This is a genomic window from Sulfitobacter sp. 1A12056 (assembly GCF_043558125.1).
Lineage (GTDB): Bacteria > Pseudomonadota > Alphaproteobacteria > Rhodobacterales > Rhodobacteraceae > Sulfitobacter > Sulfitobacter faviae.
On record NZ_JBIFFY010000005.1, the window covers coordinates 1 to 109176 of the forward strand.

Below are 109176 nucleotides of genomic sequence, written 5' to 3' on the forward strand. Positions count from 1 at the left end.
CTTCATCGGAATCTCCTCGTTCATCCTGCCGAGAAAATTCTACTTCCGCATCCCCTTAACATCGGGGGGGATTACCGTCCGGGTTAAACCTTGGTGTTATGAGAATGCCATAATCGCTGTTATTTTCGCCAATCCAAATCTCCGAGTCCGCTGCGGAGGGTCGAGTTCGGACTAACTCGTCATAGTGCCGTAGGTAAGCCCTTTGGAGAAAGAGAAGAAAATAACTCTTTGTGGCCTTAGTTTTGGTCAGAACATCAAAATTTTCTTGCAAGGTAGCCGCGCTGAAAGATGCCCCTCCAGCGGTCCATCCTTCGTTTTCTCGAGCTCGCTTAAACCCGCGCAGGTATTCAGAAATGTATTCATCCGCTGATTTTATTACCTTCTCCTTCAAGTCTATGAACGTAGCGACCTTGCCTCCAATCAGAGCGTTAAATGACAACTGATTGCCGTATCCGCTGTCCGCTGAAACTTGGGGCCACAGCCTCCCTAATTCAGAGGAAATTTCCTTGCACCGTCTATTCCGAGCGGTTTTGTTCGGATCTCTCTTAGCCAACCTACGAAGCTCCCTACTATTGATCTGGGCAACTTGGCGGTTATCCCTCTATGGCACAAGTAGGCTTCGCCTCCAGGACTTAGCTGTGGACGAAGTGCCTGGGGGGGGATCGATCTGCTTAACTATAGTGCGGGTTTTGGCGAGCCTATGAGTCGGATCGCAGTGCCTGTGTGGACGACGCCATTTAACCTACGGAGTAATTCGGCGCATGCAGAGTAGCTGGTCCCCCAGCTTACGAAGATGCCTCTGCTTCGAAGGCTGCCTTTCGGAAGCAGAGGCTGGTGTTGATAGTTTACCGGAGGTGCCGTTTCTCGAGACGCTCGGCGTTGGCTTGATCGATGAACCGCTGCCTTACCTCGATAAACCGCTTTATCTGAACTTGGATTTCCCGGAGCGTTTGCCCCCGGTGCGTGTAGATGGGCACGTTCACTGCACTCCAAAATTCTTCCTCGTTCTCACGCCCTTCCAGACGCCATTCGACCTTCACGTCGACCACTTCGTTCGCAAGAACCAGAGTGATATTTTCAGAGATGACCTCTACAACCGTTAGGTCGCGTCCATCGGTCACTTCGCCGCTCTGGAGCCGTCGGAGACAGCTGCTGAGCGCAGCACCCCGTAGTTCTCCTAATGGCAGGCTATATGTCCTCGACATGAGCTCCGCGAGCTCACGACCGTGGCGGACAGCGAGGATCGCCTTTGCCCTTAGATGGAAGTCGGTCCCGTTTGAACTGATCGGCATTTGCATTCCTCTTTTTCGGGTTGCAGTGCGCCGTATTGGCGCGTCAAGAGAGCTCCGCGACCCGGAACTCTTGATGCGGCTCAAGCCGCAGCTGTCAGGTCATTCCAAAGGGGGTCTTGGGCCTCGGTATCTGCCAAGGCGATCAAGTGCCCGCGGAGGCCATCCGATAGTTCGCAAATTTCCTCCACGATGGGCGAAGCAGGATCGATCTCTCCAAAACACGCAGCCTCGAGGCTGGCGCAATCATCGACACAATCCAGCGACAGAAGGCGGTGCAGCCCGATGAGATCTTGCCGCATCCGCCGTGTAAGATGTGGTGCAGTAAGTATTGCCTCGATCAGGCGAGCGGTGCGCCGGACCGCGGGCCGGCTACCGAGGAGGCCGGCCGCACAAACCAACGCTTTAACATGGCTTTCGAGAAAGCCTTTCAGCGCGGCTTCCGCTCGGAGCGCAGGACAGGTTGTTTGAGTGATGTGAAGGTTCATTTTGGGCATTCCATTTCTCGAGCGACAGCGTTCGGTGCTTGTCAAGAAGACCCCATTGGTTCGGGTCCAGTTATGTCGCTTCTCTCTCAATCTGCTCGGTTGAGCTTGCCCGGCGGCGCGGTCTCGTCTCAGGACCGACCGCCGGCAAGCCAAACAGAGCGCCGCATAAACAGGTTTAGAGCATCGAAATTTCGGAATGATTCGACCTATGGCCTTCGATATCGCGCTCTTCCGACGCGAAAGGTCGATCACATTACCCCTCTATTGTTTCAGTTTGTAATATGGCTTGATCCGCGCCCTGGTTCGTATCGAGGCCTGTTCAGCTACTGGAGACCTGGGTTTTTTTCGTGGGTGCGACAGACGCGCAGGGAACAGGCCCATCCTCCATCAGCCAGGTTTTTTCTCCCCCTCCCCCGCGCCAAACGCGGCGCGCGAGAGCTCCGGCGTGCGGTCGAACACAATGCGGCCCAGCGGATGGACAAGCACGCTCTGTGACTAAGCCCGCTCGCGATGCGGGTGCGTCCGCTCACTGCTCGACTACTTGCCAATCGCTCCCAAATTTCGGCCACCTCGATCTCGAAATTCCCCGTCAACTGGCAGTGCATGTGTCTCGGGTTCGGGCCGCTCTTTGCCGACCCGGGCACGAAGCATAAGCGGAAGACAACATCCCGCGGCAGTTTGGCGGAAAAAACGAAAACTTCCCCGCCAGAGCATCTGGAATTTTCCGACGCCTTTTGGTTGCACGCCATTCAGCTTCCCCCATCGAACCGCAGGGAAACCATTTCGCCGAACCGCACAGGCTCACCCCTATCCGGACGAAAATCCCACCCGTGCGCAAGAAGTCGTTGGCCGAGATCCGCCGGCGCGACTTTTCTGTATCGGTTGGCCGTATCCGCGCGGTTCCACCCCCCCCGGTCGAGGAGTGCCGCCCAATCCGTCGTTTGCGCATAGAACCATGTCGCCCAAGAATGCCGACACGTATAGGGAACGACATCAGGTCCGAGCCCCGCAGCGGCCCGGATTTTCCCGAACGCCGCCGCCATTTGTCCGCCCCGATTTTTCCGGAAGACGTAGGGTTGACCGTTCGGCGTCGGAAAGGCCGGTCCCTCATCGGGAACAGGCCCGATAAGCTCCACCGTGCGGGATGGCAAACGCACGAAGCGGGCTCGGTAGACTGTCTTGGTCCCGGGCAGCCACCACTCCATTGTAGCGGGATTCCAGTGCTTTCCGTCGAGGCCCATGGTCTCGCCGGGGCCCGCGCCAGTGCCCAACATGAAGGCGATCTTGCGCAATGTCTGGCAGTGCGGGTCGCGGAGGCCAGCAACCTTCGGATTTGCCGCGGCCACCAGCAGCCGTTCTGCTTCCTCCGGTGTCAGCCACCGCGTCCGGCGCGTGTCGGGAAGCTTCTGACGCCGGTTACCGGCCGCGAAGTTCAAGACGGCCTTGATTGGCACGCGAAGCTGCCGCCTGACGGTCTCCGGTTTTGCCAGGGGATAGAGCGCACGCGCCGCGCGAGCGATCGCGATTTCGTTTATCTCATCACACTGGGTGTTCTTGCCGAAGTGAGCGACGATCCTCGGAAGAAACCGAGCCTCGCCCCCAGCCTCGATATAGAGGTTTGAAGCTTCCCTGAAGGTCGGAATTTTCTGTTTCGTTGCAGCCTGGGCTGAGCTTCGCCAAGCCTCCGCATAGATTTCTTTTGCGCGCTTCTCGGCGACAGGCTCGAGTTCCTTGTCATGGATTGGCAGGCGCCGTCTGATACGCTTTCCGTCGACCCAAAAGTCGATAATCCAAGTATTTGTTTTTTCCGACCACGTCGGTTTCCAAGGATGTTTTTTCCCCAAGTCTGGCCTCCGTTCGCCTGTTGTGCAAACAAGCTTGGCCGGTGCTCGGGGAGACGAAGCGAATTCCCGATGTTTTTTTTCGCGTTGGTCTACCGGAAGGAAAAATCGCTTCGGATTACCGTCAGTTTTTTCCGCCCCCGGATATATAATTCTCTGACGGAATTTTTACCGAGCGCGGAAAGAACGAACTGGAACCACTTGCTTCTTTGTCGCGATCTCCGCGCCTCAAGATGCGCGTTGTTTTTTCCACGCGCCGCGAGAATGGACCTTCCGCTCCAAATCGGAAATTTCCGACCGATCGCCTGGAGCCTTCAATACACCTCCAGAAGCGGAATGGAATTTTCGGGCTTGAACGGCGGACAGCGCAGCGTCAACCTTCTTTAGGTCAGTTAAATCAGGTCGTTGGCGCATTCGTCGACGTCGCCTCCGGGCGGCGGTCAGGAGAAGTTTGCGCGGAAAGGGGCCAAGTGAACAACGGAAACTATGGGATCAAAAGCATAGCGAGAAGCAACCAGGAAGCGCTGCTTTTTGAGTTCAATGCAGATTGCGAGGTGAAATGAGCAAGAAGGATATTGAGGCGTTGAGCTTCGAGGTTCCTCTCGATTGTGCTCAAGCATCCCGCGCACTTGGCGTTTGCGTGCGCACTCTATTCGATATCCTTAAGAAATACAGAACCAAAATAGAAGTCTGCGAAATGCGCGGGCGGAAGCCGGTCTTCTACGAGAAACACATCAACAATATAAGAGAGGTAATGAAATGCGAAAACAAGATGAAGGACAGCCGTGCTGGTATCCATTCTGGAAGGACGGGTCGTGGCGCTACGATTTCCGTGTCGAGGGAGACCGATATCGCCGGTCAACGGGCGTCCGCGATCAGGAAGCGTCTGAAGTAGCCGTTGGAATCGCGAAGGGTGTGCATGACGCGGCGTGGGAACGCGCCTTGGCGGCCTTTCCATCGTTCGAAGAGGCCGCCGAGCTGTATCTTGCCGAGTTCGGCAAGAACCGAAGCTTCGTGCGACGCTTGATCGCCTATTTTGGTCCGCTGACCCGGGTCAACGAGATCGATGCCTTCACGATAAAGCAGTGCAAGGTAGAACTTAGGAAGCCGGGCTGGTCGGACGCGACCACGCGACGACAGGTCACCGTCCCGCTCAAGGCTGTAATTCACAATGCTTGCGGCCTGAGGCCGGAACGGGTGACCGACAATAAGCGCACCCGCATCGTGACCCCGGAGGAGTTCGAGTGTCTGATCGCTGTAGCGCAAGATCCTCCCGAGAACGTGCGCGATCCTGAACGGCGATTGCTGAAGATGCTCGCCTTCCTGATCGGCAGTGGCGCGACGCCGGGGGAAATGTTCTGCGTGCGGGCCGAGGATATCCACCGGACTTCCCGCGAAATCTGGATACGCGGTGAGGAGCCTGGAGGCGGAAAGACTCCATACCGCGCACGATTGGTGCAACTACCCGTTAGGGCATGGGAGCTTATTGGGGAGTTGCCGCAGGAAGGTCGTGTCTTCCTGTCGACGACTGGCAGAGAAATTGTGCCGGATGGGGTGCGTGGCACCACGGTGATCCGGCAATTCCACAAGCTGACCGAGGCCGCAGGACTATCGCAGCCGGACAAAGCTGAGACGCTGGTCTTCTACAGTCTTCGTCACACTTGGGCCACCTGGTTCAGTGCCTTGGTCGGCGACCACGACTTGCTGATCGACAGGGGCGGCTGGGCCGGCGCGGCCATGGCGCGTCGCTACCGCAAGCGCCCGCCCATGGATCTTGGCGAGCGGGTGCTCAAACACGGATGGGACTTTCGGCCATGATGGGAAAGATTTGGGAATCCCAAAAAGGGGAAGTAAAAAAGCCGCTGAATTTCAGCGGCTTACCCGGAGTGTCTGCGGCCTTAGCAGGGGAGCGCCTTCGACCACTCGGCCACGTCTCCGTCGACCCGTTTAGAGAGGTCGCGCCCGAGTGACAAGGCGAAATTCGTGGGAATTTCCGCATTTCTCATAGTTGGTTTCTTTTTAGTTGGTGCGCCCGCCATCATGGGGGGCGGCGGTACGCTTCTGGCAGCGCTGCATCGCAGAAAATGGGATCGCAAGGGTCCCTCATCGCGTCATTTTTCAGCTATTCAACGCGGCTGTAGCAACTTACACAGGAGCGTGAATGACTTGTGAAACAATGCGAGTCACGGCGCAACCCATTGATACTGCTAAACACTTATCCCGTCACGCTTCCCCGACGGCGCACAATCACCCCAGATCGCAGACAATATAGCAACCGCAGCGAAACTTAAACGACCGATGGCCCGTTACTTCACCACAAACGATGACATCGCAATGACGCGATTTAATAAAACCTGAAGGAACACGCTATGAAACTCATCATGACCACCGCCGCCGCCGCTTTGATCTCCACCGCTGCCGTTGCCGACAACTCCACCCGTCACAACGACATTTTCCTCGACACTTCGGTGAACTCCGACGCGAGCGACGTCTATGGCAACAGCGACCGTATGCGGAACCCGCATGCCTCGACCAAGGCGAACGACATCATGCTGAACACCGCCGACACCGACAAGAACCGTGACACCGTGATGAGCACGCGCAACGCCCTGCGCAGCCCCGGCGAAGGCTATGTCTACGGTGGCTTTGGCCCGGGCAACGACAGCAAGTAAGCTGTTGCCCTAACAAACAAAAAGCCCGGCAGCGCGCGCTGCCGGGCTTTTTACGTGGGCGGAGGCCTTGCCCCCTGCCCCGCTGATCAGGTGTTGAACAGAAAGTGCAGCACGTCGCCGTCTTTGACGATATACCCCTTGCCTTCAGCCCGCATCTTGCCCGCTTCTTTTGCAGGGCCCTCACCGCCGAGGCTTACGAAATCATCATAGGCGATGGTCTCGGCACGGATGAAACCCTTTTCGAAATCACCGTGGATGACCCCCGCCGCCTTGGGCGCGGAGGTGCCGGACTTGATGGTCCAAGCGCGCGCCTCCTTGGGGCCGACGGTGAAATAGGTCTCTAGGTGCAAAAGCTCATAGCCTGCGCGGATCAGCCGGTCGAGCCCGGCTTCCTTCAGCCCCATTTCTTCAAGGAACATCTCGGCCTCTTCGGCTTCGAGCTGGCTGATCTCTTCCTCGATCTGGGCTGAGATCACCACATGGGAATTGCCCTGTGCGGCGGCCATCTCGGCGACTTTGGCGGAATGTTCGTTGCCTTCGGCGGCCTCGGATTCGCCCACGTTGCAGACATAGAGCACCGGTTTGGTGGTCAGCAGTTGCAGCATGCGCCAAGCCTTGGCGTCATCTTCATCAACCTCGACCACGCGGGCGGGCTTGCCGTCTTCCAGCGCTTCCAGCGCCATGCGCATCAGACGCTCTTGCTGGACCGCTTCCTTGTCACCGCCGCGCACTTTTCGGACGATGTTTTGAAGGCGTTTTTCGATGCTCTCGATATCAGCGAGCATCAGCTCGGTGTCGATGGTCTCGGCATCGGCCACGGGGTCAACGCGGCCTTCGACATGGGTCACGTCGCCATCTTCAAAACAGCGCAGCACATGGGCGATGGCGTCGACTTCGCGGATGTTGGCGAGGAACTGGTTGCCCAGACCTTCGCCTTTCGACGCGCCTTTCACCAGACCGGCGATGTCGACGAAGGTCATGCGCGTAGGGATGATGCTTTTCGAACTCGCGATCTCGGCCAGCTTGTCGAGCCGCGCGTCGGGCACTGCCACCTCGCCGACATTGGGCTCAATGGTGCAGAACGGAAAATTCGCCGCCTGCGCCGCAGCGGTGCGGGTCAGCGCGTTGAAAAGGGTCGATTTGCCGACGTTCGGCAGTCCGACGATGCCCATTTTGAAACCCATGACGATACCCCTATAAAAGCTGCGCGTGTGTTAGGGGTAAGGGCCGCAAAGCGCAAGGCTCAGCGCGCGCGTCGGTCCTGATGCGCCTGATAGATCAGGATCCAAGCCAGCAGGATGAACATCGGATGCGTCAACCCGCCCGAGAAGATGATCGCGGGCAGCCAGATCAGGAAGACCACGATGGACAGGATGGGCCGTCCGATCAGCAGGATCGACAGCGGCGGCAGGAAAAGGGCGAGTACATAATTCATGGCCCATGAGATAGGAGGCTTTACGCAAAATGGAAGGGCGCGGCGTGCCATAGGCGCCCACGGGAGGCGAATTTTGCCGCCCCCTGCCCCGCGGTGGATTGATTTTCACCGCGACATTCGGCATTGGCGAGGAAAGCACCAAATGAGGCAAGCCACATGACCCGTATCGACGCCAAATTCGAAGACCTCCGCGCCCGCGGCAAAAAGGCGTTTGTCTCTTATGTGATGGCGGGCGACCCGGATTTCGACCGTTCACTGGAAATCGTGCGCGGCCTGCCCGCTGCCGGGGTCGACATCATTGAGCTTGGCCTGCCCTTTACCGATCCGATGGCCGATGGCCCAACGATCCAGCTTGCCGGTCAACGCGCCCTCGAAGGGGGCATGACGCTGAACCGCACGCTGGAAATGGTCCGCGCCTTCCGCGAAAATGACGACACGACCCCGATCGTGCTGATGGGCTATTACAACCCGATCTATTCCATGGGCGTCGAGACTTTCCTGAAAGAGGCCAAAGACGCCGGGATCGACGGGTTGATCGTGGTCGACTTGCCGCCCGAAGAAGACATCGAACTTTGCCTGCCCGCGCAGAACGCCGGGTTGAACTTCATCCGCCTTGCCACCCCCACGACAGACGACAAGCGCCTGCCGCGCGTGGTGCAGAACACCTCCGGCTTCGTCTATTATGTCTCGATCACCGGCATCACCGGCTCGGCCGAGGCGAATGCCGCGGATGTCTCGCCCGAGGTGGCGCGCATCCAAAAGGCCAGCGGCCTGCCCGTCATCGTGGGCTTTGGCGTGAACACGCCCGAGAAAGCCCGCGCCATCGCCGAAGTGGCCGACGGTGTGGTAATCGGCTCGGCCATCGTCAGCCGGATCGCCAATGGTGACAGTGCAGAGGATGTGCTGGGCTTTGTGAAATCACTGGCCGACGGGGCGCATTCAGCGTAACCCCCCTCTCCCTGGGAAACGACCCCAAGCCCGCGCTGCCCCACTGGCCGCGCGGGCTTTTTCGTTGCCGCAGCCTTCCCAATTGCCAAGCCCCCCACCAGTTGCTACCAAAAGTTAACCCATTCAGCACAGGTGGCCCATGCCCGTCATCACCAGCATCGACGATCTCAAACGTATCTACAAACGGCGCGTCCCGCAGATGTTCTACGACTACGCGGAATCGGGCAGCTGGAGCGAGCAGACTTTCCGTGAGAATTGCAGCGACTTTGACCAAATCCGCCTGCGCCAGAGGGTTGCCGTGGATATGTCGGGGCGCAGCACCGCGACGCAGATGATCGGCGAGGACGTGGCCATGCCGGTGGCCCTCGCCCCCGTGGGCCTGACGGGAATGCAATGTGCCGACGGGGAAATCAAAGCCGCGCGCGCAGCCGAAGCCTTTGGCGTGCCCTTTACCCTCTCGACCATGTCGATCAATTCCATCGAAGACGTGGCAGAGGCGACGACGAAACCCTTTTGGTTTCAACTCTATACCATGCGCGATCAGGAATATGTCAGCCGCCTGATCCAGCGCGCGAAGGACGCGAACTGCTCGGCCCTCGTCATCACGCTTGATCTGCAAATCCTCGGACAGCGCCACAAAGACCTGAAGAACGGCCTTTCCGCCCCGCCCAAGCTGACAGTCAAAACACTCGCCAACCTTGCTACCAAATGGGGCTGGGGGCGCGAGATGCTGGGCGCGAAGCGGCGGCATTTCGGCAATATCGTAGGCCATGTGCATGGGGTCACCGACAACGCCGATCTTGGCGCTTGGACGGCGGAACAGTTCGACCCCTCGCTCGATTGGGACAAGATCGCCAAGATCAAAGAACAATGGGGCGGCAAGGTCATCCTAAAGGGCATTCTGGATGCCGAGGATGCGCGCATGGCGCTGAAAGTCGGGGCCGATGCGATCATCGTCAGCAACCACGGCGGGCGGCAGCTCGATGGGGCGCTAAGCTCGATCCGTATGCTGCCAGAGATCCTCGACGCGCTGGGCGACCAGATCGAAGTGCATCTGGATGGCGGCATCCGCTCGGGTCAGGACGTGCTCAAAGCCATGGCGATGGGCGCTAAAGGCACCTACATCGGGCGCGCGTTCATCTATGGGCTGGGCGCGATGGGGCAACAGGGCGTGACCCGCGCGCTGGAGGTAATCCACCGCGAGCTGGACCTGACCATGGCGCTCTGCGGAGAGACGCAAATCGCGAACCTCGGGCGGCACAACCTGCTGATCCCGCGCAACTTCGGCGGTGACTGGCAGGAACGGCCGCGCGATCCGGGCACATGCTGATCTTTCTCAGCCGCAACCTTACCTTTCTCGCCACGCCAAAAACCGGGACCACCGCAGTCGAAATGGCGCTGAAACTCGACGCCGAGATCATCTTTTCGCGGGGGCGCAAACATGTGACTGCCCTGCGTTATCGGCGGCGCGTTCTGCCCTTTTTGCAGGAAACCTTCTCGGCCTCCCCCGAGGCTTTGGCGGTGATGCGCAACCCTGTCGAGCAAATCCGAAGCTGGTATCGCTACCGCAGCCAGCCCCGGCTGGATGGCAAACCGCTCAGCACCAAGGGGCTAAGTTTCGAGGACTTCGCGCTTGAAGTCATTTCAGACACGCCCCCGCCCCGCGCGCAGATCGGCAGCCAGTTTTCCTTTCTGACCTCTGACCATGGCGACCTGCTGGTCGAGCACCTCTTCGCCTATGAACGCCAACCGGCCTTTCGCGATTTTCTGGCCGAAAGACTAGGGCGGGAGGTCAAGCTCAAGCCCAAGAACGTCTCACCCGATCTGCCCGCGCCCCTGTCGCAGGAGGTCGAATCCCGCCTGCGCGCCGCACGCGCCAAGGAGTTCGCCCTCTATGACCGGCTCATGGCGGCGGACGGCTATCTGCGCACGCCGCAGGAATAGCGCCGCCCCCGCCCTTTTGCCCTTTCCAGCCGGGCAAAACCGGTCTATACGCGCGGCTTCACGCGGGAATACAGCCTTGGAGGATTCCCGCCCTAACAAATTTGGAGACTAAAATGGCCGGAGAGATTCCTGATCTTGAAGCCCAGGTACGCGCGGGGACAGGCAAGGGCGCCGCTCGCCAAGCACGTCGTGACGGCATGGTTCCTGGTATCGTATTTGGTGGTGACAAAGAGCCGCTGCCGATCAACATCCCTTTCAACAAGCTGCTGACCAAGCTGCGTGCAGGCCGCTTCAAAGCGACCCTGTTCAACCTCAAGGTTGAAGGCCACGACGACGTTCGTGTGATCTGCCGCGACGTTCAGCGCCACGTCGTCAAAGATCTGCCCACGCACATCGACCTGATGCGCCTCAAGCGGACCACCAAGATCAACCTGTTCATCAACGTCGACGTCAAAGGCGAAGAAGAATGCCCCGGCCTGAAAAAGGGTGGCGTACTCACTCTGGTCCGTCCGGAAGTTGAACTGGTCGTCACCGCCGCGGACATCCCCGAGCATGTGACCGTCGACATCACCGGCCTCGAAATCGGCGACAGCGCGACCATCAGCCGCGTCGACCTGCCCGAAGGTGTGAAACCCACGATCGACCGCGACTTCGTCGTTGCCACGATCTCTGCACCTGCTGGTCTGGCCGCGTCGGATGACGACGATGACGACACGGCAGCGGACGAAGTGCCGACAACCGAAATGGGCCCGCCCGACGGTGAATGATAGCGCGCCGCAAGGCTGTGCTGAAACGGGGTCGCATCACGCGGCCCCGTTTTGCGTTTGGGGCCCGATTTCTTTCAAAGAAATCGCCCCGGAATTTACAAAAATTCCGGCGACCTTGGGGACATTCTCCCGCCCCGCTTGTTAAGATAGGCGAAACCAAAGGAGACCTCGCCCATGAAACTGATCGTCGGCCTCGGCAATCCGGGCGCGAAATATGCCCGCAACCGTCACAACATCGGCTTCATGGCGCTGGACCGCATTGCCGAAGATCACGGGTTTTCCGCGTGGAAGGGCAAGTTTCAGGGCAGCGTCAGCGAGGGGCGTTTCGGCTCTGACCGGGCGGTACTGCTCAAGCCCGAAACCTTTATGAACAACTCCGGCCAATCGGTTCAGGCGGCGATGAAGTTCTACAAGATCGACCCCGCTGATGTGATTGTTTTTCATGACGAATTGGACCTCGCCCCCGGCAAGGTCAAATGCAAGACCGGCGGCGGCCATGCAGGCCACAACGGGCTGCGTTCGATCCACGCGCATATCGGGGCGGACTATGACCGCGTGCGCATGGGCATCGGCCATCCCGGCCATAAGGACGCGGTGGCGGGCTATGTGCTGCGCGACTTCCCGAAAGCCGACGAAGGCTGGCTGGACGATGTGCTGCGCGGCGTCTCAGACGGGGCAGCAGATCTGGCGCGGGGCGATACCGGACGGTTCATGAATGCCGTGGCGCTGCGCGTGGCCCCGCCCCGCTCGGGCACCGGCAGCAAGGGGCCAAAGAAACCGAGCGCGCCCAAGCCCGCCGCCCCCAAGCCCGAACACGAGGCCGAGCCACAATCGCCGCTGCAAAAGCTGATGGACCGCTTTCGCTGAGCGCTTTAGCCTGACGCAATGTCGGGCTGGCCCCCGCCCCCGCGCCGTGGTTCACTGCGTGCCAACAGGGGGGATATCATGCGTACATTCGGAAAATGGCTGGGCCGGGTCTTGCTGGCGCTTTTGCTGGCGGCCATCGTCATCGGTCTTTGGAAGCGGGAAGAGATCGAACGGCTCTTGGCGGTGAACTCTCTCTTCTCCGAAGAGAAGATCGTGCACAACTTCAGCCATATGGACGGCGCTTTCCTCTCCGCCCCCGTTTCGCGCGGAGACGGGCTGACGACCGAGCTTCCCTATGGCCCCGAAACCGAACTGCCCAAGGCGGTGGACGACTGGATCGCGGCCCGTGACGTGACCGCGCTGGTGGTGCTGAAAGACGGTGCCATCGTCTATGAGAACTACTTCAAAGGCACCGGCCCCGAGGACCGCCGCATCAGCTGGTCGGTGGCGAAAAGCTATCTTTCGGCGCTGGTGGGCATCCTTCTGGCGGAGGGCCAGATCGCATCCCTCGACGATCCGGTGACTAAATATGCCCCCAGCCTGAAGGGCAGCGCCTATGACGGGGCCAGTCTGCGCAACGTGCTGCATATGGCCAGCGGCGTCACCTTTGACGAAGATTATCTGGACTACGATTCAGACATCAACCGCATGGGCCGGGTGGTGGCGCTTGGCGGCAGGCTCGACAATTTTACCGCCGAATTGTCCGAGACCTTCACCGCGCCGGGCAGCCAGTGGCAATATGTATCGATCGACACCCATGTGATCGGCATGGTGGTGCGCGGTGCAACCGGGCGCAGCGTGCCAGAAGTGCTGAGCAAAAAGGTCATCGCGCCCCTGGGGCTGGAACATGCGCCCTATTACATCGTCGATGGTTCCGGCACCGCCTTCGTGCTCGGCGGGCTGAACATGACCACGCGCGACTATGCCCGTTTCGGCCAGATGTTCGCCCAAGGTGGGGAATGGAACGGCCAGCAAATCGTGCCCGAAGACTGGGTGACAGAATCAACCAGCCCCACCGCCCCCACCGCCGAGGGGCGCATCGGCTATGGCTACCAATGGTGGATCCCGCAGGGCGCGCCCGAGGGGGAGTATATGGCGCGCGGCATCTATGGGCAGTACATCTATGTCGACAGCGCCCGCGATGTGGTCATTGCCACCAACGCCGCAGACCGCAAATTCCGTGAGGCCGGGGTCGCCGCGAAGAATGTAGAGATTTTCCGCGAGATCGCAGCCTCCGTCTCGGGCGGGACCTGAAGCAGAAAGGGAAGATATGACACCCGACGAGAGCACCAACGTCCTGAACCAACCGCTGGTGATCTGCGGGACGGACCCGGTGACAGGGTTCTTCCGCGACGGCCATTGCAACACCTGCGCACAGGATCAGGGCAGCCATACGGTCTGCGCGGTGATGACGGCGGAGTTTCTGGCCTATTCGAAATATGTCGGCAATGACCTCAGCACCCCGCGCCCCGAGTTTGGCTTTGCCGGGCTGAAGCCGGGCAACGCATGGTGCCTCTGTGCCGCGCGGTTCCTGCAAGCCGCGGATGAGGGCTGCGCCCCGCGGGTGCATCTGGCGGCTACGCATCTACGCGCGCTCGATATCGTGCCGCTGGAGGTGCTGCGCGACCATGCCATCGACCCCAGTGAGGATTAACCATGCGCCTGCGCCTCTTGCCCCTCCTGCTGCTTCTGCCCGTCACCGCTTGGGCGGAAACCACCCTGCGCCCCGTCGATAGCGCCCGGTTGGAGACCTTCGACGCCGCCTTTGGCGTTGCCATGATGCAAGCGCTGAACGGGGGCGACGCGGGGGATGTGGCGATCTTGACCCGCGCCCTCTCCGGGCAGCCTCAGGTCGCATTCTCCGCCGATTTGCAGGGCGATTGGTCTTGCCGCACGATCAAGCTGGGCGGGATCAGCCCGCTTGTGGCCTATAGCCCGTTCAAATGCCGCTTTACCGCCAGCAATCGCGGCTTCACCTTTGAAAAACTCACCGGATCACAGCTTACCAAGGGCGAGATCACCCTGCGCGAAGGCCGCGCGATCTATGCCGGGGTGGGCTATGTCCGGGGCGAAACACCGCCCGATTATGCCGATCTGCCCGAAGATTTCACCTCAGGCGGCAAGGTACAAAGCGACGTGGCCGTGTTCCAGCGGGTCAGCCCCACCCGCGCGCGGCTGTTGTTCCCGTCACCGGCAGTGGAAAGCGATTTCGATATTCTGGAACTGACGCGCTGAGGCGCCACGCCGCCCTTAGGCCGCGTGGCAGAGATGCAGTTTCGACTTGGGACGCGGCATCAGGGAATCGTCCATCAAATCTTCGATAAAGGTGCTGAGAAGCTGGGTCCGCCCGGTCACGCCCGCCTTGCGGTAAATCGCATTGGTCTGCGCCTTCACGGTGCCTTCGGAAGTGCCGCGCATCTCGGCAATATCGCGTGTATTCAAACCCTTAGTCAGGAAAATCGCCACGTCCCGCTCTGCCGGGGTGAGGTGCCATTCGCGAAAGTGTTCTTCGAGCACATCGGCGAATTCCACCGTACAATGACGCAGCGCCGTCTCTGCCCGCTCAGCGCGCTGGATGCTCATCCGCAGTGCCATCCAGCCCAGAACGACCCCGAGAATCAAACCCAAAACCTGAATGCCCTTGTTCGGCCCAATGTCAGCCAGCGGGGTGCCGAAAAGCGTCACGCCGCGCCCCTCCAGTGCAAAAACGAGCACGAAATAGACAGTGGCGTTGAACTGTAGAGCGGCGATAACCCACAGTGCGATCTTTTTCTTATTCTTCATGGTGAAGCCTTGCCTTGGTGTTCGCCGTATTTAACCGCGGCGCACCGAAGTGCAAGGGATGGCGGACATGCGCCTTGATCAACCCTTAGTGATTTGGCACCCGCCCCGGGGGGCGAGTGCGTTTTCTTGAGGCCAGTTTCAGGGTTGCTTGGCTGGCCGGAAGACTGTTTTACCGCAATGCCTTAGCAGGCATCAGGCCGATATCAGCGCGGGAAACGGTTCACTTTCTCGGCGTCTTGCGCGGCGGGGAAGACGGTGACGGTCACGTCGGATGTGTCTTCTGCGCGGAAGGTGCCGTTGTTGAAGATGTCCAGTTTCACATTGTCGACAGCGTCGTTGCGGCTGGAGTAGGAAACGCCTGCATCAGCTTTGTCGTTATAGCCGATTTGCTGGCCTTCCATGCCCTGTGCGAAAGCGGCGGAGCCTGCGGTGGCAAGGATCAGGGCGGTGGTTGCGAGTGTCTTTTTCATGTCGTGTCCTTTCGGGGGAAAGTTAGGGTCGCGCAGGGATCAGCGCGGGAAACGGTTGACCGAAGCGTCGCTCTGCGCGGTCGGGAAGACGGTGATGGTCACGTCGGACAGGTCTTCGGCGCGCAGGATGCCTTCTTTGAAGACTTCCAGCTTGGTCTCGTCCACGGCTTCGCTGCGGCTGGAGTAGGAAACGCCATTGTCGGTCTTGTCGTTATAGCCGATGCGCTGGCCTTCCATGCCTTGAGCGAAAGCAGCGGTGCTTGCGGTGGCGAGGATCAGTGCGGTTGTTGCGAGTGTCTTTTTCATCGTTTTAGCCTTTCGGGGGAGAAAGTTAGGGGGAGGAGCCGTGGCCCGCGTTTAGCGGACGAAACGGCCATCTTCTTGTGCGTCTTGCGTGGTGACGAAGACGGTCGCCGTTGCCTCGGCAGGTGTCTCGGCGCGCAGATCGTCGAAGCTCAGAGCGTCGGAAGTGATGTTGCGTGTCGAATAGGCGGCATCTGCGTTATCTGCGGTATAGCCGACCTGCTGGCCTTCCATGCCCTGTGCGAAAGCGGCGGTGCCTGCTGTGGCAAGGATCAGTGTGGCGGTTGCGAATGCGTTTTTCATGTCGTGTTCCTTTCAGTCCCGGGTTGGGTTGCGAGCCGCTCATCGGTGACGCGGCGTCGTTGGGATGACAGGGAAAAGGGCATTCGAGGGGGGATTGGCTATCTGCCGCGGGTTTAAATCGCCCGATCTAAACCCCTGTAAGAGCCTCATAAACTTTGGTTTACGAAGCAAATCGGGCGCGGAATACGGGGGTAGATTGCCTTAGCGTCAAGCCTGCAAGGGCGAAACGGGGTTTCGCGGGCAGGCGCGCGGGCTGCAAAGAAAGGCTAGCCGGTCTTTTCGCGATGTGAAAGTTTTTTCGCGCTTTTTCGGCAAAGAACTTCGCCCCCTGCCCAAAGTTTATGCGTAAATCACGCGCAGCGGGGCGCCGCATAAAAAACGGGCCCGCGTTTTCACGCGGACCCGTCAAACTCGGCTCGGATTCGGATGGGAATTTAGGCGAATTCACCCATGTCGAAGTCCAATGCGCGGGCAACGGTGAAGATGTCTTTGTCGCCCCGGCCACACATGTTCATCACCAGCAGGTGATCCTTCGGCAGCTCGGGCGCGATCTTCAGCACGTGGGCCAGCGCGTGGCTCGGCTCCAGCGCCGGAATGATCCCTTCAAGCGCGCAGCACAGCTGGAACGCCTCCAGCGCCTCACGGTCGGTGATCGAGACGTATTTCGCGCGACCGATGTCATGCAGCCAGGAATGCTCTGGCCCGATGCCCGGATAGTCGAGCCCGGCAGAGATCGAGAAACCTTCGAGGATTTGCCCGTCATCGTCCTGCAGCAAATAGGTGCGGTTGCCATGCAGCACGCCGGGGCGGCCTCCGGTCAGCGAGGCGCAATGCTCCATCTTCTCGTCCACGCCCTTGCCGCCGGCCTCAACACCGATGATGTTCACCGATTTGTCGTCGAGGAAGGGGTAGAACAGCCCCATCGCGTTGGAGCCCCCGCCGATGGCGGCGATCACCGTGTCGGGCAGACGGCCCTCGGCCTCTTCCATCTGGGTGCGGACTTCCTTGCCGATGATCGACTGGAAGTCGCGAACCATCGCCGGATAGGGGTGCGGCCCGGCCACGGTGCCGATGCAATAGAAGGTGTCGCGCACGTTGGTCACCCAGTCACGCAGCGCGTCGTTCATCGCGTCTTTCAGCGTGCCGCGGCCAGAGGTCACCGGCACCACCTCCGCGCCCAAAAGGCGCATGCGAAAGACGTTGGGGGCCTGACGCTCAACGTCATGGGCGCCCATGTAGACCACGCATTTCAGGCCGAACTTGGCGCAGACCGTCGCCGTGGCCACACCGTGCTGGCCCGCCCCGGTCTCGGCGATGATGCGTTTCTTGCCCATGCGGCGGGCGAGGATGATCTGCCCCAGCACGTTGTTGATCTTATGCGCGCCGGTGTGGTTCAACTCGTCGCGCTTCATATAGACCTTGGCACCGCCCAGATGCTCGGTCAGCCGCTCGGCGTGGTAGAGCGGGCTGGGGCGGCCAACGTAATGGGTCCAGAGGTCGTGCATCTCGGCCCAGAAACTGTCGTCGGTCTTCGCCTTCTCATATTGTTCTTCCAGCTCAAGAATGAGCGGCATCAGCGTTTCCGAGACAAAGCGCCCGCCGAAATCGCCGAAACGGCCCTGTTCGTCGGGGCCGGTCATGAAGCTGTTGAAAAGATCGTTGGCCATTGCGCCTCTCCTAGAATGTCGCGTCAGCCTTACCGCAGCCCGCCCGCCTACGCCACCATGAGTTTCGCCAAGTGGCGGCGGGCGGCAGCGGGGGGCGGCTAGTCGAACAGTTTGAACAACTCGCGTCTGACCGCATTCTCCAACTCATCCTTCACGATATCCTCGGTCGAGCGGTTGTCGTCGGGTGCGATGTTCAATTCTTCCTGTATTTTCTGGCGCACCACATCCTCGGCCCGCTGCTTTTCCTCGGCAAAGTTCAGGTCGATCGCGGCGCGCAGATCGGCCTTGATCTCAGGGTCCGCCCAAGGCCCCCTGATCCGCACCGGCACCGCCAGCCCGCCGCGCGACGCATTGACGCGCAGCGCCTTGGGCGTGACCGTATAGTCCAGCCTCTGCGCCCCCAGATCGACCTGCCCTGCCCCCGTCGCGTTGAAGTTCGGCAGCAGCATCAGCAGATCGTCGTTGCGCAAGACGCCCTTGGCGATCTCGAACGTCGCCTCCACGGAATCGAACACCGTGCTGCCGCCTTCGGCATCGACGGAGCCGAGCAGCGCGTCCAAGTCGATCCCCGCAATCGTGCCGCGCCCCATGGTCAGCGCGCCGGAGCCGCTGAGCGAGCGCATGATCGCGTCAATAGACTGCCCCACCCCGAGGAACGACAGGTCGGCATCGCCCGCCCCGGTAAAGCGCGTCACCCCGGCGGCATCCTCCAGCAGGTCGCGCATCTGCACGTTCTGCGCTTGCAGCCTGCCGCCCACGGACAGGCCATCGCGGTTGTTCATCACAAACTCCCCCGCGACCTTGCCGCCATAGGCGTTCATATCCTGCAGATCAAAGACCATTCGCGCGCGCTCATTGCGCAGCACGGCACGGGTGGGGCCAAGGTCGAGCTGCTCCAGATCGATGCTTTCCGCGCTCAGGGCGATGTTCCCGTCAAAGGCGGCGAGCCAGTCGGCGTTGATCTCTTGCTGGGACCAGCCCTCTGCATCCGCCGTGGTGGTGCTGTCGGCGCCTTTCGTCTCACCGGTTTCCTCGGACAGGGCCGAGAGGTCCAGCGCCCCGGTCCGCAGGTTTGCGGTGATCCGCGGCGTGCCGTTCAGGGCCAGATCGGCCTGCCCGGTCAGGCTGTTGCCGCCCAAATCCACCGCGAGATTGCGCAGCGACAGACGCCGATCCGCCGTCAGGGTCAGCCCGCTTCGCAGATCAACCGACTGCCCCAAGCCGCGCGGCAGATTGATACCGCCCGCGCCAAAGGACGCCAGAAACCTTGCCGTGTCGGCGCTATCAACCCGCAGATCACCGGCGAGCGCACCGTCGAGCGATCCACGCCCATCAAACGAGGCGTCGCCCCCGCCCGCCGTGACCTCCGCGCGCAGCGGTTGCACGCCTCCGTCCAGAAAATCCGCAAAGCCTTCGATCCGCGCGGCAAGCTGCACCGCCTGCCCTGTGGGCGCCATGCTAGCGGTGATATCCGCCGCCCCGCCCCGCTCGGGCCAATCGAGCGCCAGATCGACACCGTCGTAGCGCAGCACATCCGCCCCTTCCGCGTCATAGATCAGCGTGGCATCGGTTACCGTGAGTTTCTGAATGCTTAGTGGCCGCCGGTTAGCGTTCGGCGCGCTCTCGGTTTCCAACCGCGCGCCGCTGGCGCTGTCGGTGAACTGCCAACTCGCCCGCCCATCAAGGCGTTGCTCCAACCGGATCACCGGACTTTGCGCCGCGATATTGGTGATCCGTATCTCACCGCGCAAAAGCGCGCCCGCATCCACCCCAATCGCCGCATTGGCCGCCGTCAGCAGCGCGCCCTTATCGGTCCAATCGGCATTGCCGACCTCAAGCCCGCCCGCCGTCACCCCCAGCACCGGCCAGAGCGTCACGCCCACATCGCCGGTGATCGACACCTCCCGCCCGGTCATCCGGCTGAGTTGGTCACTGGCGATCCGCGCGATCCGCTCACCGGGCAGCAGGAACAGCGCCCCCAGCATGATCACGACGATCAGCAACAGCGCGCCGATGACCCGTATAATCCATCTCATGGCTCTCTCCTCCTGCCCGGCGGCTCTTTCCCCGCTCATCCGCTTGCCTTATAGCGCAAGCCATGAGCACAAACCCACCCAATCTGCGCCCCGACCTCGCCCCGCAGGCGAAGATCAGCGATCCCGCCCGCCCTGGCCAGCCGACCATCGGCATGGTCAGCCTCGGCTGTCCCAAGGCATTGGTCGATTCCGAACGCATCCTGACCCGGCTCCGCGCCGAAGGCTATGGCGTTTCGCCCGATTACGCGGGCGCCGATGCGGTGATCGTAAACACCTGCGGCTTTCTCGACAGCGCCAAGGCCGAAAGCCTCGATGCCATTGGCGAGGCGCTGACGGAAAATGGCAAGGTGATCGTCACCGGCTGTCTGGGGGCCGAGCCCGATTACATCCGCGAACATCACCCCCGCATCCTCGCCGTCACGGGCCCGCATCAATACGAACAGGTGCTCGACGCGGTGCATGGCGCAGTGCCGCCCGCGCCTGATCCTTTCATCGACCTTCTGCCCGCGCAGCAGGTCTCGCTCACCCCACGGCACTACAGCTACCTCAAGATTTCCGAAGGCTGTAACCACAAGTGCAAGTTCTGCATCATCCCCGACATGCGCGGCCGGTTGCAAAGCCGCCCGGCCCATGCCGTGATGCGCGAGGCCGAGCGGCTCGTCGACAATGGCGTGAAGGAACTCTTGGTCATCAGCCAAGACACCTCCGCCTACGGGGTCGACATCAAACATGCCGAAGACCGTGGCCACCGCGCCCATATCACCGATCTGGCGCGGGATCTCGGCTCCCTCGGCGCATGGGTGCGGCTACACTACGTCTACCCCTACCCGCATGTGCGCAAGTTGATCCCGCTGATGGCCGAGGGGCTGGTGCTGCCCTACCTCGACATTCCATTCCAGCACGCGCATCCGGACGTGCTGAAACGCATGGCCCGCCCCGCCGCTGCGTCGAAAACCCTCGACGAGATCGCCGCATGGCGCGACACCTGCCCCGACATCACCCTGCGCTCGACCTTCATCGTCGGCTATCCGGGTGAGACGGAAGCGGAGTTCCAGACCCTGCTCGATTGGCTGGACGAAGCGCAGCTCGACCGGGTCGGCTGCTTCCAATACGAAAACGTCGAAGGCGCGCGGTCGAACGCGCTGCCGGATCATGTGGCGCCCCAGATTAAACAAGACCGTTGGGAGCGCTTCATGGAAAAGGCACAAGCCATTTCAGAGGCCAAGCTCGCCGCCAAGGTCGGCAAACGCCTTGACGTGATCGTGGATGAGATCGACGAAGACGCCGCCACCTGCCGCACCAAATCCGACGCGCCCGAGATCGACGGCAATCTCTTCATCGACGAGGATTTCCAGAACCTCAAAGTCGGCGACATCGTCACCGTCGAAGTCGAAGAGGCGGGCGAATACGATCTTTGGGGACGTCAGACTACCTGACGCCCCCGCGGGTTTCTCTCAGGCGTAAGCGCCCGCCGAATAGGTCAGCTCATAGCTGTGGCTGTAAAGCTCGAAGACGATGCCGAAGGGGTCTTCGACATAGACCATGCGGTAGGGTTTCTCGCCCGGGAAATACTCCCGCACCGGCATCCGCTGCTTGCCCCCCGCCGCGATGATCCGCTCCAGCAGACCTTCGACATCGGGGTCTTGGATCGCGAAGTGGAAGGTGCCGTGGCGCTTATGCTCCAGCTTTTCTTCGGGGGCGTAGTTGCCGGGGAACTCGAAGATTTCGATCCCGATGCCATCCGCTGTCGCCAAATGGGCGATGCGCAGCGATCCCCAACCGGGGCCGAAGACATCGGTGCACATGACGCCGATGGCGGTGTCTTCTTCCACCGCTTCGGTGGGCTGCATCACGACATAGAACCCAAGAACTTCGGAATAGAATTTCACGGCGGCGTCGAGGTCCGGCACGGATAGGCCGATGTGGGAAAAGGTACGGGGGGTGGTCATATGCGGTCTCCTGTTTGCGTTGAGGTTGAGATAGACAGGCGCATCTCACATGTGAAATTATCAAATCTCATCGAAATCATAACGAACTGTTTACCATGCTGAACGCCACCTGGCTTGAGACCTTCACCACTCTTTGCGAGACCGGCCATTTCACCCGCACGGCGCAGCGGCTCAACATGACCCAGCCGGGCGTGTCGCAGCATCTGCGCAAGCTGGAAGACCAGTTGGGACAGCCGCTGATCGCGCGCGATGGCAAAAGTTTCACCCTGACCCCGGCGGGCGAAGCGCTGTTTGAAACCGGCCTTGCCCGCCGCCGCGAAGAGCAGCGCCTGCGCGAACGCATCGCGACCGACCTGCCCGACCGGGGCGTGGTGCATATCGCCTGCTCCGGCAGTTTCGCCATGCTGCTCCAGCCGCTGCTGCTGGCGTGGATGGCCCAAGCGCCCGACCTCTCCCTCCATCTCGAAGCCGCGCCCCAAGCCACAATCCGCGCCGGGCTGCTCGATGGGCGCTTCGATCTGGGCGTGCTGGCCGATGATCCTGCCCACGCAAGGTTAGAGGCCCGGCATCTGGGGCGCGAGGAACTTTGCCTCGTGCTGCCGGTTAATGCATTGGAACGGATAGAAAGTTTTGCCGATCTCGAAAGCCGGGGCTTCATCGCCCACCCCGATGGCTTCGCCTATGCCGACGATCTGCTCCAGCTAAATTTCCCGGACAGCTATCCGGGGGCCGACCGGATGCGCCTGCGTGGCTATGTGAACCAGATCGGCCAGATCCCGGCGGCGGTGGCGCGGGGCGTGGGCTATACGCTTTTGCCCCGCAGCGGGGTCGAAACCTTTGCCGCCAAGGACCGGCTCAGGCTGCTGCCTCTGCCCAAGCGGCGCTGGCATGACCTTTGGCTCGCCTCACGGCGTGGGCGGCCCCTGCCCGCGCGGATGGTGAAGACGGCGGAACTGATCGCAGAGGCGGCAGAACAGCTACGATAGCGGACGCATCACAGATATTGTGGAACAAAACACCCACGATACTAGATATACTATCATGGAAGGGCGAGATTACGGAGAGACTTGAGTATGTTCCCTTTCTGTTCTATATGTAGAACGCAGTAGCAGAGGAATGACCACATGTCTTTTCAACCTCAGTTCCCCGGCATCTTCGACCTTGAGCAGCAAGGTCGCCCGCCCCGTGGCAGCGATAGCGCGCAGCCCAAACAGGCCGACCGCCGCATGCCCGCGACCGAAAAACAGATGCAATACGCCCAGTCCCTCGCCAAGCGAACGGGCGAAGAGCTTCCCAAAGGCATCGAAGCGGATCGCGCGGCGGTGTCGGAATGGATCGACGCCCATAAACCGCAGGCGCTGGAGGGGCCTTTTGCCGCCTACCCTTCCGCCAAACAGGTCGCCTTTGCCGAACGCATCGCGCGGTTGAAACGCCGCGATGTCCCGCAGGAGTGTTTTCGCGACAAGACCCTGATGTCGCGCTGGATCGACGGCAACAAACCGCGCTGATCCACCGGGCTCTGCGCTTTACCTTTCGTCACCCATGGCAGAGGGCGGTTTCGCTGCTACCTTTCTGTCATGGGCTATCCGACCTCCATCGCTGAGACTTTGGCCGACGGCACCGTGCATGTGCTGAGCCTTGGCTTCGCCATTCCCGCCAGCATCCTTTTGATGATCCATGCCGCCGGGCAAGAGGGGCAATTGACCGCAACGGCGATCTACGCAGGCTGCATCCTTGCCTCTTTCACTGCATCTGCCATCTATCACCTTTTGCCCTTCGACCGCAGCCGCGCCTTTCTGGGCCGGGTCGATCATGCGGCGATCTATTTCAAGATCGCGGGCACCTATACGCCGCTGGTGATGGTGATCGGCTCTGGCTTTGCCTATGGCATCCTCGGCGTGGTCTGGGCGCTGGCGGTGATCGGCGCGGTAGCAAAGCTCTGGTTCTGGCGCACCGATGCGCGCGGATCACTCGCGCTCTACCTCGGCATGGGCTGGCTCTCGGTGCTGCTGATCTACCCGATGTGGCACAATCTGCCGGGGGCGGCACTGGCGCTGGTGGCCGCGGGCGGGCTGACCTATTCGGCGGGCACTTTGGTCTATGCCCATCCCGGCATGCGCTATCAAAACGCGATCTGGCATGTCTTCGTGCTGGTCGCCACGGCCTGTTTCTTTGCCGCCATCGCGCTCAGCCTTTAGCCTGCGGGCGCATCCAGATAGGCCCGCACGCAGGTCTGCACATGGCGAAACCGGTCGCCGCCCAGATGTTTGCCGCCGTACCAGCGGGTGACGACGATCAGATGATCGGTCAGCCCTTCCCGCTCCAACATTCGCAGGATCACCATGCCCGCCCCGGACTCGCCATCGTCGCCTTTAAGCGGGCCGCCATCTGACAGCAGCACCGCCCAAGTGTTATGCGTGGCCTTGGCGTAGGATTTCTCGCGTTTGAGGTCTTTCAACGCGGCATCGACCTCGGCCCGGTTGCGCGCAGGGCAGCCCGACACCGCATATTTCGACCCGCGGTCGTTCAGCACCTGCCCCAGTTTGCGCAAACCGTTACAGCCCCGCCATGGTGCGCCGCACGATATCGATCCGGGCGTTATTGGGCGGATGGGTGCCAAGGAAACGGTCACCGGGATCGGGAATGCGGGTAAAAAATTCAGCCCCGCGCAACGGGTTATAGCCCGCCCGCGCGGTGATGATCGTGCCAAGGGCGTCGGCCTCAAGCTCGAAATCCTTGGAATAACGCCGCGCGCCGACCTCTGCGCCCAATTCCTGCGCCGTGCGCACGGCATTGGCATCGCCGCCGCTCAGCGTGGCGAGACCGGCAAAGATCACCGCCCCCGCCATGGCGTTTTGCTGCTGGCGTTCAATATGGCCCGCGATGTGATGCGCGGCCTCATGGCCCAGCACGAAGGCAAGCTCGTCTTCGTTGCGGGCATCGGCGATCAGCGCCAATGTGAACGCCACGATGGGGCGGCCATTTTTATCAAGCGTTTGGAATGCATTGGCCGGTTGGCCGGGGCGGTCGTCGACCACGATATTGAAATCACAGTTCATCCCCGTCGTCCGATTGCGACACTCCCGTTCGGCCACGGGTTCGAGCGTGCGGACCACCTGAACAAAGCTCCGCGCCGCCGCGCTCGCGCTCAGCCGCGGGCTTGTTTGCCCCGTGGTCTGCGGCCTGTCGGCCGGGATTGGGCCTGTTTGGATCGGTGCCACCTCACAGGCAGAAAGCAGGACGATGACGGCAAATGCGCCAAGGGCATTTAACAATTTCACGGCTGATCCTCGCTCGGGGGTCCTTGAGCCACCTGTCTATCATGACGCCCTGCCACCGCCACCCCCGTTCACGGCGATTTGACGCTCATACGGCGGCCTTGCGCTCGCGAGCACAAAGCCTAATGTGCCCTCATGTTTACCATCGAGCATGAATTCGACGCCACCGTCATCACCCTGATCGACGAATCCGACGCGCCCCTGCGCGAGGACGTCACCGTCTCTGCCTTCGCGGGACAAATCACGATCGAGCAGTGGGACGCCCGGACCGACCGTGTGGCCAAGATCACTCTGTCCCCCGCGCAGCTGAGCGATCTGACGGCGGCACTGAACCTGCCCGAGGGCATCTACCGAAGCAATTCCTGAGGATCGTCACATGGCCACCGGCACAGACATCAAGACCTATTTCAACGGCACATGGCATGACGGCGATCTGCCCACCATCAAGGCCGCCGATCACGGCGCATGGCTCGGCACCACCGTTTTCGACGGGGCGCGGCTGTTCGACGGGCTGGCCCCGGACCTCGAGGCGCATTGCGCGCGGATCAACCGCTCGGCCCGCGCGCTGATGATCACCCCCACGGTTGAGACCGAGGATATGATCGAGATGTGCCGCGAAGGGCTGAAAAGCTATTCACGCGATCAGGCCGTCTACATCCGCCCGATGTACTGGGCGCTGGCGGGCGACGAGTTGGGCATCGTGCCGCGCGAAGGTGCCACCGGCTTTGCCATCAGCCTTGAGGCCATTCCCATGGCCCCGCCCGAGGCCGCGACCACCCTCACCCGCACCCGCTTCCGCCGCCCGGTGCTGGAGGATAACGTCGTTAACGCCAAAGCAGGCTGCCTTTACCCCAACAACGCCCGCATGATGGTCGAGGCGCGCGCCAAAGGGTTTGGCAACGCGCTGGTGGCCGATGCCATGGGCAATGTCGCCGAAAGCGCTAGCGCCAATGTCTTCATGGTCAAGGATGGTGAGGTTTTCACCCCCATCCCCAACGGCACCTTCCTTGCCGGGATCACCCGCGCGCGGCATATGTCGAACATGCGCGAGGCCGGGATGAAGGTGCATGAGACCGTCCTCAGCTTTGTCGATTTCCACGCCGCCGATGAGGTCTTTCTGTCGGGCAATATGATGAAGGTCACGCCTGTCAGCGCCTTTGACGAGACGCAATATGGCACCGGGGACAACCAGAACCCGGTCACGCGCCGGGTGCGTGAAATGTATTGGGATTGGGCCGCAAGTCAGCGCGGCTGAAGGCCCGGACGGCAGCGGCGCGCGAAAGCAATTGCCAGCGCCGCCCGCCCGCGCCATGATCGCACCGCACCGGGAGGAGGTGCGGAGAGAGGGTTTGATGCGGAAATTCCTAGTGGTGCTGGACGATAGCACCGAATGTTTGAATGCCATGCGTTTCGCCGCCCTGCGCGCGGCGCGCACCGGCGGCGGCGTGGCGGTCCTGTCGGTGATCCCACCCGAAGAGTTCAACCATTGGATCGGCGTTGGCGACCTGATGCGCGAAGAGGCCCGCGAACGGATCGAGGTGCATTTCGAGGTTTTCGCCAAATGGATGCGCGACAAACAGGGCGTCGATCCTGAGCTGATCATCCGCGAGGGCGAACCCACGGATGAGATCATCCAGCAGCTGTCCGACGACCCCGACATCGGCGTTCTGGTTCTCGGCGCCAGCGGTGACCGCAAGAAAGGCCCCGGCCCGCTGGTCACGCAATTGTCGCGCTCTGCCGGTGCCCTGCCCGTGCCGATCACCATCGTGCCCGGCGATCTGAGCAAGGAACGGCTCGAAGCGATCACCTAAGCGCTCTGCCGCCCGCCCAATGCCCGGCGCCGCAATTTAGAACGGTTCTAAACCTTGACTTGCCGCCCGCGCAGGCGCATATCAGGAGCCACGCCGAAAGCGAGGTACACCCATGTTCATCCAGACCGAATCCACTCCGAACCCCGCAACGCTCAAGTTCCTGCCGGGTCAGACCGTGCTGGAGATGGGCACCGCTGATTTCCCCTCCCCCGAAGCCGGGGCAACCTCCCCGCTGGCCCAACGGCTCTTTGCGGTCGAGGGCGTGACCGGCGTGTTCTTCGGCACCGATTTCGTCACCGTGACCAAGCAAGACGCGGTGGAATGGGACCATGTGAAACCCGCCCTGCTCGGCGCCATCATGGAGCATTTCCAGTCCGGTGAGCCGGTCATGGCCTCTGACCACCAGCCCACATCCGGCCACGCCGCGCATGAGGGCGAAGACGGCGAAATCGTCGGCCAGATCAAAGAGTTGCTCGACAGCCGCGTGCGCCCCGCCGTGGCCCAAGACGGCGGCGATATCACCTTCCACGGCTTTGAGCGTGGCGTCGTCTATCTGCACATGCAGGGTGCCTGCGCCGGTTGCCCCTCTTCGACCCTGACGTTGAAAATGGGCATCGAGAACCTGCTGCGCCACTACATCCCCGAGGTCACAGAGGTGCGCCCGGTTGCCTGAGCATGGCGCGAGCGGGCCGCTGATTCTGGCCTTTGACACATCGGCCGCGCATTGCGCGGCCGCTTTGCTGTCGGGCGACCGGATCTTGGCCTCCCGCACCGAGCCGATGACTAAGGGTCAGGCCGAGCGGATCATGGTCCTTTGCGCTAAATTGCTGAGCGAGGCCGGGCTGGCCTATGCCGACCTCACCGCGCTTGGCGTCGGCATCGGACCGGGCAATTTCACCGGTATCCGCATCGCCGTCTCCGCCGCGCGCGGGCTGGCGCTTGGCCTTGGCATTCCAGCGGTCGGGGTCGATGCCTTTGACGCGCTGCGCGAAGGCCATGATGGCCCCTGCGCCTGTGCGGTGGATGCCCGCCGTGATCAGGTTTTCTTGCAAGGCTTTGACAACCCCGGCATCTCCGAGCCGGCACTACAGGACGCCGCCGCCCTCCCGGCCTTCACCGGCCCGCTGATCGGCGCGGGCGGAGAGCCGCCAGCGATGCCGGTGGCCGAAGCCATCGCCCGCATCGCTGCGCGCCGCTTTGCCAGCAATCCGCCGCGCCCTGCGCCGCTTTACCTGCGCCCCGCCGATGCCGCCCCCGCCCGCGACGCGGCACCGGTGCTGCTGCCGTGACACCGGCGGCCCTCGCCGCGCTCCATGCTGCGGCCTTCACCCAAGACAGGCCGTGGCAAGAGGCGGAGTTCGCAAGCCTGCTCGACAGCCCCTTCGTGCAGCTTTTCCCCCGCCCCGGCGGCTTTGCCCTGACCCGCACCATCGCGGGCGAATCCGAATTGCTGACGCTAGCCGTGGACCCCGCGCAGCAACGTCGGGGGCTGGGCCGGGCCCTGCTGCGCGACTGGCTGGCGGCCCTGCCCGCCGACTGCGAAAGTGCCTTTCTCGAAGTCGCTGCCGATAATCTGCCTGCCCGCGCGCTCTATGATGATCAAGGCTTTGCCCAAATCGCCACCCGCCGTGCCTATTACGCGCGCAGCGGCGTCCCACCTGTGGATGCCTGCATCCTGCAACGCGTCTTGACCCATGGTCACGCTGGCGATCCGGGCGGCTTGCCCTCAAAAAGCGGTTGACCCTACCCCCCGCCTGCGCCCTAGATTATACCTGATCACACGATCCACAAACGCCGTGGCGGCAGCATCTGATTGACCGCCCGACACCACAAACCGGGAGACACCAAATGACCCTCATGACGAAATTCCTCGGCGCTGCTGCGGGCCTCGCGCTCACCGCGGGCGCGGCAGCCGCTGAACCGGCGCTGATCTTCGACCTCGGCGGTAAGTTCGACAAAAGCTTCAACGAAGCGGCCTTCAACGGTGCCTCCCGCTGGGCCGAAGAAACCGGCGGCAAATTCGCCGAGATCGAAATGCAGTCCGAAGCGCAGCGCGAGCAGGCCCTGCGCCGCTTTGCCGAATCCGGTGCCAACCCGATCATCACCATGGGTTTCGCCATGGCCGATCCGCTGGCGACCGTGGCGCCCGACTATCCCGACACGAAATTCGCAGTGATCGACGTCAACTGGCTCGACCTGCCCAACGTGCGCCAGGTCAGCTTTGCCGAGCATGAAGGCTCCTACCTCGTCGGCGTCATGGCCGCGATGGCATCCGAGACCGGCACCGTCGGTTTCGTCGGTGGCATGGACGTGCCGCTGATCCGTCACTTCGGCTGCGGCTATGCGCAGGGCGTCAAGGCGACCAATCCCGACGCCAAGGTCATCGCCAACATGACCGGCACGACACCCGCTGCCTGGAACGACCCGGTGAAAGGCTCCGAGATCACCAAGGCGCAGATCAACCAAGGCGCTGACGTGGTTTATGCCGCGGCCGGTGGCACCGGTGTGGGCGTGCTGCAGACCGCCGCTGACGAGGGCATCCTGTCGATCGGCGTGGACAGCAACCAGAACCACCTGCACCCGGGCAAGGTGCTGACTTCCATGCTGAAACGCGTCGATGTCGCCGTCTATGACGCGATGATGGCGGGCGAAGACCTTGAAGTCGGCGAAGTCGTGACCCTTGGCCTTGCCGAAGAAGGTGTTGGCGTTGCCATCGACGAACATAACCAAGATCTCGTGACCGAAGAGATGAAGGCCGCTGTCGACGAAGCGCGCCAGAAGATCATCGACGGCGAGATCAAAGTGGTCTCCTACTACGAGAACGACAGCTGCCCGGCACTGGACTTCTGAGCCCGATTTATCCACAATCGACCCCCGGGGCCGCGCCGATCATCGGCGCGGCCCCTTTTAAAACCCCACAGCGTGACCGGGGCAGCGATGGACCAACGCCAGATCAAGGGCTGCAACGCCCGCAGGACCTTTTGACATGACCGATACCGCCCCCGCGATCGAACTCAAGGGCATCTCCAAGGCCTTCGGCCCGGTACAGGCCAACAAAGATATCTCGATCCGCGTCATGCCGGGCACGATCCACGGCATCATCGGCGAGAACGGCGCCGGCAAATCGACGCTGATGTCGATCCTCTACGGCTTTTACAAGGCCGATGCGGGCGAGATCTTCATCGGTGGCCGCAAGACCGAGATCCCCGACAGTCAAGCCGCCATCGCCGCAGGCATCGGAATGGTGTTCCAGCACTTCAAGCTGGTCGAGAACTTCACCGTTCTGGAAAACATCATTCTCGGTGCTGAGGATGGCCGCCTCTTGAAGCCCTCGCTGTCGAAGGCGCGCAAGACGCTGATCGAACTGTCGAAGGACTACGGCCTGAACGTCGACCCCGACGCACAGATCCAAGACATCGGCGTGGGCATGCAGCAGCGTGTGGAGATCCTGAAAGCGCTCTACCGGCAGGCCGATATCCTCATCCTCGACGAGCCCACCGGCGTGCTGACCCCCGCCGAGGCCGACCAGCTCTTCCGCATTCTCGGGCGTCTGCGCTCCGAGGGCAAAACCATCATCCTGATCACCCACAAGCTGCGCGAGATCATGGAGATCACCGACACCGTGTCGGTCATGCGCCGCGGCCAGATGACCGCCACCGTGAAAACCGCCGAGACCTCGCCGCAGGAACTGGCCGAGCTGATGGTCGGGCGCAAGGTGCTCTTGCGCGTCAACAAAGAGCCCGCCACCCCGGGCGAGGTGATCCTCGACATCAAGGGGCTGCGCGTCGTCGACGACAAAGGTGTCGAGCGGCTGCGCGGGATCGACCTTCAGATTCGCGCGGGCGAAGTGCTGGGCCTCGCGGGCGTTGCGGGCAACGGCCAGTCGGAACTCTTGGAAGTGCTGGGCGGCTATGCCGACGGCACCGGCAACGTTACGCTCAACGGCACCCCGCTGGACCTCTCGGGCAAGAAAAGCGACGGCCAGTCGCGCCGCGCGCGCGGCGTGGCCCATGTGCCCGAAGACCGCCAGCGCGAAGGTCTGATCATGGATTTCCAGGCGTGGGAGAACAACGTCTTCGGCTACCACCACGACGACCGCTTCAACAGCGGCATGCTGATGGATCACGCCGCGATCCGCGCCGATGCCGAAGACAAAATGGCGCGTTTCGACGTGCGCCCGCCAGACCCGACGCTGGCGGCCAAGAACTTCTCGGGCGGCAACCAGCAGAAAATCGTTCTGGCGCGCGAGATCGAGCGCAACCCAGACCTGCTGCTGATCGGCCAGCCCACGCGCGGCGTCGACATCGGCGCGATCGAATTCATCCACGAGCAGATCATTGCTCTGCGCGATCAGGGCAAGGCGATCCTGCTGGTCTCGGTGGAACTGGAAGAAATCCTCGCCCTGTCGGACCGCATCGCGGTGATGTTCGACGGGCAAATCATGGGCGAACGCGCCGCCGATCAGACCGACGAAAAGGAGCTTGGGCTGCTCATGGCAGGCATCACCGACACCGAGAACGAACATAGCGTGGCCGAAGTCGAGGCCAATCTCGCCCGCGCCGGCGGCGACGCGCGCAAGGAGGTCTGAGATGGACGTGATGCCAAAATGGGCCGAGGTGATCCTCGTGCCGCTGATCTCGTTGCTGCTGGCCGCCGTCCTCTCGGCGCTGGTGATCCTGTCGATCGGCGAGGACCCGATTGCGGCCGTTAACCTCATGGTCAAGGGTGCGCTCGGCTCGACCTATGGCTGGGGCTACACGCTTTACTACGCCACCAACTTCATCTTCACCGGCCTTGCCGTCGCCGTGGCCTTTCACGCGCGGCTGTTCAACATCGGTGGCGAGGGTCAGGCGATGCTGGGCGGCCTTGGCGTGGCGCTGGCCGCGCTCTACATCCCGTGGCCGCATTGGACGCTGGCACTGATCGGCTGTGGCGTCATGGCCGGTCTTCTGGGCGCGGTCTGGGCCGCGATCCCCGGCTGGCTGCAGGCCAAGCGCGGCTCCCACGTCGTGATCACCACGATCATGTTCAACTTCATCGCCGCGGCGCTGCTGAACTACGTGCTGGTCAACGTCATGCGCCCGCCGGGCAGCATGGACCCGGCCAGCGCCCGCTTCCCGGAGGCCGTGCATCTGCCGACCCTGCACGAGTTGCTTGCCCCCCTTGGCATCGCCTTCTCCAAATCCGCCCCCGCCAACGTCTCGCTGCTGGTGGCCGTCGGCGCCTGCGTGGCGATCTGGTTGCTGATCTGGCGCACCCGTCTGGGCTATGAAATCCGCGCCTACGGCCATTCGCAGCCGGCGGCGAAATATGCCGGCATCTCGCCCGTGCGCATCACCATGATCACCATGATCATCTCGGGCGCGCTGGCAGGGCTGATGGCGATCAACAACGTCATGGGCGAAAGCGAACGTCTGGTGCTGAACGCGACCGAGGGCGCGGGCTTCATCGGCATCGCCGTGGCGCTGATGGGCCGCTCGCACCCGGTGGGCGTCTTCTTTGCCGCGCTCCTGTTCGGCTTCCTCTACCAAGGCGGCGCGGAACTGGCGCTCTGGACCTCGATCCCGCGCGAGTTGATCGTCGTGATCCAAGCGCTCGTGATCCTCTTCACCGGGGCGCTCGACAATATGGTGCGGATGCCGCTGGAGCGTCTCTTCCTGATGTTCCGCCGCCCCGGCCCGCCCAAACCCGGCCCCCGAAGCGCCCAGTCGGAGAGCGCGGAATGAGCCCCTATACCCCCCTGAGAAAGCGGGTCTGACCTATGGACTACATCACGCTCATCCAATTGCTCGACAGCACCGTGCGGCTGGCCACGCCGCTGCTTCTGGCCTGTCTTGCCGGTCTCTTCTCCGAACGCGCGGGCGTCTTCGACATCGGGCTCGAGGGCAAGATGCTGGCCGCGGCCTTCTTCTCGGCGGCGCTTGCGTCGATCACCGGCTCGGTTTGGATCGGTCTGGCGGCGGGCATCGCCTCCTCGCTGGCGCTCAGCGCCGTGCATGGCCTTGCCTCGATCACCTTCCGCGGCAACCAGCTCATTTCCGGCGTGGCGATCAACTTCCTCGCCGCCGGCATGACCGTGCTGATCGCGCAGGACTGGTTCGCCCAAGGCGGCCGCACCCCCTCGCTCTTCGGCGGCGCGCGGTTCGAGCCGATCACCCTGCCCTTCGCTGAGTCGATGGAGAGCGTGCCGGTCATCGGCCCGCTTTACGAAGAGCTGATCTCTGGCCATTCGATCCTCGTCTATGCCGCCTTCCTCGCCGTGCCGCTGACTTGGTGGATCCTGTTCCGCACCCGCTTCGGCCTGCGCCTGCGCGCGGTGGGCGAGAACCCCGCTGCCGTCGACACCGCAGGTGTCTCGGTCGTGGGTCTGCGCTATGCAGCTGTCGGCATCGCCGGGCTGCTCTGCGGCGTGGCGGGCGCCTACCTCAGCACCGCGCTGCAGGCGGGTTTCGTCAAGGACATGTCGGCGGGCCGCGGCTTCATCGCGCTGGCCGCGCTGATCTTCGCCAAGTGGCGTCCGTGGTACGCCCTTTGGGCCACCCTGCTCTTCGGCCTCTTCGGCGCGCTGGAGACCCGACCGGACGTGATCCAGTCGGTCATCGGCATCAAGGTGCAGGGCCAGCTTCTGGGCGCCCTGCCCTACCTGATGACCGTGGTGATCCTCGCCGGTTTTGTCGGAAAAGCGATCCCGCCGCGCGCGGGTGGCGAGCCCTATGTGAAAGAACGCTGACACTTCCTTCCGGCCCTTGCACCCGAGGGCCGGATCGGCGCAACCTGTCAAAGTAGTCGCCTCACCGCGACAAGCTATGTTGAACTGCGCGGCCGTTCGGGGCTAGGAAACGTCATGCAAATCTACCTGCCCATCGCCGAAGTATCGGTCAACGCCTTCCTCCTTTTGGGGTTGGGCGGCATCGTGGGCATCTTGTCGGGCATGTTCGGCGTCGGCGGCGGGTTTCTGATCACGCCGCTGCTGTTCTTTGTCGGCATCCCACCCGCCGTGGCGGTGGCGACCTCGACCAATCAAATCGTGGCCTCTTCCTTCTCGGCGCTTCTGGCGCATCTCAAGCGAAAGACGGTCGATTTCCGAATGGGCTGGGTGCTGCTGGCCGGGGGCCTCATCGGCTCCGGCATCGGCATGTTCATTTTCAACTACCTGAAATCGCTCGGCCAAGTCGATCTGCTGGTGACGCTTTGCTATGTCGTCTTCCTTGGCATTATCGGCGGGCTGATGTTCGTGGAATCGCTCCGCGCCATCCGCCGCACCCGCAAGGGGGGCCGGGTCAAACGCAAGAAGCACTATTGGGTGCATGGGCTGCCGTTCAAAATTCGCTTTCGGGTTTCGGGCCTCTATATCTCGGTGATCCCGCCGGTGCTGGTCGGCGCGGCGGTCGGGATGCTTTCGGCGATCATGGGCGTGGGCGGCGGTTTCATCATGGTGCCTGCGATGATCTACCTGCTCGGCATGCCGACCAAAGTGGTGATCGGCACCTCGCTGTTGCAGATCATCTTCGTCACCGGCTTCACCACCATGCTGCATGCCACCACCAACCAGACGGTCGACATCGTGCTGGCGGTGCTCTTGCTCGTCGGCGGTGTGCTGGGCGCGCAGGTGGGCACGCGCATCGGCGTGCGGATGCAGGCCGAGCAGTTGCGTATCTTGCTGGCGGTGCTGGTCTTGGCGGTCTGCGGCAAGCTTGCGCTCGACCTTCTGCTGGAACCGGCGGAACTCTATTCTCTCAGCCCGGTGGCGGCGGAATGATGCGTGCGGTGATCGCCTTCCTTGGCCTGTGTTTCACGGCCCTGACCGCCACGGCGGAAGAGGAAATCGTGCTTGGCCTCAGCCAGGCCGAAGTCTCCATCACCACCAATTTCGACGGGTCCGAGATCCTCGTCTACGGGGCCGTCAAACGCGAAACCCCGATCCCCGATGGCGCGCCGCTCGAAGTCGTCATTACCGTCTCCGGCCCCTCGGCCCCGGTGATGGTGCGCCGCAAAGAGCGGCGCTTTGGCATCTGGGTGAACACCGCCGCGGTTGAGGTCGACCGCGCGCCGAGCTTCTACGCCGTGGTCACCTCCGGCCCGCTGGCCGAGGTGCTAAAACGCATCGAAGACCTGCGTCACCGCATCTCCATCCCCCGCGCCATCCGGTCGGTCGGCGCCCCGATGGAGATCGCGGACCCCACCCAATTCACCGACGCGCTGATCCGCGTGCGTAAGGATGCGAACCTTTACCAAGTCATCGAAGACGGGGTGAAGGTGGATGAACAGACCCTCTTCCGCGCCGCCGTCGCTCTGCCCGCCTCGCTCACCGAAGGGGCCTATGACACGCGGATTTTCCTCACGCGCGGCGGCGATGTGGTAGCGCAATATGAGACGATCATCGATGTCCGCAAAGTCGGGATGGAGCGTTGGCTGTTCAACCTCGCCCATCAACAGGCGTTTCTCTATGGGCTTCTTTCGCTCTTCATCGCGGTTGCGGCGGGCTGGGGCGCCTCTGCCGTCTTCGGCCTCATGCGCCGCTAAGCCGCGCCATCCTCGGTCGCCTCAAGCGTCAGCGCCGCCGCTGGCGCGGCCCGCAGATCATCCACCCGCAACGGCCCCGAAGGCTTGCTCAGCCGGTTGCGCACCACCCAGATCAGCCGCTCCTGAGCGCGGGTGATGGCGACGTAAGCCAGCCGTTTCCACAGCGGCTGCCCCGCCTCCGACCGCCCCATCCGCGCGGCGGCATAGAGATCGGGCGCAAAGACCTGCACATTCTCCCACTGGCTGCCTTGGGCCTTGTGGATCGTCACCGCCGCCCCGTGCAGAAAGGTCGCCCCCATGCGCGCGGCGAAGGGGATGAAGGGCTCTTCTTCGTCGGGTTTCTCGATCTTCACGATCGAGGCGGCACTCACCTGCGGGTCCTCGGCCCCGATCACATGCAAGCGGCTGAAGCCGGGCTTGCGCCCCTCGCCCAGATAGACCACCTGCGCGCCCTTGATTAGGCCCCGCGCTTCAAGGTCCAGCCGTTTCTTGCGGTGTTTCAGCGGCAGTTCGATCCCATCGCAGATCAGCGGCTCGCCCGCCAGCAACGCATCATCTGGCGCGCCATGCACGCTGCGGAACGCATTGATCAGCCGAATACGCGTCGCATTGCGCCAGACCAGCACCGGGCTGCGCGCCATCAGGTCGACCTCAACACGCTGGCCCCAGACCACGCGGTCATCGCGGCGCGCCGCGTCTTCGATCATCCGCTCGAAGTCATGAAACTCCAACTGCGGATCGGCCAGCGCATGGGCGAGATCAAGGATCGGGTTGTCGGCCTCTTGCCGGTGGATGCGGTTGAGGTTCAAGACGCGCTTCTCGGGCAGTTTCTCGAAGACCATCGTGCCCGATTGCCCCACCGGCGCCAACTGCGCCGGGTCACCGAACAACAGCAGCGTCGGGAAAATCTCTTTCAAATCCTCGAACTGCTTGTCGTCCAGCATCGAACTTTCGTCGACAAAGCCGATGTCCAATGGTTCTTCCCGCCGCTTCCAGCCGGTGATGAAGTCGCTGCCACGCAGCCCCGCCGCCGCCAGCGCACCGGGCACCGACTTGTTGTTCGCGAAAAACGCCGCCGCCCGGTCCAACGCCATTTCGCTGAGGCCCTCGATCTCGGGCTTCTCACCGTTGCCGGTCAGCCATTCGGCGATGCGCTCGTATTCAGGGTGATAGACCGGCGTATAGAGAATGCGGTGGATCGTCGTCGCGGGCACCCCGCGCAGGCGCAGCACGCTCGCCGCCTTGTTGGTGGGCGCGAGGATCGCCAAGGTCCGCTTCTCGCGCTTCTTGCGCGATTCGTAATCGCCCGAGACGATCTCGACCCCGGCCCCTTCCAGCGCGCGGTAAAGCTCGGCCAGCAGCAGGGTCTTGCCCGATCCGGCCTTGCCGGTCACCGCCATCACCTGATCCGGCCCGCCCGCAGGCGGCATCAAAAGCGAGTCGTCCAGATCGATGCCCGCAGAGCGCAGCATATCGGCCACCTTGTCATGGGCGGCGGCTTGGTCTTCGGAATAGGTGAGCGCGGTAGATGTCATTCGGCGACCCTAAATGAGCCCCGCGCCGGGGGCCAGATGGCTTTGCCCCGCGCGCCTGTGATTCATGTGGATTACCCGCCTTAGACGACGATCAGCCCCCGGCTGAGCGCACGGGCGACCGCATGGGTGGTGTTGGACGCCCCCAGTTTGAAGCGGGCACTTTCCACATAGGCCCGCAGCGTATGTTCCGAGATCGACAGACGGTCAGCCACCTGCGCGCGGCTATAGCCCACCGCCAGCAGGGTCATCGCATCCACCTCGCGCGGGGACAGCGCCTGCACCGCACCCGGTGCCCGCTCCGGGGCCAGCGCCAGCGCCTTTTCGTTGAAGCAATGGGCCGCCCAGATCAAATCGCGCCGGTGCCGCGCGGTGAAAGCGGCCCAAACCCGATCGGTGCAACTGTGGTTCGTGGTGAAAAGCGCGAATTGCCCATGCGGCCCCCGGATCGGGACCGAGAACCCCTGATCGCCAACCCCATGGTCCAAAGCATCCCGGCGAAACTGCCGCGCCGCGCGAGAGGACCAATCGAGGTCTTTCCAATCCACCGGCTCGAACCGGCGATAGCAGCCCGCGACCACGGGATCGATGCGCAGGTAGTTATGCGCCTGATAGCGCTCAGACCAAAGCGCGCCATAGGTGCCGCAGCCATATTGCACCCCCGCCGTGTCGACCCAGTGATAGACGACATGCAAAATGCCAAAGTGATCGCGCAGGTCTTTGCAGGCCTGCCCAAGGGCGGGCTGGCCATCAGCCTGCGCCAGCCTTTCCCAAATCCGTTCCAGATGCGGCTCTATCCTCATGCGTCCGGCCCATGGCCCTTTCGCGTTGCAAGGACATCTCAGCCAGAGCGATCAGCGCCGCGTCGTCCAACTGTTCCGCCGTGCGCGGCAGTTGGTTCGCCATGGCAAAAGCCCTGAGATCGGCCAAAACGTCCAATATCCAATCATCTCGCATGAGGGTCGCCCAGCTTTGGTTAATGGCAGATTAATACAACCATAGCATGTACATTATTTTGCACCATCCGCGCTTTCTGCCCCCCCATAAATAGCGGGGCTGCGGGCGCTAAGCCTCTGTTTCGACAGGGCACCACGCAAAACCCCCGCAGCCGAAGCCACGGGGGTTTCATCTTAGCCGATCCGTGTCGCTCAGTCGCGGGCGACCAGCGTGTCTTCCAACGTGCGCAGCCCGGTCGTCGGGGCTTGCACCAGTACCGACATATTCCCCGGCTTATGCTCATTACGCATCATCTTCATATGCGCCTCGGGCAGATCGGCCCAGCTAAAGACCTCGGACATGCAGGGGTCGAGCCGCCGCTCCATCATCAGCTTGTTGGCGGCACTCGCCTGTTTGAGGTGGGCAAAGTGGCTGCCCTGCAAGCGCTTCTGGTGCATCCACATGTAGCGCACGTCGAAGGTCAGGTTGAACCCGCTTGTGCCTGCGCAGATCACCACCATGCCGCCCTTTTTAACCACGAAGGTGGAGACTGGGAAGGTCGCCTCACCGGGGTGCTCAAAGACCATATCGACATTCACGCCTTTGCCGGTGATGTCCCAGATCGCCTTGCCGAACTTGCGCGCTTCCTTGAACCACTCGGCATATTCCGGCGTGTTCACCGTGGGCAGTTGGCCCCAACAGTTGAAGTCCTTGCGGTTCAACACCCCCTTGGCACCCAAATCCATCACGAACTGGCGCTTGCTCTCGTCCGAGATCACGCCGATCGCATTGGCGCCCGCAGTGTTGATAAGCTGGATCGCATAGGAGCCGAGGCCACCGGAGGCGCCCCAGACAAGCACGTTCTGGCCCGGCTTCAGGTCATGCGGCTCATGGCCAAAGAGCATCCGGTAGGCGGTCGCCAGCGTCAGCGTGTAGCAGGCGCTCTCTTCCCACGTGAGGTGCTTGGGCCGCGGCATCAGCTGCTGGCTCTGCACCCGGGTGAACTGCGCAAAAGAGCCGTCGGGCGTCTCGTAGCCCCAGATCCGCTGGCTGGGAGAATACATCGGGTCGCCGCCGTTGCATTCCTCGTCGTCGCCGTCGTCTTGGTTGCAGTGGATCACCACCTCATCGCCGACCTTCCAACGGGTCACCTTATCGCCCACCGCCCAGACGATGCCCGAGGCATCGGAGCCCGCGATGTGGTAAGGCTCGCCATGGCCGTCGAAGGGGCTGATCGGCACGCCGCGCGCGGCCCAGACACCGTTGTAGTTGATGCCCGCCGCCATCACGAGGACCAGCACGTCTTGGCTGTCGAGCTTAGGCACGTCGACCACCTCTTGCAGCATCGCGCTGTTCGGGTCGCCGTGCCGTTCGCGGCGGATCGCCCAAGCATACATCTGTTTCGGGACATGCCCCATCGGGGGCATCTCGCCCACTTCATAGAGGTCCTTTTGCGGGGCGTCATATTCGGCGTGTTTCGTATCCAGTGCCATGTGGGCCTCCTGCCGGTGATCGGTGTCTACAAGGTCTGTGCCGCACCGCAGAATCGCGGCGGCTCCCTTTCGGGATATGATCCACCGCGCAACAATGCAACCCCTAGATACCGTAGTTTGTAATTTTATGACCCAGCAGTCGCAGCAATTTCTGCCGCAGGTGCAGCATCCTTCGAGGGGAAATGTGCAATGGAATTAGCGTAGAAGGCCAAAACAGGCCCCTGCCCCTCGACGATCTCCAGCCCCTCTGGGCCTTCGGAAATGACGCCACGTTTCTTGAGCCGCGCGACGGCGCGGGCGACCCGCTCGGGCAGGACGTCCGGCTTCGGCACCCGATTGCGCGGTGGCATCTGCTCCAAAGTGGCAGCCACTTCGGCCAGCAGATCGGCCTCCTTCATCGGGCGCGCGGCCTGCAACATCACCCGCGCGATCAGCGGCACGGTCAGCACCGGCATCGCCTGCGCGATCCGGTCCATCAACATCTCGGACAACTCCGAGACCGGCACCCCGGCCCCGGTACGACGCAACGACAGCGGATCGCCAAAGGTCACCGCCGCCGTGCCAAAACGCGTGTCGCGCCCGCGCAGCAGTCGCCACATCTTGCGCAGCACGAAGCCCACAACCACCGTGATCCGCGCGCCAAAACGCCGGTCTCCGCGCTGCCCGGCGGCGATCAACACGCGGTCTTCCAAAACCCGGTCATAATTGATCGCCACGGGCACGAAAATGATGTCACGCTCGCTCTCGGGGTCGAACCCATCCACGACATAGGACAGGAGCCCGACCTTCGGCGGCTGCAAGGCCCCGGTCAGGCTCAAGCCGCCCTCGGGGTAGAAGGCCTGCGTCACCCCGCCCGTCGTGGCCATCTGCACATAGCGCGCCAAAACCTTGCGATAAAGCGCCCCGCGCGACCGACGGCGGATGAAATACGCCCCCATCGAGCGGATCAACGTGCTTAGCGGCCAAACCCGCGCCCATTCCCCCACCGCATAGCTCAGCGCCGAAGACCGCGCGGCGAGGTAGGTCACCAGCATGTAATCCATGTTCGACCGGTGGTTCATGATGAAGACCACCGTGGCATCCCGCGGCAGCGCGGCGAATGTCGTCTCGTTGCTGACCGCCGTCTCGACCCGGTAGACCGTATTGGTCAACAGCCGCGCCAAGCGGATGCCGAAACTGAAATAGGCGAAGGCCGAAAACCGCGGCACGATCTCACGCGCATATTCCCGCGCCTTTTGAAAGGCCACGTTTTCCGGCACGCCGTTGCTGCGGGCATAGTTGACGATCTCTTGGCTGACCTCCGGATCATAGATCAACCGCTGAATCATGTCGTGCCGCCGCGCCAGTTTGAAGGGCTCGATGGGCCGCGTCAGCCGCTTGTTCAACCGCGCCACCGCCCGCTCAAGCCGCCGGCGAAAGAACCAACGCACCGAAGGCAGCAGAAAATGGCTCAGCGCCGTGACGGCTGCGAAAACCACGATGAGGATGAACAGCCAAAGGGGCAATTGCACAGTCTGCGTCATAGCTTAACCCTTACAGCGCGGGGGCGAGAGGACAATATTTATCTGTTTCCCGCCCGCCCAAGCGGCCCGAGTGATGCCGCAACGCAGCGAATTGACAGAGGCATATTATTTCCCCTATCAACGTCACAACGCAACTTTATTGCCACCCAGATTCATGAGGCCACGATGACCCAACCGCAGAAAGACCGCCCCTGGCTCATTCGCACCTATGCGGGCCATTCCACCGCCGCCGCGTCTAACGCGCTCTACCGCTCGAACCTTGAGCGCGGGCAGACCGGGCTTTCCGTGGCCTTCGACCTGCCGACCCAAACCGGCTATGACAGCGACCATGTGCTCAGCCGTGGCGAGGTGGGCAAGGTGGGCGTGCCCGTCAATCACCTCGACGATATGCGCGCGCTGTTTGACGGCATCCCGCTGGAACAGATGAACACCTCAATGACGATCAACGCCACCGCCCCATGGCTGCTGGCGCTCTACATCGCGGTGGCCGAGGAACAGGGCGCGGATGTCTCAAAGCTGCAAGGCACGGTGCAAAACGACCTGATCAAGGAATACCTTAGCCGCGGCACCTATATCTGCCCGCCCGCGCCATCGCTTAAGATGATCGCGGATGTGGCCGAATTCTGCTATACGAATGTGCCGAAATGGAACCCGATGAACGTCTGTTCCTACCACCTGCAAGAGGCGGGCGCGACACCGGAACAGGAATTGGCCTTCGCGCTGGCCACCGCCACCGCCGTGCTCGACGCGCTGAAACCCCGCGTCCCGGCAGAGGATTTCCCGAAATTGGTCGGCCGCATTTCCTTCTTCGTGAACGCAGGCATCCGTTTCGTCACTGAAATGTGCAAAATGCGCGCCTTTGTAGATCTTTGGGACGAGATTTGCCGCGAGCGCTATGGGGTTGAAGACCCAAAATTCCGTCGTTTCCGCTATGGGGTGCAGGTCAATTCACTGGGGCTGACCGAACAACAGCCCGAGAATAACGTCTACCGTATTCTCATCGAAATGCTGGCCGTGACCCTGTCGAAAAAAGCCCGCGCCCGCGCCGTGCAATTGCCCGCATGGAACGAAGCCCTCGGCCTGCCCCGCCCCTGGGATCAACAATGGTCGATGCGGATGCAGCAGATCATGGCCCATGAAACGGATCTTTTGGAATTCGACGATCTATTCGACGGCAACCCGGCGGTCGATGCCAAGGTCGAATTGCTCAAAGAAGGCGCGCGGGCGGAATTGGCGAATCTTGACGGGATGGGCGGCGCGATTTCCGCGATCGATTACATGAAAGGACGTTTGGTCGAAAGCAATGCCGACCGGCTGCGCCGCATCGAAAGCGGCGAAACCGTCGTGGTCGGCGTCAACAAATGGCAGCAAGGCGCGCCCTCGCCCCTGATGACCGGCGCGGGCGATATCATGCAATCCGACCCCGGCGCCGAGGCCGACCAGCTCGCCCGGCTCGACGCATGGCGCAGCGCGCGCGACGCGGGTGCCGTGAAAAAGGCGCTGGCCGATCTGCGCGCCGCGGCGCAGGCGGGCAAGAACATCATGCCCGCCTCCATCGCGGCCGCGAAGGCCGGGGTGACGACCGGCGAATGGGCCGCGCAGATGCGCGCCGTTCACGGGGAATATCGTGGCCCCACAGGGGTTTCCGCAGGCCAGTCCAACAAGACCGAAGGTCTGGACTACCTGCGCGATGCGGTAGACGCGGTCAGCGACAAACTGGGCCGCAGGTTGAAATTCCTCGTCGGCAAACCGGGGCTCGACGGCCACTCAAACGGGGCCGAGCAGATCGCCGTCCGCGCCCGCGATTGCGGCATGGACATCAGCTATGAAGGCATCCGTCTGACACCTGCGGAGATCGTCGAAGCAGCACAAACGGAAGCCGCCCATGTGGTCGGCCTGTCGATCCTCTCGGGCTCCCATGTGCCCTTGGTCGAAGACCTGATGAAACGCATGGCCGAGGCCGGGTTGACCCATATTCCCGTCATCGTCGGCGGCATCATTCCCGAGGCCGACGCCACCCGTTTGCGCGCCGCTGGAGTTGCGCAGGTCTATACGCCGAAGGACTTCGAATTAAACGTCATCATGCAGGATATCATTACGCTCGCCGATCCCAAAGCGGTGGCGGCGGAATAGGCTGACACAAAATACATCGTGCAATTAACTTATTGCCTCTATAATTCCCTCTACCAGCACAATCTGGAAAGGAAATATCAGATATGGAAAAAGACCTGAAATCCATGAGCCGCAAGGAACTGGAGAAACTTCTGTCGGATGTCAAAAAGGCATTGCAGGCCGCACAGGCGCGCGAACGCCGCGCCGCACGCAAGGCGGCGCAAAAGGCAGCGGCGGAATATGGCTTTTCCCTGAATGAGTTAGCTGATGAGGCCCCCGCGCCCAAGAAGGCCAAGAAGACGCGCAAAGCGCCCGCCGGTCCGAAATCGAAACCCCAGTTCGCCAATCCGGAGAACCCGTCCCAGACTTGGACTGGAAAAGGCCGCCAGCCGAATTGGTTCCGCGCCCAAGTAGAGAATGGTGCCGATCCGGAAACGATGCGGGTTTAATACTTCCCGAAATACGGGAATTTCGCGCCGGTTGAATAGCAATTCACCGGCGCTTTTTTATTGCTAACGGAAATGTGAATTCGATAGTCACCGCCCGTACGGCGCCGAGCGGAAGTTTACGTCACGCCCCCTGCCCCACCGCAGCCCTTGTGAAGCCCGCCTTGCGCGGGCAAAATACGCCAAACATCAGGAGACAGAAATGACCGTCCATATTGGCGCAAAACCCGGCAATATCGCCGAAACCGTATTGATGCCCGGCGACCCCTACCGCGCAAAATGGGCGGCGGAGACCTATCTCGAAGGGGCCGAACTGGTCAACGAAGTGCGCGGTATGCTCGGCTTTACCGGCACATGGCGCGGCAACCGGGTGACGATCCAAGGCTCGGGCATGGGCATGCCGTCGCTGTCGATCTACGCCAATGAGTTAATGACCGAATATGGCGCGCAGACCCTGATCCGCATCGGCTCTTGCGGGGGGATGCAATCCCATGTCGGCATCCGTGACGTGATCATCGCCATGACGGCGAGCACAATCACCTCGCCCTCCTCCGGCATTTTCCGCGAATTGAACTACGCCCCCTGCGCCGATTACGGCCTTTTGAGCGCTGCTGTCGCTGCCGCCGAAAAGCTCGAAGCTAAGACCCATGTGGGCGGGATCTATTCCTCGGATGTATTTTATGCGGAGCGCCCCGACCTTGACGAGCAGATGGTGCGCCATGGCATCCTCGGTGTCGAGATGGAAGCGGCGGAGCTTTACACGCTGGCCGCGCGGCACAAGCGGCGTGCCTTGGCGGTGCTGACGGTGAGCGATCATTTGCAGACCGGCGAGGCGTTGCCGTCGGAGGATCGCGAAAAGAGTTTTGGCGATATGGTCGAGATTGCGCTGGAGGCGGCCTTTGCCTGAGTGCGGCGCCTGCTGAGAGGGCGGGATTGGTATTTGAAAAAGGATGAAGGGGCGCGGCGGGGGTCGCGCCTTTTTTCGTGGCTTGGCGGGTGGTGTGAGCGAGGGGGGTGCTTCGTTGGTTGGCGCTCGCGTGTGGGGAGAGTGCGGAAGGTATTTGGGAAAGGATGAAGGGATGGGGTGTGGCGCGTCTTTCAGGCGTGTTTGCCGGCGAGGCGGCCGGAGTAGAGGCAGCCGCCTAAGAAGGTGCCTTCGAGGGCGTTGTAGCCGTGGTAGCCGCCGGCGCCGAAGCCGCAGACCTCTCCGGCGGCGAAGAGACCGGGGAGGATGGTGCCCGCAGACGTGAGCACGCGGCCTTGGGTGTCGCTGTGTAATCCGCCGAGGGATTTGCGGGTGAGGATGTTGAGGCGCACGGCGATGAGCGGGCCGTTGGCCGGATCGAGAATGGCGTGGGGTTTGGCGGTGCGGATCAAGCGGTCACCACGGTAGTTGCGGGCGCCGCGGATTGCGGTGATCTGGGCGTCTTTGGCGAAGGGGTTGCCCAATTGGCCGTCGCGGGCCGCGATTTGGGCGCGGATGTGCTCTAGGGCGACGGGGGCCTCGGGTGTGAGGGCATTCATGCGGGTGACGAGGGTTTCCAAGTCCTCGGCGACGATGAAATCCGCGCCCTTTTCTTTGAAAGCCTCGACTGCGGCGGTTGCCCCCTTCCCGAGCCGTGCTTTCAAGACTTCGCCCCATTTGCTTGAGGTGAGATCGGGGTTCTGTTCGGATCCCGAGAGGGCGAATTCCTTTTCGATGATCTTTTGCGTGAGGATGAACCAGCTGTGTTCGCCTGCTTGCAGGATGCGTTTGAGGGTCGAGAGCGTGTCGAAGCCGGGCAGGCAGGGGGCCTCCATCCGGTCGCCGCGCGCGTCGAACCACATCGACGAGGGGCCGGGCAGGATGCGGATGCCGTGGTTTGGCCAGATCGGGCTCCAGTTCTGGACGCCTTCGCAATAGTGCCACATGCGGTCTTCGTTGATGAGCCCTGCCCCGGCCTTTGCGGCGATGGCGTGCATCTTGCCGTCGACGTAGTCGGGCACGCCGCTGACCATGTGGCGCGGCGCGGGGCCGAGGCGGTCTTTGGGCCAGTGTTGCCGCACCAGATCGTGGTTGGCGCCGATACCGCCGGTGGTGAGGATGACGGCCTCGGCGGCATGTTCGAAGTCGCCGGTGATATTGCGCGATGTGCTCTGACCGCGGGGGGCGTCGCTGTTTTCCAGCACCTCGCCCGCCACGCCGGTGACCGCGCCGTCGGTGGTCACCAGCCGGGTGACGCGGTGGCGGAAGCCAAGGCGCAGCCTGCCCTCCGCCGCGTAGTCCTGCATCAGCCGCGCGAAGGGGCCGACGACGCCGATGCCGGTGCCCCAAGTGATATGAAAGCGCGGGACGGAGTTGCCGTGGCCTCCGGCCCCTGCCCCGCCGCGCTCTGCCCAGCCGACGACCGGAAACCAGCGCATGCCGATCTGGTGCAGCCAAGCGCGCATGTCGCCTGCCGCCCAGTCGATGAACCCTTGCGCGAGCTTGCGGGGATTGGCGTCTTCTGCCCGGTCGAACTGCGCCGAGCCCATCCAGTCGCGATAGGCGAGTTCCGCGCTGTCGCGGATGCCCATGCGGCGCTGTTCGGGCGTGTCGACCATGAAGAGACCGCCGAGCGACCAATAGGCCTGCCCGCCGAGGCTTTGCGGGCCTTCTTGGTCCATGAGCAGCACCCGGCGGCCGCGTAGCACGGCCTCATGGGCGGCGACCATGCCGGCCAGACCCGCCCCCACGACGATCACATCTGCTTTGAAACGCTCACCCATTGCTGCCTCCCCTGTTCCGGCAAGCTTGCGGCGGGCTGGGGGCAAAAGCAAGTCACAGACGCGGGGTGTCGAGCCCTTTGAGGCAGCGGTCGGGCGGGCCTTCGCTGCGGTAGACTTCGGCCCCGCAGGCGACGCAGTGGTATTTGCGCAGCGCGCCTTTGTCCCCCGCCCGGTCCTCGCGCCAGCGGCAGTCCCGCGTGGGCGCGTTGCGCCGGGCAAAGATCAGCACGATCACAAAGACGATAACGATGACGAAGGGCAGGATCATGGGAAAAACCAAAGGCCCGGCGCTTGGCCGGGCCTTCCTGTCGGATTGGGTGGATTAGACGGTCCGCTCGACCATCAGCTTCTTGATATTGGCAATCGCCGCTGCCGGGTTCAGCCCCTTGGGGCAGGTCTTTGCGCAGTTCATGATCGTGTGGCAGCGGTAGAGCTTGAAGGGGTCTTCAAGGTCATCCAGACGCTCGCCCGTCGCCTCGTCCCGGCTGTCGATGATCCAGCGGTAGGCATGCAGCAGGGCTGCCGGCCCGAGGTAGCGGTCGCCGTTCCACCAGTAGCTGGGGCAAGAAGTCGAGCAGCAGGCGCACATGATACACTCATACAGACCGTCAAGCTTAGCGCGATCGTCGATCGATTGTTTCCACTCCTTGCGCGGCTCGGGCGTGTCGGTCTCGAGCCACGGCTGGATGCTGGCGTGCTGGGCGTAGAAGTGAGTCAGATCGGGGATGAGGTCCTTGACCACCGGCATATGCGGCAGCGGGTAGATCTTCACCACGCCGTTGATCTCTTCCATGCCGTAGGTGCAGGCCAGCGTGTTGATCCCGTCGATGTTCATAGCACAAGAGCCGCAGATGCCCTCGCGGCAGGAGCGGCGGAAGGTCAGGGTCGGGTCGATCTCGTTCTTGATCTTGATCAGCGCGTCGAGAATCATCGGCCCGCAATCGTCCATATCGACGAAATAGGTGTCGAGCGCCGGGTTCTTCCCGTCGTCGGGGTTCCAGCGATAGATGTGGAACTCGCGCAGGTTGGTCGCCCCTTCGGGCTTGGGCCATGTCTTGCCGCTGGTCATGCGGGAGTTTTTCGGAAGCGTCAGTTGAACCATTATGCGTCTCCTAAAGCGTCAGACCGGCTGCGGGCGCGGCGGCCAGCAGGCAGGTGCGGGTCTCGGGGCGCGACAGGATGGTGCGCACGGTGCCCGTTGTTGTGTCATCCACGCCAACCACGGTGGCGCGGGCCAATTCGCGCAGCTCCAGCGCGTTGGCATTGTCGATGATGCAATCGGTGAAGGGGGTGATCAGCTCTTTCGGCACCTGCGGGAAACGGGTGGCCAGAACCTCGGTCACCACGCCTTTGGAGGTCTGGCGGGCGGTGTCATCCACCGCCTGCTGAACCTCCACACAGGCCGAAAGGCCGAGCAGTGTGGCCGCGATGAGTGCTGTGCGGACCATCAATACACCCGTGCCTTGGGGGCGATCTTTTTCATGTCGATGCCGCCTTCATCCTCTTTGGTCAGCGGATCGAGGTGCACGGCGCGGTAGGTCAGCTTGGCATCGTTGCCGTCGAACCAGGCCAGCGAATGTTTGCGCCATTCGTCGTCGTTCCGGTCAGGGTAATCCTCATGCGCATGCGCGCCCCGGCTCTCTTTCCGCGCGGCGGCGGCGGTGATCGTGGCGGTGGCGTTGGGCATGAGGTTGGTCAGCTCCAGCGTCTCCATCAGGTCCGAGTTCCACACGAGGCTGCGGTCGGTGACATGCAGATCGTTCAGCTTGTCGGCCACGTCGATCATCTTCTTGCGGCCTTCCTCCAGCGTCTTGTCGGTGCGGAAGACGGCGGCATCGGCCTGCATGGTCTTTTGCATCTCAAGGCGCAGTTCGGCTGTCGGCGTGCCGCCCTTGGCATTGCGCAGACCGTCGAAGCGATCGAAAGCCTTCTCGACCGATTTGAGGTTCGGCGCGGGCACCGGGCTGTCGGCGTCGACGATCTTGGCCGCACGGATCGCGGCGGCGCGGCCAAAGACCACGAGGTCGATGAGCGAGTTGGAACCCAGACGGTTCGCCCCATGTACCGAGGCACAGCCCGCCTCGCCCACAGCCATCAGGCCGGGTGCTACGGCATCGGGGTTGTCGGCGGTCGGGTTCAGCACCTCGCCCCAGTAGTTCGTGGGGATGCCGCCCATGTTGTAGTGCACGGTGGGCAGCACCGGGATCGGCTCTTTCGTGAGGTCCACACCGGCAAAGATGCGTGCGGATTCCGAGATGCCCGGCAGGCGCAGGTCCAGCGTTTCCGGCGGCAGGTGGTTGAGGTGCAGGTGGATGTGATCCTTATTCTCACCCACGCCGCGGCCTTCGCGGATTTCCATCGTCATGCAGCGCGAGACCACGTCGCGCGACGCCAGATCCTTATAGGTCGGCGCATAGCGCTCCATGAAGCGCTCGCCCTCGGAGTTGGTGAGGTAGCCCCCCTCGCCGCGCGCACCTTCGGTGATCAGGCAGCCCGCGCCGTAGATGCCGGTTGGGTGGAACTGGACGAATTCCATGTCTTGCAGCGGCAGACCCGCACGGGCCGCCATGCCGCCGCCGTCGCCGGTGCAGGTATGTGCGGAGGTGGCCGAGAAGTACGCACGGCCATAGCCGCCTGTCGCCAGCACGACCATCTTGGCGCTGAACAGATGCATGGTGCCGTCGTCGAGCTTCCAGCAGAGCACACCTTGGCAGACACCGTCGTCCGACATGATAAGATCGATGGCGAAATATTCGATAAAGAATTCCGCGCTCTGCTTCAGCGACTGGCCGTAAAGCGTGTGCAGGATCGCGTGACCGGTCCGGTCAGCGGCGGCGCAGGTACGCTGCACGGGCGGGCCTTCGCCAAATTCCGTGGTGTGGCCGCCGAAGGGACGCTGATAGATTTTGCCCTCTTCAGTGCGCGAGAAGGGCACGCCGTAATGCTCAAGCTCGTAAACCGCCTTGGGCGCTTCGCGGGCGAGGTATTCCATCGCGTCGGTATCGCCCAGCCAGTCCGAGCCCTTGACCGTGTCATACATATGCCACTGCCAGTTGTCGGGGCCCATGTTGCTCAAGGACGCGGCGATGCCGCCCTGCGCGGCCACTGTGTGGCTGCGGGTCGGGAACACCTTAGAGATACAGGCCGTGCGCAGCCCCTGCTCCGCCATGCCCAAAGTCGCGCGCAGACCAGCACCGCCTGCCCCCACCACGACAACGTCATATTCGTGGGTTTCGTATTCATATGCTGCCATTTAATCGGTCTCCCGTTTGGGCGTATTGTTACAGGGCGAGCTTGGCGATGGCGAAAACGCCGACCGCTGCTGCGCCGTAGCTGATGATGGTCATCACGATGAGGGCGACTTTGTTGGCCAGCCCATGGACATAGTCCTCGATCAGCACCTGCACGCCGTCATTGAAATGTTTAAAGCCCACGATCAGCGTCAGCGCCGCCACGATGGCCGGGAAGGGACGCGCGTAATAGGCAAGGATCTCTTCATATGTGCCGCCGAGCGCACTGCCGAAGGTAAAGACGAACAGCGGGATCAGGACCAACAGCGCCAGCGAAGAGACTTTCATCGCCCAGAAATGCGCGGTGCCGGTTTTCGCCGAGCCAAGGCCGCGGGCGCGTTTGCGATCTGTCATGTATGCCATGGTGTCGCTCCTCAAACGATGATGATGGTCAGGATGGTCAGCACGACCGATCCGATCAGCACGGTCCAGCCCAGCTTTTCCGCGGTGGGGATATCGAGCATGCGGCCCGTGTCCCAGATCAGGTGCCGCACACCGGCCAGCGTGTGATACCACAGGCCCAAGAGCGACAGGGTAAAGACCAGATCACCGAACCAGCTGGTCATAATCCCGTTCACGGTGTCGAAATACTCAAGCGACGTGGCCGCGGCGAGGAACCACCACACGATCAGCAGCGCGGTGATCAGCATCGCGTTGCCGGTGATCCGGGTGAGAATCGACGTCATAGAGGTCAATTGAGGGCGGTAGATCGTCAAATGCGGGGAAAGCGGGCGGTTACCCCGGTTCACATCGGCCATGGCGCGGTCCTTTGTCCTGTGCTTTGTCCTGTGCTTTGCATCTTGATAGCGGTTTTTACAGGACTGTCACGGGGAACTGCGGGGAATCTGCGGGGTTTGGCCGGTGTTTCGGTGGAAAAATGACAGAGTGATGTGGTCCTACCCGTTTTTGTGATCACAGCATATTATCGTGTGATCACAAAACTGCCCCACCCCTGAACGAAAAAGCGCGCCCCGATTGGGACGCGCTTTCGAACGCATATGCCGTGAAGCTTAGGCGAGGCTTTCGTCGATGCCTTTGCAGGCTTCGACCAGACCTTTGACCGCGTTGACGGAGTTGTCGAACATCGCCTGCTCGTCTTTGTTCATCGAAATCTCGACGACACGCTCAACACCGCCTGCGCCGATCACGGTGGGCACGCCCACGTAGAAGCCGTTCAAGCCGTAGGCCCCATCGACATGCGCCGCCGCAGGCAGCACGCGTTTCTGGTCTTTGAGATAGGCTTCAGCCATCTCGATCGCGGAGGTAGCAGGCGCATAGAAGGCCGAACCGGTCTTCAGCAGGCCAACGATCTCGGCACCGCCATCACGGGTGCGCTGCACAATGGCGTCGAGCTTGTCCTGCGTGGTCCAGCCCATCTTGACCAGATCGGGCAGCGGGATGCCTGCGACGGTGGAGTAACGCACCAGCGGCACCATGGTGTCGCCGTGGCCGCCCAGAACGAAGGCGGTGACGTCTTTCATCGAGACGTTGAACTCGGTCGCGAGGAAGTGGCGGAAACGCGCGCTATCCAGCACGCCAGCCATTCCGCAGACCTTGTTGTGCGGCAGGCCCGAGAATTCGCGCAGCGCCCAGACCATCGCATCAAGCGGGTTGGTGATGCAGATCACGAAGGCGTCGGGGGCGTGTTTGGCAATGCCCTCGCCCACGGATTTCATAACCTTGAGGTTGATGCCCAAGAGGTCATCGCGGCTCATGCCCGGCTTGCGCGCCACACCGGCGGTGACAATGCAGACATCCGCGCCGGCGATGTCGGCGTAGTCTTGCGTTCCCGACATGGTGGCGTCGAACTTGCCCGAGGGGCCCGACGACGCGATATCGAGAGCTTTGCCCTCAGGGGTGCCCTCGGCAATGTCGAACAGGACGACATCGCCCAATTCTTTCAACGCTGCGAGATGGGCGAGAGTGCCGCCGATTTGCCCCGCGCCGATAAGCGCGATTTTGGGTCTGGCCATGGTCATGTCTCCGACAGAGGTTTCATTTGCGCCGGAGATACCGAAATGCACGGTCCCGTGCAAGTTGCAGCATTGGCGGGCGGCTAACCCCTGCCCTCACCACGAAAAAGGCCGCCCCGAGGGGCGGCCAATTGCTGAACTTTAAGGCGAAGAATTAGTCGCCTTGGTACTCAGGCTGCGATTCCAGACGCTCTTCGGTGCTGTCGATGTAGATGCGCACGTCGTCGCCTTCCACGTTTTGCAGAACCTGAAGTTCGTCAAATGTCACGGCCACCGGCTTTTCGCCCAGACCAAGGAAACCGCCCACGTTGATGACCACACGGTCAATCTGGCCGTTGTCGCCGATCAGCAGCGAGTCGATTTCACCGACGGTCTCATCGTTGGCGCCATAGACATAGGAGCCTTCGAGGTCTTCGGCGCTCATCTGCTCGATCATCTCGGCTTCGGCGTTGGCATAGCCTTCACGCTCAACTTCGGGGCGCGGCAGCAGTTCACGCTCAACGGTTTCGTCACCTGTGATCACGGTGGTGTTGGCTTCCGCTTCGTTGACAGCTTCTTCTGTCTCGGCTTCGGCGTTCTCCATCATGGTTTCGGCTTCTTGCGCCATTTCCTCGGATTCGGCCTCTACGTCATTGGCCATCTCTTCGGTCTCGGCTTCAAGGTTCTCGGCCGTGTTCTCGGTGTCTTGCACCAGTTCCTCGGTCTCGGCCTCTACGTCATTGGCCATTTCCTCGGTCTCGGCTTCGACATCGTTCGCCATCTCTTCGGCTTCGGTCTCGCCATTGATGACGGTGACGTTCGCGTCAGTCTCGTTCATGGCGTCGCCTTCCATCTGCTCGCCATCCATCATGGGGCGTTCGAACTCAGGCGCCTGTTCCAGCATCTCTTTCGAGGTGTTTACTACGAGGAAGCGCTCGCCGCCTTCGTCGTTCAGGATGCGAATCTTGTCCATGGAGATGGAAACGTCACGTTCGCCCATGCCAAGGAAGCCGCCGATGCCGAGGATCACGGCAGTCACTTCGCCGTCCTGCGACACGATGATGTCGTTAATTTCGCCAATATCATCCCACTCCTGCTCGGCGCCATCGGCAACGGGGGTTGCCGCGTCAACTTCGGCTTCGGAGTTGTAGATGCGCATGCCGATCAGGTCGGATGCAAGGAAATCAGTCTGCTCTACGGCAACGTTGCCAAAGCCTTCGGAATGCGCGTCAGCAAAGGCTGTGCCGGTCATGGTCAATACGATGGCCGTCGTGCTCAGAAAACGTTTCATTGTAGGTCTCCTTCCAAAAATGAGCGTTGCTTGCTCTTCTGGAACCACAACCCGGATGGCCCTCTCCAGTTCCACGGCGGCACAAATAAATGGCGGGACTTCGCCCAAGCAGCGCCAAGCCCCAAACATAGAAAAGGCGGCCCCAGGCCGCCCGCGCTTTCCCGATATATTCCGCCCTCAGGCGTCTTCGCCCTTGGCGGGCAACTCCTCCGCCAGCGCCTCGAACCCTTGGCCCGAGGCGACAAGACAGGTGATGCCGTTGACCCCGGTGACCGTGATCGTCCAACTGCCCGTCTGGTCAGAGGCGAAAACCTCAACCACCGCATTATCGCCGCCCAGCCCCATGGACTGGCGCGTCTCGCCATAGCCATCGGCCAGCCGCAGCACCACATGATCGCGCGGCGCGCAATTGCGCGGCGTCTGCGCCTCGGTCGTGGTGGCCAGCACAATCGCCGAAGCGGCGGTGAGCGCCGCGAGGTGAAGAAATTTAACGAAACCTGTCATAGCATCTGCCTTCGCATCGAAAGGCGTGATCCTTGGGGGATGGCAATGCGCCGTCTTTCGCACCGGCCCCAAAGCAGCCTTGGTTGAAATGACTGCATCCGCTGCGCTGGAAATTGCCGCAGATGCGATGCAACAGACAGTGCGCCCCAAGGCTGAAAGACTGGTTAATCCGTCGCGCGGAAATCACCGCAACAGCTTCGCTGCGTCGCGGCATGTTTTGCCTTGAAGTTTTCGCACATAAATGCCCCTCTGTGCGCAACAATGTTAGGCAGCCAGCGCGCCGCCCTGCTTGAGGAGACTTTCATGACCGCCACAACCCGCCCCCTGCGTTCCGTTCTCTACATTCCCGGCTCCAAGCCCCGTGCCCTGGACAAAGCCCGCGGATTGGCCTGCGACGCGGTGATCTTCGACCTCGAAGATGCCGTCTCCCCCGATGAGAAGGTCGCTGCACGTGAAACATTGGCCGAGGCACTGGCCGAAGGCGGCTACGGCGCGCGGATGCGGGTGGTGCGGATCAACGGGCTCGACACCGAATGGGGCGCCGAAGACGCCCGCGCCGCCGCCGCGATGAGGCCCGATGCGATTCTCTTGCCCAAGGTCGGCTCTCCCGCCGATCTCGAAGCGCTGGCCGAAATTGTGGGCGATGTGCCACTCTGGGCGATGATGGAAACCCCCGGCGCCATGCTCAACGCCGCCGCCATCGCCGGACACCGCCAGTTGCAGGCCATGGTCATGGGCACCAACGATCTGGCGAAAGACCTGCAAACCCGCTTCCGCCCCGACCGCCTGCCGCTGATCACCGGCCTCGGGCTTTGCCTGCTGGCCGCCAAAGCGCATGGCGTGGCGATCATCGACGGGGTGTATAACGCGTTCAAAGACGAAGACGGCCTGCGCGCCGAATGCGAACAGGGCCGCGACATGGGGTTCGACGGCAAAACGCTGATCCACCCCGCGCAGCTCGACATCGCCAATGCCTCCTTTACCCCGTCAGAGGAAGAAGCCGCCCTCGCCCGCCGCCAGATCGACGCCTATGAAGAGGCACAGGCCGCAGGTCAGGGCGTGGCGGTCGTCGATGGTAAAATCGTGGAAAATCTCCATGTTGCCACCGCCCGCGAAACACTGGCAAAACTGGCGGCAATTGCAGCCATGAGCCCGGAGCCTTCGCCATGACAATCCTCATCCTCGGCCTGATCCTTTGGATCGGGGCCCATCTCTTTAAACGCCTGATGCCTGCCCAACGGGCGCAGATGGGCACCGCGGGCCGGGGCGCGGTGGCCGCCGCATTGGTCGTGGCGCTGGCCCTCATCATCTGGGGCTATCGCGCGGCGGAATTCATTCCGGTCTGGACCCCGCCGAGCTTCTTCATCCACATCAACAACCTGTTGATGGTACTGGCCTTTTGGGTCTTCGGCTCCAGCGCGGCCAAGGGCGCCAAGGCATGGCCCGCCTATAAAACCCGCCACCCGCAACTGCTGGCGGTGAAGATCTGGGCCACGGCACACCTTCTGGTCAATGGCGATCTCGCCTCCATCCTGCTCTTTGCCACCATGCTGGGCTGGGCGGTGAGCGAGGTGATCCTGATCAACCGCGCCGAGCCGGGCTGGACACCCCCGCCCCACGCAGGCCGCGCCACCTATATCCGCCTCATCGTGATCTCCACGATCCTCTTCGTTCTCGTCGCCGGCATTCACACATGGCTCGGCGTTATCCCCTTCCCCCATTGATCCCGGAGCCTTCCATGAAAGTTTACCGCTTCCTCTCCGAAGAAGACACATCCGCCTTTTGCCACAAAGTCACCGATGCGCTGAACAAAGGCTGGGAGCTTTACGGCTCTCCCACCCAAACATGGGACCACAAGGCCGGGGTCATGCGCTGCGGCCAAGCCGTGGTGAAAGACGCCCCCGGCACCTATTCGCCCGACACCAAATTGGGCGAGCAGTGATGAGCAAGACCAACCGGGGCCGCTTTTTCGAAGACTACAAACTGGGCGAGGTGCTGCATCACGCGGTGCCCCGCACGGTCGGCGCGGGCGAACGTGCGCTTTATCACGCGCTCTACCCCGCCCGGCACGCGCTCTATTCCGCCGATAGTTTCGCCCAGTCCTGCGGGCTGAAGGCCAGCCCGCTCGACGATATGATCGCCTTTCACATCGTCTTTGGTAAAACCGTGCCGGATGTCTCGCTCAATGCCGTGGCCAATCTGGGCTATGCCCAAGGCCGCTGGCTGCGCCCCGTCTGGCCCGGCGACACGCTGCGCGCGGAAAGCGAGGTGATCGGTCTTAAGCAAAACTCCAACGGCAAGACCGGCGTCGTCCGGGTCCGCACCACCGGGTTGAACCAGAATGACGAAACGGTGCTCGACTATGTCCGCTGGGTCATGGTGCGCAAAGGCGACCTCGACGCCCCCGCGCCCGAGACCACCCTGCCGGACCTGCCCGATGCGCTGACCGTGGATCAATTGCACATCCCGCAGGGCCTCGACTTTACCAATTACGACTTCGCCCGCGCCGGGGAGCCGCACCGCTGGGGCGATTATGAGGTCGGCGAAAAGATCGACCATGTCGACGGTGTCACGATCGAGGAAGCCGAACACATGATGGCCACGCGCCTGTGGCAGAACACGGCCAAGGTGCATTTTGACACCTCCGCCCGCCCCGATGGCTCGCGGCTGATCTATGGCGGTCATGTGATCTCCATGGCCCGCGCGCTGTCCTTCAACGGGCTGGCCAATGCGCAGATGGTCGTGGGGCTGAACGGCGGCGCCCATGCCAACCCCTGCCTTGCGGGCGATACCGTCCGTGCCTGGACCGAAGTGCTCGACAAGGCCGAGACGTCGGCCCCCGGTGTCGGTGCGCTGCGTCTGCGCCTTGTAGCAACCAAGGGCGGGGCCCCCTTCGCGCTGCGCGACGAGGGCGGAAAATACCGCCCCGAGGTTTTGCTTGACCTCGATTACTGGGCGCTCATGCCGCGCTAAACAGCCGGTCCGCCCCTTCGGTGGGGCGGCCTATCCCCCCTTATTCAAGCAAAAATCAGCCGATTCGGAGCCGCTGAGCGGAAATGTGATCACACGTATTTATCGTGTGATCACAAAACTCATTTTTAGCTGGCCAAACCCGGCTTTCTCCGAAAAAACCCTTACAGGAACGAAAGTCATCCCCATACTACGGGGCAACTGGAACAGAAACGGGACCGTTTTCATGAACATCCACGAATATCAGGCAAAAGCCCTCCTGCGCAGCTATGGCGCCCCTGTCTCCGACGGCCGCGTTGTGCTGAAGGCAGAAGACGCCAAGAACGCAGCCGGCGAAATGGACGGGCCCCTCTGGGTTGTCAAAGCGCAGATTCACGCAGGCGGTCGCGGCAAGGGCAGCTTCAAAGAAGCCGCTGCTGGCGAAAAGGGCGGCGTGCGCCTTGCCAAATCCGTGGAAGAAGCGGCCGAGGAAGCCAAGAAGATGCTGGGCAAGACGCTGGTCACGCACCAGACCGGCCCCGCAGGCAAGCAGGTCAACCGCATCTACATCGAAGACGGCTCCGACATCGAGCGCGAGCTGTACCTCGCCCTGCTGGTTGATCGCCAGACCAGCCGCATCTCCTTTGTCTGCTCCACCGAAGGCGGCATGGACATTGAAGAAGTCGCCGAAGCGACACCTGAGAAAATCCTCAGCTTCTCCGTCGACCCGGCCACCGGCTACCAGCCCTACCATGGCCGCCGCGTTGCCTTCTCGCTGGGTCTTGAGGGCGCCGCCGTCAAGCAATGCGTCAAGCTGATGGGTCAGCTCTACAAAGCCTTCATCGAGAAGGACATGGAGATGCTGGAGATCAACCCGCTGATCGTCATGCCCGGCAACGAACTCAAGGTGCTCGACGCCAAAGTCGGCTTCGACGGCAACGCCATGTACCGCCAGCCCGACATCGCCAACCTGCGCGACGAGACCGAGGAAGACGCCAAGGAACTCGAAGCCTCCAAGTATGACCTGAACTACATCGCGCTCGACGGTGAGATCGGCTGCATGGTGAACGGCGCGGGCCTTGCGATGGCGACCATGGACATCATCAAGCTCTACGGTGCGGAGCCTGCCAACTTCCTCGACGTGGGCGGTGGCGCGACCAAGGAGAAGGTGACCGAAGCCTTCAAAATCATCACCTCTGATGAGAACGTCAAAGGCATCCTCGTCAACATCTTCGGCGGCATCATGCGCTGTGACGTCATCGCCGAGGGCGTGGTCGCCGCGGTCAAGGAAGTGGGCCTGAAGGTACCGCTGGTTGTCCGTCTCGAAGGCACCAATGTCGAAGAAGGCAAGGCGATCATCAACAACTCCGGTCTCGACGTCATCGCCGCCGACGACCTGAAAGATGGCGCGCAGAAGATCGTGAAAGCGGTCAAAGGCTAAGCCTTTCCGGCCACTCCCGGCCGGCCCACGCGCCGGTTGGGGTGGCCGTTTCAACCGTTCCTGCCGCCCCGCTGCGGCAGGGGCAAAAGCGACAATGCAGTGCCGCGCCCACCCGATGATGCAATGAGGTCAGTATGGATCAATCTCCCAAATCCTCCCCCGTTCTGACGGGTATTGCGCTATTGGGGGCTGGAATTCTGATCCGGCAGTGGCAACCCGCGGCCCTGCGTCTGCCCGAAGCCGCCAACCACCGCCGCTGCGACCGCGGGTTCAGCCGCGCGGCACGGAAATCCCGCAACGGGCTGGCGATGATCCTGCCGTCGAACCTCACCGGCTCCATTGGCCGCAGCCTCATGGTCATGGGCGCGGGTCTGCTGACCCTGCGGCTGCTGGACCTGCTGGTCGATCAAGAAGAGCGGCTTTACTGATGCCCGTGCTGTCGCTCGCCCCCTTTACTCAACATGCGGCCAAGCGCTACAGCGCCCCGCGAAAGGCGGGCCTATGATACAGGCGTTTGCCTCTTCCCGCGCGGGCTGGTGGGTGATCCTTGCCCTGATCCTGGCCTTTGCCGCGCAGATGGTCGTTGTGAACGGCCTGCCCGCCGCCAGCCAAACCACCCTGTTGGCCGAAGGTGGCTTTTACGAAAGCCTCTCCGTTGTGGGCTATGTCCTGTGCATCCTCGCATTGGTCTGGACCCTGCGCGCCGCGGTGCTGCGGGTCTGGTATCTGCCGCTGGTGCTAGCGGTCATGGCAGCGCGCGAATTGGACCTCGACAAAAGCCTTTTCACCCGCGGCCTGTTCAAAGCCCGCCAGTATACCGGTGAGGGCGTCCCGCTGGGCGAAAGGCTGATCGCCGGGCTGATCCTTGTGCTGATCGTCACCGCGATCCTGCTGATGCTCTGGCGTCACGCCCGGCCCTATCTCGCGGCCCTGTTTCGGGGCCGCGCTTGGGCGGGGGCGGTCCTCCTGGGGATCGGTTTCACCGTCGCTTACAAACTGCTCGACGGCATCGCGCGCAAACTCGCCCCCTTGGGGATCGAGGTCAGCGCCGATGCCGAACGCACCGCCTTCGTCGTCGAGGAGATCGGGGAGCTTGGCATCCCGGTCATGTTCCTCGTCGCCATCCTGCTGTGGCCCGGCCCTGCGCCTGCCACGGCCCATCCCACCAACCGGGCGCACCGCGTCTGACGCCCCCGGGGCCTGCCCCCGGGATTAAACATCACCGACCAAGGAAGAAATCATGGCCGTACTAGTCAACGAAAACACCAAAGTCATCTGTCAGGGTCTGACCGGCTCGCAGGGGACGTTCCACACCGAACAGGCCATCGCCTATGGCACCAAGATGGTCGGCGGCGTGACACCCGGCAAAGGCGGCCAGACGCATCTCGACCTGCCGGTCTTCAACTCCGTGCACGAAGCCAAACACGCGACCGAGGCCAATGCCTCCGTGATCTACGTCCCGCCCCCCTTCGCCGCCGACTCGATCCTTGAGGCGATCGACGCCGAGATGGAGCTGATCGTCTGCATCACCGAAGGCATCCCGGTTCTGGACATGGCTCGCGTCGCCCGCGCGCTCGAAGGCTCCAAGTCGCGCCTGATCGGCCCGAACTGCCCCGGTGTCATCACGCCCGATGCCTGCAAGATCGGCATCATGCCGGGCCACATCCACCGCCGCGGCTCCGTCGGCGTCGTGTCGCGCTCGGGCACCCTGACCTACGAGGCCGTCAAGCAGACCACCGACATGGGCCTCGGCCAGTCTTCGGCCGTGGGCATCGGCGGCGACCCGATCAAAGGGACCGAGCATATCGACGTGCTGGAGATGTTCCTTGCCGATGACGAAACACAGTCGATCATCATGATCGGCGAAATCGGCGGCTCCGCCGAAGAGGAAGCGGCACAGTTCCTCGCCGATGAGAAGAAGAAGGGCCGTTGGAAGCCCACAGCCGGTTTCATCGCCGGCCGCACCGCCCCTCCCGGACGCCGCATGGGCCACGCAGGCGCCATCGTCGCCGGTGGCAAGGGCGACGCGGAGAGCAAGATCGAAGCGATGAAAGAAGCCGGGATCGTGGTCGCCGACAGCCCCGCCACATTGGGCGAAGCGGTCAAAGAAGCGATCGACAAGGGCTGATGCCTGCCGGGCGGGTCACGGCCCGCCCATTGACCCTCTCCGCAAAGCACTATGTTTTGCGGGGTCTTGATAAAAACCACCCGGCGCCGCCGACAGCGAAGGAGGGCAAGATGCACATTCAGACCGCGGTCAATCTCTGCCCGCTTTCGCCCGGCGCCGGCCCGCGGGCAAGCGCCCGATCCGGCGGCCCCGCAGGGCCCTGTACCTCCGCCTTCGATACCTATGGCCCCCCGCCCCGGGCCTGACTATAGACCGACCCTGATTCTGACCCTGTCCCGTCTGCCCCGCCGAACAAAGGTGACCCAATGACCGACCAACCCGCCAACGAACAATTCCACGCCTCTTCCTTTATGGAAGGCGACAACGCGGAATATCTTGAGGCGATGTACGCCCGCTATGCCAATGATCCCAACGCGGTTGACGAGGCATGGCAAACGTTCTTTGCGGCGATGGGCGATGACGCCGAAACCGCGCAAGCCGAGGCCGCTGGCCCCTCTTGGGCGCGCCCCGATTGGCCCCCCGCCCCGCAGAGCGAGGTGATGGGCGCGCTGACAGGCGTCTGGCCCGAACCGACCGAGGCGAAGGCCGCAGGCGAGAAGATCAAGAAAAAGGCCGAGGAAAAGGGCGTTCCCGTTTCCGACGATCAAATCCGCGCCGCCGTGCTCGACAGCATCCGCGCGCTCATGCTGATCCGCGCCTACCGCATCCGTGGCCACCTCGCCGCCACGCTCGACCCTCTGGGCATGCGCGACATGGGCGAACAGCCCGAGCTTGACCCCAAGTCCTACGGTTTCACCGATGCCGACATGGACCGCCCGATCTTCATCGACAATGTGCTGGGCCTTGAAGTGGCCACCATGAAGCAGATCGTCGGCATCGTCCGCTCGACCTACTGCGGCACCTTCGCGCTGCAATATATGCATATTTCCGACCCCGAGCAGGCCGGTTGGCTAAAAGAACGGATCGAAGGCTACGGCAAGGAAATCGCCTTTACTAAGGAAGGCCGCAAGGCAATCCTGAGCAAGCTGGTCGAAGCCGAGGGTTTCGAGAAGTTCCTGCACGTCAAATACATGGGCACCAAGCGTTTCGGCCTCGATGGCGGCGAAAGCCTTGTTCCGGCGATGGAGCAGATCATCAAGCGCGGCGGCCAGTTGGGCGTCAAGGACATCGTCATCGGCATGCCCCACCGGGGCCGTCTGTCGGTCCTCGCTAACGTCATGCAAAAGCCCTACCGCGCGATCTTTAACGAATTCCAAGGCGGCAGCTTCAAACCTGACGATGTGGATGGCTCGGGCGATGTGAAATACCACCTCGGCGCGTCGTCCGACCGTGAGTTTGACGGCAACTCCGTGCACCTGTCGCTAACCGCGAACCCCTCCCACCTTGAAGCGGTGAACCCCGTGGTGCTGGGCAAGGTCCGCGCCAAGCAGGATCAGCTCAACGACGAGGACCGCACCGCCGTCATGCCCGTGCTCCTGCACGGTGACGCGGCTTTTGCGGGCCAAGGTGTCGTGGCCGAATGTTTCGCGCTGTCGGGCCTCAAGGGCCACAAGACCGGCGGCACCATGCATATCGTGGTGAACAACCAAATCGGCTTCACCACCGCGCCGCATTTCTCGCGCTCCTCGCCCTATCCGACCGACAACGCGCTTGTGGTCGAGGCGCCGATCTTCCACGTCAACGGCGATGATCCGGAAGCCGTGGTCCATGCCGCCCGCGTCGCGACCGAGTTCCGCCAGAAGTTCCACAAAGACGTGGTCATCGACATCTTCTGCTACCGCCGCTTTGGTCACAACGAAGGCGATGAGCCGATGTTCACCAACCCGGTGATGTACAAGAGCGTCAAGAAACAGAAAACCACGCTGAGCCTTTATACCTCGCGTCTGGTGGCCGACGGTCTGATCCCCGAGGGTGAGATCGAAGACATGAAGACCGCCTTCCAGAACCATCTGAATGATGAGTTCGAGGCCGGGAAAGACTACCGCCCGAACAAGGCCGACTGGCTCGACGGCAAGTGGTCCGGCATGGACAAAAAGAACAAGTCCTACCAACGCGGCAAAACCGCCATTGCCCCCGAAACGCTGCAAGATGTCGGCAAGGCGATCACCACCGCGCCCGAGGGCTTCCCGCTGCACAAGACCATCGGCCGTCTGCTCGACGCGAAAAAGAAGATGTTCGAAAGCGGTGAGGGCTTCGACTGGGCCACGGCAGAGGCGCTCGCCTTCGGCTCCCTGCTGACCGAGGGCTACAAGGTCCGCCTGTCCGGTCAGGACAGCACCCGCGGCACCTTCAGCCAACGCCACTCGGCCTTCATCAACCAAGAGAACGAAGATCGCTACTACCCGCTGAACCACATCCGCGAAGGTCAGGCCGAGTACGAAGTCATCGACTCGATGCTCAGCGAATATGCAGTGCTGGGCTTTGAATATGGCTACTCGCTGGCCGAACCCAATGCGCTGACGCTTTGGGAAGCGCAGTTCGGCGACTTCGCCAATGGCGCGCAGATCATGTTCGACCAGTTCATCTCGAGCGGTGAGAGCAAGTGGCTGCGGATGTCGGGCCTCGTCTGCCTGATGCCGCATGGCTATGAGGGGCAAGGGCCCGAGCACTCCTCGGCCCGTCTGGAGCGTTTCCTCACCATGTGCGGCGGCGACAACTGGATCGTGGCGAACTGCACCACGCCCGCCAACTACTTCCACATCCTGCGCCGCCAGCTGCACCGCAGCTACCGCAAGCCGCTGATGTTGATGACGCCCAAGTCGCTGCTGCGCCACAAGCTGGCCATCAGCAAGGCCGATGAATTCACCACCGGGTCGAGCTTCCACCGGGTGCTCTGGGATGACGCCGAAAAGGGCAACTCCGACACCAAACTGGTCGCGGATGACAAGATCAAGCGCGTGGTGATGTGTTCGGGCAAGGTCTATTACGACCTGCTGGAAGAGCGTGACGCCCGCGGCATCGACGACATCTACCTCCTGCGCTTCGAGCAGTTCTACCCCTTCCCCGCGCAATCCGCCGTGAAGGAGCTGGAACGCTTCAAAGGGGCCGAGATGATCTGGTGTCAGGAAGAGCCCAAGAACCAAGGTGCATGGTCCTTCATCGAGCCCAATATCGAATGGGTTCTGGGCCGCATCGACGCGAAACATGGCCGCGCCTCCTATGTGGGCCGCGCCACTTCGGCCTCGCCCGCCACGGGTCTGGCCAGCCAGCACAAAGCACAACAAGCCGCCCTCGTTGACGAGGCGCTGACCATCAAAGGAAAGTAAACCATGACAAGCGAAGTACGCGTCCCAACGCTGGGCGAATCCGTCACAGAAGCCACCGTTGCCACATGGTTCAAGAAACCCGGCGATACCGTCGCGGTTGATGAAATGCTCTGCGAGTTGGAAACCGACAAGGTGACTGTCGAGGTGCCCTCCCCCGTCGCAGGCACCCTGAGCGAGATCGTCGCCCAAGAAGGCGACACCGTGGGCGTCGACGCCCTGCTGGCCAATGTCAGCGAAGGCGACAGCGGCACCGCCGCCGCGCCCAAGGCCAAGGAGGCCGCCGAAGATTCCGGCGCTGCCTCCCAGTCCGACCGTGGCGGTGATGCGCCCAAAGCCATCGACGCAGGCGCTACCGAAGTCGCCGCCCGCGAAGGTCAAAGCATCGACGTACAGGTGCCCACCTTGGGCGAATCGGTGACCGAAGCGACCGTGAGCACTTGGTTCAAAAAGGTCGGCGACAAGGTCGAAGCCGATGAGATGCTCTGCGAGTTGGAGACCGACAAAGTTAGCGTCGAAGTCCCCGCCCCCGCCGCAGGCGTGCTGGCCGAAATCTTTGCCGAAGAAGGCAGCACCGTCGAAGCGTCCGCCACACTGGCCGCGCTGACCACCGGCGCAGGCGCTGCTGCCCCCAAGGGTGAAGACGCCAAATCCGGTGCCGGTGCCGCGCCTGAGACCAAGCCCGCCGATGGCAAGGATGTGGAAGACGCGCCTTCCGCCAAGAAAGCGATGGCCGAAGCGGGCATCAGCCGCGATCAGGTCACAGCTTCGGGCCGCGATGGCCGCGTGATGAAGGAAGACGTGGCCAAAGCCGTGGCCGCAGGCGCCTCCGCGCCAAAAGCCGAGGCAAAACCCGCAGCACCGCGCGCTGCCTCCGCCCCCGATGACGCCGCCCGCGAAGAGCGCGTCAAGATGACCCGCCTCAAGCAGACCATGGCGCGCCGCCTGAAGGAAGCGCAGAACACCGCCGCGATCCTGACGACCTTTAACGAGGTCGACATGACCGAGGTCATGGCCCTGCGCAACGCCTACAAGGCCGACTTCGAGAAGAAGCACGGCGTCCGGATGGGCTTCATGTCCTTCTTCACCAAGGCCTGCTGCCACGCGCTGAAAGAGATCCCCGAGGTCAACGCCGAGATCGACGGCACCGACGTGATCTACAAGAACTACGTCCACATGGGCGTCGCCGCAGGCACGCCCACGGGCCTCGTGGTGCCGGTGATCAAGGACGCTGACGCGATGTCCTTTGCCGAGATCGAGAAGGCCGTGAACGCCATGGGCAAGAAGGCCCGTGACGGCAAGCTGACCATGGCCGACATGACCGGCGGCACCTTCACCATCTCCAACGGCGGCGTCTACGGCTCGCTGATGACCGCGCCCATCCTGAACCCGCCGCAGTCCGGCATCCTCGGCATGGCGAAGATCCAGGACCGCCCGATGGCGATCAACGGCGAGGTCGTGATCCGTCCGATGATGTATATCTCGCTCAGCTACGACCACCGCCTGATCGACGGCAAGGGCGCTGTGACCTTCCTCGTCCGCGTCAAAGAGATGCTCGAAGATCCCCGCCGTCTGTTGATGGATCTGTGATACTATGGGCGGGGGGCGCCCCCCGCCCTATCTACCTGTGGACCCGTGGGTTTTCCCACATAGCGAAAGGACACAGACCATGAGTGAAACCACTCTCCTTGCCGCCTATGGCCTTCTGGTCATGCTGACGATCCTCTTGCAGGTGCTGGGCGCGACCCGGCAACTCTCGATGGGCTACCTGATGTCCTCGCGCGATGAGACGCGCACCACAACCGGGATGACCGCCCGTCTGGGCCGCGCGCTTGATAACTCTGTCGTGGCCATGGCGATCTTCGCCCCCGCCGTGCTGCTGGTCGAGATCTTGGGCCGCAACAACAGCGCCACGCTGCTGGCCGCACAGGTCTTCCTGCTGGCACGCATCATCTATTTGATCGTCTACGCCCTTGGCGTGCCGACGATCCGCACGCTGGCGTGGCTCGCAGGCTATGCCGCCACCGCCGTTCTTTATTTCCACGCGCTCTGAAAGGCATTCCCATGCAGATGATCTGCCACTTCGACGTCACCGATTTCGCCGCTTGGAAAGACGCATTCGACGCCGATGCCGAGGCGCGGCGCAATGCGGGGCTCTCGGTGCTGCAAATCTGGCAACACGCCGACAGCAGCAGCAAAGCCTCCGTTCTCTTGGATGTGAACGACCGCAAAAAGGCCGATGACTGGCTCGCCCGCTCCGATGCGCTCAGCAGCGATGACAAGGGCACCGTGACCAGATCCACCGCCTATTTCGTGAAATCCGCATGAGCGCCGAGCTGACCGTCCTGACCCTCGCGGCCCTGCTACAGGGGCTGCAATTCGTCCTCTACGCCGTGCCCGCCAACCGTGAGCTTGGCCCCGGCTACACCATGTCGGCGCGTGACCGTGAGCCTTCGCGCGCCATGAGCGACCGCACCGCCCGTCTGGGCCGCGCGCTCGACAACCATTTCGAAGGGCTGATCCTTTTCGGCATCGCCGTGGGCGTGGTGCAGATGTCGGCCCAGAACACCGCCTTCACCGCCGCCTGCGCTTGGGTCTATCTCATCGCCCGGCTGCTTTATGTTCCGGCCTATGCGCTTGGCCTGCGCCCGCATCGGTCGTTCATCTGGATCATCGGTTTTGCCGCGACCATGCTGATGCTGCTGGCGGCCCTCATCTAACCCTATCCCCAAACACCCGCAGGCAGCGGCGCTTGCACCTGTAACCCGCGCCTCATACCTTGCCTGCACCACCCGACTGCTAAGGAGACCCCCCATGTCGAGCTATGATGTCATCGTGATCGGCTCCGGCCCCGGCGGCTATGTCGCCGCCATCCGTTGCGCGCAACTGGGCCTGAAAACCGCCTGTGTCGAAGGCCGTGAGACCCTCGGGGGCACCTGCCTCAACGTGGGCTGCATCCCCTCCAAGGCGCTGCTCCACGCCACGCATATGCTGCATGAGGCCGAGCATAATTTCGAAGAGATGGGTCTCAAGGCGAAAGCGCCGACCGTCGATTGGAAGCAGATGCTGACCTACAAAGACAAGACCATCGAGACCAACACCAAAGGCATCGAATTCCTGTTCAAAAAGAACAAGATCGACTGGCACAAGGGCTGGGGTTCGATCCCCGAAGCGGGCAAGGTCAAGGTCGGTGATGAGGTCCATGAGGCCAAGAACATCATCATCGCCTCCGGTTCTGAGCCCGCAGGGCTGCCGGGCGTCGAGGTCGATGAGAAAACCGTCGTGACCTCCACCGGCGCGCTGGAACTGGGCAAGATCCCCAAGAAGATGGTGGTGATTGGCGCAGGCGTGATCGGTCTGGAACTGGGCAGCGTCTACGCCCGTCTCGGCACCGAGATTACGGTCGTCGAATATCTCGACGTGATCACCCCCGGCATGGACCCCGAGGTGCAAAAGACCTTCCAGCGCATGCTGAAAAAGCAGGGGCTGAACTTCGTCATGGGCGCTGCCGTGCAGAAGACCGAAGTCGCCAAAGGCAAGGCCACGGTCAGCTACAAGCTGCGCAAGGACGACAGCGAACATGAGATCGAGGCCGATGCCGTGCTCGTCGCCACAGGCCGCAAGCCGGTGATCAAGGGCATGGGGCTCGACGATCTCGGCATTAAGATGACCAAGCGCGGCCAGATCGCCGTGAACGACCATTGGGAGACCTCCGTCAAAGGCGTCTACGCCATCGGCGACGTGATCGAAGGCCCGATGCTGGCCCACAAAGCCGAGGACGAAGGCATGGCCGCCGCCGAGGTCATCGCGGGCAAACATGGCCATGTAAACTACGGCGTGATCCCCGGCGTGATCTACACCCACCCGGAAGTCGCCAGCGTGGGTGAGACCGAGGCGACGCTGAAGGAAGCGGGCCGCGCCTATAAGGTCGGCAAATTCTCCTTCATGGGCAACGCGCGGGCCAAGGCGGTCTTTGCCGGCGACGGTTTCGTCAAGCTGATCGCGGATAAGGAGACCGACCGCATCCTCGGCTGCCACATCATCGGCCCCGGCGCGGGCGACCTGATCCACGAAGTCTGCGTGGCGATGGAATTCGGCGCCTCGGCGCAGGATTTGGCGATGACCTGCCACGCGCACCCGACCTATTCCGAAGCCGTGCGCGAAGCCGCACTGGCCTGCGGCGACGGGCCGATCCACATGTAAGACGACGGGGCGGGCCAAGGGTCCGCCCCTTTTCGTTGCGCAGGCGGCGCTCGCTGCGGCTATCGCGCGTTAACACCCCTGCCCTACAACCTCCCCCGTCGCGACATTCACGGAAGATGAGGCCCTTCGCGGGTCATGTCGATACGTAGAGACATGCAGGGTGACGCCTGTCTTTTCCACCTCCCCCGGCGGCGCCGCCACTTTAACGGCTTCCTAAAAACCTAAGATTGCATCCCGCGAAACCATCGTTTAAGCGGGCACTACAGCATGCCGACAAATCGCGGAGGGCAGCGCCGACCCGCGGGGTGGTGCTGAAAGCGCCGCCCCTGGGGGGCGGGTCGGCGCTGCCCGGCTTGCGGCCGGGCGGAACATGCCAACTCTTGCTCCGCAAAAACAACAACGGCCCACCTAGGTTAGGCAGGCCGCTCAAGACTGGCAGTATAAGCCGCAGGGTCTACTCAGCTTTCGCCGGAGCGACCCGCCGGAAAGTGATCCCGCAATTTTTCTGGATGCTCATTTTCTCCAAGGCTTCCAGCTCACCTTTCAGGCGCCCCAGCTCCGCCGCGGTCTGTTTGTCGCCCTTGATAAAGAAGGCGGCGGGCCAGAACACGACCAGCGCTACGCCGGTGGCGACCGCGTCATCGCTGGCTTTTTTGTTTTGAACGCCAGAGAGTTCGCCAACCTTAGCGCTTACACGGTTCGCTTCGGCCACCAATTGTTTGCAAGAGTAAGACTGGTAAGTCACTGGCGACACGTAGGACGGAGCAATGGTGTCGGCCTTTTGAGCACATGCGCTGACAGAAACCGCCGCCAAGGCAAGCGATGCTACAATTTTCTTCATTTTAAAGTCCTTAACGAAAAATACGCTTCTTCGTAGACTTATGAGCATGTACATTCCAGAGGAAATTCAATCTAAACGCGAATTTCGTGGCGTCACCTATGCGCCTACCCCACCTCCGTAGGCCGCCACCCCGCTTCGCGCAGCAGCGCGTCGGAATGGCTCTCCACTTCCTGCTCCAACCGCGCCATGAAGGTGCGCTTGTCCAGCCCCGGCTCGATCGGCTCCAGAAACTCCACCACGGCCAAGCCCGGGCGGCGGTAGAGGCCCCGGCGTGGCCAGAAGTAGCCCGCATTGGTCGCCGCAGGCACGCAGACCTGTCCCAGTTGATCGTAAAGCACCGCCGTGCCGACCTTGTAAGGCGCGCTGAGCCCCGGGGCGACACGGGTGCCTTGGGAATAGATCACAATCTGCCCCGGCTCCACCCGGCCCGCGTTTACGTCTTCCATCATCTTGGTAATCGCCTGCCCGCGCTTGCCCCGGTTCACTGCGATCATTTGCATCCGCTTGGTGTATTGCCCGATCACCGGCGTCCAAAGCACCTCGCGCTTCATGATGAACTTGGCCCGTGGCAGGGCGTGGAAGATCATGATGATATCGAGGAACGATTGATGTTTGGCCGCGATCAGAACCTCACCCTCGGGGACTTGGCCGCGCACTTCGCAGCGCAGCCCGATCAGCCAACGCGCCGTCCACATGGCCCAAGCGGCATAGGTTTTGCAGCCCGCATAGGCGCCGCGTTTGGAAAACATCGCCCAAGGCGCGAAGGCCAGCCCGATCACCGGCATCGCCACGGTCACCTGCACGATATAGAGGATTGAGCGGACCCATTGCAGCAGCTTCATGTCAACTCCCTCAATGTACGCCGGGCGGCGGCCCCGGTGGCGGCAAAGGCGACCGCGCCAACGAGAAGCGGCACCATCAGCGGCACGGCCCAATGCCAGCCCTGGAAGCCCAAGCCGGTCAAAAATCCGCCTGCCTCGCCCGCGTCAGGCAGCAACACCACCGCGATCATGCCCAAGGCCGTGCCCGCCGCCGCGCCCAGCAGCGCGCGCAGGGTGAAACGGCGGATGAAGGCCCGCGCGATATAATCATCGGTCGCCCCCACCAGCCTCAGCACCGCGATCACCTGCGCATTGGCCGCAAGCGCCGCCTGCGCGGCAAGCGTCACCATCGCGGCCACCGCAGCCCCGATCAACAGCGTCGAAATCCAGCCCAAGAGGCGCAGACGGCTCGCCGCCACGACCAGCGGCGCGCGCCAGCGGCTGTGATCGTCAAGCACCGCGCCCGGCACCTCAGCCGAGAGACGCAGGCGCAGGCCCACGGGGTCCAATCCCTCACCCTCCTCGACCACTTCGATCAGGCGCGGCACCGGCAGGTTCTCCATCGCCAATTCCGGGCCGAACCACGGGGCGAGCAGCTCTTCCTGCTCCGCATCCGTCAGGGCACGGGCCGAAGCCACGCCCTTGGTCGTCTGCAACACCTTCAAAGCCGCCTCCGTCTGGGCCGCGCGTTGGTCCAGCGGCGCCACGATCCGCACCGTCGCCGACTGCGCTAATTCCTGCCCCCAGACCTGCGCCAAACGGCCCGAGGCCAGCGACAGCGCCAAGGCAAAGACCGCCAGAAAGGCCATCGCCCCCGCTGCGAAAAGCGTCAACTGCGCGGTGAAACCCGAAGGCGGCACCACGCGGTCGGCCTGCCGGTCGCCTTTGAAAATCGCGCGCAGGGCGCCCAGATCGAAGCGCTTCACAGATCCGCCCCCGCCAGTTGGATGCGCCGGTTCGCGATGCGCAAGACGCGGGCCTGCACATGCGCTTTGGTGGCGCGGATGAGGCCCAGATCATGGGTGGCGATCAACACGGTCTTGCCCATGCGGTTCAACTCGATCAGCAGCCGCAGCAGCCGCTGGGACATCTCCCAGTCGATGTTCCCCGTCGGCTCATCGGCGAGGATCACATCGGGCGACATGATCACCGCGCGGGCCAAGGCGGCCCGCTGCCGCTCCCCGCCCGAAAGCTCAGGCGGCAGGGCGTCGGCGCGGTTGGTAAGGCCAACCCAAGACATCAATTCTTCCAGATCCGTGCCCCCCGCCTCGGCCCCGCGGCCCGAGACATTCAGCGGCAGAGCCACATTCTCGGTCAGCGGGAGGTGGTCCAGGAATTTCACGTCCTGATGCACCACGCCGACGCGGCGGCGCATCAGCGCGATGTCATCGCGCCCCAGCCCGCGCACGTCTTGCCCGAACATCCGCAGATGCCCCGCCGTGGGCAAAAGCGCCCCGTAGCAGAGCTTCATCAAGGTGGTCTTGCCCGCGCCCGAGGGGCCGGTCAGAAAATGGAAGGATCCGGGGGCGAGTTTCAGCGTGATGTCGGACAGCAATTCGCCCCCGCCATAGCTGTAGGCCACATTTTCGAGCTCTATCACGCATCCACCTTAAAAAACTTCGACCTGTTGTGCCTCAGCACCGGAAAGGATTCAATCACTCAGAACCCCAGCACCCTGCCCAGATATCACTTTTCCTACGTTATTCTAGGACATATGCTGCCCGTTACGATCTCAGAGCACCGAACGAACCCAGGAATGACCATGCGGCTGATCTGCCCCAACTGCGACGCGCAATACGAAGTCCCCGACGATGTGATGCCGGCGGCGGGGCGTGATGTGCAATGTTCCAACTGCGGGCAGACGTGGTTCCAGCATCACCCCGACAATGCGCCAGAGGCCGAAGAGGATGATTTCGCCGACGACGTGATGCGGATGAAGCAGCGCGGCTCGGATGAGGACACGGAAGCCGCCGCAGCGGCCAGCCTGCCCGATTTGCAACCCTTCGGCGATGAAGAGGAAGACGCGCCCTTTGAAGACGATCAAGACGACGACTTCGAAGACGAATTCGACCCCGAGGAGGAAACGCCCCAACCCGCCCCCGCCGCGCCGGTGCGCCGCCCCCTCGACCCCGCCATCGCGGAGATCCTCCGTCAAGAGGCCGCGGCAGAGCAAGAAGCCCGCCGCCGCCGCCAGTCGGAACCGCTGGAAAGCCAGCCGGACCTCGGCCTAGAAGACGCGCCCCGGCCCCAGCCGCAGCAAAGGGCTGAGATTGCGGCAGAAGACCATGTGCCCGAGGATGAAGACGCCCGCCGCGCCCATGAGGCCCGGCTGCGCATGGCCAAAATGCGCGGAGAGCCGGTGCCGGAAAGCGAGGTTGACGCCTATGGCAGCGCCTCGCGCCGCGATCTTCTGCCCGATATCGAAGAGATCAACTCGACCCTGCGCCATGACGGGCAAGAGGGCGCGCAGGCCGGGCCCACCCCCACCGCCGCGCTCGACCGCCCCGAAAAGCCGCAGAAATCCGGCGGGTTCATGCGGGGGTTCACCATAATGATCGTCTTGGCCGCCATCCTCGCGGCGGTCTATGTCTACGCGCCCGAGATCGCGCAGTCCCTGCCGCAGGCCGATCCCTATCTGTCGTCCTATGTGGCATGGATGGACGATGCGCGGCTCTGGCTCGACGGGCAGTTGCAAGACCTGCTGGTCTGGCTCGACACCGTGGCGACCCAATCTCAGGGCTAACCCCGATCAGAACCGATCCAACAGCCTGTTAAGGTAATCCCGCTCGACCTCGGGCCGCTCCGCCTCGCCTGAGCGGCGGCGGATTTCGTCCAGTAACCGCCGCGCGCGGCCCTGATCGTCCGGCCCCTGCGCCAGCGGCGCGTCCGAGCTGTTGGCCCCGCTGCCGCCCTGCTCCCGCCCAAGCGGATCGCGCCCCTCGCCACGCTGATCGCCACCCTCTGCCGTGCCTTGACCCGGCTGGCCTGCGCGTTGCTCCTGCTCCATCGCTTCACCGAGGGCGCGCATGCCCTCGCGCAGCGCCTCCATCGCCTGTGCCTGATTGTCGATCGCCTCGGCCAGTTCATCGCGGCGCAGCGCCTCTCCGGCGCGGTCCATCGCCTCGCCCGCGCGGTCCAGCGCGTCGCGGGCCGCGTCCCCCTCAGCCGTACCCTGCCCGGGCAAACGCCCCTGCTGGCGGCGCAGCTCGTCGCGCAGTGCCTGCTGGCGTCCGGCCAGCCCCTCCTCGCCCCCTTCTTCACCGGAGGGGCCGCCCTGCCCGCGCTGGCCTTCATGGCTCTCGCCGCGCCCCTGCCCGCCGTTGCGGCCTTCGTTGCCGTCACTCTCGCCCGCGCCGGTGCCGGGGTTGAACTGCTCTTGCAGGTCGCGGAAAGCCTGATCGCTTAGCCCCTGTTGCTCACGCAGCGTGTCCGACAGCCCCTCCATCGCCTGCTCACCGGGCGAATTGCCGCCCTGACCCGGCTGGCCTTCGGTGACGCGCATGTTCTCCATCATTTCCTGCAACTGGCGCAGCGCCTCGGCGGCCTCGGCCATGCGGCCCTGCTCCATCAACTCCTGAATGCGGTCCATCATGCGTTGCAGATCGTCTTGGGTCATCTGCATCGCCTCGCCCTGCGGCTGCTGGTCTTCGCCCGCGCCCTCCTGCGCCTGCTGCCGCTGGAGCTGCTCAAGGTAGTCTTCGGTGGCGCGGCGCAACTCGTCCATCAGCTCGGCGATTTCGGCCTGAGAGGCGCCGTTCTTCATCGCCTCGTTCAACCGGTCCTGCGCGCGGCGCATCCGCTCAAGCGCATCGGCCAGCACGCCTTCTTCCAATTCGATCGCCAGCGCCCAGAGGTCTTCGGCCAGATCGGTCTGCAGCTCTTCGTCCAGCCCGTAGCGCGCCCGCAGTTCCAGCCGCCGGATCACCTGCTTGAGCCGCAGTGCTGTCACCTCCGAGCGCAGATCATCTCCGGGGGCATAACTCACCGCGCGCAGCACCTGAGCAATGCGCGGCGCATTGGCGCGCGACCACAAAAGATCGCGCCGCATCTCGATCACCGCCGCCGCCGCCGGATCGAAAAAGCGCCGCCCCGGCAGGGTCAACTGGCTCCACTCGGTCACGGCCTGCTGTTCGGAGGCGTCCAAGACCGAAAGTTGCAGCGACACCGGCAGATTGGCCCATGGGTGTTTCGAGAAATTTTCGATCAACGTCTCTTCGAAATCGCGCCGGTCGCCGCTGATCGGCATGGGCAGCGGCACGACGATCTCAGGCCGCGGCTCGGGGTCGACGGTCAGACCATAGCGCCGGTCGATAGAAGCCAGATCAAGACTAATCCGCGCCTCCCCGGCTTCGACGCCATAGTCATCCCGCGCAACGAACGGCAGGCTCATCTCTCCCAAAGCAGTCACCTCGGGCGGGCCGAGCCGTTCGACCTGCGGCACAGTATCGGGCAGAAGCGTGATCTGCCACGCCCGCGCGCCCGGCCCGTCGATGCTGATCTCACCGCTTTGGCGCAGAGTGAAATCCTGCGCGGGTTCCGAAGACGCCGCCACTTCCCGGCCCGAGACGCTCTCAGCCACCGTCAACGCGCCCAATTCGCCATAGAGCCGCAGGGTGATCAGCGTGCCCTCAGGCAGCGACAGCACCCCGGCCTCCTGATCGTTGAGGTAGAGCGTCGGCTTGCCGGTATGGCGCGGCGGCTCGGCCCAGCCTTCCCAAACGGGGCCGGAGGCGAGCGTGCCACCCGCCCCGCCGGGGGCCAGATGCGTCACCTCGCCCAACCGCCAGACGGAGCCAAAGACAAGCGCCACCATGAACCCAAGCAGCGCCACATAGCGCAGCGCATAGGGATCGGCCTGCGCCACCCGAAGGTCGCCCCTCACCGGTTTCGCCGCAGCCGCCCGCGCGGCCATGCGCCGCTGATGCGCCTGCCAGACCGCTGCCGAGGCGGCATCGCCCGCGCCAATCGCCTGATCGTCCATGAGCGCCCGAATGGGCCGCCCCGGCAGGCTGGCATCCAACCGCGCCAGCGCCGCCGCGCGCGATGGCAGACGGAAACGGCGCAGGGCAAAAATCAAAGCGGAGAGAGCAGCAAGACCGACGATGGCCAACGCGGCCCAAAGCGCCCCGCCCGCCAAAGCATCCTGCGCGCCCATCATCAGCGCCGCCAGCACCGCCAGCACCAGCGCCAACATGGGCCAGAACGCCTGCACCAGCGCCTCGGCCAGCATCCCCCCCCAGGTCAGCCGCAGGGGCCAGCGCAAAGCGCGCAGCCCGTCTGTCCTGTCAGTGGATGTCTCCATGCGTCACGCTCCGGTGGCCCGGCGGCGGGATGCCGTCAAAGCCATTCAGGGATGGTATCGCGGTTTATCATTTCGTCAAAGCTTGGCCGTGGGCGGATAACCGCGAATTGATCGCCGTTCACCAGCACCTCGGGGATCAGGGGCCGCGAATTATACTCGCTGCTCATCACCGCGCCATAAGCCCCGGCAGAGCGGAAGGCCACCAGATCGCCTGAGCCCAGCACCGGCATCATGCGCTGCTTGGCGAAAGTATCACCGGATTCGCAGACCGGGCCCACGATATCGACGGGGCGCGGCTCGGCCCCCGGGGTGGGTTCGTTCAGCGGCACGATGTCATGCCATGCGTCATACATCGCAGGGCGGATCAGATCGTTCATCGCGGCATCGAGGATCAGAAAATCGCGGCCCTCGCCGGATTTGAGATAGATCACCTCGCTCACCAGCACACCTGCGTTGCCCGCGATCAAGCGGCCCGGCTCGATCTCGACCTCGCAGCCCAGATGCCCCAGCGTGCGTTGCACCATCGCGCCGTAATCCGTCGGCAGCGGCGGAGCGGAGTTCGACCGCTCGTAAGGGATGCCCAAGCCGCCGCCGAGGTCCAACCGCCGGATGTCATGGCCATCGGCGCGCAGCACCTCGGTCAGCTCAGCGACCTTGCCGTAAGCCTGCTCAAAGGGGGCGAGATCGGTCAACTGGCTGCCGATATGCACGTCGATGCCGACGATCTTGAGCCCCGGCAACTTAGCTGCCATGGCATAGACTTCGCGGGCGCGGGCGATCGGGATGCCGAACTTATTCTCGCTCTTGCCGGTGGCGATCTTGGCGTGGGTTTTGGCGTCAACGTCCGGGTTCACGCGGATGGTGATCGGGGCCACTTTGCCCAGCTCCCGCGCCACGACATCCAGCAGGATCATCTCCGGTTCGCTCTCGACGTTGAACTGGCGGATGCCCCCCGTCAGCGCCAATTCGATCTCTTCCCGGGTCTTGCCGACGCCGGAGAAGACGATCTTATCGCCCGGCACGCCTGCCGCTTTCGCCCGGCGGTATTCCCCGCCCGAGACCACATCCATCCCCGCCCCCGCCTGCGCGAGCGTGCGCAAGACGGCTTGGTTGGAATTGGCCTTCATCGCATAGCAGACCAGATGGTCCATCCCCGACAGCGCATCGTCAAAAAGGTGGAAATGGCGCAGCAGCGTGGCGGTGGAATAGACATAGACGGGCGTGCCCACGGCGGCGGCAATCTCGGCCAGGCTTACGTCTTCGGCGTGCAACACACCGTCTTTATAGAGAAAATGATCCATCTGCGCTTGGCCCCATGTCGTCGCCGCTTATCTGATGGGCGCTGTCCGCAGGAACAGATAGAGCGGCAGGCCACAGCTCACCCCAATACAGAACGTGGCGGGAATGGCAATCAGGCTGAGGAAATTGCGCCGCACGGCGACCTCGGCAATGATCCAGATGGTTAAAGTGACGGCAGCGATGGTCAGATCCCAGACCAGCCCGCTGGCGGCGGCATTGGCGTGCCAAGCGTCCACCATGGCGGTCAGGCTCCAGCCTTCGGCGTTGAACCATGTGACGAAGTAATACATCGGATGCACCGCCCCCCAGACCGCCAGGGCGAGGTAGAGCATCCGCAAAAGCGACATCAGAAACTCTTGACCACGCCGACGGTGGCATAGCCCGACAGGCTGATCCCCGGCTCGGTCGGCGGTGTCGGCGCGGCCTGCCGTGGGGCGGACTGCGGCGGGGTGCAAGCGGCCAAGGCAAGCGCCCCGGCCACCAGTGTGATCTGCAACAGCGGCCTCACGACCCGGCCCCGAGCGAGACGGAGAACGGCCCCCGGCGCAGCCCCACCGCTGTGCCTACCGAGACGCCCGACGAGGACATGGTGATGCTGCTGCTCGCCGTGGGCCGCACCGGTTCGCCATCCGCGCCACAGGCGGCAAGGCTCAACAGGGAAAGGGCCGCAAGGAGGCGTTTCACTTCAGGATTTCCTTCCAACGCGCGATCTGGGCACGCACCTGCGCAGGCGCGGTGCCGCCGTAAGACATGCGCGAGTTTACCGAATTTTCGACGCCAAGCACATCAAAAACATCCGCAGTGATCTCGGCATGGACCGATTGCATCTGCTCCAACGTCAGGTCCGGCAGATCGCAGCCCTGCGCCTCGGCCATGGCGACCAGCGTGCCGGTCACGTGATGCGCGTCGCGGAACGGCAGGTTCGGCACGCGCACCAGCCAGTCGGCGAGATCGGTCGCGGTGGAGAAGCCCGAGCCTGCTGCGGCGGCGAGGTTCTCGCGCTCGGCGGTCATGTCACCCACCATCCCGGTCATCGCGGCCAGCGCCAGCATCAGGTTGTCGGCAGCGTCAAAGACCTGCTCTTTGTCCTCCTGCATGTCCTTGGAATAGGCCAGCGGCAGCCCCTTCATCACCATCATCAGCGCGGTGTTGGCGCCAAAGATGCGGCCCACTTTGGCGCGGATAAGCTCGGCAGCGTCGGGGTTTTTCTTTTGCGGCATGATGCTGGAGCCGGTCGAAAAACGATCCGACAGCGCCACGAAACGGAACTGCGCCGAGGACCAGATCACCAGTTCCTCGGCGAAGCGCGACAGGTGCATGGCGCAGATGCTGGCGGCCGACATGAATTCCAGCGCGAAGTCGCGGTCGCTCACCGCGTCGAGGGAGTTCGCGGCGGGGCGGTCAAAGCCAAGCGCCTCTGCCGTCATCTCGCGGTCGATCGGGAAGGAGGTGCCGGCCAATGCGGCGGCGCCCAGCGGGCATTCGTTCATCCGCGCCCGCGCGTCGCGGATGCGCGAGAGGTCGCGGCCAAACATCTCGACATAGGCCATCATGTGATGGCCCCACGTCACGGGCTGGGCGGTTTGCAGGTGGGTAAAGCCCGGCATGACCCAGTCGGCCCCCGCTTCAGCCTGAGACAAAAGCGCGCGGATCAGCGCTTGCAGACCCTCATCGGCGGCGTCCAACTGATCGCGCACCCAGAGTTTAAAATCTGTGGCGACTTGGTCGTTCCGGCTGCGGCCCGTGTGCAGGCGGCCTGCGGGCTCACCGATCAGGTCTTTCAGCCGCGCCTCGACGTTCATGTGGATGTCTTCAAGCGCTGCCGAGAACTCAAACCGGCCCTCTTCGATCTCTGACAAGATCGTGAGAAGCCCTTCCCGTATGGCCTCGGCGTCGTTATCAGTCAGGATGCCCGTGGCTGCCAGCATGGCGGCATGGGCACGCGACCCACTGATGTCTTGTGCGGCCATCCGTTTGTCGAACCCGATCGAGGCGTTGATTGCCTCCATGATCGCGTCCGGTCCGGCGGCGAAACGGCCACCCCACATTTTGTTCGAGGTCGTGTCGGTCATGTTGAATACCCTTGGAGGGACGTATGAAAAATCTCGTGCTTGGCTTCGTTTATACGCTGCTTGTCGCAGGTGCAAACCCCGCCCTTGCCGGAACGGCTGACATCGCGGGGCTGCGCGAAGGGGACATGAAGAAACTCGTGATCCACGATGCGCCGCAGGCGGCTTCTGACGTGACCTTTAAGCGTGAGGACGATGGCGAGGCGATGTCGCTGGCGGATTACGAAGGCAAGGTCGTATTGGTGAACTTCTGGGCCACATGGTGCGCACCCTGCCGCAAGGAAATGCCGCAGTTGAATGCCCTGCAAAAGGAATTCGGCGGCGGTGATTTTCAGGTGCTGACCATCGCCACGGGGCGCAACTCTGAGGAAGGGATCAAACGGTTCTTCGAGGAAGCGGGCGTCGACAGCCTGCCCCGCCACCAAGACCCGAAGCAAAAGCTTGCCAGCCAGATGGGCGTGTTCGGCCTGCCGATCAGCGTGATCCTTGACCGTGAGGGGCGCGAGATTGCCCGGTTGCAGGGCGATGCGAAATGGGATTCCGACAGCGCGCGGGCGATCATCGCGGCCCTGATCGAAGAAGACGCCGAGAGCTAAGCGCCTCTCGAACGGTCGGGCGCCCGTGCCCAGCTGTCAGGCCACATGCCGCAAGATCGCCGCCTCCGATGTGCTGAGATTGCGCCGCGCGAAACCGCCATAGCTGTGCGGGTCCGTCTCAAGCTGCGGATAGGCCGCCAGCAGCCGCGCCCGGTCCTGCGTGCCAAGGCTGGTGAGCGGGGCCGAGGCGGGATGAAAGCTTTCAGTCTCGACCCCATTGGCCCACATCACCTGATGTTCGGCCAGCAACACATGGACATAGGTCACCTCGCGCAGGGACATATCGCTGGCCACGCTGCGCCCGTTGATCAGGTCCTTGGCGGCGACCAGCACTTCGTCGCAGTTGAACAGATCACGGGCTTGCGCACCTTGCAGCACGATCCGGTGATCGGGGGAGATCAGCAGCGGGGCATCGGGCCGGGCAACCCCCAAGGCACCGGGGCGGAAGCGCACGGGGCGCAGATGCGGCATGGCATGCAGCCGCGCGCCTGTCATCCGGCGGCTGCCGATCCACTCCAGCGGCTGCGCGCCATTGTCCTTGGTCTGGATCAGATCGCCCTCGCGCAACTCTTCGATCAGGGCGCTGCCCTTGGGGGTCCGGATGCGGGTGCCGGGGGTGAAACAGATCACCCCGCCGCCCTCGGGCCGGTCATCGCGCGCCGGGGTCAGGGTGCTGTGCATCACCCAAAGCTCGCTGTTGCGCGGGGGCAGTTCATCGACGAACATCAGCAGCGGCATCCGCCCCGGGCCTGCGTCGATCAGGGTGACGGTATAGGTCCGCGCGCCATTGGTGACCATGAAGCTGTCGTCGGGCAGCGGGGCCGTGCCCAGATCGCGCCGCGGCGCGGGCGGCAGCATGCCCCCCTCCTCCAGTGCCGCCCCGATCAGGCGCTGCACCTTGCGGGCCGCGCGTTTGCGCAGCCGCTCTGCCCCGTCCGCCATATCCAGCCGCAGCACATCATTCGGCCCATCCACCCGGATGGTATCCCCGCGCCACGCCCAGGCCGAGCCCAGTTCGAGCGACTGCACCGGCGCGGCCTCCAGACCGTCGATCTCTGTTTGCGACCAGCTGATGACAAACGTGCCCCGAAAGCCCGTTTTCATAACTGCTCTGCCTGCCTCTTTATTATTACCATTAGCCTAGCAAAGGCGGGGCGCTCGCGAAAGATGGCGTGAATGTGGCAAGCGAACCTGTTGCAAATTGATCTTCCCGCAGCGCCACGCGACGGAACGCTTGTAAATCGTCAGCGTCTTGATAACGTCAAACGGACAAACAGCCGGAGGCACCGCATGTCGGAAGAAGTACCCCCCAGCCCGTCACGCCGCATCGTCTCTTCACGTCACTTAGCTGAGGGCGATGGCTGGGAGGCCTCGGAACTCGAATATGGCATGATCATCGCCTATAACGCCTTCACCCGCTGGATGTCGCGCTGCATGGCGGCGGCGGGGAACGGCGATCTGACGCCCTTGGAAATCCTCGTGCTGCACAACGCCAACCACCGGGGCCGGGAGAAGCGGCTTACGGATATCTGCTTCCTGCTCAACATCGAAGACACGCATACGGTGAACTACGCGCTGCGCAAGCTGGTGAAGGCCGAATTGCTGAGCGCCGAAAAACGCGGCAAGGAGGTGTTCTATCGCACCTCGCCTGCGGGCGCCGAGCTTTGTGAAGCCTATCGCGCGATCCGTCAGGCGTGTTTTCTGGATGGCTTGCCGCGCACCGATATCTCGGGCGACGAACTGCGCAAGATTGCGGCGCAGCTACGGGCGATGTCGGGGCAATATGACCAAGCGAGCCGCGCGGCGGCCTCGCTGTAGAGCGCGGGCGCGAGGGCTGCCCCCCCCGCGCCAGCAATAGCTTAGATCAGCGCGGCAATGGCGCGCGCAGTGTCGTTCATGCGGTTCGAGAAACCCCATTCATTGTCATACCAGCTGACCACGCGGATCATGCCGCCATCGGTCACCCGCGTCTGATCGGGCGCGAGGGTGGAGGAATGCGGATCGTGGTTGAAATCGGTCGAGACCAGCGGCGCAGGCTCATAGGCCAGCACGCCCTTCAACACGCCAATGGCGGCCTCTTGCATCGCGGCGTTCACCGCCTCTGCCGTGGCCGGTTTCTTGGGCATAATGCACAGGTCCACGAGCGAGACATTGGCCGTCGGCACCCGCACGGCGGACCCTTCGAGCACGCCTTTCAGATGGGGGATCACCTCGGAAATCGCGGCGGCGGCGCCGGTCGAGGTGGGCACCATCGACAGGGCGGCGGCACGGCCACGATAGGGGTCGCGGTGCGGGCTGTCATGGGTCGGCTGGTCGCCGGTATAGGCGTGGATCGTGGTCATATAGCCGGTCTCGATCCCGAAAGTATCGTCCAGCACCTTGGCCACGGGGGCGAGGCAGTTGGTGGTGCAGGAGGCGTTGGAGACGATCACGTCTTCGCCGGTCAACTCCTCATGGTTGACGCCGTAGACCACGGTGCGGTCCACGCCCTTGCCGGGGGCCGAGATCAACACGCGTTTGCTGCCATTCTCCAGATGTTTCGCCGCCGCCTCGCGGGCGGTGAAGAAACCGGTGCATTCATAGGCCACATCCACGTCGCCCCAAGGCAGCTTCGCCGGATCGCGCTCTGCCGTCATGCGGATGCTCTGGCCCGCCACATGCAGGGTGCCGTCCTTCAATTCCGCATCCACCGGCAGGCGGCCATGGACGGAGTCGTATTTCAGCAGGTGCAGCAGGTTCTCGGCATCGGTCAGGTCGTTGATGGCAACGACTTCGATCCCGTCAAAGCCGTTCTCGATCAGCGCGCGCAGCACGCAGCGTCCGATGCGGCCAAAGCCGTTGATGGCGATTTTAGTGGTCATGGTGAGTCCTCCGGTGGCCCGGTTTTGGGCGGATTGGCGCGGTTAGCGCTAACATAGCATCGGGTGCGACGGAGTTCAATTGGCCAGAGGTAGGAAATCGGCACCCGGTTTCAAGGCGCCGATCTTGGGCCGTGTTTTCAGCCCGTCTTCATGAATGCGCGCTATGGCGGCGGCGCACGCTGTCGGGCCGCCCCGGCAGGCTGAGCCGCGCATCGCTACGCGCTTGGCGAGAGATCACGCGCCCCTTGGCCACCACAAAAAGCCGGTCAGGCCGCAGACGCAGCGCTTCGATCGGGTTGCCCGCGTCCAGCACCACCAACGAGGCCGTCGCGCCGACCTTCAGGCCATAGTCCTGCAAACCCAGAATCCGCGCGTTCACATTCGTCACCATGTCAAAGCAGCGGCGCATCTCCTCGGGCGAGGTCATCTGCGCCACATGCAGCCCCATGAAGGCCACGTCGAGCATGTCGCCCGTGCCCATGGAATACCACGGGTCCATGACGCAATCCTGCCCCCAGCCGACGTCGATGCCCATGGCCTGCATCTCTTTCACGCGCGTCAGGCCGCGGCGTTTCGGGAAGCTATCGTGGCGGCCCTGCAGGGTGATGTTAATGAGCGGGTTCGGGATCGCGGCGACCTCTGCCTCGGCCATCAGCGGCAGCAGTTTCGAGACGTAGTAGTTGTCCATCGAATGCATCGACGTGAGGTGAGAACCAGCCACCCTGCCCTGCAAGCCGAGGCGTTGGGTCTCATAGGCCAGAGTCTCGATGTGGCGAGAATGGGGGTCGTCGGTCTCGTCGCAGTGCAAGTCGACCATGAGGCCGCGCTCTGCGGCGAGCTCGCATAGGGCAGTGACGGAGCGCGCGCCGTCGGCCATGGTGCGTTCGAAATGCGGGATGCCGCCCACCACATCGACACCCATATCAAGGGCGCGAATGGTGTTCTCATGCGCCGTGGGGTCGCGGTAGAGGCCGTCTTGGGGGAAGGCGACGAGTTGCAGGTCGATGTAGTCCTTGACCGTTTCGCGCACGTCGAGAAGGGCTTCGACACCCAAAAGGCGGTCATCGCAGGTGTCGACATGGCTGCGGATCGCCAGCAGGCCCAGCGAGGCGGCCCAGTCGCAGTATTCCAGCGCGCGGGCTTTGACTTCGTCTTGCGTCATCACCTGCTTGAGTTCGCCCCAGAGGCCGATGCCTTCGAGAAGTGTGCCCGAGGCGTTGATCCGCGGGGTGCCGTAGCTGAGCGTGGCGTCCATGTGGAAATGCGGGTCGACGAAGGGCGGGCTGACGAGGTCGCCGCTGGCGTCGATGGTCTCGCGAGATTCGGCGGTCGAGAGGTCTTCGATGGCGGTGATCTTGTCGCCCTTGATGCCGATGTCGGTGGTGCGGCCGTCGGGAAGTGTGCCGCCTTTGATGATGAGGTCGAACATAGTTTGGTCCTTTTCAGTTATGCCCCGCCCGGGCGCAGGCCGGGCAGCCCCCGGCCGCCCGGGCGGGGGCTTCACCCCCACCCGCGGCCGGGAGCAGCCCTTAGCGATCTATAGCGAAACGTTTAGCGCTCACCCTTGTTAAACGGCACCATAAGGGCAGCGGGTACCTGCGCCCGACGTGACATGACGACCAGTGCGAGGATCGACAGGATATAGGGCGCCATCAGGAAGATCTGGTAGGGAATATCCGCTCCGAGCGGCGTCTGCTGCACCCGGATTTGCAAGGCATCAAAGGCGGCGAACAACACCGCGCCCAGAAGCGTCTTGCCCGGTTTCCACGAGCCAAAGACCACCAGCGCGATGCAAATCCAGCCGCGCCCGTTGACCATCTCGAAGAAAAAAGAGTTGAAGGCGCTCATGGTCAGGAAGGCGCCGCCCACGGCCATCAGACCGCTGCCGACCATCACCGCGCCGATGCGGATGGCCGACACGCTGAGACCTTGCGCCTCGACCGCCGCCGGGTTCTCGCCCGCCGCGCGCAGGGCAAGGCCCATCGGGGTGCGGTAGAGCACCAGCGTCACGACCAGCACCAGCGCGAAGGCCAGATAGGTCAGCGGGGTCTGGTAAAAGAGCGCGGGACCGATCACCGGAATGTCGGACAGAAGCGGGATTTCCAAAGGGCGGAAAGCCTCGATCTTGGGCGGCGAGGTCACCTCGGGCAGCGCCAGACGGTAGCAATAGTAGGTGAGCGAGGTCGCCAAAAGCGTGATGCCGAGGCCGACGACATGCTGGCTGAGGCCGAAAGGCACCGTGAGCACGCCATGCACCAGCCCGAAGGCCATGCCCGAAAGCATCGCCACCGCGACGCCGAACCACAGGCCACCACCGAGGTAGACGGTGAGCCAGCCGGCGAAGGCGCCGACGACCATGATGCCTTCGATGCCGAGGTTCAGCACCCCTGCCCGCTCGCAGATCAACTCACCCAAGGCGGCAAAGATCAGCGGCGAGGCGATGCGGATGGCGGCGGTCCAGAAGCTCGCCTGAAGGAGAATGTCGAAAATATCCATCAGTCGCGCCTCACCCGGAATTTCGTGAGCATGATCGCCAGCACCATCGCCAGCAGGGCCAGCGCCAGCATGATGTCGGCGAGGTATGTCGGCACGCCCGCCGCGCGGCTCATGCTGTCGGCCCCGACGAAGATGCCCGCGACGAAAAGCGCCGCGACCACCACGCCCAGGGGGTTCAGCAGCGCCAACATGGCGACGATGATCCCGGTGTAGCCGAAGCCCGGCGAAATATCCAAGGTGAGGTTGCCCTTGAGCCCCGCCACCTCGGAAAAGCCCGCCAGCGCGGCGAGGCCACCCGACAGAAGCGCCGTCTTGATCAGCACGGCGTTCACCGGGATGCCCGCGAAACGCGCCGCCGCGGGGTTCAGCCCCACCGCGCGCATCTCGTAGCCCAGCGTGCTGCGGCGCTGGATCACCCAGACGACAAGCGCCGAGATCAGCGCGAGGCCGAAGCCCCAGTGCAGCCGCAGCCCCTCGGCGATGCGCGGCAAACGCGCCTCCCCGATCAGCCGGGCGGATTTGGGCCAGCCGAGGCCCATCGGGTCTTTCAGCGGGCCTTCGAGCAGCATGGAGACCCAGAGCAGCACGACGAAGTTTAAGAGCAACGTGGTGACGACTTCATCAACGCCGAAGCGGGTCTTGAGGAAGGTCGGCATCAGCAGCACCGCGGCCCCGGCGAGCATAGCGGCGAGGGCAATCGTCGGCAGCAGCGCGAAACTGGGCCATGCCAGCGCGCCGGTGCCCAGCACCACGGTGACCACCGCGCCCATGTAAAGCTGCGCTTCGGCCCCGATGTTCCACAGCTTCGCCCGGAAAGCGACGGCGACGGCGAGGCCGGTGAAGATCAATGGCGTGGCGCGGTTGAGCGTCTCCAGCAGGGCGAATTTCGAGCCGAAGGCACCCTTGATGATCAGGCCCAGCACCGAGAAGGGCTGCGCACCTGCGATCATCGCGAGCAGTGAAGCGACGACCACCGTGGCGAGCAGCGCCAGCGCGGGCAGGCCCAGCGAGCGGGTCCATGTGGGGTTGGCGACGGGTTCAAGCCGCATGGGAGGTCTCCTCGAATCCATCGCCCGCCATCCAGACGCCAAGCTCGGCGGGGGTGAGCGCGCCACGGGCGAAGGGGGGCGAGAGGCGGCCTTCGGAGATGACATGGATCACGTCCGACAGCGCCGTCACCTCGTCGAGGTCTTCGGAAATGAGCAGCACCGCCGCCCCCCGATCGCGGGCTGCGAGCAGTTGTTCGTGCACGTAAGTCAGCGCCCCGATGTCCAGGCCGCGCACGGGCTGGTTGGCCAGCACCACAGCGGGGGTGGTTTCCAACACGCGGCCAAGGATCAGCTTTTGCATGTTGCCGCCCGAGAGCAGGCGGATGCGGGTCTCGGGGCCGGGGCAGCGGACGTCGTAGCCTTTGATGATCTTGGTGGCGAAATCGCGGGCGGCGCGCCAGTTCATCCAGCCGTGACGGGAGAAACCGGGGCGGGAGTAAAGCTCAAGGACCGCGTTTTCGGTGAGGTCGAAATCGGCGATGGTGCCGGTCTTATGGCGGTCTTCGGGGATGCGGGCGATGCCCGCGCCGATGGCGGCATGGGGCGACCAGCCGCGCGGGGCGTCGCCTTTCACGTGAAACGTACCCGAGGCAGGACGGATCAGCCCGCCGATCAGGTCAGCAAGCGCCGTCTGTCCGTTGCCGGACACCCCGGCGAGGCCAGTGATCTGACCCGCGCGCAGTTCGAGATCGACATTCTTCAGCCCCGGCGCGCTGCCGACGTCGGGCGTCGAGACACCCTGAAGCGTCACCAGCGCGGCACCGGGATCGGCGCGGCGCACGACCGGCGCGGCGACCTCACTGCCCACCATCATCTGCGCCATGGCGGCGCGGTCGGTCTCGGCGGTCTTGGCCTCGGCCACCAGCTTGCCGTGACGCAGCACCACGACGCGGGAGGAGATCGCCATGACCTCGTGCAGCTTGTGGGAGATGAAAATGACCGAGAGACCAAGGGCGACGGCCTTGCGCATGGTGGCGAAGAGGTCTTCGGTTTCCTGCGGGGTCAGCACCGCCGTGGGTTCGTCGAGGATCAGGATACGCGCCTCGCGGTAGAGGGCTTTCAGGATCTCGACCCGCTGCCGCTCGCCCACGCTGAGGCTGCCGACCTGCGCATCGGGGTCCACGCGCAGCCCGTAGTCCTCCATCAATGCCACGATCTTCTGCCGCGCCTGCGCCCGGCCAAAGCCGGGTCGCCAGATCGAGCGGGTGCCGAGGACGATGTTTTCCAGAACGGACATATTGTCGGCGAGCGTGAAATGCTGGTGCACCATGCCGACGCCGGCGGCCAGCGCGGCGCGGGGGTTGCCGGCGGGGAGGCGCTCGCCGAACACTTCGACATTGCCCTCGTCAGGCGTGTAGTGGCCGAAGAGGATATTCATCAGCGTGGTCTTGCCCGCGCCGTTTTCGCCCAGCAGGGCAATGACTTCGCCCTGCCGCAGATCAAAGCTGATCGCGTCATTGGCGGTGAGTTTGCCAAATCGCTTGGTAATGCCATCAAGGCGCAGGACCACCTGCGCCTCGGGGTTTTGATCGGTCATTTAGTTGGACTTCGGCTCTTCGTCGTTGATCTCGACCGTGAAGGACCCGTCGCGGATCGCCTTCTCGCGCTCCTCGATGAGGTCCATCGCCTCCTGCGGAACCTTGCCCTCGAAGGTGCCCAGAGGGGCGAGCGAAGAGCCGCCCTCGGCCATGAAGGAATAGCGGCCGTAGTCGTCGGCTTTGAACTCGCCCGCCTTGACGGCGGCGATGGCGGCATCGAGCGTCGGCTCGAAATGCCACAGGGCGGAGGCGACGACGGTCTCGGGGTATTCGGCTTGCGTGTCGATCACGTTGCCGATTGCCAGCACGCCCTTCTCCTGCGCCGCGTCCGAGACGCCGAACCGCTCGGCATAGAGCACGTCGGCCCCCTGCTCGACCATGGCGAAGGCGGTTTCCTTGGCCTTGGGCGGGTCGAACCAGGAGCCGATGAAGCTGACCTGGAACTTGATGTCGGGGTTCATTTCCTGCGCACCGGCCATGAAGGCATGCATCAGGCGGTTCACTTCCGGGATCGGGAAGCCGCCGACCATGCCGATGTTGCCGCTCTCGGTCATCGACCCTGCTACGATGCCCGAGAGGTAGGCCGCGTCTTGAATGTAATTGTCGAAGACCGCGAAATTCGGCAGCGCAGCGTCCTGCTTGAAGCTGGAGCCCATGAGGAAGGCAACCTCGGGGTAATCGGCGGCGACCTCGCGGGCCTCGGCCTCGGCGCCGAAGACCTCGCCCACGATCAACTGGTTGCCGGCCTCGGCATATTCACGCAGCACGCGGGCGTAGTCGGTGTTGGAGACATTCTCGGTGAAAGTGTACTCGATGTCGCCCCGCGCCTGTGCGGCCTCGGCGGCCTTGTGAATGCGGCTGACCCATTGCTGTTCCACCGGCACGGTGTAGACCCCCGCCACCTTGATCGGCTCGGCGGCTAGCGCGCCCTGCGGCAAAAGGCTGGCACCCGCCAGCATGGCCGCCGTGCCCAATAGGAAGCGGCGTGTGAAATTGCGTTGTGTCATTTTTATCCCCCGTTGATTAGGCATTTTACCGTTTGATAAAATATTTTACCTGTCAAGCTTCTCCTGACCCTAGGTCAGCCCAAGCTTTTCCGAATAGGCGCCTTGTGCTGATTAATGTGGCAGTCAGCAGGCGAAGCGGTAAATAGGGTCGACCCCAAGGATCGGATTCTACGATGAGCCATGTATTGCACCGTAACCTGCGCGCCACGCAACCTGTGATCGTACGCGGAGAAGGAAATTTCCTTATTGATGACAAAGGGAAGCGCTATCTGGACGCCTGTGGCGGTGCGGCTGTATCAAGCCTTGGGCATGACAATGCCGCCGTGCGCGCCGCCGTCGCCGCGCAGATGGACAAGCTCGCCTTTGCCCATACCGGTCTTTTCACCAACGCCCCGGCGGAGGCTTTGGCCGACCATTTGATCGCCCGCGCACCTGAAGGCACCGGCGAGGGCCGTGTGATGTATCTGGGCAGCGGGTCCGAGGCGATGGAGGCGGCGCTGAAGCTCGCGCGGCAGTATCATTTGGAGCGCGGCGACACGGGCCGCGCCAAGATCATCGCGCGCAAGCCCAGCTATCACGGCAACACGCTCGGCGCGCTGGCGGTGGGCGGCCATGCCGGACGGCGGGCGCCATTTGCGCCGATGCTGATGGAGGTGGAACATATCGACGCCGCCTATGCCTACCGGCTGCAACGCGACGGCGAGAGCGCGGCGGATTTTGCGCGGCGGCTGGCGGATCAGTTGGAGGCGCGGATTGTCGAGCTGGGGCCGGAGACGGTGGCCGCCTTCGTGGCCGAGCCGGTGGTCGGCGCCTCGCTCGGCTCGCAGCCCGCGCCCGAGGGCTATTTCAAACATGTGCGCGAGATCTGCGATCGCCACGGCGTGCTCTTGATCGCCGATGAGGTGATGTGCGGCATGGGGCGCACCGGCAGCCTTTTCGCGCTGGAGCAGGAAGGCATTTGCGCCGACATCACCACGATGGCCAAGGGCCTCGGCGCGGGCTACCAGCCGATCGCGGCGGTGATGGCGCGGCAAAGCGTGATCGAGGCGATCATGGCGGGCAGCGGCAATCTGTGGAACGGGCACACCTATATGTCCCACGCGGTGGCCACGGCGGGCGCCTTGGCCGTTTTGCAAGAGGTCGAGAGCCGTGATCTGCTAAGCGCGGTGCGCATACGGGGGCAGCAGTTGGAAACCGCGCTGCGCGACCGCTTCGGGCAGCACGCCCATGTCGGCGACATCCGCGGGCGGGGGCTGTTCTGGTCCATCGAACTGGTGGCCGAGCGCGACAGCAAGACGCCCTTTGACGTCAGCCGCAACCTTGCGGGCAAGATCCAGCGCGCGGCGATGGAGGCGGGGATGATCTGCTACCCTTCGCAGGGCTGCGCCGATGGCACGGCGGGGGATCACGTTCTGCTGGCCCCGGCCTTCACCTCCCCGCCCGAGGAAATCGAGATGACGGTCGAGATGCTGGGCACCGCGGTCGACGGGGTGATCGCGGAGGGCTGAGCCCCCCGCCTGCCCATTACCGGCCTTTGATCTGGATCGAGAAGTTGCGCCGCGCCCCGGCGGGCGGGCGCGGGAAAGGGGCGGCCTTGCGGATGATGCCAAGCGCCGCCTGATCCAGCGCCGCCGACCCTGAGCTGCGGGCCACGCGAACCCCTGCCAACTGCCCGCCCCCACCGATCGAGAAGGCGATGACAGCCGTCCCGCGGGAACGGACGCGCGGCTTGCCGACGCGGGCGATGCGGCTCATCACCTTGCCGGGATAGTTGCTGGCCGCCGCATTGCCCGCAGGCGCTGCGGCCCGCTGGCGGCTGCCCGATTGTGCGGCATTGCCCGCGCGGCTGGCCGTCTGCGCACCCTTGGTGTTGTTGCGCTTTGCATTGCCGCGCGTGGTCTGTTTGGGCTTGGGTTTCGGCTGTGGCTTGGGCTTGGCCTTCTTGGCGGCCTCGGCGGCGCGTTCGGGGTCGCGGCGCTGCGGGCGCTGCGACAGGCGCGGCGCGTCATCCTCGGCCTCAGCGGTGAGGGTTTCGACCGGCGGCACCGGGGCGGCAGCCGTAATGGTTGGCGTGGCCTCAGTCGTCTCGGGCGGGGTTTCGACCGGGGTCAGGGCGGGCAAGACCGGCGTCTCTGTCGGCGCGGCGGCGGGCGGGGCCACGGGCATCGGCTCGGCCTCAACCGTCTGCACCGGCTCTGCGACGGGCGTGGGGGTGAGCGTGGGCTCGGGCGCGGGGGTCGGCGGCAGGGCCTCTGCGGTCTCCACCGGTTCGGGTTCGGGGGTTGGGGTGATCTCTTCCACCGGTTCGGCATCCAATGTGCCGACCGCCATATCCTCGAACCGCGTGCCAAGCTGGGCCGCGGCGGGCGCGCCGCCGCCTGCGATCTTGGCGCTGTCGTCGATTTGGGCAAGCTGCGACACGCCTACGACGAGGCTGGCGGCAACGCCGATGGACAGGGTTTTGACGAGACCGGAACGGGGGATCATTGCAGCGCCCTTTCGGTGACAAGCATGACGCGCGCGGCCCCTGCCCCGCGCAGTTCGCGGGTCAGTTCGACAAGGCGACGGGCGGGCAGCGCGCGGTCGGGGAGAAGCCGCACGGTGTCGCGCTCCTCTTCGGGCAGCGCGTCGATGAAATCGGCCACGCTGGCGCGATCTTGGCCTGCGTAGGTCATGCGGCCATCGGCATGGACCACCAGCGCATTGGGCGGGGCGCGCCCCTCAAGCTCGCGGGTTTCGACAAGGTTGAGATCGGAATCGAGCGGCTGCGACAGGGTGCCTGCGACCATGAAGAAGACCAGCATCAGAAAGACGATGTTGATCAGCGCGATGGTCGGTTCGCGTTGCGGTTTGGCCTTGGCGATGGGTCGCATGGTCAGCCCTCCAGAACCGAGACGCTGAGCCCCGGTAGGGCGCGCAGCGCGATGAGCAGATCGGCCAGCGCCTGCGCCTCAACCTCGGCCCCGAGCGAGACCAGAAGCGGCGTGCCCTCTTCGGCTTCGGCCAAGGGGCTGGCGGTCAGCGCCTCAAGCGCCAGCGCATCGCCGTTGAGGCGCAGCCCCTCGGTGGTCAGTTGCAGGAAATAGGGTTTCGCCCCCGTCTCGGCCCCTGCCCCGGATGTCGCTGCGGCCAATTCGATCTCGGCAAATTTTGAGAAGGTCGAGGTCAGCATGAAGAACAACAACAGCAGAAAGATCACGTCGATCAGGGAGGTCATGGAGAGGCGGTTGCGCCGCCGGCGTGGCCTAGCCATGGGCTGGCCGGGGCGCGGCGGCGGCAAAGGGGGTGGCGGCGGGCGCAGCGGCAGGGGCCGCGTTCTGGCCCGGATGCAGCACGGTGAGGATCGCCTTGTCGGCGATGACGCGCTCGTTCTCCATGCGTTGCTCAAGCCAGCTGAGCACCAGCGCGGTCGGCATGGCCACGACAAGCCCCACGGCAGTGGTCAGAAGCGCCACCCAGATGCCACCGGCGAGGATCGACGGGTCCACTTGAGAGCCCGCATCCTGCAAGGCGCGGAAGGCTTCGATCATGCCCAGAACCGTGCCGAAGAGACCCAAGAGCGGGGCAAGCTGCGCCACGGAATCAAGGAGGCGGAAGCCGCGCTCTAGCTTGGCAAAACGCATCTCGGCCTCGGCCTGCAAGCGAGAGGCACCCGCCTCAGGCGCGGACATGGCCAATTCGATCACCGGGGCGAGGTAGCTTTTCGACCGGCCCAGCGCCGCGCGGGCGGCGGCGGCATCGCCACGCTCCCATGCGTTGACCGCTTCGGACAGCGCCCGGTGGCGGCCCACGGCGGCGGCGCGGAACTGCCATGTCTTATAAAGCGCGACCGCAAGGGTCAGCACGGCCACGGCCATCAGGATCACCACCACCGGGCCACCGGTTTCGGCAATGCCCCGCAGCGGGGTCAGCAGCGCGTCAAGTTGATCCATCAGCCCAGCACCTCGATCTCGGTCCGGGTTGCCGGGGCCAGCGCGCTTTCGCAGGTACCCGCCTCGATCCCCGCGCCGTCACAGCTTTGCGCGCCATTAAAGAGGATGCGGCCAAGGTTCTCGCAGGTGGTCTGCGGCACCACGAATTGGCGCACGCGCGGGCGGCCAACGGGCAGTTCGCCGAAATCGAAAAGCGTCAGCCGGTTCACGGTGCCTTCGCGGTCGAACAGCACGGTTTCATAGACCGCCTTGTCGAGCGGGGCGGAAAGCTCGTTGGTGATGAGGAAGGTCAGCTTGCAATTGGCCTCCGTGGTGTCGGCGGCGTTCAGTTCGACCTTGAGCTCGGGCGAGGCGCTGGCCGGGGTCGCGGCGGGCGTCTCGGCGGCGGCGCCTTGGGCGATGGTCAGGGACAGGGCCGCGAGGAACGCGGAACGAAAATGCGGCATGGGGGTGGCTCCCGATGGGTTTGTCTTTGATCACGGCGCAGGTCTGGGGCGCCTGCCACAGCGGGGCAGAATCGTCGCAGCACCTCTTGCGCCAAGCGGAATTTCTGTCTGCTGCCTAGCAAAACCGGGCGGCGGTGACAATCCTGACTTTAATACTCAGATTATATCTGCGCAGCGCGGCCCGTTCTGCCAAGCGGGGAACAGTTGCGCCGGGTTGGGGTTGGGCCGCTGAAACCACCACGCGCGGGCGACTGCATCCGCGCAGAGAAGGAGGCCAGAATGACCGACGACAGCCAAAAGATCGCGACCATCGACCCTGCCCATAACGTGGCTCTGTTCACGCCGGACGCAAAAGCGCTGGAGCAGGCGGCCTCGGCCGGGATGAAAACGGTGGTGAACTTCCGTGCCTCGGATGAGAAAGGCGGCCTCTCCCCCGATGCAGAGCGGCTGGTGGCCGAGAAGCTGGGGTTGAACTACCTGCACCATCCGGTGACACCAGACACCCTTGGCCCCGAGACGGTGGATGAATTCCGCAAGTCACTGGACGACCTGCCCCAGCCGGTGTTTTTGCACTGCGCTTCGGGCAAACGTGCGGGGGCGATGACCCTGATGGCCCTTGCGGCGGATAAGGGTTGGGACGGTGACACGGCCCTGCAGGAGGGCAAGGCCCGCGGCATCGACCTGACTGAAGAGAAGATCGGTCAGTTGGTTAAATCCTACGCAGATAGCAAAGCGTAAGAGAAGCGCCCGGCTTTGCCGGGCGTTTTACTTTTGCGCGCAGTAGAGGCCATGCAGCGTTTCCAGAACGGCCACGGCCTCCTGCCCCTTGACGCGGTAAAAGATCGTCTGCCCCGCCCGGCGGCTGTCGACCAGACCGGCGTCTTTCAACTTTTTCAACTGCTGCGACATGGTGGATTGCGACAGACCGCAGGCCCGCGCCAAATCCCCGACCGAGCGTTCCCCACCGATCAGACGGCACAGGATCTGCAACCGCGCCTCTGACGCAAGCATCGTCATGAGCGCCGCAGCCCCGGCGATATCGCCATCCAGAAAGTCGTCCGTGTTTTTCATATTAGCATCATTGAATATTATGAGAGCGTAATATATACTGGTTTCCAGTCTGACACAAGCCAGCCGCTTGGCCGGCCGTAAGGAGTTGAGAGATGGAAACCGAATTCACACCATGGCTGTCGCTGGGCGGCGGCGCGATGATCGGGGCCTCGGCGGTGCTGTTGATGGCCACGAACGGCCGCATCGCGGGGATCAGCGGGCTGACCTCTCGGCTCTTCGCGCGTGACAGCGACGGCGAAGCGCGGGGTGTCTCGTTCTTCTTTGTGTTGGGTCTTTTGTTGGCTGCCCCGCTTTGGTTGCTCGTGTCGGGTGGCTGGCCGCAGCAATGGGTGCCTTCGAACCCCGTCCTGATGGCCGTGGCCGGGCTGCTCGTCGGCTTTGGCGCGACCTATGGCAATGGCTGCACCTCGGGCCACGGGGTCTGCGGGATCAGCCGTGGCTCGGCGCGGTCGATCGTGGCGACGGTGACCTTCATGGCGACGGCATTCGTGACCGTCTTTGTCATGCGCCATGTGATCGGAGGGTGACATGAAACAGCTTTTTGCTCTCCTCTCCGGCCTTCTGTTCGGCATAGGCCTGATCGTTTCCGGCATGGCCGACCCGGCCAAAGTGCTGAACTTCCTCGACGTTTTCGGCACATGGGATCCCAGCCTTGCCTTTGTCATGGGCGGCGCCATCGCGGTGACGGCACCGGGGTTCGCATGGCTGTTCCACAGCCGTCAGACCCCCTATTTCGACTATAAATTCCGCCTTCCCACCCGCAACGATCTTGAGCCGAAACTGCTGACCGGCGCCGCGATTTTCGGCATCGGCTGGGGCTTGGGCGGCTTTTGCCCCGGCCCGGCATTGACCGCCCTGCCCATCGCGGCCAGCGGCACCTTGATCTTTGTCCCCTTCATGCTGGTCGGCATGTGGATTGCCCGGCACAGCCCTGATTTGACCTCTATAACCAAGAAAGGACCAGCCTGATGAGCGACCCTCTCAATTCACCCGTCGTGCGCCACTCCCCTTCGACCGGAGCTGGCAGCCCCGATGTCTGGGGCATCTATGAACCCGACACCGGCTCGATCCAGTACATCTGCGCCGATCCGGCGACGAAGAAGGCCGCGCTGATCGACGTGGTGTGGAACTTCGACCCGAAGAACTACAAGTTCACCACCGAAAGCATGGATCAGGTGCTTGATCTGGTGAAGGAAAATGGCCTTAACGTGGAATGGGTGCTGGATACCCACCCCCATGCGGATCACGTCATGGCCTCGGCCCAGTTGAAAGAGCGCACGGGCGCGCCCAATGCCATCGGCGCACTGGTGCCCGAGATCGCCAAGATTTGGGCCGATCTTTACAACATGCCCGATGCCTTTGACCCGGACCGCGATTTTGACCACCTGTTTCAGGAGGGCGAGACCTTCAAGATTGGCGACCTTGACGCCAAGGTGATGCTGTCGCCCGGGCATACGCTGGGGTCGATCACCTATGTCTGTGGCGATGCGGCTTTTGTGCATGACACGCTGATGCAGCCCGATGCCGGCACCTCGCGCTCGGATTTCCCCGGCGGCACGACGGAAGAACTGTGGGAGTCGATCCAAGACATCCTCGCCCTGCCCGGCGACACACGGCTTTACATCGGCCATGACTACGGCACCGATGAGCGCAATGAACCGCAGTGGGAGGCCACGGTGGACGAGCACCGCGCCCATAACATCCACGTCAAGGATGGCACCAAGCGCGAGGACTACATCGAGCGCCGTCAGAAGCGGGACGCGACCCTGTCGCTGCCCAACCGCATCCTTGCTGCCTTGCAGATCAACCTGCGCGGCGGGCGGCTGCCTCCGGCGGAGGGTGACGGCCATCACTACCTGAAACTGCCCGTGAACCGTTTCGACTGAGCCAACCGGGTGGCCCCTCGGGGCCGCCCCTATCTGACGGATCGCCGCCCATGCCTCTCCCTTCGCTTTCGCACTACCTGCCGATCCTCGACTGGGGACGGCGCTATGACCGCGGCCAGTTCACCGGGGATATGATCGCGGCGGTAATCGTGACGATCATGCTGATCCCGCAATCGCTGGCCTATGCTCTACTGGCGGGCATGCCGCCCGAAGCCGGCATCTATGCCTCCATCGCGCCCATCGTGCTCTACGCCATCTTTGGCACCAGCCGCGCGCTGGCGGTGGGGCCGGTGGCCGTGGTCTCGCTGATGACGGCGGCGGCGGTGGGCGAGATCGCGCAGAGCGGCACGGCGGGCTATGTCACGGCGGCGCTGACGCTGGCCTTTCTGTCGGGTGCCATGCTGCTGGCGCTTGGGCTGTTTCGGCTGGGGTTTTTGGCGAATTTCCTCTCGCATCCGGTGATCGCGGGCTTCATCACCGCCTCCGGCATCCTGATCGCTGCCAGCCAGTTGCGGCATATTCTGGGGATCGAGGCCGAAGGGCATACCCTGCCGCAAATCCTGTCCAGCCTCTGGGCGCATCTGGGGGAGGTCAATGTCATCACCCTCGGGCTGGGGCTGGCCGCCACGGCCTTCCTGTTCTGGGTGCGCGGCGGGTTGAAACCGCTGCTGCGGCGCATGGGGCTGGGGCCGCGGATGGCGGATATCGGGGCCAAAACCGGGCCGGTGCTGGCGATCTTGGCCACGACGCTGGCGGTCTGGGGCTTCGATCTGGGTGCGCGGGGTGTTGCGATCGTGGGGGAAGTGCCGCAGAGCCTTCCGCCACTCAACCTGCCCTCCTTTTCCCCCGAGCTCTTGTCACAGCTTTTCGTCCCGGCGCTGCTGATCTCGGTCATCGGCTTTGTCGAGAGCATCAGCGTGGCGCAGACCTTGGCCGCAAAGAAACGCCAGCGGATCGACCCGGATCAGGAGCTGATCGGTCTCGGCAGCGCCAACCTTGGCGCGGCCTTTACCGGGGGCTTTCCGGTCACCGGGGGGTTCTCGCGTTCGGTGGTGAACTTCGACGCGGGCGCCGAGACCCCCGCCGCCGGAGCCTTCACCGCCGCCGGACTGGCGCTGGCGGCGCTGTTCCTGACGCCGCTGATCTACTTCCTTCCCAAGGCCACGCTGGCCGCCACGATCATCGTCGCGGTGCTGAGCCTCGTCGACTTCTCCATCCTGAAGCGCGCATGGGCCTTCAGCCACGCCGATTTCGCCGCCGTCAGCGTGACGATCCTGCTGACGCTGATCTTCGGCGTCGAGGCCGGGGTGAGCGCGGGCGTCGTGACTTCGATCCTCGTGCATCTTTACAAGACCTCCCGCCCGCATATGGCCGTGGTGGGCCGGGTGCCGGGGACCGAGCATTTCCGCAACGTGCTGCGCCACGAGGTCGAGACCCAGTCCCATGTGCTGAGCCTGCGGGTGGACGAGAGCCTCTATTTCCCCAACGCGCGGTTCTTGGAGGATCAATTGGCTCAATATGCCGCCGACAAGCCTGACCTGACGGATGTGGTGCTGATGTTCCCGGCGGTGAATGAGATTGACCTCTCGGCGCTGGAATCGCTCGAGGCGATCAACACCCGGCTGAAGGACGCCGACATCCGCCTGCACTTGAGCGAGGTGAAAGGCCCGGTGATGGATCGGCTGAAGCGGAGCCATTTCCTTGACGAGCTGACCGGGGAGGTCTTTCTCAGCCAGCATGAGGCGGCCTGTGCGCTGGCAAACACCCCCGGTGACGCCGCAGGGTAAATATTCGGGAACCGCGCCGCCCGCTGCGCGTTTGCCTGCCATGAATAAGACATTTGCCCACGCCGCCGCCCTTTCCGCCAGTATTTTCGCCACAGCCGCCACTGCCGAAGAGGTGGGCAAGGTGGATGTGGATTGGCTGGGCAATGACATCATTGTCGAAGCCGTGGCCGACCCCAAGGTGAAGGGCGTGACCTGCCATCTGGCCTTTTTCGAACGCGGGCTGATCGACCGGCTGCAAAAGGGCAATTGGTTCGAAGACCCGTCGAACTCTTCGATCTCCTGCCGCCAGACCGGCCCGATTGAGATCGGTGATATCGACCGTGGCGACGAAGGCGAAAACGTCTTTAGCGAGCGCCGCTCGATCATCTTCAAGACCTTGAAGGTGAAGCGTATTTTCGACGAGGCGAACAATACGCTGATCTACATCAGCCACAGCCAGCGGGTGCAAGACGGCTCGGCCAAGACATCGATGTCGACGGTGCCCCTGTACCAGCCCGGTCAGTAGCCGAAAGCCGAGGATCGCTTAGGCAAAGCCTTGCCATTGGGGCGATCCCGCCTTGTCGGGCGACCTGCCTGCGATATGCTGCGCAAAAGGCAACAACGCAGCAACAGGCAGGTTTTATGAGACATTCACGCAGAACATTCGCATTCGGCCTTGCCGCATTGGGGCTGACCTCGGCCTGTTCGACCGGGGGCGGCACGCTTGGCCCCGCGGCGGCGGCGGGGGTGCCGGACGATCTGCGCCCTGTGCCCAACGCGGGCTATGACGCATGGGTCGCGGCGTTCAAAAGCCGCGCCTCGGCACAGGGGATTTCGGCCAGCACCTTGGCCCAAGGGTTTCGCGGCGCAGGCTATCTGCCCGGCGTGGTCAAACGCGACCGCAATCAGACGGAATTCAGCCGCAGCTTGGAAGATTACCTGTCGATCGCCGCCTCGGACGAGCGGGTGTCGAAGGGGCGCGCAGCCTTTGCCCGCCACCGCAGCACATTGAACGCGATTGAGAGCCGCTACGGCGTGGCGGCAGAGATCGTCGCGGCGGTCTGGGGGCTGGAGAGCTTCTTTGGCGAACGGCGTGGCAATGTGCCGGTGGTATCGGCCACCTCGACATTGGCCTATGATGGGCGGCGCGGGGCGTTCTTTGAAAAGCAGTTGATCGCGGCGCTGAAGATCCTGCAAAATGGTGACATCACTGCCGACCGGCTGACCGGGTCTTGGGCCGGGGCCATGGGGCATACGCAGTTCATTCCCACATCCTATCAAGCCTTCGCGGTGGATTTCACCGGCGACGGGCGGCGCGACATTTGGTCGGAAGACCCCAGCGACGCGCTGGCCTCGACCGCCGCATATCTGTCGCGCAACGGCTGGACGCGGGGGCTGAAATGGGGCGGTGAGTTAGGCAGCCTCCCCGCCAGCGCGGGGTCGGTGATCCAGCCGCAGGCGGGCGGGCCGCAGTTCGTGGTGACCAGCAACTTCCGCGCGTTGAAACGCTACAACAACTCCGACAGCTATGCGATTGGCGTGGGCCATCTGGCGGATCGGATCGCGGGCGGCGGGCCGCTGCGCGGCAGCTTCCCGCCCGATGCCAATGGGCTGACCAAGGACGATCGGATCGCGTTGCAGCAACGACTGACCGCGCGGGGGTTCGATACCGATGGCGCGGATGGGGTGATCGGGCCGAACAGCCGCAAGGCGATCAGCGCCTATCAGGCCAGCGTCGGCCTGCCCGCGACGGGTGAGCCTTCGGTCGAGTTGCTGCGCCGGTTGCAGTAGGCGACGTAGGTCGGCCTTTCCCACTCTCCACGCTGGGGGGGTGGCGAGGCAATCGGGGCGAGGTTTTTATACCACGGAGGTCTGCGCCGCCCCAGGGGGGCGGGTCGGCGCTGCCCGGCCTGCGGCCGGGCGACCCTAGAAGGTCAATCTGCGGTAAGGCTCAGCCCGGGCTGATCCCGGCACGGTCGAGCATCCCTGCCACCTCGGCAAAAGAGGATTGCGGCGGGGTATGCTCGGCCTTGCGCTGGCTCAGGAAAGCCTCACACGGCCCGGCAAAGGCGATGGCGCGGTCAAGCTCGGGGTTGCTGCCCGCGCGGTAGGCCCCGATGCGGATCAATTCCTCCATATCCGCATGGGCCGCCAGCGCCTTATGGGCGGCGGTGAGCAGCGTATATTCCACATCACTGTGGCAATCCGGCAACGTTCGAGAGACGCTCGCCAGCAGGTCAATCGCCGGGTAGCGCCCCTTTTCGGCGATCTTGCGGTCGAGCACGATATGCCCATCGGTGATCCCGCGCACGGCATCGGCGATGGGGTCGTTCATGTCATCGCCATCCACCAAAACGGTGAAAATCGCGGTGATGTCGCCATTGCCCACTGGCCCCGGCCCGGCACGTTCCAGCATCTGCGGAAGCTCCGAGAAAACCGTCGGCGGATAGCCTTTGGCGGTGGGCGGTTCGCGCGAGGCGAGGCCGATTTCGCGCTGCGCCATGGCGAAGCGGGTGACGCTGTCCATCAAGAGGAGCACATGTTGGCCCTGATCGCGGAAATGTTCGGCCACGGCCATGGCGGTCCAAGCGGCTTGGCGGCGGGTCAGCGGCGGCTCATCGCCCGTGGCGACAACAAGAACCGCCTTTTCCATCCCCTCGGGGCCGAGGTCGGAGGCGATGAAATCCTGTACCTCGCGCCCGCGTTCGCCGACCAGTGCCATGACTACCACATCGCACTCCGTATAGCGTGCCAGCATGGCCATAAGCGTCGACTTCCCGACGCCGGAGCCTGCGAAAATGCCCAGGCGCTGGCCCTGACAAAGCGGCGTAAAAACATCCAGCGCGCGGACATGGGTCGCGAGTTTCGGCCCGATGCGCTTGCGGTCGAAAGCGCCCGGCGGGGCGGCGCGCAGCGGGCGGGGGTTGTTGCCCTCGGGCAGATGCCCTTTCCCGTCGAGCGGTGTGGCCGAGGCGCTGATCACCCGGCCCTTCCAGCTTTCATCGGGGCGGATCACATCGCGGCCAATCGCGACCTCGACCCGGTCGCCCGCCGCCACCCCGCGCCATGAGCCGAAGGGGAGCAATTCGGTGCCGTGACTGCCCAGCCCCACAACCTCGGCATGGACCGGGCCGTCAGAGCCATGCACGATGCAGCGTTCGCCGATCCCAAGCACCCGTTCAAGCCCCACGGCGGTCAGCGTGATGCCGGTGATCGCGCGCACTTCGCCGGTGATCTCGGCCTCGCCTGCCTCGCGGGCGAAACTCGTCAGCTCGGAAAAGAGTGTCTGCATGGATAAATTTCCTCTAGGAGCGCGGGGCAATATTTACTATACAAGGATTAAACAGGCTATAGGCAAAAAAATGAACTTGTCTAATCTTTCTATTCTTGGACTCGCTTCGGACCGGATGCAGTGGCTCTCGGCCCGGCAGAAGGTCGTGTCTGAAAACGTCGCCAATGCCTCGACCCCGAACTACAAGGCGCGCGATGTATCGTCCTTTGAATCGATGCTCAGTGGCGAGTTGTCGCGCGATACCGGGCTGGTGACCACCCATGACAAACACTTCACCGGCGTCGCCCATGGCACGCCCGGCGTGCGCGAAGTGACGGATGGCCACGCCAAGGGCACCACTTTGGATGGCAATACCGTGAACCTTGAAGAACAGGCCGTGAAGGCCGCCGAGATCGGCGATCACTACAGGTTGGCCGCACAGCTTTACCGCAAAAGCTATGACATGCTGACCATGGCCGTCACCGGAAACAGGTAAGGAAAGCCCATGGATCCGCTTCAGTCCATCGCCAAAATCGCCGCCAGCGGGATGACCGCGCAGACCGCGCGTTTGCGGGTGATCTCGGAAAACGTGGCCAATGCCGATTCAACGGGCACCACGCCCGGCGCCGATCCGTTTCGCCGCAAGACCATCAGCTTCTCGGAACTGATCGACCGCAATGGCGGCGGCTCCTTGGTCGAGGTCGACCGCATCGGGCGCGACCAATCCCCCTTTCGCCGCGACTATGACCCGGCGCATCCGGCAGCGGATGAAACGGGCTATGTCAAACGCCCCAATGTCGATCCGATCATCGAGATGGCCAACATGCGCGAAGCCTCGCGCAACTACGAGGCCAATATGAACATGTTCGAGTCGGGCCGCCGGATGCGCGGCCAGATGCTCGACCTGCTGAAGTGAGGCTGACCTGAGATGAGCGATCCCGCCTCCCTGATCTCGACCGCCGCGGTTCGCGGTGCCTATCGCACCTCGCAATCGCTGACGGCGCAAAAGGGCGAAGCCATCGCCGAAGAGGCAGGCGCCAGCGCCAATAGTTTCACCAATATGGTGCAGCAAGCCTCGGAAAGCGCGCTGGAAACGGTGCGCGAGGGCGAAGCCGTAGCCCAAGCCGGGCTGCGCGGTGAGGCGGATACCCAGCAGGTGGTCGAAGCCATGCTGGCGATGGAATCCACCGTCAAAGTGGCCGTGTCTGTGCGCGACCGCTTTGTCGAAGCCTATCAGGAAATTCTGCGGATGCCGATCTAGGCCATGACCGAAACCCAGACCTATGACATCATCTCTGCTACCGTCTGGGCCGTGCTTCTGGCCTCGGGTCCGGTGTTGGGGGTGGCGTTGGCAATCGGTCTGGTGATCGCGTTCTTTCAAGCGCTCACGCAGATTCAGGAAATGACGCTGACCTTCGTGCCCAAGATCGTGATGATCTTTGTCACCCTGCTGGCGGCCACGCCGTTTATGTATGCCACGCTGAAGAACCTGTCGGATACAGTCTTTGACCTCGTGCAGAACGGTGGGCTGTGAGGGGCTGGCGGCATATCGCGGCGGCGCTTTTGGCAGCCGCGCTCGCCTCCCCCGCCCTCGCGCAGGGCTGGGGGTCTTTCTATGAGCCGTCGCAGAAAAATGCGGTGACCAAGACTGCCCGGACGCTGGCCGCCGAGGGCGGGCCCGAAGGCGTCTGCATCCGCGAAATCCTTGCCGCCCAAACCCGGCATGGCATCCCCGACAATCTGCTGCTGGCCATCGGCCTGCAAGAGGCGGGCACCCGCCGCAACGGGCATTTCACGGTCTGGCCCTATGCGGTCAACGCCGCGGGCGAAGGACGGCTGTTTGACAGCCGCAATGCCGCGCTGGACTGGATTGCAGAGCGTCAGGCAAGCGGCATCCGCTCCATTGACGTGGGCTGTATGCAGATCAACATGCGCTGGCACCCGAATGCTTTTGACAGCCCCGCCCAAGGGTTCGATCCGCGGGTGAATGTCGACTACGCAGCGCGCTTTCTCAAGCGCTTGCATCGGCGCACGGGCAGTTGGCTACAGGCGGCGGGGTCGTATCATTCTTTTGAGCCGGAATACCGCGACACCTACCTTGACCGGCTGCAAAAGAACATCTCTGCCGCCAATGCGCGGCTGCCGGAGTTTCAGGCGCTGGCCAGTGCCAGCCCGGCGACGGCCCCTGCCCGTTCGCGCAAAACGGCGCAGCGTGAGGCGGGCCGCTATGACAGGCTGGCGGCCAAGGCCACATGGGGCGCGCAGATCGGCGGGGCGGCGAACGCGCGGCGCTCGCTTTACTCGGCGCATGAGATGCAGCCGGTCCTGCCGCAGTTCACCACCGTCCCTGCGGAGGATGCGGGATGAGCACGAAACCCAATACCCTTCTGCCGCAATTGAGCATGTTTGGCGCCAATAAGGACGTGAGCTTTGCCGTCGGCATGGCGCTGGTGCTGGCGGTGCTCTTCCTGCCGCTGCCGCCGATCCTGTTGGATTTCGGGCTGGCGCTGTCGCTCTCGCTTTCGGTGCTGATCTTCATGGTGGCGCTTTGGATTCCGTCACCCTTGCAGTTCAACTCTTTCCCGACGCTGCTGCTCGTCACCACCATGCTGCGGCTGTCGCTCAACGTGGCCTCGACCCGGCTGATCCTCAGCGAAGGCCATGCGGGGATGCATGCGGCGGGGGATGTGATTCAAGGGTTCTCCAAATTCATCGTGGCGGGTAATTTTGTCATCGGTGTGGTGATCTTTGCCATCCTCGTGATCATCAATTTCGTCGTGATTACAAAGGGGTCGACCCGGATCGCCGAGGTCGCCGCGCGGTTCTCGCTGGATGCGATGCCGGGCAAGCAGATGGCGATCGACGCCGATATGGGCGCGGGGCTGATTGACGAGGATGAGGCCCGCCGCCGCCGCAAGGAGCTTGAGGACGAAAGCGCTTTCTTCGGGGCGATGGACGGTGCCTCGAAATTCGTGCGCGGCGATGCGGTGGCGGGGCTGATCATCACGCTGATCAATGTGATCGGCGGCATCCTCATCGGCGTTGTGCAGCGCGGCATGGGCGTGGGCGATGCCTTCAACGTCTTTACCTCGCTGACCATCGGCGACGGGCTGGTGAGCCAAATTCCGGCGCTTGTCGTCTCGCTCGCCGCCGGTCTGATCGTAACCAAGGGCGGCACGCGGGGGGCCGCCAATGAGGCGGTGTTCGATCAGCTTTCGAACTTCCCCAAGGCGCTTTACATGGCCGCTCTGCTGCTCTTTGGCATCGGTCTTTTGCCCGGCTTTCCGCTGCTGGTCTTTACCCTTCTGGCCGCGGCCATGGTGGGCTTGGGCGTGGTCATCCAGCGCGGCGCGGCCGAGGCGGCAGAGGCCAAGGCGAAGGCCGATGCCGAGGCGCAGAAAAAGCAGGAGATGCCAGAGGTCGACAACAATCCGATGCATCTGGATGAGCTGCGGCTGGTGCTGGGTGAAGGGCTGGTGGCGCTGGCCAACCGCCCCGACGCGGTACTGCCGAGCAAGATCAAATCCCTGCGCAAGCATTTTGCCGAGGAATTCGGCTTTCCCATGCCCTCGGTGCGGATCAAGGATGACGTGAGCCTGCCGATCAACAGCTACGCCTTCCAAATCCACGGCGTCGACGCAGCCAAGGGTGACATCCGCGCCAATCAAATGATGGTGATCAACCCCGAAGGCGCGCCGCTGCAACTGCCGGGTGAGGCCACGCGCGAGCCGACGTTCGGGCTCGATGCGCTTTGGGTCGACAGCAAGGTCGCCGATCAGGCCGAGGCGCAGGGCTATACGGTGGTGGACCCGGAAAGCGTGATCACCACCCATTTGACCGAAGTCGTCAAAGAGAACATGTCGGAACTGCTGACCTATGGCGCGGCAAAAGAGGCGATCGAAGGGCTGGACCGGAACTATCAAAAGCTGGTCAACGATCTGCCTGTCCCCTCCCCCGCCATTCTGGTGCAGCAGGTCTTGCAGGAACTGCTGCTTGAACGCGTCTCGATCCGCAATCTGCCGCTGATCGTCGAGGCGATGGCCGAGGCGACGCGCCAGACTTCCAAGCCCGCGCTGGTGCTGGAGAACGTGCGCCGCCGCCTGTCGAGTCAAATCTGCCAAGGGCTGGCCGATGGGCAGGGCTTCGTGCCGGTCATCACCCTATCGCCCTCATGGGAGGCGGAGTTTATCGAGGCGGTCAAGATCGTGGGCGAGGACCGCACCTTTGTTATGTCGCCCAAACGGGTGCAGGAATTCGTGCTGCAAGCCCGCCAACAAATCCAGCGTTTCGCCTCGGAAGACAGTTGGCCCGCGCTGATGGTCAACCCCGAGGCGCGGTCCTATGTGCGCTCCATGCTGGAGCGGGTCAGCCCGATGACGCCGGTGATCTCCAATGCCGAGATCCATCGCAAGGTGTCCCTGCGGACCGTCGCCACCATCGGGGGCTAGGGATGGACCTTTCCGCCCTTCTGACCGATGCTCTAATGGGGTATTTCGTCGTTTTCGCCCGCATTGGCAGCGCGCTTGTCTTCATGCCGGGGTTCGGGGAGACCTCGGTGCCGATGCGGCATCGGTTGTTCTTTGGCCTGATCCTGAGCGCCGCGCTCTATCCCGTGACCGGCCTCGGCCCGGTGGCCGAGGATCGCCCCGCCGCGCTGCTGTTGATCTTTGGCTCTGAGATCACCGTGGGGCTTTGGATTGGACTGGTGGCGCGCACGCTGCTTTCAGCGCTGCAATTCGCGGGCTATCAGATGGCACTAATGTCGGGGCTGGCCAATGCTTTGGCCCCGAACATCGGCGCCTTCGAGGGGGCGACCTCTATGGCGGCGATGCTGTTGATCGGGGCCACGGCGCTGATCTTCATCACCGACCTGCACCACCTCATCATTGAATCGCTGCTGATGTCCTATCAGGTCTTCGTGCCCGGCACCTTCATGCTGGCCGATCTGACCGACCAATTCGCGCGGGCGACGCAGGTGAGCCTCTACCTTGGCCTGTCGATCGCAGCACCCTTCTATGTCGCGGGTCTGGTGCTGAACGTCGGGATGGGTCTGGCCAACCGCATGATGGCGAGCCTTCAGGTCTTCTTTATCGCCCAGCCCTTGCTGATCGCCGCCGGACTGGCCTTGATGGTGCTGGCCGTTCCGACCATGATGCGCGGGTTTCTTGAGCCTTTCGCGAATTGGCTCACCACCTACGGATTCTAGCCCATGTCGGAAGAGGACAAGAGCAGTAAGACCGAAGAGCCGACGGAGAAAAAGCTCCGTGACGCGCGCAAGAAAGGCGACGTGCCGCAATCGCGTGAGACCGGCACCGCGATGCTGGTCTTTGCCCTGCTGATGATCCTGGTCTTCGTGCTGCCCGCCTCGATCGACGGGATCGTGGCGGCGCTGCAAAGCCCCCTTTTGGGGGCCGGCGTCACCGCCATCGGCACCGGCGGCACTGGTGTTGCAGAAGCAGGCCAGGTGTTGAAATCGCTCGGCTTTACGCTGGGGCTGGCGATGATGCCGGTGGTGGGGATCATGGTGCTGGCAGCCCTCTTCGGCGTGTTAATCCAAGGCGAGACCGTCGTCTCGGCCGAGCGGATCAAGCCGAAGTTTTCCAAGCTGAACCCGCTGTCAGGGTTCAAACGGCTGTTCTCGGCCGAGGCTTTCGTGGAGTTTGCCAAGAATACGGCCAAGGTGCTGGTGATCGGTTTCATTACCGTCTGGGCCGTGCACGACATCGCGCAGTCGCTGGGCCAGACGCAGGCTTTCATCCCCGAGACGCTACTGCAAGCGACCCTGCAAAAGGTGCGCTGGATTTTTCTGGTCACCACCGTGCTTCTGGTGCCCATCGCCATCGCCGACATCATCTGGAAGCGGGCGCAGTGGAAAAAGAAACAGATGATGAGCCTCAAGGAAATCCGCGACGAGCATAAAGACAGTGAGGGTGATCCGCAGATCAAGGGCCGCCGCGCTGAGTTGCGCCGCGCCCGCGCCCGTCAGCGCATCGCGCAGGCCATCCCCAATGCCAGCGTGATCCTGACCAACCCGACCCATTACGCCGTGGCGCTGAAATATGAACAGGGCGTCGATGACGTGCCGGTCTGCGTGGCCAAAGGGGCCGATGTCATGGCCCACCGCATCCGCGAGTTGGCCAAGGAACACGACATTCCGATGATCGAGAACCGCCCGCTGGCCCGCGCGCTGCACGCGGCGGTGGAGGTCGACGACCGCATCCCGATGGAGCATTGGCAGGCCGTGGCCGAGATCATCGGCTTTGTCATGGACCTGCGCCGCAACGTGCGCCGCAAGCCCCCTGCCGGGTCGTCAATCCGCGAAGAATGACGCGCGCTTAGCGCAGGCGCAGCCCTTCGAGGTTGCGGTCGGCGGGGAGTTTGGAGCGTTCCAGCAGGATTTTCGTGATCAACCGCGCCCGGACAAGGCTGAACGAGCCCATGATCTGCGCGGCGTCCCGTTCGGGCATGGCACCGATGACCTGCACGGCGGTCTCCACGTCGATCTCATCCATGATGCCCGCCGCCACCTGCGGCTTCATGTTGCGGTAAAGTTCGACCAGTTTGGTCATGTCCTGATTGTTCGCCTCTTCGATCACCTTGAGCTGCGCGCCGATCTCGTCGCGCAGACTGGCGAGGCGGGTCTGTTCGGCCTTGAGGCTCTGTTCGGCTAGCGCAAGCTTAGCTTCGCGGTCGGCAATCGTGTCGCGTTGCTCTTTCAGCAGGGCCCGCTCTTCGGCGATGGCTTCGGCAATAAGATGGCTCGGCTCGCACATGCCGCTCTCACCCGGGGCGCTGGCATCATAGCTGGGCGGCGCGGGGGCGGCGGCAAGCTCAACAGGGACCGGGGGCGTGTCATCGGGGGTTTCGGCGATGGCCATCATCGGCATGAACTCAACCGTGAGTTTGAGCACGCCAGCCACGCCAAGGCCAAAAAGCGCGATCTTGGGCAGGGAAATACGGCTCATTCCTTACGCTCCTTGGTGATGTCGAAAAAGGTGCGGACCAGTTCGGATTTGCCCTGCACCGCCGCTTGGCCCCGGACCTGCGCACGGCCCTTGAGCCGCGCGGCGCGCATCTGGGCCGGGTTCTGGCCTGCCGGGGCAGGCTCGGGCGCAGCTTGACGGGGCGGCGTGGCCTCGCGCTGCACCGGCGGCTCGGGGCGCTGTACCTTGGTGCTGAGGTCGCGCAGGTCTTCGACCGATTTGGCCGATTGATCGACCGCATTGGAAAAGGCCCCGACCATCGGCTCCATCTCTTTCAGCGTTGCCATCAGGGCGCGAACGCGGCGGTCAAGGATAAAGGCATAGACCAGCGTGCCGACCAGCAGCACGATGATGAGGATATCAATCAAGGCCGGCATCATCGTCGCTGTCCTCCTGATTTTCCTTAGGGAGCAAGGATTGGATCACCCGCAGCGCTAAGGCGCCATTGCTGCGCTGGCCAAAGGCCGCTTGGAACATCGGCTGGGCGTTCACCATGCCGACCACGGGGGTATCGACGGTCATGCCCAGATCAATCACCTGACCGGGCTTCCATTCCAGCACCTCATGCAGCGGGATCGTCACCTGCTGCAGCACGCCGGTGATGGTGACCGTGGTGCTGGAGATCTGACTGTTCATATCCTTGCGCGCGTTGCTGTCGGTGGGCGAGCGTCCGCCAAGGAAGGGCTGCGCAAGCTGGGCGCTGACCTCATCCAGCGTGCCATAGGGCAAGACCAGCGCCATATGGCCGCTGCGGTCTTCGAATTGCATATGCAAGCGGACCAGCACCGTCGCGGTGCGCGGCGCGGCCAGCATGACCGAGCGGGGGTTGGATTCGAGCGATTGAATGTCGAATTGCACCGGGCTGACATCCTGCAGGCAATGCGCCAAACCTTTGAGCGACAATTCCGCCAGCCTGCGGCCCAGTTTCTGCTCAATCGCGGTCAAGCCGCGGGGTTTCCACTGCTGACTGGTGGCGCGACGGCCACCCAGCATGATCTCAAGCACCGAAAACAGCAGGTCAGGCTCGACCACGCAGGCGATCTGGCTGCCCCAGCTTTCCGCATTGGCAATGGCGATGAGCGAGGGCGACTGGATGCTCTCCATCGCGTCCTCATAGGGCATGTATTCCAGCGAGCTCAGCTCGATCTCGGGGGCGACGGTGCAATAGGATTTGAGGTCGGGCACAAGCGCCAACAGCAGACGGTCGATGATGATCTCAAGCGTGGGCAGGCGCTGGAAGCTTTCCCGCGCCTGACGGATCATCGTCTCTTCGAGGCTCAGCGCATCGGGGGAGGCCGCTATCGTCATTGCACCACCATATCGGCAATCAGGATTTCATGCGGCGCGTCGGTGTGCCCCACCGCCCGCGCCCGGCGCAGCAGTTCGGTCTTTAGCATCGCCAGCCCATAGCTGCCCGACAGATCGCTGACATGCAACTGGCGCAGGAAATCTTGGAAGCTGTCGCGCAGGTAAATCTCACGCGCGACCAGACGGTCCGCGCCCTCGGCGGTTTCATCATAGACCATCAGCATGTTGAGCTTGAGGAAGCGGCTGGTCTGCCCGCCCTGCGGGCCGGTGTCGGTGACGTTCACGATGATCTCAGGAAAAGGCATGACCGGCATTTTCACTTCGGTCTTGGGCTTTGCGCCGTGGCCGTCTTCGCCGCCCTTCTCGCCGTGATCGTTCTCAGCCGTCTCAACGGTCTCCTCACCCCCCAGCCCGGCCATTTCAAGCAACCCCGAAGGCCCGATGGCCAGCGTGACCCCACCCAGACCCGCAAGAAGGCAGAGCAAGACGACAGCAAGGATAGCGAGAGGCTTTTTCATTCTTTCACTCTTAATCGGATCCCGCGCGAAGCGCCACATACAAGAACAAATACATCTTCAAACAAGCTTTATTGCAACAGAAACCTGTTTATTTTTCGGATCGACCAAGTATAAATCGATATATGCTTGCATAGTGAGGGCCGAGTGGAGAATGCTCGGGCCATACAACCGAGTGAGGGGCCGTGAATCAGATCGTTGAAAACCTTAAGGATTTGGGTCCAAAGCGGCTGGCTCTTCTCGGCGGCATCGGTCTGGCGATCACCGCGGCCATCTTCATCGGCGCGCGGACCATCCTCGCCCCCACCTATGTCCCGGTTTACAGCCAGTTGAGCCCCGGCACCGCCTCGCAGATGATGCAGACGCTGGAACAGGCGGGGCTGACGGTCGATCTGTCGCGCAACGGCGACACCATCTCGGTCGCCGAGACCGACATCGCCCGCGCCCGCATGGCGTTGGCCGATGCAGGGCTGCCGGGCGAAGGCGTGCCGGGGTGGGAGATTTTCGACAATATGTCCGGCATGGGGATGAACTCCTTCATGCAAAAGGTGAACCGGCTGCGCGCGCTGGAAGGTGAGTTGGCCCGGTCGATCCAGACGATCAGCGGCATCAAGGCCGCGCGGGTGCATCTGGTGCTGCCCGAACGCGCCGCCTTTTCGCGCAGCCGGGCTGAGGCCAGCGGATCGGTCATCGTGCGGTCGCAGGCCAATACCAGCATGACCCGCCGTCAGGCGCAGGCGATCCAAGCGCTGGTGGCCTCCGCCGTGGCGGATTTGGAAGCGCAGAACGTGACCGTCCTCTCGGCCTCCGGCGAGACGATCCTGGCCAAGGATGAGGGCGGCAGCTCCGACTTCTCGCTGCAAGGGCAGCGCAGCATGATCGAAGAGCAACTGGCGCAAAAGGTTGAATCGATCCTCAACGCCCGCGTCGGGC

Annotated in this window: 120 protein-coding genes (1 of these 120 only partly in view); 63 read left to right on the forward strand and 57 right to left on the reverse strand. The window is 63.3% G+C overall.

Going from position 1 to position 109176, the window contains the following annotated elements; genetic code table 11:
* Positions 1 to 845 precede the first annotated feature (845 nt).
* The 3 genes from ACGYLD_RS10930 to ACGYLD_RS10940 form a co-directional block, all read right to left on the reverse strand.
* Entirely contained in the window at positions 846 to 1292 is a 447-nt protein-coding gene (locus ACGYLD_RS10930) for a hypothetical protein (protein WP_394402547.1), read from the reverse strand.
* A gap of 80 nt (positions 1293 to 1372) precedes the next feature.
* Positions 1373 to 1786, reverse strand: a complete 414-nt coding sequence (locus ACGYLD_RS10935) for a hypothetical protein (protein ID WP_394402549.1) — start codon at positions 1784 to 1786, stop codon at positions 1373 to 1375.
* A gap of 740 nt (positions 1787 to 2526) precedes the next feature.
* On the reverse strand, positions 2527 to 3621 hold the full coding sequence (locus tag ACGYLD_RS10940; RefSeq protein ID WP_394402551.1) for a tyrosine-type recombinase/integrase: 1095 nt from the start codon (positions 3619 to 3621) through the stop codon (positions 2527 to 2529).
* Positions 3622 to 4377: 756 nt separating this feature from the next.
* Between ACGYLD_RS10940 and ACGYLD_RS10945 the strand changes: the two genes are divergently transcribed.
* Both ACGYLD_RS10945 and ACGYLD_RS10950 read left to right on the forward strand, forming a co-directional pair.
* Positions 4378 to 5436 carry a tyrosine-type recombinase/integrase gene (locus ACGYLD_RS10945; RefSeq protein ID WP_394402553.1) on the forward strand — a complete coding sequence of 353 codons (1059 nt, stop codon included), beginning with the start codon at positions 4378 to 4380 and terminating at the stop codon, positions 5434 to 5436.
* Positions 5437 to 5987: 551 nt separating this feature from the next.
* On the forward strand, positions 5988 to 6290 hold the full coding sequence (locus tag ACGYLD_RS10950; RefSeq protein ID WP_271691944.1) for a hypothetical protein: 303 nt from the start codon (positions 5988 to 5990) through the stop codon (positions 6288 to 6290).
* Between the two features lie 86 nt (positions 6291 to 6376).
* On the opposite strand, the gene ychF is transcribed toward ACGYLD_RS10950, so the two are convergent.
* Positions 6377 to 7474, reverse strand: a complete 1098-nt coding sequence (ychF, locus tag ACGYLD_RS10955; RefSeq protein WP_271689380.1) for a redox-regulated ATPase YchF — start codon at positions 7472 to 7474, stop codon at positions 6377 to 6379.
* Positions 7475 to 7533: 59 nt separating this feature from the next.
* Positions 7534 to 7725, reverse strand: coding sequence for a hypothetical protein (locus tag ACGYLD_RS10960; RefSeq protein WP_067261693.1), 192 nt, complete (start codon positions 7723 to 7725; stop codon positions 7534 to 7536).
* Between the two features lie 156 nt (positions 7726 to 7881).
* On the opposite strand from ACGYLD_RS10960, the gene trpA reads away from it, so the two are divergent.
* From trpA to ACGYLD_RS11000, 8 genes are all read left to right on the forward strand, one after another.
* On the forward strand, positions 7882 to 8673 hold the full coding sequence (gene trpA / locus ACGYLD_RS10965) for a tryptophan synthase subunit alpha (protein ID WP_394402555.1): 792 nt from the start codon (positions 7882 to 7884) through the stop codon (positions 8671 to 8673).
* A gap of 139 nt (positions 8674 to 8812) precedes the next feature.
* A complete protein-coding gene (locus ACGYLD_RS10970; RefSeq protein WP_271691946.1) occupies positions 8813 to 10003 on the forward strand; it encodes an alpha-hydroxy acid oxidase in 1191 nt (396 codons plus the stop codon).
* Positions 9997 to 10617 carry a hypothetical protein gene (locus ACGYLD_RS10975; protein WP_394402557.1) on the forward strand — a complete coding sequence of 207 codons (621 nt, stop codon included), beginning with the start codon at positions 9997 to 9999 and terminating at the stop codon, positions 10615 to 10617. Before ACGYLD_RS10970 ends, ACGYLD_RS10975 begins: the two co-directional genes overlap by 7 nt.
* A 113-nt stretch (positions 10618 to 10730) precedes the next feature.
* Positions 10731 to 11384 (forward strand): 50S ribosomal protein L25/general stress protein Ctc, encoded by a 654-nt coding sequence (locus tag ACGYLD_RS10980; RefSeq protein WP_271689377.1) that lies wholly within the window; start codon positions 10731 to 10733, stop codon positions 11382 to 11384.
* Positions 11385 to 11558: 174 nt separating this feature from the next.
* On the forward strand, positions 11559 to 12251 hold the full coding sequence (pth, locus tag ACGYLD_RS10985) for an aminoacyl-tRNA hydrolase (protein ID WP_271691948.1): 693 nt from the start codon (positions 11559 to 11561) through the stop codon (positions 12249 to 12251).
* 78 nt (positions 12252 to 12329) lie between these two features.
* Complete coding sequence (locus ACGYLD_RS10990) at positions 12330 to 13505, forward strand: serine hydrolase domain-containing protein (RefSeq protein ID WP_394402559.1); 1176 nt, start codon at positions 12330 to 12332, stop codon at positions 13503 to 13505.
* A gap of 16 nt (positions 13506 to 13521) precedes the next feature.
* Positions 13522 to 13905, forward strand: a complete 384-nt coding sequence (locus ACGYLD_RS10995) for a DUF2237 family protein (RefSeq protein WP_394402561.1) — start codon at positions 13522 to 13524, stop codon at positions 13903 to 13905.
* 2 nt (positions 13906 to 13907) lie between these two features.
* Positions 13908 to 14486, forward strand: coding sequence for a DUF4893 domain-containing protein (locus ACGYLD_RS11000; protein WP_271689373.1), 579 nt, complete (start codon positions 13908 to 13910; stop codon positions 14484 to 14486).
* Positions 14487 to 14501: 15 nt separating this feature from the next.
* Here ACGYLD_RS11000 and ACGYLD_RS11005 read toward each other — a convergent pair whose 3' ends face one another.
* The 6 genes from ACGYLD_RS11005 to ACGYLD_RS11030 form a co-directional block, all read right to left on the reverse strand.
* Entirely contained in the window at positions 14502 to 15035 is a 534-nt protein-coding gene (locus tag ACGYLD_RS11005) for a helix-turn-helix transcriptional regulator (protein ID WP_394402563.1), read from the reverse strand.
* 203 nt (positions 15036 to 15238) lie between these two features.
* On the reverse strand, positions 15239 to 15505 hold the full coding sequence (locus tag ACGYLD_RS11010; protein WP_394402565.1) for a tryptophan synthase subunit beta: 267 nt from the start codon (positions 15503 to 15505) through the stop codon (positions 15239 to 15241).
* Between the two features lie 39 nt (positions 15506 to 15544).
* Positions 15545 to 15811 (reverse strand): tryptophan synthase subunit beta, encoded by a 267-nt coding sequence (locus tag ACGYLD_RS11015; protein WP_271689370.1) that lies wholly within the window; start codon positions 15809 to 15811, stop codon positions 15545 to 15547.
* A gap of 51 nt (positions 15812 to 15862) precedes the next feature.
* Positions 15863 to 16111 (reverse strand): tryptophan synthase subunit beta, encoded by a 249-nt coding sequence (locus ACGYLD_RS11020; RefSeq protein ID WP_394402567.1) that lies wholly within the window; start codon positions 16109 to 16111, stop codon positions 15863 to 15865.
* A gap of 434 nt (positions 16112 to 16545) precedes the next feature.
* Positions 16546 to 17778, reverse strand: a complete 1233-nt coding sequence (trpB, locus tag ACGYLD_RS11025; RefSeq protein WP_394402569.1) for a tryptophan synthase subunit beta — start codon at positions 17776 to 17778, stop codon at positions 16546 to 16548.
* A 98-nt stretch (positions 17779 to 17876) separates the two neighbouring features.
* Positions 17877 to 19814, reverse strand: coding sequence for an AsmA family protein (locus ACGYLD_RS11030; protein ID WP_271691955.1), 1938 nt, complete (start codon positions 19812 to 19814; stop codon positions 17877 to 17879).
* Between the two features lie 62 nt (positions 19815 to 19876).
* On the opposite strand from ACGYLD_RS11030, the gene rimO reads away from it, so the two are divergent.
* A complete protein-coding gene (gene rimO, locus ACGYLD_RS11035; protein ID WP_271691956.1) occupies positions 19877 to 21250 on the forward strand; it encodes a 30S ribosomal protein S12 methylthiotransferase RimO in 1374 nt (457 codons plus the stop codon).
* 18 nt (positions 21251 to 21268) lie between these two features.
* Here the strand turns inward: rimO and ACGYLD_RS11040 are convergent, their stop codons facing one another.
* A complete protein-coding gene (locus ACGYLD_RS11040) occupies positions 21269 to 21763 on the reverse strand; it encodes a lactoylglutathione lyase family protein (protein ID WP_067261541.1) in 495 nt (164 codons plus the stop codon).
* Positions 21764 to 21858: 95 nt separating this feature from the next.
* Here ACGYLD_RS11040 and ACGYLD_RS11045 point away from each other — a divergent pair, with 95 nt between their 5' ends.
* The 3 genes from ACGYLD_RS11045 to ACGYLD_RS11055 all read left to right on the forward strand — a co-directional run bounded on the left by ACGYLD_RS11045 (position 21859) and on the right by ACGYLD_RS11055 (position 23961).
* On the forward strand, positions 21859 to 22749 hold the full coding sequence (locus tag ACGYLD_RS11045) for a LysR family transcriptional regulator (protein ID WP_271691957.1): 891 nt from the start codon (positions 21859 to 21861) through the stop codon (positions 22747 to 22749).
* 138 nt (positions 22750 to 22887) lie between these two features.
* Entirely contained in the window at positions 22888 to 23271 is a 384-nt protein-coding gene (locus ACGYLD_RS11050; RefSeq protein ID WP_082851951.1) for a hypothetical protein, read from the forward strand.
* 69 nt (positions 23272 to 23340) lie between these two features.
* Positions 23341 to 23961 (forward strand): hemolysin III family protein, encoded by a 621-nt coding sequence (locus ACGYLD_RS11055; protein WP_209217431.1) that lies wholly within the window; start codon positions 23341 to 23343, stop codon positions 23959 to 23961.
* On the opposite strand, the gene ACGYLD_RS11060 is transcribed toward ACGYLD_RS11055, so the two are convergent.
* Complete coding sequence (locus ACGYLD_RS11060) at positions 23958 to 24314, reverse strand: YigZ family protein (protein WP_394402572.1); 357 nt, start codon at positions 24312 to 24314, stop codon at positions 23958 to 23960. The genes ACGYLD_RS11055 and ACGYLD_RS11060 overlap by 4 nt on opposite strands.
* A gap of 4 nt (positions 24315 to 24318) precedes the next feature.
* Positions 24319 to 25038 carry a M48 family metallopeptidase gene (locus ACGYLD_RS11065; RefSeq protein ID WP_394402684.1) on the reverse strand — a complete coding sequence of 240 codons (720 nt, stop codon included), beginning with the start codon at positions 25036 to 25038 and terminating at the stop codon, positions 24319 to 24321.
* A gap of 138 nt (positions 25039 to 25176) precedes the next feature.
* On the opposite strand from ACGYLD_RS11065, the gene ACGYLD_RS11070 reads away from it, so the two are divergent.
* The 12 genes from ACGYLD_RS11070 to ACGYLD_RS11125 all read left to right on the forward strand — a co-directional run bounded on the left by ACGYLD_RS11070 (position 25177) and on the right by ACGYLD_RS11125 (position 35375).
* Entirely contained in the window at positions 25177 to 25407 is a 231-nt protein-coding gene (locus ACGYLD_RS11070; protein ID WP_067261534.1) for a hypothetical protein, read from the forward strand.
* Between the two features lie 10 nt (positions 25408 to 25417).
* Positions 25418 to 26296, forward strand: a complete 879-nt coding sequence (locus ACGYLD_RS11075; RefSeq protein WP_394402573.1) for a branched-chain amino acid aminotransferase — start codon at positions 25418 to 25420, stop codon at positions 26294 to 26296.
* A gap of 97 nt (positions 26297 to 26393) precedes the next feature.
* Positions 26394 to 26852, forward strand: a complete 459-nt coding sequence (locus tag ACGYLD_RS11080) for a universal stress protein (RefSeq protein WP_040700546.1) — start codon at positions 26394 to 26396, stop codon at positions 26850 to 26852.
* 112 nt (positions 26853 to 26964) lie between these two features.
* Positions 26965 to 27525, forward strand: coding sequence for a NifU family protein (locus tag ACGYLD_RS11085; protein ID WP_271691962.1), 561 nt, complete (start codon positions 26965 to 26967; stop codon positions 27523 to 27525).
* Positions 27518 to 28141 (forward strand): tRNA (adenosine(37)-N6)-threonylcarbamoyltransferase complex dimerization subunit type 1 TsaB, encoded by a 624-nt coding sequence (gene tsaB, locus ACGYLD_RS11090; RefSeq protein WP_271691963.1) that lies wholly within the window; start codon positions 27518 to 27520, stop codon positions 28139 to 28141. The genes ACGYLD_RS11085 and tsaB overlap by 8 nt, the downstream gene beginning before the upstream one ends.
* Positions 28138 to 28593 (forward strand): GNAT family N-acetyltransferase, encoded by a 456-nt coding sequence (locus ACGYLD_RS11095; RefSeq protein WP_271691964.1) that lies wholly within the window; start codon positions 28138 to 28140, stop codon positions 28591 to 28593. Before tsaB ends, ACGYLD_RS11095 begins: the two co-directional genes overlap by 4 nt.
* A gap of 107 nt (positions 28594 to 28700) precedes the next feature.
* Entirely contained in the window at positions 28701 to 29702 is a 1002-nt protein-coding gene (locus ACGYLD_RS11100; protein WP_271691965.1) for a BMP family protein, read from the forward strand.
* A 136-nt stretch (positions 29703 to 29838) separates the two neighbouring features.
* Entirely contained in the window at positions 29839 to 31440 is a 1602-nt protein-coding gene (locus ACGYLD_RS11105) for an ABC transporter ATP-binding protein (protein WP_271691966.1), read from the forward strand.
* Position 31441: 1 nt separating this feature from the next.
* Positions 31442 to 32578: an ABC transporter permease gene (locus ACGYLD_RS11110; protein ID WP_394402577.1), complete on the forward strand. Its 1137-nt coding sequence runs from the start codon at positions 31442 to 31444 to the stop codon at positions 32576 to 32578.
* Between the two features lie 35 nt (positions 32579 to 32613).
* Positions 32614 to 33582: an ABC transporter permease gene (locus tag ACGYLD_RS11115; protein ID WP_271691967.1), complete on the forward strand. Its 969-nt coding sequence runs from the start codon at positions 32614 to 32616 to the stop codon at positions 33580 to 33582.
* A 114-nt stretch (positions 33583 to 33696) separates the two neighbouring features.
* Complete coding sequence (locus ACGYLD_RS11120) at positions 33697 to 34611, forward strand: sulfite exporter TauE/SafE family protein (RefSeq protein ID WP_067261874.1); 915 nt, start codon at positions 33697 to 33699, stop codon at positions 34609 to 34611.
* Positions 34608 to 35375 carry a TIGR02186 family protein gene (locus tag ACGYLD_RS11125; RefSeq protein WP_209217439.1) on the forward strand — a complete coding sequence of 256 codons (768 nt, stop codon included), beginning with the start codon at positions 34608 to 34610 and terminating at the stop codon, positions 35373 to 35375. The genes ACGYLD_RS11120 and ACGYLD_RS11125 overlap by 4 nt, the downstream gene beginning before the upstream one ends.
* Here ACGYLD_RS11125 and ACGYLD_RS11130 read toward each other — a convergent pair.
* The 5 genes from ACGYLD_RS11130 to ACGYLD_RS11150 all read right to left on the reverse strand — a co-directional run bounded on the left by ACGYLD_RS11130 (position 35372) and on the right by ACGYLD_RS11150 (position 40859).
* Positions 35372 to 36910, reverse strand: coding sequence for an ATP-dependent RecD-like DNA helicase (locus tag ACGYLD_RS11130; protein WP_271691968.1), 1539 nt, complete (start codon positions 36908 to 36910; stop codon positions 35372 to 35374). The genes ACGYLD_RS11125 and ACGYLD_RS11130 overlap by 4 nt on opposite strands.
* Before the next feature lie 80 nt (positions 36911 to 36990).
* Entirely contained in the window at positions 36991 to 37710 is a 720-nt protein-coding gene (locus tag ACGYLD_RS11135; protein ID WP_271689355.1) for a LuxR family transcriptional regulator, read from the reverse strand.
* On the reverse strand, positions 37658 to 37864 hold the full coding sequence (locus tag ACGYLD_RS11140; RefSeq protein WP_082851964.1) for a hypothetical protein: 207 nt from the start codon (positions 37862 to 37864) through the stop codon (positions 37658 to 37660). The genes ACGYLD_RS11135 and ACGYLD_RS11140 overlap by 53 nt, the downstream gene beginning before the upstream one ends.
* A gap of 191 nt (positions 37865 to 38055) precedes the next feature.
* The gene (gene ccrA / locus ACGYLD_RS11145) at positions 38056 to 39336 is read right to left on the reverse strand and encodes a crotonyl-CoA carboxylase/reductase (protein ID WP_394402580.1); all 1281 of its coding nucleotides are present in this window, start codon (positions 39334 to 39336) and stop codon (positions 38056 to 38058) included.
* Between the two features lie 125 nt (positions 39337 to 39461).
* A complete protein-coding gene (locus ACGYLD_RS11150) occupies positions 39462 to 40859 on the reverse strand; it encodes a 1-acyl-sn-glycerol-3-phosphate acyltransferase (RefSeq protein ID WP_394402582.1) in 1398 nt (465 codons plus the stop codon).
* Between the two features lie 165 nt (positions 40860 to 41024).
* Between ACGYLD_RS11150 and ACGYLD_RS11155 the strand changes: the two genes are divergently transcribed.
* From ACGYLD_RS11155 to deoD, 3 genes are all read left to right on the forward strand, one after another.
* Positions 41025 to 42992 (forward strand): methylmalonyl-CoA mutase family protein, encoded by a 1968-nt coding sequence (locus ACGYLD_RS11155; protein ID WP_394402584.1) that lies wholly within the window; start codon positions 41025 to 41027, stop codon positions 42990 to 42992.
* A gap of 83 nt (positions 42993 to 43075) precedes the next feature.
* Positions 43076 to 43420, forward strand: coding sequence for an H-NS histone family protein (locus ACGYLD_RS11160; protein WP_271691972.1), 345 nt, complete (start codon positions 43076 to 43078; stop codon positions 43418 to 43420).
* Positions 43421 to 43619: 199 nt separating this feature from the next.
* On the forward strand, positions 43620 to 44324 hold the full coding sequence (deoD, locus tag ACGYLD_RS11165) for a purine-nucleoside phosphorylase (RefSeq protein ID WP_271691973.1): 705 nt from the start codon (positions 43620 to 43622) through the stop codon (positions 44322 to 44324).
* Between the two features lie 191 nt (positions 44325 to 44515).
* Here deoD and ACGYLD_RS11170 read toward each other — a convergent pair whose 3' ends face one another.
* The 10 genes from ACGYLD_RS11170 to ACGYLD_RS11215 all read right to left on the reverse strand — a co-directional run bounded on the left by ACGYLD_RS11170 (position 44516) and on the right by ACGYLD_RS11215 (position 53202).
* Entirely contained in the window at positions 44516 to 46165 is a 1650-nt protein-coding gene (locus ACGYLD_RS11170; RefSeq protein WP_271693845.1) for an FAD-binding dehydrogenase, read from the reverse strand.
* Positions 46166 to 46217: 52 nt separating this feature from the next.
* Positions 46218 to 46433, reverse strand: a complete 216-nt coding sequence (locus ACGYLD_RS11175; protein ID WP_276153931.1) for a hypothetical protein — start codon at positions 46431 to 46433, stop codon at positions 46218 to 46220.
* A 54-nt stretch (positions 46434 to 46487) separates the two neighbouring features.
* Positions 46488 to 47267, reverse strand: a complete 780-nt coding sequence (locus ACGYLD_RS11180; RefSeq protein WP_067261891.1) for a succinate dehydrogenase iron-sulfur subunit — start codon at positions 47265 to 47267, stop codon at positions 46488 to 46490.
* A gap of 10 nt (positions 47268 to 47277) precedes the next feature.
* A complete protein-coding gene (locus ACGYLD_RS11185; protein ID WP_271691975.1) occupies positions 47278 to 47613 on the reverse strand; it encodes a hypothetical protein in 336 nt (111 codons plus the stop codon).
* Positions 47613 to 49418 carry a succinate dehydrogenase flavoprotein subunit gene (gene sdhA / locus ACGYLD_RS11190; RefSeq protein WP_209217448.1) on the reverse strand — a complete coding sequence of 602 codons (1806 nt, stop codon included), beginning with the start codon at positions 49416 to 49418 and terminating at the stop codon, positions 47613 to 47615. Before sdhA ends, ACGYLD_RS11185 begins: the two co-directional genes overlap by 1 nt.
* Before the next feature lie 28 nt (positions 49419 to 49446).
* Positions 49447 to 49818 (reverse strand): succinate dehydrogenase, hydrophobic membrane anchor protein, encoded by a 372-nt coding sequence (gene sdhD / locus ACGYLD_RS11195; protein WP_132446572.1) that lies wholly within the window; start codon positions 49816 to 49818, stop codon positions 49447 to 49449.
* An 11-nt stretch (positions 49819 to 49829) separates the two neighbouring features.
* Positions 49830 to 50213 carry a succinate dehydrogenase, cytochrome b556 subunit gene (gene sdhC / locus ACGYLD_RS11200; protein WP_067261898.1) on the reverse strand — a complete coding sequence of 128 codons (384 nt, stop codon included), beginning with the start codon at positions 50211 to 50213 and terminating at the stop codon, positions 49830 to 49832.
* Positions 50214 to 50465: 252 nt separating this feature from the next.
* The gene (mdh, locus tag ACGYLD_RS11205) at positions 50466 to 51428 is read right to left on the reverse strand and encodes a malate dehydrogenase (protein ID WP_067261933.1); all 963 of its coding nucleotides are present in this window, start codon (positions 51426 to 51428) and stop codon (positions 50466 to 50468) included.
* A gap of 154 nt (positions 51429 to 51582) precedes the next feature.
* A complete protein-coding gene (locus ACGYLD_RS11210; RefSeq protein WP_394402588.1) occupies positions 51583 to 52698 on the reverse strand; it encodes a PRC-barrel domain-containing protein in 1116 nt (371 codons plus the stop codon).
* A 177-nt stretch (positions 52699 to 52875) separates the two neighbouring features.
* Positions 52876 to 53202, reverse strand: coding sequence for a hypothetical protein (locus ACGYLD_RS11215; protein ID WP_067261901.1), 327 nt, complete (start codon positions 53200 to 53202; stop codon positions 52876 to 52878).
* Positions 53203 to 53505: 303 nt separating this feature from the next.
* Between ACGYLD_RS11215 and ACGYLD_RS11220 the strand changes: the two genes are divergently transcribed.
* The 14 genes from ACGYLD_RS11220 to lpdA all read left to right on the forward strand — a co-directional run bounded on the left by ACGYLD_RS11220 (position 53506) and on the right by lpdA (position 67186).
* Positions 53506 to 54372 (forward strand): HpcH/HpaI aldolase/citrate lyase family protein, encoded by an 867-nt coding sequence (locus ACGYLD_RS11220; protein ID WP_394402589.1) that lies wholly within the window; start codon positions 53506 to 53508, stop codon positions 54370 to 54372.
* Positions 54369 to 54926, forward strand: coding sequence for an NnrU family protein (locus ACGYLD_RS11225; RefSeq protein ID WP_394402592.1), 558 nt, complete (start codon positions 54369 to 54371; stop codon positions 54924 to 54926). The genes ACGYLD_RS11220 and ACGYLD_RS11225 overlap by 4 nt, the downstream gene beginning before the upstream one ends.
* 14 nt (positions 54927 to 54940) lie before the next feature.
* Positions 54941 to 55144 (forward strand): DUF1737 domain-containing protein, encoded by a 204-nt coding sequence (locus ACGYLD_RS11230; RefSeq protein ID WP_067261906.1) that lies wholly within the window; start codon positions 54941 to 54943, stop codon positions 55142 to 55144.
* A complete protein-coding gene (locus ACGYLD_RS11235) occupies positions 55144 to 56175 on the forward strand; it encodes a MaoC family dehydratase (RefSeq protein WP_394402594.1) in 1032 nt (343 codons plus the stop codon). Before ACGYLD_RS11230 ends, ACGYLD_RS11235 begins: the two co-directional genes overlap by 1 nt.
* 223 nt (positions 56176 to 56398) lie before the next feature.
* Complete coding sequence (gene sucC / locus ACGYLD_RS11240) at positions 56399 to 57592, forward strand: ADP-forming succinate--CoA ligase subunit beta (protein ID WP_271691982.1); 1194 nt, start codon at positions 56399 to 56401, stop codon at positions 57590 to 57592.
* 134 nt (positions 57593 to 57726) lie between these two features.
* Complete coding sequence (locus ACGYLD_RS11245; RefSeq protein ID WP_271691983.1) at positions 57727 to 58020, forward strand: hypothetical protein; 294 nt, start codon at positions 57727 to 57729, stop codon at positions 58018 to 58020.
* A 73-nt stretch (positions 58021 to 58093) separates the two neighbouring features.
* Positions 58094 to 58780 (forward strand): hypothetical protein, encoded by a 687-nt coding sequence (locus ACGYLD_RS11250; RefSeq protein WP_271691984.1) that lies wholly within the window; start codon positions 58094 to 58096, stop codon positions 58778 to 58780.
* 52 nt (positions 58781 to 58832) lie between these two features.
* On the forward strand, positions 58833 to 59720 hold the full coding sequence (gene sucD, locus ACGYLD_RS11255) for a succinate--CoA ligase subunit alpha (RefSeq protein ID WP_067261915.1): 888 nt from the start codon (positions 58833 to 58835) through the stop codon (positions 59718 to 59720).
* A gap of 305 nt (positions 59721 to 60025) precedes the next feature.
* On the forward strand, positions 60026 to 62986 hold the full coding sequence (locus ACGYLD_RS11260) for a 2-oxoglutarate dehydrogenase E1 component (RefSeq protein ID WP_271691985.1): 2961 nt from the start codon (positions 60026 to 60028) through the stop codon (positions 62984 to 62986).
* A gap of 3 nt (positions 62987 to 62989) precedes the next feature.
* Positions 62990 to 64573: a 2-oxoglutarate dehydrogenase complex dihydrolipoyllysine-residue succinyltransferase gene (gene odhB, locus ACGYLD_RS11265; protein WP_271691986.1), complete on the forward strand. Its 1584-nt coding sequence runs from the start codon at positions 62990 to 62992 to the stop codon at positions 64571 to 64573.
* 79 nt (positions 64574 to 64652) lie between these two features.
* Complete coding sequence (locus tag ACGYLD_RS11270; RefSeq protein ID WP_394402597.1) at positions 64653 to 65036, forward strand: MAPEG family protein; 384 nt, start codon at positions 64653 to 64655, stop codon at positions 65034 to 65036.
* An 11-nt stretch (positions 65037 to 65047) separates the two neighbouring features.
* The gene (locus ACGYLD_RS11275; protein WP_394402599.1) at positions 65048 to 65311 is read left to right on the forward strand and encodes a hypothetical protein; all 264 of its coding nucleotides are present in this window, start codon (positions 65048 to 65050) and stop codon (positions 65309 to 65311) included.
* The gene (locus tag ACGYLD_RS11280) at positions 65308 to 65703 is read left to right on the forward strand and encodes an MAPEG family protein (protein WP_322329212.1); all 396 of its coding nucleotides are present in this window, start codon (positions 65308 to 65310) and stop codon (positions 65701 to 65703) included. Before ACGYLD_RS11275 ends, ACGYLD_RS11280 begins: the two co-directional genes overlap by 4 nt.
* Before the next feature lie 94 nt (positions 65704 to 65797).
* Complete coding sequence (gene lpdA, locus ACGYLD_RS11285) at positions 65798 to 67186, forward strand: dihydrolipoyl dehydrogenase (RefSeq protein WP_394402600.1); 1389 nt, start codon at positions 65798 to 65800, stop codon at positions 67184 to 67186.
* A gap of 454 nt (positions 67187 to 67640) precedes the next feature.
* Here lpdA and ACGYLD_RS11290 read toward each other — a convergent pair whose 3' ends face one another.
* From ACGYLD_RS11290 to ACGYLD_RS11305, 4 genes are all read right to left on the reverse strand, one after another.
* Positions 67641 to 68027, reverse strand: a complete 387-nt coding sequence (locus ACGYLD_RS11290; RefSeq protein ID WP_271691992.1) for a hypothetical protein — start codon at positions 68025 to 68027, stop codon at positions 67641 to 67643.
* Between the two features lie 104 nt (positions 68028 to 68131).
* The gene (locus tag ACGYLD_RS11295) at positions 68132 to 68869 is read right to left on the reverse strand and encodes a 1-acyl-sn-glycerol-3-phosphate acyltransferase (protein ID WP_271691993.1); all 738 of its coding nucleotides are present in this window, start codon (positions 68867 to 68869) and stop codon (positions 68132 to 68134) included.
* On the reverse strand, positions 68866 to 69774 hold the full coding sequence (locus ACGYLD_RS11300) for an ABC transporter permease (protein WP_271691994.1): 909 nt from the start codon (positions 69772 to 69774) through the stop codon (positions 68866 to 68868). The genes ACGYLD_RS11295 and ACGYLD_RS11300 overlap by 4 nt, the downstream gene beginning before the upstream one ends.
* Positions 69771 to 70448: a cell division ATP-binding protein FtsE gene (locus ACGYLD_RS11305; RefSeq protein ID WP_067261931.1), complete on the reverse strand. Its 678-nt coding sequence runs from the start codon at positions 70446 to 70448 to the stop codon at positions 69771 to 69773. Before ACGYLD_RS11305 ends, ACGYLD_RS11300 begins: the two co-directional genes overlap by 4 nt.
* A 162-nt stretch (positions 70449 to 70610) precedes the next feature.
* On the opposite strand from ACGYLD_RS11305, the gene ACGYLD_RS11310 reads away from it, so the two are divergent.
* On the forward strand, positions 70611 to 71591 hold the full coding sequence (locus ACGYLD_RS11310) for a zinc-ribbon domain-containing protein (protein ID WP_271691995.1): 981 nt from the start codon (positions 70611 to 70613) through the stop codon (positions 71589 to 71591).
* A 6-nt stretch (positions 71592 to 71597) separates the two neighbouring features.
* On the opposite strand, the gene ACGYLD_RS11315 is transcribed toward ACGYLD_RS11310, so the two are convergent.
* The 6 genes from ACGYLD_RS11315 to argH are packed head-to-tail and all read right to left on the reverse strand — an operon-like array spanning position 71598 to position 77521.
* Positions 71598 to 74150 (reverse strand): DUF4175 domain-containing protein, encoded by a 2553-nt coding sequence (locus ACGYLD_RS11315; RefSeq protein WP_271691996.1) that lies wholly within the window; start codon positions 74148 to 74150, stop codon positions 71598 to 71600.
* 35 nt (positions 74151 to 74185) lie between these two features.
* Positions 74186 to 75451, reverse strand: coding sequence for a diaminopimelate decarboxylase (gene lysA / locus ACGYLD_RS11320; RefSeq protein ID WP_394402603.1), 1266 nt, complete (start codon positions 75449 to 75451; stop codon positions 74186 to 74188).
* Between the two features lie 27 nt (positions 75452 to 75478).
* The gene (locus ACGYLD_RS11325; RefSeq protein ID WP_271691998.1) at positions 75479 to 75796 is read right to left on the reverse strand and encodes a DUF2834 domain-containing protein; all 318 of its coding nucleotides are present in this window, start codon (positions 75794 to 75796) and stop codon (positions 75479 to 75481) included.
* On the reverse strand, positions 75796 to 75957 hold the full coding sequence (locus ACGYLD_RS11330) for a hypothetical protein (RefSeq protein ID WP_271689321.1): 162 nt from the start codon (positions 75955 to 75957) through the stop codon (positions 75796 to 75798). The genes ACGYLD_RS11325 and ACGYLD_RS11330 overlap by 1 nt, the downstream gene beginning before the upstream one ends.
* The gene (locus ACGYLD_RS11335; protein ID WP_271689320.1) at positions 75954 to 76133 is read right to left on the reverse strand and encodes a hypothetical protein; all 180 of its coding nucleotides are present in this window, start codon (positions 76131 to 76133) and stop codon (positions 75954 to 75956) included. The genes ACGYLD_RS11330 and ACGYLD_RS11335 overlap by 4 nt, the downstream gene beginning before the upstream one ends.
* Complete coding sequence (argH, locus tag ACGYLD_RS11340; RefSeq protein ID WP_271692000.1) at positions 76130 to 77521, reverse strand: argininosuccinate lyase; 1392 nt, start codon at positions 77519 to 77521, stop codon at positions 76130 to 76132. Before argH ends, ACGYLD_RS11335 begins: the two co-directional genes overlap by 4 nt.
* A gap of 23 nt (positions 77522 to 77544) precedes the next feature.
* Here argH and ACGYLD_RS11345 point away from each other — a divergent pair, with 23 nt between their 5' ends.
* A complete protein-coding gene (locus ACGYLD_RS11345) occupies positions 77545 to 78114 on the forward strand; it encodes a TlpA family protein disulfide reductase (protein WP_271692001.1) in 570 nt (189 codons plus the stop codon).
* A gap of 36 nt (positions 78115 to 78150) precedes the next feature.
* On the opposite strand, the gene ACGYLD_RS11350 is transcribed toward ACGYLD_RS11345, so the two are convergent.
* Positions 78151 to 79218, reverse strand: a complete 1068-nt coding sequence (locus tag ACGYLD_RS11350; RefSeq protein WP_271692002.1) for a Hint domain-containing protein — start codon at positions 79216 to 79218, stop codon at positions 78151 to 78153.
* A 186-nt stretch (positions 79219 to 79404) separates the two neighbouring features.
* Here ACGYLD_RS11350 and ACGYLD_RS11355 point away from each other — a divergent pair, with 186 nt between their 5' ends.
* Complete coding sequence (locus tag ACGYLD_RS11355) at positions 79405 to 79932, forward strand: winged helix DNA-binding protein (RefSeq protein WP_271692003.1); 528 nt, start codon at positions 79405 to 79407, stop codon at positions 79930 to 79932.
* A 41-nt stretch (positions 79933 to 79973) separates the two neighbouring features.
* Here the strand turns inward: ACGYLD_RS11355 and gap are convergent, their stop codons facing one another.
* From gap to ACGYLD_RS11385, 6 genes are all read right to left on the reverse strand, one after another.
* Positions 79974 to 80975 (reverse strand): type I glyceraldehyde-3-phosphate dehydrogenase, encoded by a 1002-nt coding sequence (gene gap / locus ACGYLD_RS11360; RefSeq protein ID WP_271692004.1) that lies wholly within the window; start codon positions 80973 to 80975, stop codon positions 79974 to 79976.
* Positions 80976 to 81123: 148 nt separating this feature from the next.
* Positions 81124 to 82404 (reverse strand): amidohydrolase family protein, encoded by a 1281-nt coding sequence (locus tag ACGYLD_RS11365; RefSeq protein ID WP_271692006.1) that lies wholly within the window; start codon positions 82402 to 82404, stop codon positions 81124 to 81126.
* Positions 82405 to 82526: 122 nt separating this feature from the next.
* On the reverse strand, positions 82527 to 83471 hold the full coding sequence (locus tag ACGYLD_RS11370) for an ABC transporter permease (RefSeq protein ID WP_271692007.1): 945 nt from the start codon (positions 83469 to 83471) through the stop codon (positions 82527 to 82529).
* Entirely contained in the window at positions 83471 to 84520 is a 1050-nt protein-coding gene (locus ACGYLD_RS11375) for an ABC transporter permease (RefSeq protein WP_394402606.1), read from the reverse strand. Before ACGYLD_RS11375 ends, ACGYLD_RS11370 begins: the two co-directional genes overlap by 1 nt.
* Positions 84510 to 86057 carry an ABC transporter ATP-binding protein gene (locus ACGYLD_RS11380; RefSeq protein WP_271692010.1) on the reverse strand — a complete coding sequence of 516 codons (1548 nt, stop codon included), beginning with the start codon at positions 86055 to 86057 and terminating at the stop codon, positions 84510 to 84512. The genes ACGYLD_RS11375 and ACGYLD_RS11380 overlap by 11 nt, the downstream gene beginning before the upstream one ends.
* A complete protein-coding gene (locus ACGYLD_RS11385; protein WP_271692011.1) occupies positions 86058 to 87065 on the reverse strand; it encodes a BMP family protein in 1008 nt (335 codons plus the stop codon).
* A gap of 173 nt (positions 87066 to 87238) precedes the next feature.
* Here ACGYLD_RS11385 and ACGYLD_RS11390 point away from each other — a divergent pair, with 173 nt between their 5' ends.
* Positions 87239 to 88573 carry an aspartate aminotransferase family protein gene (locus ACGYLD_RS11390; protein ID WP_271692012.1) on the forward strand — a complete coding sequence of 445 codons (1335 nt, stop codon included), beginning with the start codon at positions 87239 to 87241 and terminating at the stop codon, positions 88571 to 88573.
* Positions 88574 to 88589: 16 nt separating this feature from the next.
* Here ACGYLD_RS11390 and ACGYLD_RS11395 read toward each other — a convergent pair whose 3' ends face one another.
* Genes ACGYLD_RS11395 through ACGYLD_RS11415 form a run of 5 tightly spaced genes read right to left on the reverse strand, consistent with a single transcriptional unit; the run spans position 88590 to position 91443 of the window.
* Positions 88590 to 89552, reverse strand: a complete 963-nt coding sequence (locus tag ACGYLD_RS11395; protein ID WP_271692014.1) for a TonB family protein — start codon at positions 89550 to 89552, stop codon at positions 88590 to 88592.
* A complete protein-coding gene (locus ACGYLD_RS11400; RefSeq protein WP_271692015.1) occupies positions 89549 to 89938 on the reverse strand; it encodes a biopolymer transporter ExbD in 390 nt (129 codons plus the stop codon). Before ACGYLD_RS11400 ends, ACGYLD_RS11395 begins: the two co-directional genes overlap by 4 nt.
* A 2-nt stretch (positions 89939 to 89940) precedes the next feature.
* Positions 89941 to 90318, reverse strand: coding sequence for a biopolymer transporter ExbD (locus ACGYLD_RS11405; RefSeq protein ID WP_082852071.1), 378 nt, complete (start codon positions 90316 to 90318; stop codon positions 89941 to 89943).
* Complete coding sequence (locus ACGYLD_RS11410; protein ID WP_067264877.1) at positions 90311 to 90997, reverse strand: MotA/TolQ/ExbB proton channel family protein; 687 nt, start codon at positions 90995 to 90997, stop codon at positions 90311 to 90313. Before ACGYLD_RS11410 ends, ACGYLD_RS11405 begins: the two co-directional genes overlap by 8 nt.
* Entirely contained in the window at positions 90997 to 91443 is a 447-nt protein-coding gene (locus ACGYLD_RS11415) for a hypothetical protein (RefSeq protein WP_271692016.1), read from the reverse strand. The genes ACGYLD_RS11410 and ACGYLD_RS11415 overlap by 1 nt, the downstream gene beginning before the upstream one ends.
* 279 nt (positions 91444 to 91722) lie before the next feature.
* On the opposite strand from ACGYLD_RS11415, the gene ACGYLD_RS11420 reads away from it, so the two are divergent.
* Positions 91723 to 92181, forward strand: a complete 459-nt coding sequence (locus tag ACGYLD_RS11420; protein ID WP_271692017.1) for a beta-lactamase hydrolase domain-containing protein — start codon at positions 91723 to 91725, stop codon at positions 92179 to 92181.
* Between the two features lie 27 nt (positions 92182 to 92208).
* Here the strand turns inward: ACGYLD_RS11420 and ACGYLD_RS11425 are convergent, their stop codons facing one another.
* Positions 92209 to 92514 carry a helix-turn-helix transcriptional regulator gene (locus ACGYLD_RS11425; protein ID WP_271692018.1) on the reverse strand — a complete coding sequence of 102 codons (306 nt, stop codon included), beginning with the start codon at positions 92512 to 92514 and terminating at the stop codon, positions 92209 to 92211.
* Between the two features lie 92 nt (positions 92515 to 92606).
* Between ACGYLD_RS11425 and ACGYLD_RS11430 the strand changes: the two genes are divergently transcribed.
* The 6 genes from ACGYLD_RS11430 (at position 92607) to ACGYLD_RS11455 (ending at position 97957) form a co-directional block, all read left to right on the forward strand.
* Complete coding sequence (locus tag ACGYLD_RS11430) at positions 92607 to 93041, forward strand: YeeE/YedE family protein (RefSeq protein WP_271692019.1); 435 nt, start codon at positions 92607 to 92609, stop codon at positions 93039 to 93041.
* 1 nt (position 93042) lies between these two features.
* The gene (locus ACGYLD_RS11435; protein WP_271692020.1) at positions 93043 to 93483 is read left to right on the forward strand and encodes a DUF6691 family protein; all 441 of its coding nucleotides are present in this window, start codon (positions 93043 to 93045) and stop codon (positions 93481 to 93483) included.
* Positions 93483 to 94400: an MBL fold metallo-hydrolase gene (locus ACGYLD_RS11440; protein ID WP_271692021.1), complete on the forward strand. Its 918-nt coding sequence runs from the start codon at positions 93483 to 93485 to the stop codon at positions 94398 to 94400. The genes ACGYLD_RS11435 and ACGYLD_RS11440 overlap by 1 nt, the downstream gene beginning before the upstream one ends.
* A gap of 50 nt (positions 94401 to 94450) precedes the next feature.
* A complete protein-coding gene (locus ACGYLD_RS11445) occupies positions 94451 to 96187 on the forward strand; it encodes a SulP family inorganic anion transporter (RefSeq protein WP_271692022.1) in 1737 nt (578 codons plus the stop codon).
* A gap of 40 nt (positions 96188 to 96227) precedes the next feature.
* On the forward strand, positions 96228 to 96692 hold the full coding sequence (locus tag ACGYLD_RS11450) for a CreA family protein (protein ID WP_271692023.1): 465 nt from the start codon (positions 96228 to 96230) through the stop codon (positions 96690 to 96692).
* A gap of 116 nt (positions 96693 to 96808) precedes the next feature.
* The gene (locus ACGYLD_RS11455) at positions 96809 to 97957 is read left to right on the forward strand and encodes a lytic murein transglycosylase (protein ID WP_271692024.1); all 1149 of its coding nucleotides are present in this window, start codon (positions 96809 to 96811) and stop codon (positions 97955 to 97957) included.
* A gap of 160 nt (positions 97958 to 98117) precedes the next feature.
* Here ACGYLD_RS11455 and ACGYLD_RS11460 read toward each other — a convergent pair whose 3' ends face one another.
* The gene (locus ACGYLD_RS11460) at positions 98118 to 99458 is read right to left on the reverse strand and encodes a FliI/YscN family ATPase (RefSeq protein WP_271692026.1); all 1341 of its coding nucleotides are present in this window, start codon (positions 99456 to 99458) and stop codon (positions 98118 to 98120) included.
* Positions 99459 to 99528: 70 nt separating this feature from the next.
* On the opposite strand from ACGYLD_RS11460, the gene flgB reads away from it, so the two are divergent.
* From flgB to flhB, 8 genes are read left to right on the forward strand one after another with little or no spacing between them, the layout of a single operon-like run.
* Complete coding sequence (gene flgB, locus ACGYLD_RS11465) at positions 99529 to 99933, forward strand: flagellar basal body rod protein FlgB (RefSeq protein ID WP_067261029.1); 405 nt, start codon at positions 99529 to 99531, stop codon at positions 99931 to 99933.
* A gap of 9 nt (positions 99934 to 99942) precedes the next feature.
* Positions 99943 to 100353, forward strand: a complete 411-nt coding sequence (gene flgC / locus ACGYLD_RS11470) for a flagellar basal body rod protein FlgC (RefSeq protein ID WP_067261031.1) — start codon at positions 99943 to 99945, stop codon at positions 100351 to 100353.
* A 12-nt stretch (positions 100354 to 100365) separates the two neighbouring features.
* Positions 100366 to 100698, forward strand: a complete 333-nt coding sequence (locus tag ACGYLD_RS11475; RefSeq protein WP_067261033.1) for a flagellar hook-basal body complex protein FliE — start codon at positions 100366 to 100368, stop codon at positions 100696 to 100698.
* Positions 100699 to 100701: 3 nt separating this feature from the next.
* Positions 100702 to 100971 carry a flagellar biosynthesis protein FliQ gene (fliQ, locus tag ACGYLD_RS11480; protein ID WP_067630399.1) on the forward strand — a complete coding sequence of 90 codons (270 nt, stop codon included), beginning with the start codon at positions 100702 to 100704 and terminating at the stop codon, positions 100969 to 100971.
* A complete protein-coding gene (locus ACGYLD_RS11485) occupies positions 100968 to 101804 on the forward strand; it encodes a lytic transglycosylase domain-containing protein (RefSeq protein ID WP_394402612.1) in 837 nt (278 codons plus the stop codon). The genes fliQ and ACGYLD_RS11485 overlap by 4 nt, the downstream gene beginning before the upstream one ends.
* A complete protein-coding gene (gene flhA / locus ACGYLD_RS11490) occupies positions 101801 to 103885 on the forward strand; it encodes a flagellar biosynthesis protein FlhA (protein WP_394402614.1) in 2085 nt (694 codons plus the stop codon). Before ACGYLD_RS11485 ends, flhA begins: the two co-directional genes overlap by 4 nt.
* A gap of 2 nt (positions 103886 to 103887) precedes the next feature.
* Complete coding sequence (locus ACGYLD_RS11495) at positions 103888 to 104643, forward strand: flagellar biosynthetic protein FliR (protein WP_168613101.1); 756 nt, start codon at positions 103888 to 103890, stop codon at positions 104641 to 104643.
* Positions 104644 to 104646: 3 nt separating this feature from the next.
* Positions 104647 to 105765 carry a flagellar biosynthesis protein FlhB gene (gene flhB, locus ACGYLD_RS11500; protein ID WP_394402616.1) on the forward strand — a complete coding sequence of 373 codons (1119 nt, stop codon included), beginning with the start codon at positions 104647 to 104649 and terminating at the stop codon, positions 105763 to 105765.
* A 7-nt stretch (positions 105766 to 105772) separates the two neighbouring features.
* Here the strand turns inward: flhB and ACGYLD_RS11505 are convergent, their stop codons facing one another.
* Genes ACGYLD_RS11505 through fliL form a run of 4 tightly spaced genes read right to left on the reverse strand, consistent with a single transcriptional unit; the run spans position 105773 to position 108246 of the window.
* A complete protein-coding gene (locus ACGYLD_RS11505; protein ID WP_067261044.1) occupies positions 105773 to 106402 on the reverse strand; it encodes a MotE family protein in 630 nt (209 codons plus the stop codon).
* A complete protein-coding gene (locus ACGYLD_RS11510; protein ID WP_394402618.1) occupies positions 106399 to 106797 on the reverse strand; it encodes a flagellar motor switch protein in 399 nt (132 codons plus the stop codon). Before ACGYLD_RS11510 ends, ACGYLD_RS11505 begins: the two co-directional genes overlap by 4 nt.
* A complete protein-coding gene (locus ACGYLD_RS11515; RefSeq protein ID WP_067261046.1) occupies positions 106781 to 107728 on the reverse strand; it encodes a flagellar motor switch protein FliM in 948 nt (315 codons plus the stop codon). Before ACGYLD_RS11515 ends, ACGYLD_RS11510 begins: the two co-directional genes overlap by 17 nt.
* Positions 107725 to 108246, reverse strand: a complete 522-nt coding sequence (gene fliL, locus ACGYLD_RS11520) for a flagellar basal body-associated protein FliL (RefSeq protein ID WP_394402620.1) — start codon at positions 108244 to 108246, stop codon at positions 107725 to 107727. The genes ACGYLD_RS11515 and fliL overlap by 4 nt, the downstream gene beginning before the upstream one ends.
* Before the next feature lie 182 nt (positions 108247 to 108428).
* Here fliL and fliF point away from each other — a divergent pair, with 182 nt between their 5' ends.
* Positions 108429 to 109176, forward strand: partial view of a flagellar basal-body MS-ring/collar protein FliF gene (gene fliF, locus ACGYLD_RS11525; protein ID WP_271692033.1) — the 5' portion only. It continues 956 nt past the right edge of the window; the window shows 748 of its 1704 coding nt (coding positions 1-748); its start codon is at positions 108429 to 108431; the stop codon falls past the right edge of the window.

Bases quoted from the DNA above. Each gene is read 5' to 3' on its own strand.
- ACGYLD_RS11445 (WP_271692022.1), top strand. From the start codon at position 94,451: ATGCCTCTCCCTTCGCTTTCGCACTACCTGCCGATCCTCGACTGGGGA.
- sucD (WP_067261915.1), top strand. From the start codon at position 58,833: ATGGCCGTACTAGTCAACGAAAACACCAAAGTCATCTGTCAGGGTCTG.
- ychF (WP_271689380.1), bottom strand. From the start codon at position 7,474: ATGGGTTTCAAAATGGGCATCGTCGGACTGCCGAACGTCGGCAAATCG.
- ACGYLD_RS11005 (WP_394402563.1), bottom strand. From the start codon at position 15,035: ATGAAGAATAAGAAAAAGATCGCACTGTGGGTTATCGCCGCTCTACAG.
- ACGYLD_RS11075 (WP_394402573.1), top strand. From the start codon at position 25,418: ATGGCCACCGGCACAGACATCAAGACCTATTTCAACGGCACATGGCAT.
- lpdA (WP_394402600.1), top strand. From the start codon at position 65,798: ATGTCGAGCTATGATGTCATCGTGATCGGCTCCGGCCCCGGCGGCTAT.
- ACGYLD_RS11150 (WP_394402582.1), bottom strand. From the start codon at position 40,859: ATGACGCAGACTGTGCAATTGCCCCTTTGGCTGTTCATCCTCATCGTG.
- ACGYLD_RS10995 (WP_394402561.1), top strand. From the start codon at position 13,522: ATGACACCCGACGAGAGCACCAACGTCCTGAACCAACCGCTGGTGATC.
- ACGYLD_RS11100 (WP_271691965.1), top strand. From the start codon at position 28,701: ATGACCCTCATGACGAAATTCCTCGGCGCTGCTGCGGGCCTCGCGCTC.
- sdhC (WP_067261898.1), bottom strand. From the start codon at position 50,213: ATGGCCGATGTGAACCGGGGTAACCGCCCGCTTTCCCCGCATTTGACG.
- ACGYLD_RS11235 (WP_394402594.1), top strand. From the start codon at position 55,144: ATGAGCAAGACCAACCGGGGCCGCTTTTTCGAAGACTACAAACTGGGC.
- ACGYLD_RS11260 (WP_271691985.1), top strand. From the start codon at position 60,026: ATGACCGACCAACCCGCCAACGAACAATTCCACGCCTCTTCCTTTATG.
- sdhA (WP_209217448.1), bottom strand. From the start codon at position 49,418: ATGGCAGCATATGAATACGAAACCCACGAATATGACGTTGTCGTGGTG.
- deoD (WP_271691973.1), top strand. From the start codon at position 43,620: ATGACCGTCCATATTGGCGCAAAACCCGGCAATATCGCCGAAACCGTA.
- ACGYLD_RS11210 (WP_394402588.1), bottom strand. From the start codon at position 52,698: ATGAAACGTTTTCTGAGCACGACGGCCATCGTATTGACCATGACCGGC.
- ACGYLD_RS11250 (WP_271691984.1), top strand. From the start codon at position 58,094: ATGATACAGGCGTTTGCCTCTTCCCGCGCGGGCTGGTGGGTGATCCTT.
- ACGYLD_RS11410 (WP_067264877.1), bottom strand. From the start codon at position 90,997: ATGGATCAACTTGACGCGCTGCTGACCCCGCTGCGGGGCATTGCCGAA.
- ACGYLD_RS11270 (WP_394402597.1), top strand. From the start codon at position 64,653: ATGAGTGAAACCACTCTCCTTGCCGCCTATGGCCTTCTGGTCATGCTG.
- ACGYLD_RS11455 (WP_271692024.1), top strand. From the start codon at position 96,809: ATGAGACATTCACGCAGAACATTCGCATTCGGCCTTGCCGCATTGGGG.
- ACGYLD_RS11460 (WP_271692026.1), bottom strand. From the start codon at position 99,458: ATGCAGACACTCTTTTCCGAGCTGACGAGTTTCGCCCGCGAGGCAGGC.
- ACGYLD_RS11015 (WP_271689370.1), bottom strand. From the start codon at position 15,811: ATGAAAAAGACACTCGCAACAACCGCACTGATCCTCGCCACCGCAAGC.
- ACGYLD_RS11325 (WP_271691998.1), bottom strand. From the start codon at position 75,796: ATGTCGCTTTTGCGGATGCTCTACCTCGCCCTGGCGGTCTGGGGGGCG.
- ACGYLD_RS11395 (WP_271692014.1), bottom strand. From the start codon at position 89,552: ATGATCCCCCGTTCCGGTCTCGTCAAAACCCTGTCCATCGGCGTTGCC.
- ACGYLD_RS11435 (WP_271692020.1), top strand. From the start codon at position 93,043: ATGAAACAGCTTTTTGCTCTCCTCTCCGGCCTTCTGTTCGGCATAGGC.
- ACGYLD_RS11430 (WP_271692019.1), top strand. From the start codon at position 92,607: ATGGAAACCGAATTCACACCATGGCTGTCGCTGGGCGGCGGCGCGATG.
- ACGYLD_RS10935 (WP_394402549.1), bottom strand. From the start codon at position 1,786: ATGCCCAAAATGAACCTTCACATCACTCAAACAACCTGTCCTGCGCTC.
- ACGYLD_RS11385 (WP_271692011.1), bottom strand. From the start codon at position 87,065: ATGACACAACGCAATTTCACACGCCGCTTCCTATTGGGCACGGCGGCC.
- ccrA (WP_394402580.1), bottom strand. From the start codon at position 39,336: ATGGCACTGGATACGAAACACGCCGAATATGACGCCCCGCAAAAGGAC.
- ACGYLD_RS11280 (WP_322329212.1), top strand. From the start codon at position 65,308: ATGAGCGCCGAGCTGACCGTCCTGACCCTCGCGGCCCTGCTACAGGGG.
- sucC (WP_271691982.1), top strand. From the start codon at position 56,399: ATGAACATCCACGAATATCAGGCAAAAGCCCTCCTGCGCAGCTATGGC.
- flhB (WP_394402616.1), top strand. From the start codon at position 104,647: ATGTCGGAAGAGGACAAGAGCAGTAAGACCGAAGAGCCGACGGAGAAA.
- trpB (WP_394402569.1), bottom strand. From the start codon at position 17,778: ATGGCCAACGATCTTTTCAACAGCTTCATGACCGGCCCCGACGAACAG.
- ACGYLD_RS11405 (WP_082852071.1), bottom strand. From the start codon at position 90,318: ATGGCTAGGCCACGCCGGCGGCGCAACCGCCTCTCCATGACCTCCCTG.
- ACGYLD_RS11315 (WP_271691996.1), bottom strand. From the start codon at position 74,150: ATGGAGACATCCACTGACAGGACAGACGGGCTGCGCGCTTTGCGCTGG.
- ACGYLD_RS11220 (WP_394402589.1), top strand. From the start codon at position 53,506: ATGACCGCCACAACCCGCCCCCTGCGTTCCGTTCTCTACATTCCCGGC.
- ACGYLD_RS11440 (WP_271692021.1), top strand. From the start codon at position 93,483: ATGAGCGACCCTCTCAATTCACCCGTCGTGCGCCACTCCCCTTCGACC.
- ACGYLD_RS11030 (WP_271691955.1), bottom strand. From the start codon at position 19,814: ATGAGATGGATTATACGGGTCATCGGCGCGCTGTTGCTGATCGTCGTG.
- ACGYLD_RS11040 (WP_067261541.1), bottom strand. From the start codon at position 21,763: ATGACCACCCCCCGTACCTTTTCCCACATCGGCCTATCCGTGCCGGAC.
- ACGYLD_RS11185 (WP_271691975.1), bottom strand. From the start codon at position 47,613: ATGGTCCGCACAGCACTCATCGCGGCCACACTGCTCGGCCTTTCGGCC.
- ACGYLD_RS11155 (WP_394402584.1), top strand. From the start codon at position 41,025: ATGACCCAACCGCAGAAAGACCGCCCCTGGCTCATTCGCACCTATGCG.
- ACGYLD_RS11130 (WP_271691968.1), bottom strand. From the start codon at position 36,910: ATGACATCTACCGCGCTCACCTATTCCGAAGACCAAGCCGCCGCCCAT.
- fliQ (WP_067630399.1), top strand. From the start codon at position 100,702: ATGACCGAAACCCAGACCTATGACATCATCTCTGCTACCGTCTGGGCC.
- ACGYLD_RS10950 (WP_271691944.1), top strand. From the start codon at position 5,988: ATGAAACTCATCATGACCACCGCCGCCGCCGCTTTGATCTCCACCGCT.
- ACGYLD_RS11475 (WP_067261033.1), top strand. From the start codon at position 100,366: ATGAGCGATCCCGCCTCCCTGATCTCGACCGCCGCGGTTCGCGGTGCC.
- ACGYLD_RS11180 (WP_067261891.1), bottom strand. From the start codon at position 47,267: ATGGTTCAACTGACGCTTCCGAAAAACTCCCGCATGACCAGCGGCAAG.
- ACGYLD_RS11390 (WP_271692012.1), top strand. From the start codon at position 87,239: ATGAGCCATGTATTGCACCGTAACCTGCGCGCCACGCAACCTGTGATC.
- ACGYLD_RS11175 (WP_276153931.1), bottom strand. From the start codon at position 46,433: ATGATCCTGCCCTTCGTCATCGTTATCGTCTTTGTGATCGTGCTGATC.
- ACGYLD_RS10945 (WP_394402553.1), top strand. From the start codon at position 4,378: ATGCGAAAACAAGATGAAGGACAGCCGTGCTGGTATCCATTCTGGAAG.
- ACGYLD_RS10930 (WP_394402547.1), bottom strand. From the start codon at position 1,292: ATGCCGATCAGTTCAAACGGGACCGACTTCCATCTAAGGGCAAAGGCG.
- ACGYLD_RS11450 (WP_271692023.1), top strand. From the start codon at position 96,228: ATGAATAAGACATTTGCCCACGCCGCCGCCCTTTCCGCCAGTATTTTC.
- ACGYLD_RS11045 (WP_271691957.1), top strand. From the start codon at position 21,859: ATGCTGAACGCCACCTGGCTTGAGACCTTCACCACTCTTTGCGAGACC.
- ACGYLD_RS11510 (WP_394402618.1), bottom strand. From the start codon at position 106,797: ATGCCGGCCTTGATTGATATCCTCATCATCGTGCTGCTGGTCGGCACG.
- ACGYLD_RS11365 (WP_271692006.1), bottom strand. From the start codon at position 82,404: ATGTTCGACCTCATCATCAAAGGCGGCACACTTCCCGACGGCCGCACC.
- ACGYLD_RS11345 (WP_271692001.1), top strand. From the start codon at position 77,545: ATGAAAAATCTCGTGCTTGGCTTCGTTTATACGCTGCTTGTCGCAGGT.
- ACGYLD_RS11135 (WP_271689355.1), bottom strand. From the start codon at position 37,710: ATGAGGATAGAGCCGCATCTGGAACGGATTTGGGAAAGGCTGGCGCAG.
- ACGYLD_RS11400 (WP_271692015.1), bottom strand. From the start codon at position 89,938: ATGCGACCCATCGCCAAGGCCAAACCGCAACGCGAACCGACCATCGCG.
- ACGYLD_RS11495 (WP_168613101.1), top strand. From the start codon at position 103,888: ATGGACCTTTCCGCCCTTCTGACCGATGCTCTAATGGGGTATTTCGTC.
- sdhD (WP_132446572.1), bottom strand. From the start codon at position 49,818: ATGGCATACATGACAGATCGCAAACGCGCCCGCGGCCTTGGCTCGGCG.
- ACGYLD_RS11230 (WP_067261906.1), top strand. From the start codon at position 54,941: ATGAAAGTTTACCGCTTCCTCTCCGAAGAAGACACATCCGCCTTTTGC.
- ACGYLD_RS11055 (WP_209217431.1), top strand. From the start codon at position 23,341: ATGGGCTATCCGACCTCCATCGCTGAGACTTTGGCCGACGGCACCGTG.
- ACGYLD_RS11420 (WP_271692017.1), top strand. From the start codon at position 91,723: ATGACCGACGACAGCCAAAAGATCGCGACCATCGACCCTGCCCATAAC.
- ACGYLD_RS11050 (WP_082851951.1), top strand. From the start codon at position 22,888: ATGTCTTTTCAACCTCAGTTCCCCGGCATCTTCGACCTTGAGCAGCAA.
- ACGYLD_RS11120 (WP_067261874.1), top strand. From the start codon at position 33,697: ATGCAAATCTACCTGCCCATCGCCGAAGTATCGGTCAACGCCTTCCTC.
- ACGYLD_RS11070 (WP_067261534.1), top strand. From the start codon at position 25,177: ATGTTTACCATCGAGCATGAATTCGACGCCACCGTCATCACCCTGATC.
- ACGYLD_RS11370 (WP_271692007.1), bottom strand. From the start codon at position 83,471: ATGGATATTTTCGACATTCTCCTTCAGGCGAGCTTCTGGACCGCCGCC.
- ACGYLD_RS11290 (WP_271691992.1), bottom strand. From the start codon at position 68,027: ATGAAGAAAATTGTAGCATCGCTTGCCTTGGCGGCGGTTTCTGTCAGC.
- ACGYLD_RS11000 (WP_271689373.1), top strand. From the start codon at position 13,908: ATGCGCCTGCGCCTCTTGCCCCTCCTGCTGCTTCTGCCCGTCACCGCT.
- trpA (WP_394402555.1), top strand. From the start codon at position 7,882: ATGACCCGTATCGACGCCAAATTCGAAGACCTCCGCGCCCGCGGCAAA.
- ACGYLD_RS11085 (WP_271691962.1), top strand. From the start codon at position 26,965: ATGTTCATCCAGACCGAATCCACTCCGAACCCCGCAACGCTCAAGTTC.
- ACGYLD_RS11140 (WP_082851964.1), bottom strand. From the start codon at position 37,864: ATGCGAGATGATTGGATATTGGACGTTTTGGCCGATCTCAGGGCTTTT.
- ACGYLD_RS11080 (WP_040700546.1), top strand. From the start codon at position 26,394: ATGCGGAAATTCCTAGTGGTGCTGGACGATAGCACCGAATGTTTGAAT.
- ACGYLD_RS10980 (WP_271689377.1), top strand. From the start codon at position 10,731: ATGGCCGGAGAGATTCCTGATCTTGAAGCCCAGGTACGCGCGGGGACA.
- ACGYLD_RS11515 (WP_067261046.1), bottom strand. From the start codon at position 107,728: ATGACGATAGCGGCCTCCCCCGATGCGCTGAGCCTCGAAGAGACGATG.
- ACGYLD_RS11310 (WP_271691995.1), top strand. From the start codon at position 70,611: ATGCGGCTGATCTGCCCCAACTGCGACGCGCAATACGAAGTCCCCGAC.
- ACGYLD_RS11380 (WP_271692010.1), bottom strand. From the start codon at position 86,057: ATGACCGATCAAAACCCCGAGGCGCAGGTGGTCCTGCGCCTTGATGGC.
- gap (WP_271692004.1), bottom strand. From the start codon at position 80,975: ATGACCACTAAAATCGCCATCAACGGCTTTGGCCGCATCGGACGCTGC.
- pth (WP_271691948.1), top strand. From the start codon at position 11,559: ATGAAACTGATCGTCGGCCTCGGCAATCCGGGCGCGAAATATGCCCGC.
- ACGYLD_RS11275 (WP_394402599.1), top strand. From the start codon at position 65,048: ATGCAGATGATCTGCCACTTCGACGTCACCGATTTCGCCGCTTGGAAA.
- mdh (WP_067261933.1), bottom strand. From the start codon at position 51,428: ATGGCCAGACCCAAAATCGCGCTTATCGGCGCGGGGCAAATCGGCGGC.
- ACGYLD_RS10975 (WP_394402557.1), top strand. From the start codon at position 9,997: ATGCTGATCTTTCTCAGCCGCAACCTTACCTTTCTCGCCACGCCAAAA.
- ACGYLD_RS11115 (WP_271691967.1), top strand. From the start codon at position 32,614: ATGGACTACATCACGCTCATCCAATTGCTCGACAGCACCGTGCGGCTG.
- argH (WP_271692000.1), bottom strand. From the start codon at position 77,521: ATGACCGACACGACCTCGAACAAAATGTGGGGTGGCCGTTTCGCCGCC.
- ACGYLD_RS11295 (WP_271691993.1), bottom strand. From the start codon at position 68,869: ATGAAGCTGCTGCAATGGGTCCGCTCAATCCTCTATATCGTGCAGGTG.
- ACGYLD_RS11505 (WP_067261044.1), bottom strand. From the start codon at position 106,402: ATGAGCCGTATTTCCCTGCCCAAGATCGCGCTTTTTGGCCTTGGCGTG.
- ACGYLD_RS11225 (WP_394402592.1), top strand. From the start codon at position 54,369: ATGACAATCCTCATCCTCGGCCTGATCCTTTGGATCGGGGCCCATCTC.
- flgB (WP_067261029.1), top strand. From the start codon at position 99,529: ATGAACTTGTCTAATCTTTCTATTCTTGGACTCGCTTCGGACCGGATG.
- ACGYLD_RS11105 (WP_271691966.1), top strand. From the start codon at position 29,839: ATGACCGATACCGCCCCCGCGATCGAACTCAAGGGCATCTCCAAGGCC.
- odhB (WP_271691986.1), top strand. From the start codon at position 62,990: ATGACAAGCGAAGTACGCGTCCCAACGCTGGGCGAATCCGTCACAGAA.
- ACGYLD_RS10990 (WP_394402559.1), top strand. From the start codon at position 12,330: ATGCGTACATTCGGAAAATGGCTGGGCCGGGTCTTGCTGGCGCTTTTG.
- ACGYLD_RS11170 (WP_271693845.1), bottom strand. From the start codon at position 46,165: ATGGGTGAGCGTTTCAAAGCAGATGTGATCGTCGTGGGGGCGGGTCTG.
- ACGYLD_RS11125 (WP_209217439.1), top strand. From the start codon at position 34,608: ATGATGCGTGCGGTGATCGCCTTCCTTGGCCTGTGTTTCACGGCCCTG.
- ACGYLD_RS11020 (WP_394402567.1), bottom strand. From the start codon at position 16,111: ATGAAAAACGCATTCGCAACCGCCACACTGATCCTTGCCACAGCAGGC.
- ACGYLD_RS11215 (WP_067261901.1), bottom strand. From the start codon at position 53,202: ATGACAGGTTTCGTTAAATTTCTTCACCTCGCGGCGCTCACCGCCGCT.
- ACGYLD_RS11375 (WP_394402606.1), bottom strand. From the start codon at position 84,520: ATGCGGCTTGAACCCGTCGCCAACCCCACATGGACCCGCTCGCTGGGC.
- ACGYLD_RS11110 (WP_394402577.1), top strand. From the start codon at position 31,442: ATGGACGTGATGCCAAAATGGGCCGAGGTGATCCTCGTGCCGCTGATC.
- rimO (WP_271691956.1), top strand. From the start codon at position 19,877: ATGAGCACAAACCCACCCAATCTGCGCCCCGACCTCGCCCCGCAGGCG.
- flgC (WP_067261031.1), top strand. From the start codon at position 99,943: ATGGATCCGCTTCAGTCCATCGCCAAAATCGCCGCCAGCGGGATGACC.
- ACGYLD_RS11355 (WP_271692003.1), top strand. From the start codon at position 79,405: ATGTCGGAAGAAGTACCCCCCAGCCCGTCACGCCGCATCGTCTCTTCA.
- lysA (WP_394402603.1), bottom strand. From the start codon at position 75,451: ATGGATCATTTTCTCTATAAAGACGGTGTGTTGCACGCCGAAGACGTA.
- ACGYLD_RS10960 (WP_067261693.1), bottom strand. From the start codon at position 7,725: ATGAATTATGTACTCGCCCTTTTCCTGCCGCCGCTGTCGATCCTGCTG.
- ACGYLD_RS11245 (WP_271691983.1), top strand. From the start codon at position 57,727: ATGGATCAATCTCCCAAATCCTCCCCCGTTCTGACGGGTATTGCGCTA.
- fliL (WP_394402620.1), bottom strand. From the start codon at position 108,246: ATGAAAAAGCCTCTCGCTATCCTTGCTGTCGTCTTGCTCTGCCTTCTT.
- ACGYLD_RS10970 (WP_271691946.1), top strand. From the start codon at position 8,813: ATGCCCGTCATCACCAGCATCGACGATCTCAAACGTATCTACAAACGG.
- ACGYLD_RS11350 (WP_271692002.1), bottom strand. From the start codon at position 79,218: ATGAAAACGGGCTTTCGGGGCACGTTTGTCATCAGCTGGTCGCAAACA.
- ACGYLD_RS11160 (WP_271691972.1), top strand. From the start codon at position 43,076: ATGGAAAAAGACCTGAAATCCATGAGCCGCAAGGAACTGGAGAAACTT.
- flhA (WP_394402614.1), top strand. From the start codon at position 101,801: ATGAGCACGAAACCCAATACCCTTCTGCCGCAATTGAGCATGTTTGGC.
- ACGYLD_RS11425 (WP_271692018.1), bottom strand. From the start codon at position 92,514: ATGAAAAACACGGACGACTTTCTGGATGGCGATATCGCCGGGGCTGCG.
- ACGYLD_RS11010 (WP_394402565.1), bottom strand. From the start codon at position 15,505: ATGAAAAAGACACTCGCAACCACCGCCCTGATCCTTGCCACCGCAGGC.
- ACGYLD_RS11415 (WP_271692016.1), bottom strand. From the start codon at position 91,443: ATGCCGCATTTTCGTTCCGCGTTCCTCGCGGCCCTGTCCCTGACCATC.